89 protein-coding genes and 1 riboswitch (1 of these 90 cut by a window edge) are annotated in these 115,343 nt (G+C 48.5%); of the genes, 76 read left to right on the top strand and 13 right to left on the bottom strand.

Annotated elements, in window-relative coordinates; all coding sequences use genetic code 11:
• From ACFVU8_RS15675 to ACFVU8_RS15655, 5 genes are all read left to right on the top strand, one after another.
• Positions 1 to 502, top strand: partial view of an S-layer homology domain-containing protein gene (locus ACFVU8_RS15675; RefSeq protein ID WP_387428324.1) — the final stretch only. 5,567 nt of this gene lie to the left of the window's left edge; the window shows 502 of its 6,069 coding nt (coding positions 5,568-6,069); its start codon lies beyond the left edge, outside the window; it ends in the stop codon at positions 500 to 502.
• Between the two features lie 199 nt (positions 503 to 701).
• Positions 702 to 1,403: an RNA polymerase sporulation sigma factor SigK gene (gene sigK, locus ACFVU8_RS15670; RefSeq protein ID WP_066373374.1), complete on the top strand. Its 702-nt coding sequence runs from the start codon at positions 702 to 704 to the stop codon at positions 1,401 to 1,403.
• A 649-nt stretch (positions 1,404 to 2,052) separates the two neighbouring features.
• Positions 2,053 to 2,793, top strand: a complete 741-nt coding sequence (locus ACFVU8_RS15665; protein ID WP_387428322.1) for a class I SAM-dependent methyltransferase — start codon at positions 2,053 to 2,055, stop codon at positions 2,791 to 2,793.
• Positions 2,794 to 2,816: 23 nt separating this feature from the next.
• On the top strand, positions 2,817 to 3,338 hold the full coding sequence (locus tag ACFVU8_RS15660; RefSeq protein WP_387428320.1) for a GNAT family N-acetyltransferase: 522 nt from the start codon (positions 2,817 to 2,819) through the stop codon (positions 3,336 to 3,338).
• 570 nt (positions 3,339 to 3,908) lie between these two features.
• Complete coding sequence (locus ACFVU8_RS15655; RefSeq protein WP_387428318.1) at positions 3,909 to 7,976, top strand: S-layer homology domain-containing protein; 4,068 nt, start codon at positions 3,909 to 3,911, stop codon at positions 7,974 to 7,976.
• A 284-nt stretch (positions 7,977 to 8,260) separates the two neighbouring features.
• Here the strand turns inward: ACFVU8_RS15655 and ACFVU8_RS15650 are convergent, their stop codons facing one another.
• Together ACFVU8_RS15650 and ACFVU8_RS15645 are read right to left on the bottom strand one after the other, a co-directional pair.
• Positions 8,261 to 8,587: a hypothetical protein gene (locus ACFVU8_RS15650; protein WP_387428316.1), complete on the bottom strand. Its 327-nt coding sequence runs from the start codon at positions 8,585 to 8,587 to the stop codon at positions 8,261 to 8,263.
• A 152-nt stretch (positions 8,588 to 8,739) separates the two neighbouring features.
• Positions 8,740 to 10,614: an ATP-dependent DNA helicase gene (locus tag ACFVU8_RS15645; protein ID WP_387428315.1), complete on the bottom strand. Its 1,875-nt coding sequence runs from the start codon at positions 10,612 to 10,614 to the stop codon at positions 8,740 to 8,742.
• Between the two features lie 438 nt (positions 10,615 to 11,052).
• Between ACFVU8_RS15645 and ACFVU8_RS15640 the strand changes: the two genes are divergently transcribed.
• From ACFVU8_RS15640 to ACFVU8_RS15625, 4 genes are all read left to right on the top strand, one after another.
• The gene (locus ACFVU8_RS15640) at positions 11,053 to 11,553 is read left to right on the top strand and encodes a hypothetical protein (RefSeq protein WP_387428313.1); all 501 of its coding nucleotides are present in this window, start codon (positions 11,053 to 11,055) and stop codon (positions 11,551 to 11,553) included.
• Positions 11,554 to 11,634: 81 nt separating this feature from the next.
• Positions 11,635 to 12,210: a TetR/AcrR family transcriptional regulator gene (locus ACFVU8_RS15635; protein ID WP_175371146.1), complete on the top strand. Its 576-nt coding sequence runs from the start codon at positions 11,635 to 11,637 to the stop codon at positions 12,208 to 12,210.
• Positions 12,211 to 12,421: 211 nt separating this feature from the next.
• The gene (locus ACFVU8_RS15630; RefSeq protein ID WP_387428311.1) at positions 12,422 to 13,462 is read left to right on the top strand and encodes an NADH:flavin oxidoreductase; all 1,041 of its coding nucleotides are present in this window, start codon (positions 12,422 to 12,424) and stop codon (positions 13,460 to 13,462) included.
• 189 nt (positions 13,463 to 13,651) lie between these two features.
• On the top strand, positions 13,652 to 14,998 hold the full coding sequence (locus ACFVU8_RS15625; RefSeq protein WP_387428773.1) for an O-acetylhomoserine aminocarboxypropyltransferase/cysteine synthase family protein: 1,347 nt from the start codon (positions 13,652 to 13,654) through the stop codon (positions 14,996 to 14,998).
• Between the two features lie 257 nt (positions 14,999 to 15,255).
• Here the strand turns inward: ACFVU8_RS15625 and ACFVU8_RS15620 are convergent, their stop codons facing one another.
• A complete protein-coding gene (locus tag ACFVU8_RS15620) occupies positions 15,256 to 16,602 on the bottom strand; it encodes an LLM class flavin-dependent oxidoreductase (RefSeq protein WP_387428309.1) in 1,347 nt (448 codons plus the stop codon).
• A gap of 315 nt (positions 16,603 to 16,917) precedes the next feature.
• Here ACFVU8_RS15620 and ACFVU8_RS15615 point away from each other — a divergent pair, with 315 nt between their 5' ends.
• From ACFVU8_RS15615 to ACFVU8_RS15555, 13 genes are all read left to right on the top strand, one after another.
• Complete coding sequence (locus ACFVU8_RS15615; RefSeq protein ID WP_387428307.1) at positions 16,918 to 18,894, top strand: CocE/NonD family hydrolase; 1,977 nt, start codon at positions 16,918 to 16,920, stop codon at positions 18,892 to 18,894.
• A 21-nt stretch (positions 18,895 to 18,915) separates the two neighbouring features.
• On the top strand, positions 18,916 to 19,614 hold the full coding sequence (locus ACFVU8_RS15610; protein WP_387428306.1) for an HAD family hydrolase: 699 nt from the start codon (positions 18,916 to 18,918) through the stop codon (positions 19,612 to 19,614).
• Between the two features lie 83 nt (positions 19,615 to 19,697).
• Complete coding sequence (locus tag ACFVU8_RS15605) at positions 19,698 to 21,326, top strand: ABC transporter substrate-binding protein (RefSeq protein WP_387428304.1); 1,629 nt, start codon at positions 19,698 to 19,700, stop codon at positions 21,324 to 21,326.
• Positions 21,327 to 21,346: 20 nt separating this feature from the next.
• Positions 21,347 to 22,288: an ABC transporter permease gene (locus ACFVU8_RS15600; protein ID WP_387428303.1), complete on the top strand. Its 942-nt coding sequence runs from the start codon at positions 21,347 to 21,349 to the stop codon at positions 22,286 to 22,288.
• 13 nt (positions 22,289 to 22,301) lie between these two features.
• Positions 22,302 to 23,120: an ABC transporter permease gene (locus tag ACFVU8_RS15595; protein ID WP_387428301.1), complete on the top strand. Its 819-nt coding sequence runs from the start codon at positions 22,302 to 22,304 to the stop codon at positions 23,118 to 23,120.
• 4 nt (positions 23,121 to 23,124) lie between these two features.
• Positions 23,125 to 24,237, top strand: coding sequence for an ABC transporter ATP-binding protein (locus ACFVU8_RS15590; protein WP_387428299.1), 1,113 nt, complete (start codon positions 23,125 to 23,127; stop codon positions 24,235 to 24,237).
• Positions 24,140 to 25,159 carry an ABC transporter ATP-binding protein gene (locus ACFVU8_RS15585; RefSeq protein WP_387428298.1) on the top strand — a complete coding sequence of 340 codons (1,020 nt, stop codon included), beginning with the start codon at positions 24,140 to 24,142 and terminating at the stop codon, positions 25,157 to 25,159. The genes ACFVU8_RS15590 and ACFVU8_RS15585 overlap by 98 nt, the downstream gene beginning before the upstream one ends.
• Before the next feature lie 248 nt (positions 25,160 to 25,407).
• The gene (locus ACFVU8_RS15580; protein WP_387428297.1) at positions 25,408 to 25,866 is read left to right on the top strand and encodes a hypothetical protein; all 459 of its coding nucleotides are present in this window, start codon (positions 25,408 to 25,410) and stop codon (positions 25,864 to 25,866) included.
• On the top strand, positions 25,856 to 27,625 hold the full coding sequence (locus ACFVU8_RS15575; protein ID WP_387428295.1) for an ABC transporter ATP-binding protein: 1,770 nt from the start codon (positions 25,856 to 25,858) through the stop codon (positions 27,623 to 27,625). Before ACFVU8_RS15580 ends, ACFVU8_RS15575 begins: the two co-directional genes overlap by 11 nt.
• Complete coding sequence (locus tag ACFVU8_RS15570) at positions 27,622 to 29,394, top strand: ABC transporter ATP-binding protein (protein ID WP_387428293.1); 1,773 nt, start codon at positions 27,622 to 27,624, stop codon at positions 29,392 to 29,394. Before ACFVU8_RS15575 ends, ACFVU8_RS15570 begins: the two co-directional genes overlap by 4 nt.
• Positions 29,395 to 29,523: 129 nt before the next feature.
• Complete coding sequence (locus ACFVU8_RS15565; protein WP_387428291.1) at positions 29,524 to 30,144, top strand: GNAT family N-acetyltransferase; 621 nt, start codon at positions 29,524 to 29,526, stop codon at positions 30,142 to 30,144.
• A 15-nt stretch (positions 30,145 to 30,159) separates the two neighbouring features.
• Positions 30,160 to 30,693: a GNAT family N-acetyltransferase gene (locus ACFVU8_RS15560; protein WP_379465234.1), complete on the top strand. Its 534-nt coding sequence runs from the start codon at positions 30,160 to 30,162 to the stop codon at positions 30,691 to 30,693.
• Positions 30,694 to 30,825: 132 nt separating this feature from the next.
• Entirely contained in the window at positions 30,826 to 31,176 is a 351-nt protein-coding gene (locus tag ACFVU8_RS15555) for a hypothetical protein (protein ID WP_379465232.1), read from the top strand.
• Positions 31,177 to 31,513: 337 nt separating this feature from the next.
• Here ACFVU8_RS15555 and ACFVU8_RS15550 read toward each other — a convergent pair whose 3' ends face one another.
• On the bottom strand, positions 31,514 to 31,837 hold the full coding sequence (locus tag ACFVU8_RS15550; RefSeq protein ID WP_379465231.1) for a hypothetical protein: 324 nt from the start codon (positions 31,835 to 31,837) through the stop codon (positions 31,514 to 31,516).
• 196 nt (positions 31,838 to 32,033) lie between these two features.
• A riboswitch (guanidine-I (ykkC/yxkD leader) is annotated at positions 32,034 to 32,141 on the top strand.
• Positions 32,142 to 32,225: 84 nt separating this feature from the next.
• On the opposite strand from ACFVU8_RS15550, the gene ACFVU8_RS15545 reads away from it, so the two are divergent.
• The 7 genes from ACFVU8_RS15545 to ACFVU8_RS15515 all read left to right on the top strand — a co-directional run bounded on the left by ACFVU8_RS15545 (position 32,226) and on the right by ACFVU8_RS15515 (position 39,588).
• A complete protein-coding gene (locus tag ACFVU8_RS15545; RefSeq protein ID WP_387428289.1) occupies positions 32,226 to 32,570 on the top strand; it encodes a DMT family transporter in 345 nt (114 codons plus the stop codon).
• Positions 32,571 to 32,885, top strand: a complete 315-nt coding sequence (locus tag ACFVU8_RS15540; protein WP_175371129.1) for a DMT family transporter — start codon at positions 32,571 to 32,573, stop codon at positions 32,883 to 32,885.
• A 108-nt stretch (positions 32,886 to 32,993) separates the two neighbouring features.
• Positions 32,994 to 33,896, top strand: a complete 903-nt coding sequence (locus ACFVU8_RS15535; protein WP_387428287.1) for an aldo/keto reductase — start codon at positions 32,994 to 32,996, stop codon at positions 33,894 to 33,896.
• Positions 33,897 to 34,335: 439 nt separating this feature from the next.
• A complete protein-coding gene (locus tag ACFVU8_RS15530) occupies positions 34,336 to 35,811 on the top strand; it encodes a PTS mannitol transporter subunit IIBC (protein ID WP_387428285.1) in 1,476 nt (491 codons plus the stop codon).
• Between the two features lie 108 nt (positions 35,812 to 35,919).
• Positions 35,920 to 37,986, top strand: a complete 2,067-nt coding sequence (locus tag ACFVU8_RS15525; protein WP_387428283.1) for a BglG family transcription antiterminator — start codon at positions 35,920 to 35,922, stop codon at positions 37,984 to 37,986.
• Between the two features lie 16 nt (positions 37,987 to 38,002).
• A complete protein-coding gene (locus ACFVU8_RS15520) occupies positions 38,003 to 38,437 on the top strand; it encodes a PTS mannitol transporter subunit IIA (protein ID WP_066373444.1) in 435 nt (144 codons plus the stop codon).
• Positions 38,437 to 39,588 carry a mannitol-1-phosphate 5-dehydrogenase gene (locus ACFVU8_RS15515; RefSeq protein ID WP_387428282.1) on the top strand — a complete coding sequence of 384 codons (1,152 nt, stop codon included), beginning with the start codon at positions 38,437 to 38,439 and terminating at the stop codon, positions 39,586 to 39,588. Before ACFVU8_RS15520 ends, ACFVU8_RS15515 begins: the two co-directional genes overlap by 1 nt.
• 102 nt (positions 39,589 to 39,690) lie before the next feature.
• On the opposite strand, the gene ACFVU8_RS15510 is transcribed toward ACFVU8_RS15515, so the two are convergent.
• The gene (locus ACFVU8_RS15510; protein ID WP_066373448.1) at positions 39,691 to 40,764 is read right to left on the bottom strand and encodes a M42 family metallopeptidase; all 1,074 of its coding nucleotides are present in this window, start codon (positions 40,762 to 40,764) and stop codon (positions 39,691 to 39,693) included.
• Between the two features lie 154 nt (positions 40,765 to 40,918).
• On the opposite strand from ACFVU8_RS15510, the gene ACFVU8_RS15505 reads away from it, so the two are divergent.
• From ACFVU8_RS15505 to ACFVU8_RS15430, 16 genes are all read left to right on the top strand, one after another.
• Positions 40,919 to 41,083, top strand: coding sequence for a hypothetical protein (locus ACFVU8_RS15505; RefSeq protein ID WP_175371124.1), 165 nt, complete (start codon positions 40,919 to 40,921; stop codon positions 41,081 to 41,083).
• Positions 41,084 to 41,220: 137 nt separating this feature from the next.
• A complete protein-coding gene (gene spoVAC, locus ACFVU8_RS15500; RefSeq protein WP_175371123.1) occupies positions 41,221 to 41,718 on the top strand; it encodes a stage V sporulation protein AC in 498 nt (165 codons plus the stop codon).
• 2 nt (positions 41,719 to 41,720) lie between these two features.
• Positions 41,721 to 42,755 carry a stage V sporulation protein AD gene (gene spoVAD, locus ACFVU8_RS15495; RefSeq protein ID WP_175371122.1) on the top strand — a complete coding sequence of 345 codons (1,035 nt, stop codon included), beginning with the start codon at positions 41,721 to 41,723 and terminating at the stop codon, positions 42,753 to 42,755.
• Complete coding sequence (gene spoVAE, locus ACFVU8_RS15490; protein WP_066373454.1) at positions 42,752 to 43,102, top strand: stage V sporulation protein AE; 351 nt, start codon at positions 42,752 to 42,754, stop codon at positions 43,100 to 43,102. The genes spoVAD and spoVAE overlap by 4 nt, the downstream gene beginning before the upstream one ends.
• Before the next feature lie 204 nt (positions 43,103 to 43,306).
• Positions 43,307 to 44,263: an AAA family ATPase gene (locus ACFVU8_RS15485; RefSeq protein ID WP_387428280.1), complete on the top strand. Its 957-nt coding sequence runs from the start codon at positions 43,307 to 43,309 to the stop codon at positions 44,261 to 44,263.
• Between the two features lies 1 nt (position 44,264).
• Entirely contained in the window at positions 44,265 to 45,509 is a 1,245-nt protein-coding gene (locus tag ACFVU8_RS15480) for a DUF58 domain-containing protein (protein WP_387428279.1), read from the top strand.
• 1 nt (position 45,510) lies between these two features.
• Positions 45,511 to 47,745 carry a DUF4129 domain-containing transglutaminase family protein gene (locus tag ACFVU8_RS15475; protein WP_387428277.1) on the top strand — a complete coding sequence of 745 codons (2,235 nt, stop codon included), beginning with the start codon at positions 45,511 to 45,513 and terminating at the stop codon, positions 47,743 to 47,745.
• 91 nt (positions 47,746 to 47,836) lie between these two features.
• A complete protein-coding gene (locus ACFVU8_RS15470; protein ID WP_066374320.1) occupies positions 47,837 to 48,364 on the top strand; it encodes a YqeG family HAD IIIA-type phosphatase in 528 nt (175 codons plus the stop codon).
• On the top strand, positions 48,361 to 49,488 hold the full coding sequence (yqeH, locus tag ACFVU8_RS15465) for a ribosome biogenesis GTPase YqeH (RefSeq protein ID WP_379465215.1): 1,128 nt from the start codon (positions 48,361 to 48,363) through the stop codon (positions 49,486 to 49,488). Before ACFVU8_RS15470 ends, yqeH begins: the two co-directional genes overlap by 4 nt.
• Before the next feature lie 19 nt (positions 49,489 to 49,507).
• Positions 49,508 to 50,377 carry a shikimate dehydrogenase gene (gene aroE / locus ACFVU8_RS15460; RefSeq protein ID WP_387428275.1) on the top strand — a complete coding sequence of 290 codons (870 nt, stop codon included), beginning with the start codon at positions 49,508 to 49,510 and terminating at the stop codon, positions 50,375 to 50,377.
• A 57-nt stretch (positions 50,378 to 50,434) separates the two neighbouring features.
• Positions 50,435 to 50,728: a ribosome assembly RNA-binding protein YhbY gene (gene yhbY, locus ACFVU8_RS15455; RefSeq protein WP_066373463.1), complete on the top strand. Its 294-nt coding sequence runs from the start codon at positions 50,435 to 50,437 to the stop codon at positions 50,726 to 50,728.
• A 50-nt stretch (positions 50,729 to 50,778) separates the two neighbouring features.
• Positions 50,779 to 51,369: a nicotinate-nucleotide adenylyltransferase gene (locus tag ACFVU8_RS15450; RefSeq protein ID WP_387428273.1), complete on the top strand. Its 591-nt coding sequence runs from the start codon at positions 50,779 to 50,781 to the stop codon at positions 51,367 to 51,369.
• Positions 51,353 to 51,931 (top strand): bis(5'-nucleosyl)-tetraphosphatase (symmetrical) YqeK, encoded by a 579-nt coding sequence (gene yqeK, locus ACFVU8_RS15445; RefSeq protein WP_175371115.1) that lies wholly within the window; start codon positions 51,353 to 51,355, stop codon positions 51,929 to 51,931. The genes ACFVU8_RS15450 and yqeK overlap by 17 nt, the downstream gene beginning before the upstream one ends.
• On the top strand, positions 51,928 to 52,275 hold the full coding sequence (gene rsfS, locus ACFVU8_RS15440; protein ID WP_175371114.1) for a ribosome silencing factor: 348 nt from the start codon (positions 51,928 to 51,930) through the stop codon (positions 52,273 to 52,275). Before yqeK ends, rsfS begins: the two co-directional genes overlap by 4 nt.
• Positions 52,272 to 53,219 carry a CvfB family protein gene (locus ACFVU8_RS15435; RefSeq protein WP_379465207.1) on the top strand — a complete coding sequence of 316 codons (948 nt, stop codon included), beginning with the start codon at positions 52,272 to 52,274 and terminating at the stop codon, positions 53,217 to 53,219. Before rsfS ends, ACFVU8_RS15435 begins: the two co-directional genes overlap by 4 nt.
• 29 nt (positions 53,220 to 53,248) lie before the next feature.
• A complete protein-coding gene (locus tag ACFVU8_RS15430) occupies positions 53,249 to 54,019 on the top strand; it encodes a class I SAM-dependent DNA methyltransferase (protein ID WP_387428271.1) in 771 nt (256 codons plus the stop codon).
• 880 nt (positions 54,020 to 54,899) lie between these two features.
• Here ACFVU8_RS15430 and ACFVU8_RS15425 read toward each other — a convergent pair.
• Both ACFVU8_RS15425 and ACFVU8_RS15420 read right to left on the bottom strand, forming a co-directional pair.
• Complete coding sequence (locus ACFVU8_RS15425) at positions 54,900 to 55,058, bottom strand: asparagine synthase (RefSeq protein ID WP_066373475.1); 159 nt, start codon at positions 55,056 to 55,058, stop codon at positions 54,900 to 54,902.
• 228 nt (positions 55,059 to 55,286) lie between these two features.
• A complete protein-coding gene (locus ACFVU8_RS15420; RefSeq protein WP_175370126.1) occupies positions 55,287 to 55,817 on the bottom strand; it encodes a hypothetical protein in 531 nt (176 codons plus the stop codon).
• Positions 55,818 to 56,038: 221 nt separating this feature from the next.
• Between ACFVU8_RS15420 and ACFVU8_RS15415 the strand changes: the two genes are divergently transcribed.
• Both ACFVU8_RS15415 and ACFVU8_RS15410 read left to right on the top strand, forming a co-directional pair.
• A complete protein-coding gene (locus ACFVU8_RS15415) occupies positions 56,039 to 58,714 on the top strand; it encodes a YhgE/Pip domain-containing protein (protein WP_387428269.1) in 2,676 nt (891 codons plus the stop codon).
• 148 nt (positions 58,715 to 58,862) lie between these two features.
• The gene (locus tag ACFVU8_RS15410; RefSeq protein ID WP_387428268.1) at positions 58,863 to 60,260 is read left to right on the top strand and encodes a helix-turn-helix domain-containing protein; all 1,398 of its coding nucleotides are present in this window, start codon (positions 58,863 to 58,865) and stop codon (positions 60,258 to 60,260) included.
• A 199-nt stretch (positions 60,261 to 60,459) separates the two neighbouring features.
• Here the strand turns inward: ACFVU8_RS15410 and ACFVU8_RS15405 are convergent, their stop codons facing one another.
• Positions 60,460 to 61,242 carry a DeoR/GlpR family DNA-binding transcription regulator gene (locus ACFVU8_RS15405; protein WP_312876288.1) on the bottom strand — a complete coding sequence of 261 codons (783 nt, stop codon included), beginning with the start codon at positions 61,240 to 61,242 and terminating at the stop codon, positions 60,460 to 60,462.
• Between the two features lie 255 nt (positions 61,243 to 61,497).
• Between ACFVU8_RS15405 and ACFVU8_RS15400 the strand changes: the two genes are divergently transcribed.
• The 4 genes from ACFVU8_RS15400 (at position 61,498) to fucU (ending at position 65,925) form a co-directional block, all read left to right on the top strand.
• A complete protein-coding gene (locus tag ACFVU8_RS15400; RefSeq protein ID WP_387428266.1) occupies positions 61,498 to 63,264 on the top strand; it encodes an L-fucose isomerase in 1,767 nt (588 codons plus the stop codon).
• 27 nt (positions 63,265 to 63,291) lie between these two features.
• A complete protein-coding gene (locus ACFVU8_RS15395) occupies positions 63,292 to 64,734 on the top strand; it encodes a rhamnulokinase (RefSeq protein ID WP_387428264.1) in 1,443 nt (480 codons plus the stop codon).
• 92 nt (positions 64,735 to 64,826) lie between these two features.
• Positions 64,827 to 65,477, top strand: a complete 651-nt coding sequence (locus ACFVU8_RS15390) for a class II aldolase/adducin family protein (protein WP_387428263.1) — start codon at positions 64,827 to 64,829, stop codon at positions 65,475 to 65,477.
• Positions 65,478 to 65,496: 19 nt separating this feature from the next.
• On the top strand, positions 65,497 to 65,925 hold the full coding sequence (gene fucU / locus ACFVU8_RS15385; protein ID WP_387428261.1) for an L-fucose mutarotase: 429 nt from the start codon (positions 65,497 to 65,499) through the stop codon (positions 65,923 to 65,925).
• A 148-nt stretch (positions 65,926 to 66,073) separates the two neighbouring features.
• On the opposite strand, the gene ACFVU8_RS15380 is transcribed toward fucU, so the two are convergent.
• Together ACFVU8_RS15380 and ACFVU8_RS15375 are read right to left on the bottom strand one after the other, a co-directional pair.
• Entirely contained in the window at positions 66,074 to 67,093 is a 1,020-nt protein-coding gene (locus tag ACFVU8_RS15380) for an HAAS signaling domain-containing protein (RefSeq protein ID WP_387428260.1), read from the bottom strand.
• Entirely contained in the window at positions 67,080 to 67,433 is a 354-nt protein-coding gene (locus ACFVU8_RS15375) for a PadR family transcriptional regulator (RefSeq protein ID WP_387428258.1), read from the bottom strand. Before ACFVU8_RS15375 ends, ACFVU8_RS15380 begins: the two co-directional genes overlap by 14 nt.
• Before the next feature lie 210 nt (positions 67,434 to 67,643).
• On the opposite strand from ACFVU8_RS15375, the gene ACFVU8_RS15370 reads away from it, so the two are divergent.
• From ACFVU8_RS15370 to ACFVU8_RS15355, 4 genes are all read left to right on the top strand, one after another.
• Entirely contained in the window at positions 67,644 to 68,585 is a 942-nt protein-coding gene (locus tag ACFVU8_RS15370; RefSeq protein ID WP_387428256.1) for an alpha/beta fold hydrolase, read from the top strand.
• Between the two features lie 22 nt (positions 68,586 to 68,607).
• Positions 68,608 to 69,570: a phosphotransferase gene (locus ACFVU8_RS15365; RefSeq protein ID WP_387428255.1), complete on the top strand. Its 963-nt coding sequence runs from the start codon at positions 68,608 to 68,610 to the stop codon at positions 69,568 to 69,570.
• Between the two features lie 101 nt (positions 69,571 to 69,671).
• Positions 69,672 to 70,277, top strand: a complete 606-nt coding sequence (locus ACFVU8_RS15360; protein ID WP_387428253.1) for a histidine phosphatase family protein — start codon at positions 69,672 to 69,674, stop codon at positions 70,275 to 70,277.
• A gap of 16 nt (positions 70,278 to 70,293) precedes the next feature.
• Positions 70,294 to 70,653 (top strand): nuclear transport factor 2 family protein, encoded by a 360-nt coding sequence (locus ACFVU8_RS15355; protein ID WP_387428251.1) that lies wholly within the window; start codon positions 70,294 to 70,296, stop codon positions 70,651 to 70,653.
• A 151-nt stretch (positions 70,654 to 70,804) separates the two neighbouring features.
• Here ACFVU8_RS15355 and ACFVU8_RS15350 read toward each other — a convergent pair whose 3' ends face one another.
• The gene (locus ACFVU8_RS15350; RefSeq protein ID WP_387428249.1) at positions 70,805 to 71,617 is read right to left on the bottom strand and encodes an ABC transporter permease subunit; all 813 of its coding nucleotides are present in this window, start codon (positions 71,615 to 71,617) and stop codon (positions 70,805 to 70,807) included.
• Complete coding sequence (locus ACFVU8_RS15345) at positions 71,614 to 72,501, bottom strand: ABC transporter ATP-binding protein (protein ID WP_387428247.1); 888 nt, start codon at positions 72,499 to 72,501, stop codon at positions 71,614 to 71,616. Before ACFVU8_RS15345 ends, ACFVU8_RS15350 begins: the two co-directional genes overlap by 4 nt.
• A gap of 74 nt (positions 72,502 to 72,575) precedes the next feature.
• On the opposite strand from ACFVU8_RS15345, the gene ACFVU8_RS15340 reads away from it, so the two are divergent.
• The 17 genes from ACFVU8_RS15340 to ACFVU8_RS15260 all read left to right on the top strand — a co-directional run bounded on the left by ACFVU8_RS15340 (position 72,576) and on the right by ACFVU8_RS15260 (position 101,752).
• A complete protein-coding gene (locus ACFVU8_RS15340) occupies positions 72,576 to 73,187 on the top strand; it encodes a TetR/AcrR family transcriptional regulator (RefSeq protein WP_387428245.1) in 612 nt (203 codons plus the stop codon).
• Between the two features lie 263 nt (positions 73,188 to 73,450).
• Positions 73,451 to 74,395: an ABC transporter permease gene (locus tag ACFVU8_RS15335; RefSeq protein ID WP_379465534.1), complete on the top strand. Its 945-nt coding sequence runs from the start codon at positions 73,451 to 73,453 to the stop codon at positions 74,393 to 74,395.
• Positions 74,396 to 74,422: 27 nt separating this feature from the next.
• Positions 74,423 to 75,310 carry a carbohydrate ABC transporter permease gene (locus ACFVU8_RS15330; RefSeq protein ID WP_387428243.1) on the top strand — a complete coding sequence of 296 codons (888 nt, stop codon included), beginning with the start codon at positions 74,423 to 74,425 and terminating at the stop codon, positions 75,308 to 75,310.
• A gap of 130 nt (positions 75,311 to 75,440) precedes the next feature.
• Positions 75,441 to 77,069 (top strand): type 2 periplasmic-binding domain-containing protein, encoded by a 1,629-nt coding sequence (locus tag ACFVU8_RS15325; protein ID WP_387428242.1) that lies wholly within the window; start codon positions 75,441 to 75,443, stop codon positions 77,067 to 77,069.
• Between the two features lie 100 nt (positions 77,070 to 77,169).
• Positions 77,170 to 79,056 carry a sensor histidine kinase gene (locus ACFVU8_RS15320; protein ID WP_387428241.1) on the top strand — a complete coding sequence of 629 codons (1,887 nt, stop codon included), beginning with the start codon at positions 77,170 to 77,172 and terminating at the stop codon, positions 79,054 to 79,056.
• Complete coding sequence (locus ACFVU8_RS15315) at positions 79,049 to 80,584, top strand: response regulator (RefSeq protein WP_387428771.1); 1,536 nt, start codon at positions 79,049 to 79,051, stop codon at positions 80,582 to 80,584. The genes ACFVU8_RS15320 and ACFVU8_RS15315 overlap by 8 nt, the downstream gene beginning before the upstream one ends.
• A 57-nt stretch (positions 80,585 to 80,641) precedes the next feature.
• Positions 80,642 to 82,270, top strand: coding sequence for a glycoside hydrolase family 5 protein (locus tag ACFVU8_RS15310; protein WP_387428239.1), 1,629 nt, complete (start codon positions 80,642 to 80,644; stop codon positions 82,268 to 82,270).
• Between the two features lie 436 nt (positions 82,271 to 82,706).
• Complete coding sequence (locus ACFVU8_RS15305; protein ID WP_387428238.1) at positions 82,707 to 86,678, top strand: X2-like carbohydrate binding domain-containing protein; 3,972 nt, start codon at positions 82,707 to 82,709, stop codon at positions 86,676 to 86,678.
• A gap of 82 nt (positions 86,679 to 86,760) precedes the next feature.
• Entirely contained in the window at positions 86,761 to 87,615 is an 855-nt protein-coding gene (locus ACFVU8_RS15300) for an NAD-dependent epimerase/dehydratase family protein (RefSeq protein ID WP_387428236.1), read from the top strand.
• 192 nt (positions 87,616 to 87,807) lie between these two features.
• Positions 87,808 to 90,099, top strand: a complete 2,292-nt coding sequence (locus ACFVU8_RS15295; RefSeq protein ID WP_379465173.1) for a helix-turn-helix domain-containing protein — start codon at positions 87,808 to 87,810, stop codon at positions 90,097 to 90,099.
• Positions 90,100 to 90,423: 324 nt separating this feature from the next.
• Positions 90,424 to 91,308 carry an ABC transporter permease gene (locus ACFVU8_RS15290; protein WP_379465532.1) on the top strand — a complete coding sequence of 295 codons (885 nt, stop codon included), beginning with the start codon at positions 90,424 to 90,426 and terminating at the stop codon, positions 91,306 to 91,308.
• Positions 91,309 to 91,323: 15 nt separating this feature from the next.
• A complete protein-coding gene (locus tag ACFVU8_RS15285) occupies positions 91,324 to 92,226 on the top strand; it encodes a carbohydrate ABC transporter permease (RefSeq protein ID WP_175370107.1) in 903 nt (300 codons plus the stop codon).
• A gap of 137 nt (positions 92,227 to 92,363) precedes the next feature.
• Positions 92,364 to 93,977, top strand: a complete 1,614-nt coding sequence (locus tag ACFVU8_RS15280; protein WP_379465531.1) for an extracellular solute-binding protein — start codon at positions 92,364 to 92,366, stop codon at positions 93,975 to 93,977.
• Between the two features lie 97 nt (positions 93,978 to 94,074).
• Positions 94,075 to 95,208: an SGNH/GDSL hydrolase family protein gene (locus ACFVU8_RS15275; protein WP_387428234.1), complete on the top strand. Its 1,134-nt coding sequence runs from the start codon at positions 94,075 to 94,077 to the stop codon at positions 95,206 to 95,208.
• Between the two features lie 90 nt (positions 95,209 to 95,298).
• On the top strand, positions 95,299 to 96,984 hold the full coding sequence (locus ACFVU8_RS15270) for a right-handed parallel beta-helix repeat-containing protein (protein ID WP_387428233.1): 1,686 nt from the start codon (positions 95,299 to 95,301) through the stop codon (positions 96,982 to 96,984).
• Positions 96,985 to 97,033: 49 nt separating this feature from the next.
• The gene (locus ACFVU8_RS15265) at positions 97,034 to 99,418 is read left to right on the top strand and encodes a glycoside hydrolase family 95 protein (protein ID WP_387428231.1); all 2,385 of its coding nucleotides are present in this window, start codon (positions 97,034 to 97,036) and stop codon (positions 99,416 to 99,418) included.
• Between the two features lie 276 nt (positions 99,419 to 99,694).
• The gene (locus ACFVU8_RS15260; RefSeq protein ID WP_387428229.1) at positions 99,695 to 101,752 is read left to right on the top strand and encodes an alpha-galactosidase; all 2,058 of its coding nucleotides are present in this window, start codon (positions 99,695 to 99,697) and stop codon (positions 101,750 to 101,752) included.
• Between the two features lie 164 nt (positions 101,753 to 101,916).
• On the opposite strand, the gene ACFVU8_RS15255 is transcribed toward ACFVU8_RS15260, so the two are convergent.
• Entirely contained in the window at positions 101,917 to 102,786 is an 870-nt protein-coding gene (locus ACFVU8_RS15255) for a helix-turn-helix domain-containing protein (RefSeq protein ID WP_379465164.1), read from the bottom strand.
• A gap of 329 nt (positions 102,787 to 103,115) precedes the next feature.
• Between ACFVU8_RS15255 and ACFVU8_RS15250 the strand changes: the two genes are divergently transcribed.
• The 4 genes from ACFVU8_RS15250 (at position 103,116) to ACFVU8_RS15235 (ending at position 114,917) form a co-directional block, all read left to right on the top strand.
• Positions 103,116 to 105,323, top strand: coding sequence for a beta-galactosidase trimerization domain-containing protein (locus ACFVU8_RS15250; protein ID WP_387428227.1), 2,208 nt, complete (start codon positions 103,116 to 103,118; stop codon positions 105,321 to 105,323).
• A 15-nt stretch (positions 105,324 to 105,338) separates the two neighbouring features.
• Positions 105,339 to 107,663 (top strand): glycoside hydrolase family 95 protein, encoded by a 2,325-nt coding sequence (locus ACFVU8_RS15245; protein ID WP_387428225.1) that lies wholly within the window; start codon positions 105,339 to 105,341, stop codon positions 107,661 to 107,663.
• Positions 107,664 to 107,939: 276 nt separating this feature from the next.
• Positions 107,940 to 109,478 (top strand): response regulator, encoded by a 1,539-nt coding sequence (locus ACFVU8_RS15240; protein WP_387428223.1) that lies wholly within the window; start codon positions 107,940 to 107,942, stop codon positions 109,476 to 109,478.
• A 537-nt stretch (positions 109,479 to 110,015) separates the two neighbouring features.
• On the top strand, positions 110,016 to 114,917 hold the full coding sequence (locus ACFVU8_RS15235; protein WP_387428221.1) for an S-layer homology domain-containing protein: 4,902 nt from the start codon (positions 110,016 to 110,018) through the stop codon (positions 114,915 to 114,917).
• Positions 114,918 to 115,343: the final 426 nt, after the last annotated feature.

Genomic DNA, 115,343 nt, shown 5'->3' with positions numbered 1-115,343 from the left:
AGCTTATGCACTGGGCCTTGTAAACGGCAGATCAGTAGATATCTTTGATCCGAACAGCAACACCAAAAGAAGGGAAGCCATTACAATATTAGCTAGAGCCAAGAAGCTAACCTTAGGCCTTCCAGCAGATCTCAATAAAGCTGCATTGCATTTTGAAGACTGGGACAGTGTGCCGGAATGGAGCAAGCCTAGTATCGCGGCAGCATATGTAAATGGGCTAATAAGCGGCTCAAAAGTTAATGGGAAGTTTTATGTGAACTCAAATTCCAATATAACAAGAGCAGAGCTTGCAGTGCTTATACAAAACGCGTTTAAGCTAAAAGCTGACATGAATAATGTCAAATCATTCTCTGACGATATCCCGTCATGGGCCGCTGAAAGTATAGCCGCATTATCATCAAACAAGGCCATTAGTGGTTATCCGGATGGAACCTTTAAACCGAGTGCCAATGCAACAAGGGCAGAAATGGTTGTTATGTTGATCAACGTTATTAAACCGTAATAGCACAATAAAAAATCACATTCTGTAGCAGGTTATGCTCAGAATGTGATTTTTTAGGTTCTGGTGCCAGAATAACTTGTACCTATTTCCCCCGTACATGCACTTCTAGGCCCCTGCCCACATAGAATAAAAGGACCATGAACCCGTAGTTCTCATTGCTGATCGGTTTCATTGTACACGTGCGGGAGGTGTCGCCAAATTGCCCGGAATCATAAGTACAATTGCCCTGTTGATCAAAGAATTGACGCTGTTGGTGTCGTATGTAAGGAACAACGCATTTCCACAGCCCCTGACCGAAGAAGAGGAAAGCCGGTACCTGGGGCGGATGGCGGAGGGGGATGCCAAGGCCCGTAACTTGTTGATTGAACATAACTTGAGACTGGTTGCCCATATTGTGAAAAAATTCGATAATACCGGCGAAGACATGGAGGATCTCATCTCCATCGGAACCATCGGCCTGATTAAGGCGATCGAGAGTTATCGTCCGAATAAAGGCACCAAGCTGGCTACCTTTGCAGCCCGTTGTATCGAGAATGAAATTCTCATGCACCTGAGATCGTTAAAAAAGACCCGCAAAGACGTCTCCCTGCATGATCCCATCGGAACTGACAAGGAAGGAAATGAAATCACTCTTATAGATATCCTCGGCTCGGAGGCCGATGATGTAATCAAGGAAGTCGATCTGAAGATTGAGAAGAGCAAAATCTACCGCAACCTCGACATCCTGGATGACCGGGAAAAAGAGGTCGTTGTCGGCCGTTTTGGCCTGGACACGGGTGGGGAAGAACGGACGCAGCGGGAGATCGCCAAGGAGCTTGGCATCTCGCGGAGTTATGTGTCGCGGATAGAGAAGCGGGCGCTGATGAAGCTGTATCATGAGTTTTATAAGGCGAAGCGTTGAGAGTATCGAGTCTGTCTATAGACAGACTCTTTTTTGTTATCAGAATCTAAATGTATAGTGAAAAATATAATTATGCAAAAGAAGGTTTTTTGTGTAAAAATATTGAAAATGTATATCGTAATTTTATGAGCAAAGTTTTGTCTTACAGATACTGGGTGATTGCCGCCGTTTAAGGCAGTATCATCAGGTCTTGATAAGAACTTTGACTTTTCAGAAAATGGTGTGCTTGGCAAGTTTGATGCCTTTGTTTCAAAGATTAAAACAAGCCCACAAGATAGTTCATTATCTGCTAAAGTCTTACAAACTTAACAAAGTCATCGTTGGCATGGAACCTGCCGGTCATTACTGGCTCAGCTTGTTTAGTGACTTGATATATTCCTTGTGTTAAAGTATGCTGTATGCATCTAATCTAAAAGGTGGTGTCTGTTTGTTAATTGCTCTGTAAAAAGCATTTTTATTTTTGTAGGTGACATTTTGGCAATTACTTATTGCTATTTTTGTCGTCCATAAAATGCTTTACAGAGTATGCCAAACAGATGCCTTATCGTGCATAAAAGTGGGTATAGTCTATTGACTGTACTCACTTTTTCTTTGTAAAGCATTTTTAAAACGTTTATTGATTTGCTTTACAAAGGGGATTGATGAAAACGTGGAGGTCTTTTTTGAAGCTTTTGATAGGATGGAGAGATTAGGTCCTGGTAGTGATGAATCTACCACAAGGGCTATGGCGCTCTACCCCAATAGAGATGCAGATCTCAGAATATTGGATATAGGTTGTGGCCGTGGAGCACACACCTTATTATTGGCGGAGTACTTTCCTAACGCCATCATTACAGCCATAGACAACCATGAGCCTTATATTGAGCATTTGAACGAAACAGCAAAGCTCAAGTCCGTTTCAAACCGAGTAACCGCAACATGTATGTCGATGTTTGAAATCATTTTTCCTGATGAATGCTTTGATTTGATTTGGGTTGAGGGTGCGATTTATATTATAGGATTCGAGAAAGGTATCAATAATTGGAAAAGGTTGCTTAAGCCTAACGGATATTTCATTTGCAGTGAGATAAGCTGGTTGACTGATACTCCGTCAGTCGAAAGTCACCAATTTTGGTACAACAATTATCCAGACATGGATACCGTTTCGAACAACCTAATCAAGATAGAGCAAGCAGGGTATACCATAAAAGAGAATTTTGTTTTACCAAGTACCGATTGGACTACTCACTATTATGATCTAATACAGAACAATCTCAAACGCATGAGAGAATATTACGCAGATAATGTTGCGGCAATGCAGGTTGTCGAAATGTTGCAAACAGAGATTGATGTGTACCATAGAAACAAACAAGATTATAGCTATGTTTTTTACGCTATGGAGCGGGCATAATCCACTATCAGGAGGTTAAACCAATGAATATTATAATTAGACAAGAAAAAATTGAAGACGTTAATGAAGTCTACCATGTAGTACAAAAAGCTTTTGAAGATGCTGACTATTCAGACCATGATGAGCATAATTTGGTAAACAGGCTTAGGAATTCTACGAAGTATATTCCGGAGTTATCTCTTGTTGCTGAATATGGGGACAAAATCGTGGGTCATGTTCTTTTTACAGAAATAAAAGTGGGTGATCAAACTTTGATTGCCCTTGCACCTGTTGCTGTATTACCAGATATACAAAACAAGGGCATAGGGAAGCTGTTGATCATGGAAGGCCACAAAATCGCCAAGCAGCTTGGATATAAGGGTTCCGTCGTTTTGGGTCATGATAAGTATTATCCGAAGTTTGGTTATAAAAAAGCCAGTCAATATGGTATAGAAGCACCATTCGAAGTTTCTGACGATATTTTTATGGCAGTTGAGCTTATTGATGGTGGTCTTTCAGATGTCCATGGTGTTGTAGAATATGCTAAAGAATTTTTTGAAAAGTAGATTATAAGCTTGAAAGAATCACAAGGCCAACTCTCTCTCGATCGCTTCCGTTTGGGTGATACAGGTGGAGAAGAGAGGGCGCTGATGAAGCTCTATCATGAGTTTTATAAGGCGAAGTGGTAAAGTCTATATGAGAAGAATAAAAGTGAATGAAAAGCGACTCTTCTACAGGAGAGTTGCTTTTTGCTTTTTAAAATAACAGTGTTTACCTCATATCTCGCATACGGGATTTAATATTGTTACTATATATATGGAACTATTGTGAATCTAAGGATGTTATTTTGCCTAATCCTAATACAAAGGAAGGCGTAGAAAGTTGATCTATCCAAAATCCAAGAGCTTGCCACCTGTATGAAACGTATAGCCTCCAACTTAGAGGATTAAATCAAAGGAGACCGCATTTTTTCTCCTCTTTTTCAGCTGTGCTTATTCTTTACTGATCATTACAATATGTATCATTTGGTATGGAATTATTGTATAGACTTGGATATTTGTTTGTTATATGATTCTATTTGGATCGATAGACCTAATTTAAGACTAGCTAGTCTGTCGTAATCACAGGGGGGAATTATGAGGAAAAGAATTTTGAGCATTGTATTAGGTATGATCGTGCTAGTGAATTTAATTTTTGGAGGTCAAGGCATTACCCTTGCAGCTTCAGCACAGCCAACTGGCAACATGACTGACATTCATAGCAGCTGGGCAAGCAGCCAAATTTCTAAATGGTTAGATAAGGGTTTGATTTCGGGCTATGCAGATCATACTTTTAAACCGAATGCGAACATTTCACGGGCTGAGTTTGCTTCGATTGTTAACAAAGTTTTTGGTTTTAAGGAACAGTCCCAGAATGATTTTACAGATGTGAGTTCAGATAAATGGTATTATTCCGAGATTGGAAAAGCGAAGTCAGCCGGATATATTTCCGGATCTGGGGATAATACGTTCCGGCCTGAGGCAGCAATAAGCAGGCAGGAAGTCGCGAAAATTTTGTACATGCTGTTGCAACTGAATGGTTCTAATGATGATTCAGCAATAAAGGCGTTTAAGGATTACAGCGGAGTGCCGGCTTGGAGCAAAACCTACTTAAATGAAATTGTAAGTAAAGGGTACATAAATGGTTATCCCGATCGTACGTTAAGACCTCTCCAGACGATTACGAGAGCAGAAGCTGTTGTTATACTGGATAAAGCAATGGGTATGCTTGTTATGGACAAGGGAACCGTTGGCGGAACGGAATTAACAACGATATCGGGAAATGTAACAATTAACACGCCAGGGGTTACGCTGAAGAATACTATAATTGAAGGGGATTTGCTGTTAACTGCGGGTATTGGTGCAGGTGAAGTACACCTCGATCAGGTGACTGTGTCGGAAAGAACGATTGTCGCAGGCGGCGGGGAGAATAGTATTCATCTGTTGGACTCCCAATTGAATAAAATGCTTGTAAATAAGCAGCCGGGGAGAGTCCGCATAGTAGCTCAAGGCAGTACCCGGATTAAGGAAACAACTGTAAAAACAGGAGTAAAACTAGAGGGAATTAATAAAGAATCGGGCTTTGACTCTATTGAACTTGATCTTTCGAAGGCCGATGAATCTGTTGATTTAAATGGTTTCTTCAAAACTATAACAATAAAGAATAAAACGATAGTTAATGTTCTTGAAAAGTCTGAGATTGGCGCGCTTGAGGTAGGCAAAGAGGCAACGGCTAGCATAGTGAATTTAGCTGATAACAGCGTACTTAGACAATTAACTTTGAATTCGGCTGCCATAGTCAAGGGAAAAGGCACGATTACAAAGACATTCATTAATGCCAGTGGCTCTACATTTGAACAGGAAATTAAAGATTATACGTTGACCAAAGGCATGACAGTTGTTATTAACGGCAAAGAAATTGGTGCGGAGCCGAATCCGGCACAGCAGTTAGCCCCAGGTGTACAGTTGCCAGCCGCTCCAGCTGCAGGCGGCGGAGGTGGCGGAGGCGGTGGCGGCGGATCCAACCCGGGACCTTCTCCTCAGCCGGAGCCACAACCTGAACAGGGTGAACTTCCGGAAGTTCTAGGAGTGTTTATGGTTGAGGATCAACTGTACGCCTGGTTCGAAGAACCTGGGAATTATAGTAAAATACAGTGGGAACTTTATAATGAAAGCAATAAAACAAGTTACGAGACAGCGTATAAGAATACAGCGGGACAGGTTGGGATTTATACGGTAAAAGAAGGTGCTCTTCCTCCGGACGAATATATTGCTGCCATTTCCAATGAAAAGTATTATGATCTTTTGCCAAGTCTCTTGCTCAGTAAAGCGGTTATCAATGGATCCTATTATCCTGCTGTTTATTACACAGGTATGCTCGACATCCATTTCCAAGTCAATCAGAACGGTATTATCCTGCATTCCGATCAGACTTCAGCTGCTGATACCGCCCCTTTAGTGGATGGTGATCTGATTTCTGTATTCTACGGGGATTATCTGGTTTTGAAAGCGAAGTGGGATGCTGCGGGCAAGAAGTGGGTATATCAGGGCCTTGTGAACATTGTACCGGCTCCGGTTCATGTTTCGGCAACCCCTTCCTCCAGAACGGATATTAACATTAAGTGGGAAGCGATTCCTAAAGCAGAGTACTATCATATTCTTAAAAGCAGCTCACCGGAAGGACCTTATACTCCTGTTAAAGATAGTTCGGGAGCACCTTTGAAAGTAAAAGAAAACGTTTATACGGATAGCGGGCATGCGCCGCATACAACGGTCTACTATAAAGTGATTGCAGTGGTTAACGGCACCGGGTCGGCATTAAGCAATTATGCTTCAGCCACTACGTTTATTAATGAGCGAATGCTATTAGATTTCAATGTTACTGACAGCGTTCAAGATCCAAGCAAGCCCATTATTTATGCAACAGACAAGCAAAAAAAGAAACTCGTTGCGGTTAACTATGAGACCCGGCAGACTACTGAAGTTTCGTTTGAACTACCTCCGGAAAGCTTAGCTTACGCGGATGGGAAATTGTATGTTGCTCTCCTGAAAGCGGAGCATTCGCCTTATATTTTTGATGATCAGCAAAAAGGTGCTGTAGCTGTTGTGGATGCTGCAACTCTTACCATCAGTCATATTTATGATATTAATCTCGATCCTTATAGCATTTCAGTAGACCGCGAAGGCTATGTGTATATTTCATCCGGTTCAGGCCAATGGACGAAAATCCGGTCTTATTCTGGTGATTCCTTTACACCCATCGGATCTTATACAATCAGTCACGCAACGCATACTCTTATGCATCCGACTATGAATAAGATATATACCGTTAACACGAATTCGATTCCAAGAGATATTGGAACATTTGTTATTAAGAATGGCGAATTCCTAAGCAGTTACGATTCTCCTTATCACGGAGATTACCCAATGACGACAAAGATTAATTTATCTCCGGACGGAAAATATCTTTTCAATGGTGCAGGAACAGTATTTTCAACTAAGTATGACAGAATTGGTGATATGAGTTTTGTATATAAGATGGAAAGAGCTTACGATGATATGGCGTTTGATTTGAAGCATGGAAGGTTCTATACCATTAAAGATCGTCTGATCAACTCTTACGACTACAGTAATTTCAGCAAAGTTGATACTATTACCTTAGATGGAGCCGGCCAACGAGTTTTTGATGGAACTAATCAATTACTTGCATTTACCAGCTTAGAAGGGAAGACGATTCTTGAGTTTGTTGATAAACCTTTTGCGGAGGAAGTACCGCCGGTAGATGTCCCGGGGATTTATTTGGGTGGAACGGTTGTAGGCGCTGTATATGACTCTGCTGACAATAAGGTTTATGCTATTGATCAAGCGTTCAAAAATCTAATCGTAGTTGATACCGCAAGCAAGTCTGTTATTAAAAAAGTACCTCTGCCTTATAAACCGTCAGCACTGACTTTATCAGAAGATAGAACAAAATTGTATATTGTGAATAAGGACGCGTACAATTTGGTGACTGAGGTAAGTTTAAGTGATTATTCTGTTACCCGGAGTTTGACGTATTCGAATCCGGAGGATTCCGGGGACTTTTCCCATCGCCATATTTACAACAAGTCAGGCCGTTTGTACGTCGTTTTAGGTGACTGGTCTCCAACGCTGTTGATTTTTAATGAAGTGACTTTCCAGCTAAGCCAGCCCAACACAATAATTGATGATGGTATTGGGGATATGGTATTCTCCAGTGATAACAGCAAGTTCTATTACTGGAGCCAATTTGGATGGGATGCCGGCTCAGCTAAATCTACGGTCTACACTTATTCTATTCATGAAGATGGCAGCATCAACAAGGTTGACGAGTCCGTTCTGGAATATCCGGGCCTAACCAGAGAACCGATGGATGCGCCGGCTTTATTAGTAGAAAGTCTGGGAATGGTCATTGTAAAGAACAAAGCCTTTAATAAGGACAACCTGCAAGAAGTTAAAGGGTCATTCCCGGAATCGATCTATGCTGTGGATGTAGTGAATAATACGGCATTGGGGAAACAAGGGATTTATGATCTTACAACCTTCCAGAAGGTCCAATCTATTGATTTAGCTGGTGCGACCAGCATATTCTATGATGATAAGGGAAATCTTTATTATATGATTGATAACTCTTTGTTTATCAATTAAACACAAGCCTGATGCGAAACCGCATCAGGCTTGTTCTATAACAAAACGTAAAGGCAGGATATTATGATATGCTTAACTGAAAATCCCGTCGATGGTAGCTAAATCATCAACTGACAGCGTGATCTCGCTTGCTTTTATATTTTCGACCACTTGTGCGGGAGCTTTTCCGCCCGGAATCACGGTGTCGATTCCTTTCTGAGCTAATCGTTCTGAAATCCACATTGTATTTATGATCATATCACGGCAGATGCTTCGAACGTAGCGGAGGATTTTTCTCGCTTACGCTAAAATACCAATCCCCCGACCAACAATGCAGTAATAAAGAGTATACTCCCCGCAACCACCACTAATCTTCTTTTTTGGGGGTCATTTGCTGTATTCTTATAGGCACTGACACATATTAGCGGCAATCCTAAGAAACCAAGCATAGCCCAATTTCCAATTGTTTCTCTTTGCTGACTAAATAGAGAATAACTTTCAAAAAACTTAACCAGACCAAGTATAATAGACATGCAAGCAAGTAGAATCATACCCAGAGACAGAAACAGATCATATTTATGCCGATTCTTTACGACATGAAAAATCAAAGGGATAGCTAATCCGATAGACACCAATAAATACACCGGCAACGGGAGACTCTGGTAAAAGCTTATTATAGTGAACACTCCTAATTCCTTAATGTTTTCTCAAAATGCAAGGTTTGTTTAAAAGCGGCTTATCTGCAGGATAAGTCGCTTTTAAACATAATGGGCTTGATTCACTTTTAAATCGTACGTTGTATCCCCTTCTCCTCCACAAACCTCTCCAGAACCCTAAAATCCTCAGTAACCCTTTTAAATGGTAAAGCTCCCAGTACCTTATCCCGGTAATCCTTCCTGGCTCCATTGGACAGACGGGAATCCAGTATGCTAAGTACACCAAGGTCAGTTTCGCTGCGGATCAGACGCCCGGTTCCTTGCCGTAAGCGGAGCAGCATGTCCGGTACAAAAACATCCTTCAAAGGATTGTCTGCCATAGACGCTTTATATTCATAGACAGGATCGGAAGGGACAGGGAAGGGCAGACGGAAAATAATTAACTGCGACAAATCGGAACCTTCGATATTCACGCCTTCCCAGAATACACCGGTACTAAGCAGGACGCCTTTGCTGCTCCGGAAATCAGCGATGACCCCGTCCTGAGACGAGCCTTCTCTTTGCACATGCACCGCCCATGCCAGCTTCTCAGAGTTTAACTTCTTATGGATGTACTTCATATCCTCTTTAGCTGAAAAAAGAACTAATGTCCGCCCATCCGTTAAGTTGCAGAGCCTCATCATTTCCTTGTATGCCGCTTCAAGATAAGCTTCCCGGTTCTGATGGTTATAGTAGGGGATGTCCTTGGCAATATACATCATGGAGTGGTTGTCATAATCAAATGGTGAGGCCTGGCGCTCCATATAATCTCCCCTGTATCCAAGGGATTGCGTGAGATATGCGTATTGTTCCTCCAGCGTCTCCCCGTTTTGGCACATGGTAGCTGATGTTAAAACAACGGAGATCTTCCCGTTAAATAACGTATATTTTAAAAATTGGCTTATGCCTTTAGGACAGATGCTGATGGTGCTCTCCCGCTGGGTGTTGCTTGCCCATATCAGATAATTATCCTTCACTCTGGCGAGTACATCAAAGAGTTCAATAAGTCCGTTGATATCCTCAAAAAGATTATCGATCTCCCGCTCATGCTTGGAAGTTAAGACGGAAAGGCTGAGACTACACGCTTTTAAAATCTGTGACCCCCGTTTTAAGGGAACTCCTGTGATCTCCGATACTTTTATACGGTCATTGTCCTGCTTGGCTGTTTGGAGCAAATCCGTCTCGACTTGTTTGAAAATATGGCTAACGCATCTTTTTAAAAATTTGAATTGCGCCATAAGCTCCCTATCTGCGGATTGCTTGAAGAGAATCTGTAGAGCGTCATCCAGAATACGGCCGGTTCTGCGGAATGTAAACTCGATCGTCCCAGCATCTCTAACCTTTGACTCCAAATTATGAGCTTCATCTATTACGATCAGAGCGGGCCGTTCAGTGATTAGTCCCTTCGTTCCTTCTTTTTTCTTGATCAAATCACGGATGAGCAGGTCCTGGTTGACGATGATAAAATCCATATCGCTGGCGTTTGCATTAATTTTAGCCCTCATCTCGTAAAAAGAACATGTACTTTTATATTGGCAACGTTCAAATTTGCAATCATTGACACACACGTTGGACCATACAGCATCACTAATACCGCCCTTAATATCTGCTCTCTCATCAATTTCATAATTCACAATCTGCCGGGCAAGTGTGGATAGCGGGGAACTTGAATCATCCGTCTGTAACAGGTCTGCTGCTCTGTAACGGCAAGCGTACTGTCCCATCCCTTTTCCGACTACAGAGCGAACCCTTGTAAATCCGAGCCGGCTTCCGATGAACCTCAGATCCTTATGTATCTGTTCTGAAAGCTGTATGGAGGATGTGGCAATAATGACCGGTTGCTGTGAGATATGGTTAATGAGCAGGCTGGGAATGAGGTATGCAAAGGACTTACCGATGCCAACTCCGGCTTCAATCATTGCATTGCGTCCATTAATATAAGCATCCGCGATATCCAGAGACATATCTTGCTGCCCGAGCCGCTCTTTAAGTCCAATCCGGGGAAATCTATCATACATCCGGAAGATGGCATTGACTAAAGAGGGTTCGATGTCCTTTTTTAGCTCCCGCTTCTGTAATTTATTGAGATCACTTAACCAGCTAATAACGACCGCCCCTTTTCATAATCAATGTTCTTCCTGCTATAGTTTTTTGGTGAGGTTGTAATTATCTTCTAAACTACTCTTCCAGTCAAGTGTGAGAACATAAAGCGGAGAGGGAGTACATAGTGGGCAATTATCAAGGCGCTTGGCATCAGCCGGAAGGATGAGTGGATAGCGAAGCGGACGTTGATGGAATTTTTGTTGTAGATCATGATATTTTTAGCATTAATTCCAATTCGATTGTAGTAAAATACTTCTTGTAAATGAAGGATATAAACTCTATTTAAAGGAGACAATCTTTTGAATAAACTGTTAAAATCATTTTCCATTATATTGCTTATTTTTATTGTCGGGGGATGCGGGATCGGATCAAATACTCAAGAAACAATCTTCAATGATAACCAGCGTTTAATGGATTCAGGGGATAGTTACACATTTGGGAGTAAGACAGGCAAGATTACAGAGGACCATGCAGAGATCAAATTCTCGGGCTTTTCAGGGGTCTATACTGTATGGAGCATAATGTCAGATGCGGACGTGACTACAAAGATTAACATTAGTGGAAATGCTAAAAACGATAAATTTAAAATTATCCAGGTTAATGAAAATAAAGAACTGATAACTCTTTGGAAAGGGGAAGGAGCAACTGAGCTTACAGTATCTATACCTAAAGGGGGCAGTTCAATTAAATGGGCTGGCAAACACGCCTCGGGCAAGGTGGTGATGCAACTAGAAACAAACTCAGAGATGAGAGTAGCCTCTCAAAAGGATCTGTTTGAGGGAGATGAATTTTTCAAGTAACATCTTCACCATCTTAGTATGGGGAATGTCCTTAATGATAAATTGTTGACTCTGTAGTCAAGAAGTGATAAAGTAACTCCCATGAGCAGACCAAGAGAGTTTGATGTCGATCGTGTGTTGCACCAGTCTATGGAAGTATTCTGGAATAAAGGATTCAAGGCAACCTCCTATGAGGATTTAACCCGTACGACGGGGGTTAAGAAGCAAAGTTTTTATTGCGTCTTTAACGATAAACGGACGTTATTCTTGAAGGCGTTGGTACGCTATCGTGAACACAGCATAGCAATACTCGAAAAGTTAGAAGCGCAGAAGATGTCTCCACTGGACAAGTTGGAGTCTTTACGCGAATCTCTTCTTGACGAGGAAGTCTCGTGTCGCGGATGCCTGATGGTAAATTCCGCAATGGAGTTCGGAACAGAAGACGATCAGGTCACCGGTGAAATAGAGTTGATGTTCGCTGAAGCTGAACATGTACTAGAGAAGATCATCATCAGTGGCCAGGAGCAGCAGTTGATTACGACCCGTTATTCCAGCAAAGAGTTGGCATCTTATCTGCACAACGCTATTATCGGCGCGAGAATAATGGAGAAATCGGGTGCATCCCGGGAACAGATCGAGGCCGTTTTGCGAGTGTCTTTTTCATTAATTTCGCCTTGATCTTTTTTTTGCCAAGTTGTTGACTCTGTAGTCAAGTAAAAGTCGTTGCTATTGAGTAGAACACTATTATTCCATTAAAGGAGGTGATGCGTTTCGGTATGTGCCTTTAGGCTAAATTTGAATCGAAGTAAAGTTGATCTTAAGCGCAGGCGATGGGTCTGTGATAATACTTAAATTTTTCGAAAAATATATATTAAATTTGGAGGCTATTATGAACAATACTCAATCCGTAGAATCCCTGTTTACATCTATTGAATTAGGCAACTTGAAATTATCCAATCGCATCGTAATGGCACCGATGACCCGTCAATTTTCTCCGGACGGCGTGCCTGGAGCTAATGTAGCTGCCTACTATCGCCGCAGAGCTGAGAATGGTGTGGGACTTATTGTCACCGAAGGAACAGTAATCAATCATCCAGATGCGTCCAATCAAGCTAACGTTCCGTTCTTTTATAGTGAAGCTGCACTAAACGGCTGGGCTAATGTGGTGGCTGAGGTGCATGCAGCAGGCGGCAAGATCATCCCACAGATCTGGCATATGGGAGCAAAAGGCCAAGTGAATGATTATTCGGAAGCGGAAATTGCTGATATCGTTCAAGCTTTCGCACAGGCAGCAGCCGAAGCTAAGCGGCTTGGATTTGATGGGATTGAGCTGCATGGTGCGCATGGATATTTGATCGATCAATTCTTCTGGGTAAAAACCAATCAGCGTACTGACCGTTATGGTGGTAGCATGCTTGCACGCACTCGCTTTGCTGTGGAGGTTATCGAGGCCTGCCGTCAGGCCGTAGGACCAGAGTTCCCGATCGTCTTGCGTTTGTCGCAATGGAAATCTACTGAATACACAGCTAAATTGGCTGAAACACCGGAACTGCTGGAACAGTTCCTGGCGCAACTGGTTGATGCTGGTGTGGATATTTTCCACTGTTCCACTCGCCGTTTCTGGGAGCCTGAGTTCGAGGGTTCTGAGCTGAACTTTGCCGGCTGGACCAAGAAGCTGACAGGCAAACCGACCATTACGGTTGGATCCGTTGGTCTTGATGGTGATTTCACGAGTCTTTTCACTGAAGGAAAAGGGGCAAATCAAGTTGGGGTTGATGAGCTAATCCAAAAAATCGAACGTGAAGAGTTTGACTTGGTGGCCATAGGCCGTGCCCTGCTAGCTGATCCTGAGTGGGCAGCCAAAATCCGTGATGGCCGTACGGATGAGCTGGTTCCTTTTACAGCAGAAGCATTAAAAACACTTCATTAATACCTCTCTCAATTGACAGAACACACTATTATATGTAAAATTTAAATCATACTTATCTCATCGACATAATAATATATTGGTGTGGTTGACCAGTTCGACTGGAGACTGAAGCGGAGTTCACGACATGTGACCCGCCCAGTCTCTTATTTGCGTTTATCGCCAAAGGAGAGAGAGCGGATGAGCGAAAGGCTGAACGGAAGCAAGAAGTGGAGATTCGATACGTTGCAGGTGCATGCTGGGCAAGAACCGGATCAGACTACTGGGGCACGGGCGGTGCCAATTTATCAGAGCAGCTCATTTGTGTTCAAAAGTACGGATCATGCCAGCGCAGTGATTAATTTTGAAGAAGAGGGCAACATCTACACACGGATCAGCAACCCGACGAATGCTGTGCTGGAGCAGCGGATCGCCGCACTGGAAGGTGGTGTGGGGGCGCTGGCTGTAGCTTCGGGCTCGACAGCGGTAACGTATGCGATTTTCAATCTGGCCGGAGCCGGAGATGAGATTGTTGCGGCCAACACCTTGTACGGCGGTACGTTCAATCTGCTGGAGGTCAGTCTGCCAAAGCTCGGCATCAACACCGTATTTGTCTCACCGGATGATCCGGACAATTTTCGTCGTGCTATCACGGATCGTACTAAAGCGCTGTTCATTGAATCCATTGGCAATCCAGGTTTGAATGTCGCGGATATTCAAGCTATAGCGGATATTGCTCATGAGCATCACATTCCATTAATCGTAGATAATACGTTCGGCAGTCCTTACCTTGTGCGTCCGTTTGAGCACGGTGCGGATATTGTAGTGCATTCGGCGACGAAATATATTGGCGGACATGGCACCTCCATCGGCGGCCTGATTGTGGATGGGGGCACATTTGATTGGACTAGCGGCAGATTTCCGGGTTTTACGGAGCCAGACCGCAGCTACAATAATCTCCGTTATGTCGAGAAGTTCGGGGAACTCGCGTATATCACTAAAGTCAGGGTGCAGATACTGCGAGATATGGGGGCGGCGATCAGCCCGTTTAATTCTTTTTTACTGCTGCAAGGCTTGGAGACCTTATCTTTGAGACTGGAAAAGCATCTTGCAAACACGCGGGTTATTGTTGAGTATTTGGAGAACCACCCGGATGTAGCATGGGTCAATTATCCGGGCTTGCCCAGCAGCCCCTATTATTCGTTGGCTGAGCGCTATTTTCCGAAGGGACCGGGGTCGATCTTTACGTTTGGTTTAAAAGGAGGCTATGAGGCTGCGAATGACTTTATCAATAGCTTGGAGCTATTTTCGCACCTGGCCAATGTAGCGGACGCCAAGTCGCTGGTGATCCATCCGGCCAGTACGACACATGCCCAGCTCTCACCGGAGCAGCAGCTCGCCGGAGGCATTACTCCCGACCTGATTCGACTGTCGATCGGCATTGAAGATCCCGAGGATCTGAAGGAGGATCTGGAACAGGCGATTCAGAAGGCACAGCTGGCTGTTACGGATGCAACTGAGGGAAGAGAAACCCCGGAGACGGAGCAAGTAACTGGTTAGCAACGTTTAGCCAGGATAGAATAATGCACAAAACGGACTTGTTTCGCATTTACTTGCGATAAGGCCGTTTTATTTTATGAACATAAAAGCCAATTGAGTACATGGCTACTACCGATTGCGATTTATTTAAAAAGTGATAGCGGCCTCATAACGCTTTAAATATTCAAGCATACAAAAAGCAGCCTTTCTCCAGTATTTTAGAGAGTCGCTGCTTTAGTTTTTTCCGGCTGCCGGTTATTTAGTTGCTATGTTCCCCACTACAACGAAGCGGGCTCCTTAGCAGCATAACGATTCGACGGGACTTCCAGCCCCAGATGTTCCCTCAAAGTGCTGCCTTCATATTCCTTCCGAAACAACCCGCGCTGCTGCAGAATCGGCACGACCTGATCCACGAATTCCTCAAGTCCGTCTGGCAGTGAGGGGGCCATTAGCATAAAACCGTCGGCTGCGCCTTCCAGGAACCATTTTTCCAGAGTATCCGCAATCTTCTCCGGTGTGCCTACCAGATGGTCCTGGCTGAAGGAGCCGATAATGAGGGAATAGACTTCCCTGAGCGTAGGATTCTCCCGGGCAATGACAGGCTGGTGCTTGACATAGTCAGGATTCCGGGCCTCCAAGTGGATCAGTCCTGCCTGCGCGGCGGTGGTCTGTGTCGTAAATCCGCTGAAATCAATCTCCTTAAAATAATCGGCCAGGAAGCCAAGAATATCGCTATCCGGTAGCAAATCTTCCAAGCGTTTCAGCTTGGCATAAGCTTCTTCTTCCGTGGCAGCTATGACTGGAGAGATTCCTTGCAGAATAAAGACGTCGTCCGGATTCCGGCCATAAGAGGCTACCTCTTGCTTAAACTCCTGATAATACGCTTTGGCATCCTCAAAATTATATTTAATGGCGAAAACAACTTCTCCGACTCGTGCTGAGAACTTCCGCCCAGCCTCCGAATTACCTGCTTGAACCAGTACGGGATGACCTTGTGGTGAACGCGCAATATTTAGTGGTCCTTCCACGGCAAAAAACTCCTCTTTATGATGGAGCCGGTGCAGCTTATCTTGATCGAAGAACTGTCCAGACTTTTTATCATACAGAAAAGCATCGTCCTCCCAAGAATCCCACAGGCCGCGCACGACATCTACGAACTCTTCGGCTCTTTTGTAGCGATGGTTGATCTCGAAGTGAGACTCTGCTCCGAAGTTCCGGGCTGTATTCCCGGACAAGTCCCGGGTGGTGACGATATTCCAGCCTGCTCTCCCTTTACTGATCTGATCCACGGACAGGAATAAACGAGCCAAATTGAAGGGTTCAATGTAAGAGGTGGAAGCGGTGGCTACCAAACCAATCTTTGAAGAAGAGCCTGCCAGCGCGGCAATTAGCGTAATAGGCTCGAAGCGGTTGAGGATATTGGGGTGGGATTGTTCATTAATCGCCAGACTGTCTGCGAGAAAAGCCACATCGAACTTCCCGCGTTCAGCGGTTCGTACAAGCTCACGGTAATAATCAATATCTATGCTGGCACCGGGATGTGCAGACTCCAGTCTCCACGATGAAGCGTGCATACCTGTTCCGACGAGATAGGCGGATAATTTAATTTCTCTTTTGCGTGTCATTTGGGGCATTCCTCCTAAATGAGGGTCTCCAGTTGACTGGTCGAAACTCATGTAATGAATAAGTATGTAGGTTTGATTAATAGGTATTATGCAGAAGATTTTAAATAGATGAACTAGGTTTGTCAACCATTAAATTTTCAAATTATTAGCAAAAAAATAGGTTGTTGACGATCGTTAAAATTTGCGATACTATGACCTCAATATAACCGATTGAATTACTCGGAAATAAATAAATGCGCGACCAGTCAACTGGAGATGCCGCTTCTAAATCAACCATTTAGAGCTGCATCTTTTTTTATGAGATGAGGTGAGGAAGTGGCAAGGATAGGCGCGGCAGTCGTAGAACGAAATGTGCCAGTACCGATGAGGGATGGAACCCTCTTGTATGCGGATGTGTACCGCCCGGAATCCGATGGCCTTTATCCGGTGCTGTTACTCAGAACGGCATATAACAAGGAAGATGCTCAGACGATGAATTATGCCCATCCGTCCTGGTATGCACGGCAGGGATATATTGTTGTGGTGCAGGATGTCAGAGGGAGGTGGGCTTCGGAAGGTGAGTTTCATCCTAATAGCCATGAAGAGGAGGATGGATACGACACGGTTCAATGGGCATCCGCGCTTCCTGGCGCTCTGCCCAAAGTTGGCATGTACGGGTTCTCCTACTGCGGGGCTGTGCAATGGCAAGCCGCATTGGCCCGGCCACCTGCATTGACATGTATTGCTCCGGGAATGATCGGCTCGGATGCCTATCAAGGGAAGACGTATCGCAATGGCGCTTTTGCACTGGCGAGCCTGCTGTCTTGGGTGCTGTTCGTGGCCCAGGATACAGCGCTGCACCGGGGGCGGAGTGATTGGGCGGCGGATATCCCCGGACTGTATGCGGGAATCCATTCGTTATATAGTAAGCTTCCGCTGAAGAACCTGCCGGGGCCGCTGGAGGAACTGGTTCCCTTTTATAAAGAATGGCTGGAGCATCCAGAAAGAGAGGAATACTGGCTTCCCTCGTCACTAAAGGAGCAGTATCAGAAGATTGCGGTGCCTGCTCTGCAGATCGGCGGCTGGTACGACCTGTTCATCGACGGAACGATTGAGAACTATAATGGTGTCCGTCAGCATGGAGCCACTCAGGTGGCCAGAGAGAACCAGCAGTTATACATTGAGCCGTGGTTTCATATGCCATGGTCCAGATATGTAGGTGATTTGGACTTTGGCCCGGAAGCGGCTAACCGGGTTGATGCGTTGCAACTACAGTGGTTCGACAGATGGCTGAAGGGGAAGGTGCCGCAGGAGCGTGAAACAGCCGAAGTACTCGCGGCATCTGAAGCATACGCGGTGCATGGGAGATCTAAAGCGATTAAGTTGCATGTAACAACCAACGCGCATGAATCTTTTGAAGAGCATAAGTCACCCGTAGCACTCGAGGCACATGAGTCACACGAAGCACCTAGGTCGAATGTAACATCCAACGCGCATGAAGCATCCAAAGCGATTAAGTCGCACGTAGCAACCGCGCATGGATCATCCGAAGCACCTAACTCACCTGTAGCCTCCAAAGCCCCCATCCAGTTCTTCCTAATGGGAAGCAACAGCTGGCGGCAGGCGGAAGAGTGGCCGTTGCCTGAGACGCGGATTACGGATTACTACTTACATAACACGCACAAAGCTAACTCCATCAATGGAGATGGGCGACTGGATACTATACATCCAACGGATGAATACCCGGATGTGTATGTCTACCATCCTTCCATTCCAGTGCCTGCGCTTGGCGGGAGGTCAGGTGCCGTACCGGACCTTACGCCGATGGGGCCGAAGAATCAAATCCCTGTGGAATTGAGGAACGATGTGCTTGTTTATACCTCAGAGCCGCTGACCCGGGAATTGACCGTCATCGGAGAAATTGTCGCCGTACTTTTTGTTTCCTCCAGTGCTGAGGATACTGATATTGTCGCCAAGCTAGTTGATGTTCACCCGGATGGCCGTGCATTCAACGTTGCAGAAGGGATTCTGCGGGTTAGCTACCGGAACGGGCTGGAACGGCGCGATCCGATTGTGCCGGGTGAGGTGATGGAGCTTCATCTCTCGCTTGGGCCAACGGCGATCGTATTTTTGCCGGGTCATGCGATCAGGCTGGACGTGACCAGTTCGCTGTTCCCTACCTTTGACCGGAATCCGAACCGGTTGCTGAATCCCGGAGAGGTGACAGAAGGGGACTTCGTTACAGCGACACAGACACTTTTTCACGATAACAATTATCCATCAAGGCTCAAGTTGCCTATCATCGGAGAATGAAGAACAAAAGAGGTGCAGGGGATGACAGTAGCTTATATCTGGTTCGATCTTGGATACACTCTGGTTTATTTGGAAAGGGAGGCAGCTTACCGTGAATTTTTGCTCGAACAAGGCATAGAGAGGTCACTTGCCGACATTGAGGAAGCCTATCACCATACCGACAAACTGTTCATGCGCCAGTATCCGGGAGCGCTCGGCAGAGGCACGGAAACCTTCTATCCGTGGTACATCGGTGTCTTGAATTACGCGCTGAACGTACATTTCGATCTGGTTCACCAATGCCGGAGGCTACGGGAAATTGAGGCCAGACAACAGAGCGGGTGGCGCGCTTTTCCTGAAACGCTGGAGGTGCTGGGGCTGCTGAAGGAGCACTCCTACGGCATCGGCTTAATTAGCAATTGGGACTTTACAGCTCGAACGGTATTGGAGGAGAACGGGCTGTTGCACTTCTTTGATCAGATTGTCATTTCCTCGGAGGTGGGCGTGGTAAAGCCGGATGAAGCGATTTTTAAGAAGGCCTTGAAGTTGGCAGGAGTGAGCGCCGGGCAAAGCCTGTATGTGGGCGACAATTATTATGACGATGTCATTGGCAGCCAGCGCGTGGGGATGGAGAGCTGTCTCATCAACCGGTTTGGCAGACTTGGGATTGAGGAGATTGGACCAGTGCCGACTCTTTCATCCATTAAGGAGCTTCCGCAGCTACTTGGCGCATCGTCGTAAGAAACCTCACAGGGGCTAACGATTTGCGCATGATCTCAAGGGATTAACGATTGCACATTACTAAGATAAAGGTGGGGAAGAAGATGACGAACACGAAGATAACGAACCCAAAGAAGTCCTTATATGTCCTGTCTCTGATTACGGCTGTACTCATGGTGCTGGTGTTATCTGCATGCGGCAAAGATACAGCGAATACGAATACCTCACAGTCAAAGTCTCAGCCCACCAACAGTGCCGAAGCAACGAAGGCCCCTGAGAGTACAGAAGCACCTAGTGCTGAACCTAAAAACGGTGGCAAAGTCGTCGTGATTATCCCACAGGATCTGGATTATCTGGACCCCCATCTGGCGGTAGCGGCTGGAACGGCCGAGGTGTTGTTCAACGTGTTCGAAGGTCTGCTGAAACCGAATGACAAAGGCGAGCTGTATCCGGCTGTGGCTGAATCCTATGAGGTATCCCCGGACGGCTTGACCTACACCTTCAAAATCCGCAGTGGTGTAAAGTTCCATAACGGTCAACCAGTTACCTCGGCGGATGTGAAGTATTCCTATGACCGCCTGGCGGGCACTGCCACAGGTAAGCCGCTGTCCACAGCGTATGAGAGTGTAGCCTCCATCGAGGCGCCAGATGCTTCAACAGTTGTTTTCAAGCTGAAGGAGAATAATTCTTCGTTCCTGACCTCCTTGACGGCGGCGAGCGGAGCGATCATTCCGGACGGTTATGAGGACAGCAATAAAACGCCGATCGGCACAGGCCCTTTCAAGTTCAAGGAGTATCTGCCCGGACAGCGTCTTGTCGTTGAAAAGAATTCCGATTATTACGTAAAGGATATCCCTTCGTTAGATCAGGTGGAATTCCGGATTATTACGGACAGCGAAGCTGCGCTGCTGGCTCTGAAGTCAGGAGAGGCGGATATTTATCCACGGATCGGGACAGAACGGCTTGAAGAGGTAGCCGATAAGTTCAATGCGGTCAGCGCTCCGCAAAATCTGGTGCAGCTTGTGACCTTCAACATTGCCAAGAAACCGTTTGGTGATATCAAGGTGCGTCAGGCGATCAATTATGCCGTTAACAAAGACGAGATTATTGCTGGGGTTGCACTGGGCAAGGGAACCAAGCTGGGTTCCAATATAAGCCCTGTACTCGCCAAATATTATCAGGAAGGTCTGGAGGATAAGTACGCCACGGATATTGAAAAGGCTAAGAGTCTGCTTGCCGAGGCTGGTTATCCGAATGGGTTTGAAACTACATTGTCGGTGCCGTCCAACTATCAATTCCATGTTGACACTGCACAGGTCTTTGCCCAGCAGCTGGCGCAGATTGGTGTTAAGGTCAAGATCGAGCCTGTGGAATGGGCGGTCTGGCTGGAACGGATTTATAAAGGGCGCGATTACGATCTGACGATTATCGGACTGGATGGCAAGCTGGACCCTTACTCCATTCTGAACAAGTATCTGTCGGATTCGCCGAACAACTTCTTCAACTATAAAAATCCGGAGTACGATGAGACGCTGAAAGCTGCCGTCAAGGAAGTGGACGATGCTAAGCGGGTAGAGTTGTATAAAAAAGCCCAGACCATTCTGGCTGACGATGCCGCAGCTGTGTATATTATGGACCCTAACCTGAACGTCGCTATCAGCAAAAAGCTCACCGGATACAAGCAGTATCCGATCTATGTACAGGATCTGTCGACCGTGCACTTTACGGAGTAACCTGCGGGAGGATTCCAGGCATGAACTATTACGCACGCCGGTTAGTCACACTCTTCTTGACGGTATTGTTCGTCGTAGTGTTGACGTTCACCGCCTTTCGCATCATCCCTGGGAATCCGGCGTTGGCCATTCTGGGTACGGAGGCGTCGAATGAGCAGATTGCCCTGCTTGAAGCGAAGCTCGGCACCGACCGTCCCCTTCTGGTCCAATTCGGTCATTGGCTTGGCAACGCGGCTCTGCTGGATTTTGGCGAATCACTGCGATTCTCGGAGCCGGTGCTGAAGCTGATCGTCAGCCGTGTTCCTGTCACGTTGTCACTGGCGCTGCTTGCGCTAGTGATTTCCGTGTGTACGGCAGTGCCGCTTGGTATTCTGGCCGCCAAATCGCACGGTAAGAAATGGGATGCCTTCATCTCAATCGGCACACAGTTCGGATTAGCCATTCCTTCCTTCTGGATGGGAATCATCCTGATCCTTGTGTTCGGACTAACGCTAAGGTGGTTCTCGGTCAGTAGCTATGTACCGTGGTCAGAGAGTCCAATCCTGGCGCTAAAGTCGATCGTGCTGCCCGCTGTTGCGCTGGCGATTCCGCAGATTGCAGTGATTGTCCGGTATTTGCGTACCACGATGCTGGAGCAGTTGAATCTGGACTATGTGCGCACTGCCAGAAGCAAGGGGTTGTCTGAACGATCGATCCAATATATTCATGTGCTTAAAAATGCGCTGCTGCCGGTCATCACCATAGTTGGAATTAATTTTGGCGAGCTGCTGGCCGGCAGTCTAGTCATTGAACAGGTCTTCACACTGCCGGGCTTCGGCAGTCTGTTGATTACCGCTATCGGCAATCGTGATTATCCACTGGTGCAGGGTCTGGTGCTGCTAATCGCTGTTACGGTTATTATCATTAATTTTATTGTCGATCTGTCCTACCGCTGGTTGGACCCGAAAATTCGCTTAAAGTAGAGGGCTCTTAAGGATGAGGATAAATAAAAGCTTCAGTCTGGTGCTCGGCAGTCTGTTCGTAGGGCTGTTGCTTGTCATTATGATAATCAACCTCTTCTATACCCCTTATGGGGAGAATGTCATGAGTATAACGGAACGCTTGCAGGCACCGGGCTCAGCGCATTGGCTGGGAACGGATAATTTCGGGCGGGATGTGCTTAGCCGCATTATGGTCGGAGCACAGACAGCTTTTCTGGTCGGTTCTATATCCGTAGCGATTGGCCTTACATGTGGCTTCATTGTTGGCACCTTGGCCGGGTATGTGGGAGGCTGGGTCGATGAGCTGTTGATGCGGGCTACGGATGCACTGCTGGCTTTTCCCGGCATTCTGCTTGCTCTGTTATTGGTGTCTATCTTCAAGCCAAATATGTTCCAAACGATTATCGCTATAGGTGTGTTATCCGTCCCAGCCTTTGCCCGGGTAATCCGCAGCGGTGTATTGCAGCACCGGGAAGCGGACTATGTACGGGCGGCGAGAGGAATTGGCGCAGGGCATTTCAACGTCATTTTTATTCAGATCTTACCCAATATTATTTCTTCTATTATAACAACGGCGGCACTCAGCTTCTCGACGGCGATTCTGGTAGAAGCCGCGCTTAGCTATCTGGGACTTGGCGTCCAGCCACCCGATCCGAGCTGGGGCAGAATGTTGAACGAAGCACAAGGGTATTTGAACAAAGCGCCTTGGTATGCGCTGGCACCGGGACTGCTGATCACCTTGTCGGTGCTTGGTTTCAACCTGCTCGGCGATGGCATCCGCGATTTGCGCGACAACGTGAACAGAGGGGGATGACCAAATGGCTGGGAATCAAGTAGAACGCCAGAAGATACTGGATATCCGTAATCTGCGGATAGAACTGAAGGGGCGGCGGGAACGGCTGGCTGTAGTGGACGGAATCTCACTGTCGGTTTCTCAAGGAGAGACGCTCGGCATTGTCGGCGAATCGGGCTGTGGCAAAAGTGTGCTGTCTCTCTCTATGCTCGGACTGCTGCCAAAGGCGATGGAAATCAGCGGTGGAGAGATCTGGTACGGAGAGCGGGAAGATGAGGCTCAGCCTTTACATCTTTTGAAACCAAAGGAACTGCGGAAAATCCGCGGCCGTGAAGTAGCTATGGTATTCCAGGACCCGATGAGCTCACTGAATAACAGCTTAACTATAGGCTATCAGGTGACGGAAGGACTGCGTCTCCACCTAGGCTATTCCCGCCAAGAGGCTGCCGCACAAGCTATTGAGCTATTCCGTAAGGTTGGTCTGGCACGTCCGGAAAAGCTGCTGAAGGAATATCCGCATCAGCTCTCCGGCGGCATGCGGCAACGGGTGATGATTGCCATTGCTATCGCTTGCAATCCCGGGCTGTTGATCGCAGATGAACCGACCACGGCGCTGGATGTGACCATCCAGGCCCAAATTCTGGAGGTTATGCGGCAGATTCGCGATCAGGACGGGACATCGATTGTGCTGATCTCACATGATCTGGGTCTCATTGCCGAGATGTGCGACCGGATTGCCGTAATGTACGCGGGACGAATCGTAGAGGAAGGATCGGTGGCGGATATATTTGACCGGCCGCGCCATCCGTATACGATTGGGCTGCTGAATTCCATTCCGTCACCGTCTCATAAAGGCCACAGGCTGCACTCTATCCCGGGTGCAGTTCCGGCGCTTCACGAGCGGTTGGTCGGATGTAATTTCGCCCCCCGCTGCCAATATGCCATGGAATGCTGCCGCATAGAGCAGCCTAAGCTGTCGCCGGTTGGATTCGGACATACAACCAGCTGCTTTCTGGTAGCGGAAGAGGGGGTGAGGAAGGGTGACAACCGAAATACCGCTGATCGAGCTGAGGGAACTGGAGAAGTATTATACGAAACGAGTGTGGCCGCAGAAGGGACAGGTGCTGCGAGCCGTTGACGGCGTCTCTGTTTCGATACGGAAGGGAGAGACGCTGGGGCTAGTCGGCGAGAGTGGTTGCGGCAAGTCGACATTAGGCCAGATAACGGCCCGGCTACTCGAGCCCACAGGCGGTGGTCTTTTCTACAAAGGGGAGGACATCGCCGGTTCGGGAAGCCGGAATCAGCAGGATCTGCGGCGCCGGATTCAGTATGTGTTCCAGGACCCGTTCACCTCCCTGAATCCACGCTTCAAGATTGGACGGCTACTGGAGGAGCCGCTGAAGTTGAACCGCCTGGGCAAGGCTGCGGAGCGGTGGAGCAAGGTCAGTGACATGCTGGAAAGCATCGGTCTGGACGAGTCGTACCGGAACCGGTATGCCCATGAATTAAGTGGCGGGCAGCGCCAGCGGATCGGGATTGCGCGAGCGCTCATGTTGAACCCGGAGTTTCTGGTGCTTGACGAACCGGTGTCCGCGCTGGATGTCTCTGTTCAAGCCCAAGTGCTCAACCTGTTAAAAGACCTCCAGCAGGAGTTGTCGCTAACCTATCTGTTCATCTCGCATGATCTGAATGTTGTCCATTATATGAGCGACAGAGTGGCTGTCATGTACCTGGGCAAAATTGTGGAGATTGGCGAGATGGAGGAGGTGTACGCCCATCCCCTGCACCCTTATACGCAGGCATTGGTGTCCTCCATTCCGGCAGAGCGTGCGGCACAGAAGCGGGAACGGATCGTACTTCAGGGAGATCTGCCAGACCCCTCTGCGATTCCATCAGGCTGTGCGTTCCGCACGCGCTGCATGCACGCCCACGACAGATGCTTCTCGGAAGTCCCCACGCTTGCGGATGTGAGGGAAGGTCATGCGGTCAGTTGTCATTTGTGGTCAGCGGAGAATTATAATGTGAACGAGATTAAAGAAGTCAGAACCGCCTCCCTATAAAATCGTAAAGAACAAAGCTATATTCATCAGAGTGATCTATATATCTTTAGACAAGCCTAAAACGACGCGACGACTGTCTGGCACATGTAACTCTATTGTGCCTATCAGTCGTTTTTTTATTGTAATGAAGAGAGAGGGGTACCCGAATCAGAGTAGAGAGGCGGCAAAGCACCTCTCATCTATTGTCATAACCTAGAAAATACTGCTATATTTATTGGGATATTACATAGAGTGGCGGGGTGCATCCTATGGGGGATCGGCTTTGGAAATGGTATCGCTTCACATTTATACAGACGCCAATAGCAGCGCTGGTGATTATTGCCTTGCTGGTGGCAGGAATGTATGCGCTGATGACGGGGATTGAGGTTCGTCAGTACAGCTCAGCGCTGGGGACGATTGATGCGGGCAGTAACTCGGAGGGTATCCATTTGAATGTCTTGGTAGAAACCGGAACCCCTGAACTGCATACGAATGATGAAGTCGTGTGGTACACCGAAGAAAGCGGGAATCGTTACCCGGCCAAGGTGAATAGTATCCATGAGGAGGAGCGGGGGACGATTGTGCGTATTCAGGTTGAACCTGCAGCGTGGGATCGGGCCAATGAGGAAGGATCAGGGGAGCAGAAACCGTATGTCGTGGAGATTCCAGTCGGCAAACAGACGGTTATACAGCGGCTTTTCCGGAGAGGGGAGAGTCATGGGGAATAATTCACAGCAATCGGTGTGGTCACAGCTACATATGTTATGGCCCATTATCCGCAGGTATCGACTGCCGTTAATCAATCTGTTTCTATGTGTGCTCGTCACATCCGTCGTTGGCATGGTTTATCCTTACATATTTGGTCTGTTGGTTGATGAGGTTTTCTATCATCGGAACATGTCCTTCTTCTTATTTATTGTAGCAGGCTATGGTTTGATCTATGTCTGTGAGCAAGGGCTTCACCTGGTACTTAACAGTGTGTGGACCTATCTGGTCACACGCTTCACATTTGATATCCGCAAAAAGCTGTATGACAAGCTGATTACACTCAAGTCCACCTTTTTTCATAATAGTCGAACAGGGGACCTGATGACGATCCTCAACCGGGATGCGGAAGAGGTCATGGAGCTTATTCATTGGAATATTTTTTATTTAACAGCAAATGCGCTTAGGTTGTTGACGGCCATAGCCTTTGTCTTATACGCGAACGTATATCTGGGGCTGCTCATGATCATTGTCATCCCTGCTGTTGTGTTTACTACGCTGGCGTTTAACCGGGCTACCAAGTCCCGGATGGAGCGGCAGCGCAAACAATATGGGAAGCTGATGAGCTGGTGTGTAGAGATGCTTGGCGGACTGCGTGATATTCGCTTGATGGGGGCTGACCGTTACACGACCCGCCAATTTGTCCATCAACTTGCGGATTATATGCGGCTTAAGAATCAAACCAGCAGTATCGGTTTTTTCTCCGAGCGGGCGGTCAGTCTTGTTGCACTGGTGTCTGATCTGATTCTATACATAACTGCAAGTATCCTTATTGTAAAAGGCCAGCTGACGGTAGGCGGGTTCGTGGCGATGATTGAATATTTTGCCAGAGCGAGCGGTTTACTCAAGAATATGTCAGGGGCTGGCGCGAGACTGCAGCAAAATAAAGTAGCACTTGAACGCGTAGTGGGACTTCTGGCCAATCAAGAAGAGGATCGCTCGGTGAATTCCCCCAACCTGTTGATCACGAAAGGCAGTATAGAATTCTCGAAGGTCTCGTTCGGTTACCGGAAAGAAACGCCAGTCCTTCGCGATTTAAATCTGAGTATTCAAGGCGGGCAGGCGGTAGCGATTGTAGGGAAAAGCGGGAGTGGAAAAAGCACGCTGATCTCGCTGCTTCTTCGTCTATATGATCCGGAGGAAGGAGAAATTGTGATTGACGGAATGCCGATTCAGCATTGCCGGTTAGCTTCTATCCGCTCTTCAATCGTGGTTGCGCTTCAAGAGCCCTATTTGTTCGAAGGCACGATTCGTGACAACTTGCTCTGGGGCAATGCGAAGCAGAGTGATCAGATGTTATGGCATGCCTGTGAGCAAGCGGCGATCCATGACTACATTCTCGAACTGCCGGATGGACTGGATACCAAGATAGGAGGAAGACTGGGCATATCCATGTCGGGAGGGCAAAAACAACGGATAGCACTTGCTAGAACGTTTATGAAGAAGCCGAGAATGGTTATCTTTGACGAAGCTACGTCTGCACTGGATGGGGAAACGGAGCAGGTGGTCAGAGATAGCTGGCGCAAGCTGGGCCCTCAGACGACGATCCTTATCATCGCCCACCGTCTATCGACGATTAGGGAAGCTGATCAGGTGGCTGTGCTGGATGAGGGACGAATCGTTGCTTATGGGCATCATGAGGAGCTGCTTCAGAGAAGCAGTACCTACCGTAAGCTTTTTGCAGAACAGTACACAGAATACGGGGAGGTCATAAACGGATGAAGCGGTCGCTGACGATGCGTTTGCAATGGTTCCGATCATTCAAACCGGAGTGGAGACAGCACCGGTTATTGTTACTCGGATTGATAGGTGCGAGTGCAATGCTGCTTCTGCTGGGGTTAGCCTCTCCGCTGCTTTTCAAACTTTTAGTGGATCGGGTGATGATTGGTCATGAGCTTAGGCTGCTTTTGTACATTTGTATAGGCTATATACTCCTGTATGTCGTAGAAAGCGCAGTGACAGGCGGACAATTGATTGCTCAGAATAAACTGTCAAATCGATTGACCTTTGCTGTCCGCAGGAAAGTGTGGGCCAGATTTGTACAAATGCCGTTCGAGAACTACGAGCAACAGAATTCAGGCGACTTGAAGAACCGGATCGACCAAGATGTTGAAGCTGTAGACCGCCTGTTTAAGTCCCATCTACTTGAGTATGGTTACAGTATTGCCTTCCTGATATCGAGTGCAGCGCTTATGGCTTGGTTCAGCTGGAAGCTGACATTGTTTGGCCTGCTGATGGTGCCTTTATCCTTCTGGATGACCAAGTGGCTGGGAAAAGGAGCGAAGGAAGCGGCGGAGAATTACCGGGAGACGTTTGGACGATACGAGGGATGGCTGCAGCATTCGATTCGCGCCTGGAAGGAAGTCAAGACGAATGGGATGGAGAAAAGAAGCTCGCTAGTCTTCACCGAGTATTGGCATGAGCTCAGTAGGTTATTTTTCAAGCGCCATATGTATTGGTACGGTAATCGGTCATTTCAAGCCATTAAGGATTTCTTTATTACACGCATGAACCTGTACTTTTTGGGCGGTCTGCTTATCATTCATGGGGATATGACGATAGGCAGTCTCTTGGTGTTCATGAAGTATTACGAACAGTGCTTCACACAGCTTGCTAAAATTATGGATCTGGATATGCAGTTCATGGATGATCTTCCTTCTCTTGAAAAGGTAAAGAATACGCTGGAGGAAACAAAGGAAGATACGAGGAGTTCGGAACTGAGCATGAAGCCATTTTTTCTGCCGGGAGCGGGAACGATATCCTTCGAAGATGTGAGCTTTCGTTATGGGAATGCCACAAAATCGGTGCTGCAAGGGATCACTTTCCGTATTGAAGCAGGGACGAAGGTAGCTATCGTTGGGCGAAGCGGCTCAGGTAAAAGCACGCTGATGAAGCTGCTGTTGGGGATGTATCAGCCGGATTCAGGGCGCATCGATCTGGATGAACGTGATATTTCAACCATTCGGCACCTTGATCTGCACCGGGAGATCGGCGTTGTTATGCAGGATTCCAATGTTTTCAACATGTCTGTGCTGGAAAATGTACGCCTGGCCAGACCTGCAGCTACCGACCTTGAGGTAACCGAAGCATGTGCGGCAGCGCAGATGGATGAATTTATCCTTAAGCTGCCTCAGCAGTATGAGACGATGATCGGTGAGCGTGGAGTTCAGCTCTCAGGAGGACAGAAACAGCGGCTAGCTTTGGCCCGGATGATGTTATCGCAAGCCCGGATTGTAGTCCTGGATGAAGCCACTTCACAGCTGGATCAGGAATCGGAAAATGGGATTAACCGTACCCTGGATCAATTGGCGGGCGAACGGACCGTTGTTATTGTGGCTCACCGTTTCTCATCGGTCAAGCAAGCGGATCGGATCGTGTTACTCGACGATGGGCTGATGCTGGACGAGGGCAGTCATGAAGAACTGTGGGCACGAAGTGAGACGTATCGAAGCTTGTTTACGTATAACCGATGGGAGAATGAAGCAGGGTAAGCTCAATCTTCTATTTTCACTTACGGCTTTGTTGATTGAAATTGTGATGATCGGAAATTATAGTATACAGATGTTTATTAGTTGATAGGTGTTCATAAATATGCGGCTGTACGAAATGGGGGCATTACGATGGTTCGTTATAGATTAGCAGAAGAGCATGAATTAACACAAATAGCGGTACTATTTGATGAAGCCTTTAAAGGATATCCACTCTTCAGCGTAATGGGAAGCAACAACAAGAGTGATGAGGATTTCTTTTATCAGCTGCATCTTGTAAATACAAAAGCATATTATCGTCAGCATTGCTGTCTGGTAGCGGTTGATGGAGAGCAAATCGTAGCTGCGGCTTTATTGAAGCATCGTGATAAGCCTGATATTGGACTATGGAACTTTGTGCTTGCCGGGGGCCTCAAATTATTGTGGAGTGCGGGGATCTCGCGGATTCGGAATCTCTTGGAAGTAATGGATGAGGCCAAGCATGCATTTGCCGATTTAAACACGCCCTATTGGTACTTGGAGTCCTTTGCGGTAGCGCCACAGTATCAAAGCCAGCATTTGGGCAGCAAAATGATAGAGGACTATATCCTCCCTTACATCGCGAAAAACGGAGGGGGCGACTTAACCTTGATTACCAATACGGATAGCAATCGGATATTTTATACAAAACGCGGGTTCTCGGAATTTGGTGAATCTGTTATTAGCAGATATGGTCTGGAAGTAGGCAACTGGAGCTTTATCATAAAAGTCTAACCTCGGAGGGATACCATGCTTTTTCAAAGTGGTAGCTTGGCGGTACGTGAACTAGAGCAAAACGATAATGTTTTGTTATCGAAATGGCTTTCGGACCCTGCGGTTCTGGAATTTTATGCAGGAAGGGACGACCCTCATGACCTGGACAAGGTGAATGCAGTATTTTACGCCCAGGAAGACGATGAGGTTAGGTGTATTATCGAATATGATGCTAAAGCGATAGGATACATCCAATTCTATCCGCTAGATGACGAATCAAAGAGGGAATATGGCTACACGGATGAGAATGAGAACATCTATGGTATGGATCAATTCATAGGAGAAGCCGATTATTGGAATAAAGGCATCGGAACGCTGCTTGTTACATCTATGGTTAATTACTTAACAGGTGATAAACAAGCAGATGTGGTGGTTATGGACCCACAGACAAGAAACGCCAGGGCTATCCGGTGTTATGAAAAATGCGGGTTTAGAAAAGTGAAGCTCTTGCCGCAAAGTGAACTGCACGAGGGGAAATATCAGGATTGTTGGTTGATTGAGTACCGATGAACCTTGCGCTGTAATACAAAAAAGGTCGAAGCATCCAAACCATACATCCGAATCTTGCATACACTATATCAAAATTCTTCCTAATATTGATAGGGAGAACTTTTGAGGTGTAGGAGAGGAGGAGCAGACGAGATGGCAATTTTAACTACTGGCCCGATTGTGAATACTCCCGTCAACGGAGTAAGACCAACGCAAACGATAACAATCAAGATCGTGAACAACGATCCGGTGAACACTTCTACAGTGAAGTTTGAAGGGTATTATTTGAATGGAACAAGAACTTTATATGTACTTGAGGCTTTTCCAGTAGGCCCCAATGAGGTCATCACCCACAATAATTATGCTAATTTAGATGGGTATGAATTTCTGTTCACCATCGGCGATGATACTGCCGGGCAGACTGAAATCTCGGTATGGGGTAAGAACGCGGATGGAGAATTGGTTGATGCGCATCGACTCGTATCTTCTGAGGTGAAGTACTAAGCTATGTGCGTTGCCAGTCTGATAGTCACAGAGAAACAGCCCTGCGTTATCTGATTCCGGTCAGAACCCCGCAGGGGCTGTTTTTCCTAAAATGCTTGAACCAATAGGGGGAAGGTTCAATGAGCGAGAAGGTTATGTTCTAACGTGTGAACTAACTCTTCCCTCTCAGTTAATAGTATAACGCAAATTAGAATATTTGATATAAATAATAGGATATATTAATATAATATTCACTTTTATCAAAAATTTGTATGTTTAATAGTTTACAAAAAAACGCCCGGCACAATTTGTGTCGGACGTATGCAATAATCCCTGTGGCTGCAGGGTTTCTCTAACATCAATCAGCACCGCCACCTGAATCGCTTCCGCCGCAGTCACTCACCGAGTTACTAGCTCCGCTGGAATCGACGCTGCTATGGTTGTACCCGGCATTCGACTCATGACCGCCCGGATAGGATGAGTCATCATGAACAGGACGATCCTCCTCATGTGGTCTTGTATAGTCCTGAAATAAATTTGGCTCGGAAGCCGCTATGAAGCCTGCAGAATCATTATTGCTGTATTTTGTTGATTTTCTGCCGGTTTTCTTGCTGTTATCACGTAAAATGGTTTGCATAATGATAAACACCAGCACACCAATTGCTAAAATCCCAACGCCCATTCGATCGCTCCTTTTAAAAAGGACTCCAAGGTCTTCTTCAGAATTGTACCACATTCCCTGAAGCGTGGGAGCCGAAATGTGTAGAAAGGGCCATGCAGTACTATATTTATCTGTACTCGGAAGTGCTGTGCAAGATGATTGGTAAGGGCTTGCGTTCTAGCTCCCAATTTGCTAACATGTAATGTAACTTAATCATTGTTTGGTTTTCTAGGGTTCCGCAGCTTATTCAAGCTGGTCAGGTCCGAGGGAAAACGCACGAATCAAGAGATTCGTGTTCACACGGAGGGATAAAAGCCCGGGAGGAATCGTCTGTTATCGACGAATACCTCCCGGGCTTATTTTATTGTGACCAATGAGAAGGTTAAGAGCTAATAAGGGGGAAAAACAGGTGAAGAAGAATCTGGATTGGACCAAGGTTGTGGTCGCTGCCTGCTTTGAGGTGATCTGGGTTATCGGCCTGAAGCATGCCTCCGCTCCATGGGAGTGGCTGGTCACGATCATTGCGATCGTTGTCAGCTTCTATGGGATGATCTCAGCCAGTCAAAAGCTGCCTGTAGGTACGGTTTATTCTGTATTCGTCGGACTGGGCACAGCGGGTACGATTATGGCGGAGATGATCTGGTTCGGAGAACCGTTCAAACTGCTGAAACTGGTGCTCGTGCTGATTTTGCTGGCGGGTGTGGTGGGGCTGAAGCTCGTTACCAAGGAAGAACCCAGTAAGGAGGTGGCTTAAATGGCGTGGTTATTTCTCGTAGTAGCCGGTATATTGGAAATGTTCGGTGTAACGATGATTAACAAATTGAACAAGGACCGCAACTGGCAGGCCTTCTGTCTACTGCTGCTTGGTTTTGGCGGGAGTTTTATCTTTCTGGCGCTGGCGATGGAGAGCCTCCCGATGGGTACGGCCTATGCAGTTTGGACGGGAATCGGCGCTTCAGGCGGGGCCATTCTGGGCATGCTGTTGTACGGTGAGCCGAGAAACTGGAAGCGGATTGTTTTTATCGTGATGATTCTCGGTGCGGCGGTAGGGCTTAAGGCGATAGCGTAGTCTCGTTCTTTTTATTATTATAAATTTAGACACGTTCCCCAGGTTTCGATCGTTCCTAGGGGGTAAGTATAATAAATATACAACTCACTTATTAAGGGGACTTCAAACATGAACTGGCAGGTCAGTGAAGAAGAATTAGAAGCTATCGGGCAGGCCAACCGTAAGAACCGTATCCAGCTTCCGGATGGCGCATCGGTGCCCAGAATTGGTCAGGGAACCTGGAATATGGGTGACATATCTTCCGCAAGGGAAGAAGAAATTTCCACACTGAGGCTTGGCGTGGAGCTGGGTCTGGATCTCATCGACACGGCCGAGATGTATGGCGATGGCAGATCAGAGGAAATGATCGGTGAGGCGATTAAAGGAATACGCGATAAAGTCTTTCTTGTCTCGAAGGTATATCCGCATAATGCCGGTAAGGAACGACTTGCCCGGAGCTGTGAAGAAAGTCTGAAACGGCTGAACACGGATCACCTTGACCTTTACTTACTTCATTGGCGTGGAGAAATTCCGCTGGAGGAGACGGTGGAGGGCATGGAAGCATTGGTGACTGCCGGAAAGATTGCCAGATGGGGTGTATCCAACCTGGATATTGAGGAGATGCAGGAGCTCCAGCGCGTTGCGAAGGGAAGCCGCTGTATGGTGAACCAGGTGCTGTATCATCTCGGTTCAAGGGGCATCGAGAATGATCTGCTGCCTTGGATGAGCGGACATAAAATTCCGCTTATGGCCTACTCGCCGCTGGCGCAGGCGGGGGCTCTCCGCAAGGGGCTGGTAGAGAACGAGGTTGTCCGTGAGATTGCAGATGACCATCAGGCAACACCTCTTCAAGTGCTGCTGGCTTGGTCGATCCGTGAGGCTCTGGTCATGGCCATTCCTAAGGCGTCTTCGCGGAAGCATGTGATCGAGAATGCAGCAGCTGTAAGGATTAAGCTCAATAATGATGAATTGTTGAAGCTGGATTATGCGTTCCCGCAGCCTTCCTGGAAAGTGCCATTGGATATGGTCTGATTATCAACAAATACGACTGGATTGGAGTTCCGACCGGCTTGCATTTGCCGCCCATACAGGGTAGCAAATTTGCAGGCCGGTTTTTGTTTGTGTAAGTCTTGCTTCAGGTTGGCATTCTGTTGTCAGAGTGTATGAATTCCCCAGTGCTTGGAGAAATTAACGACAATCTTGTGCTGTCAATAGCCGAAAGATCAAGTGGAAAACCGTGAATATCTGGAAGGTTGCGAAGGCATTTTTCGCGTAGTGCTGCGGCTTTTCGGACCTTTGATGCCAAATGGCAGGAACTCTTAAATGTTGTCAACAATGTTCATGCCGAAACCGTGTTTTCAATTTGGTGACAAAGAAAGCGCTTTGATTTACCATGTGGTCATAGGGGATTTCCTTTACACCGAAGACGTGAAGGTATCCTGCTTGAATAACTTTAAGGGGGCTTATTACAATGGCCACGGAAACAAAACAATCTTCATCCGGTGGTGCACGGGTGAAAGTCCAACAATTTGGCCGTACTCTTAGCGGTATGGTTATGCCGAATATCGGAGCATTCATTGCATGGGGCTTGATTACGGCTTTATTCATTCCAACCGGCTGGTGGCCGAATGAGAAGCTGGCAACCCTGGTTGGCCCGATGATTACTTATCTGCTGCCGCTGTTAATTGGTTACACTGGCGGAACGATGGTTCACGGCAAGCGCGGTGGCGTAATTGGTGCAATTGTCACTATGGGTGTCATCGTAGGGGCAACAATTCCGATGTTCCTTGGAGCAATGGTTGTGGGACCTTTGTCAGCCTGGGTACTGAAGCAGTTCGACAAGGCTGTGGAAGGTAAGATCAGAGCAGGCTTTGAGATGCTGGTCAACAACTTCTCGATTGGTATTATTGGTGGTATTCTGGCTATCGTGTCCTTCAAAGGAATCGGGCCGCTCATTCAAGCCTTGACGAACGCATTATCCTCAGGTGTAGAATTTTTGGTGAATCATCACCTGCTGCCACTCGTTAACATTATTATCGAGCCAGCCAAAATCTTGTTCCTGAACAACGCTATCAACCATGGTATTCTTACACCGATTGCTGCAGAAGAATCCCTGAGACTTGGAAAATCCATTCTGTATATGCTGGAATCCAACCCAGGTCCGGGCCTCGGTGTTCTGCTTGCCTACTGGCTGGTTGGACGCGGTTCCGCTAAGGCTTCCGCACCAGGCGCAGTTATCATTCATTTCCTGGGTGGTATTCATGAGATCTACTTCCCGTACATTCTGATGAATCCTCGTCTGATCCTGGCGGTTATCGGTGGTGGTGTGACGGGTACGTTCACATTCCAGTTGCTCGGCGCTGGTCTGACTGGTGCAACTTCTCCAGGTAGTATCATTTCTTATATCGCCATGACTCCTAAAGGCGGTTACCTGCCAATGTTTGCCGGGGTCATTGTAGCAACTGTTGTATCCTTCCTTATCGCTTCTGTTCTTCTTAAGACAAGTAAGAAGAACAACGAAGACACTGATATTGAAGAAGCAGCAGCCAAAATGAGAGACATGAAAGCTGCCGGAAACACTACGGCTCCAATTGCAGCTCCAACTGCAGCAGCTCCAGTAACAGCATCTGCAAACGAAAATGCCGCTAATGCAGGAAACGTTCGCCGCAAAGAAGATGTGAATAAGATCGTCTTCGCTTGTGATGCAGGTATGGGTTCCAGTGCGATGGGTGCCTCCGTGCTAAGAAAGAAATTGCAGGCAGCAGGGGTTAACATTACAGTTGTGAACTCCGCAGTCAGTGAAATTCCGGCGGATGCTGATATTGTTGTCACTCAGAAAACGCTGACCGAACGTGCGATTGCCAGCAATCCGAAGGCAGAGCACATCTCTATCGACAACTTCCTGAAGAGTCCGAAGTACGATGAGCTTGTCGAGCGTTTGAAGTAAGTGATAAATGTGTAAGATAATCATTCAAGAGTAGTTTAGGATTAAATAAGGGAGACGCTGGCGGCATTTATGCCAGCGTTTGTCTCCATGTAGGCGAGGGTTCCGGGAATGAGGAAAATGACCGCCAGACAGCGACAAATGATAGGACTTCTCCTTGGGGTGAGCGAAGAGATCACCGCTGCCGAGATCGCTGCGGACACTGGTGTCAGTGTCCGCACCGTTCACCGGGAGATGGAGGATATTGAGGGCATCCTGAAGGATTTCGGCCTCGATTTGAGCCGGAAATCCGGTAAAGGGATCCAGCTCAGCGGGCCGGAAGGTGGCCTTGAGGCGCTGCGGGTATACTTGCGGGAAGAGAAGCCGGCGGAATATTCCGGGGAGGATCGCAAGATCTATGAACTGTGCTCCCTGCTGGAAGCTGAAGAGCCAGTGAAGCTCTTTGCGCTGGCCCATTCGCTGAAAGTCACCGTAGCAACCATTAGCTATGATCTGGATGAACTCGAGCCATGGGTCCGCAAATTTGGCCTGAAGCTCGTTCGAAGGCGCGGGTATGGCGTAGAAATTACCGGCACCGAAGTGGATAAACGCCGGGCCATCGGCCGGCTGGCTGCTGAGCATCTGGACCAGTCAGATCTGGTCGGCCATGTGCTGCCTGCACAAGGTAACCCGGTATTTAATATGCTGCTGTCCAGCGTGGGCAAGAACAAACTGATGGATGTAGAGAATACGCTCTGGGACATGGAATGGAAATGGACTGCGGAGCTGCCCGAAATCGTCTATATGGAGCTGCTGCTGGGGTTGTCTGTCACTGTACGACGGATCTGTATCGGCAGGGAAATTGATCTCACGGAAGATGTGGGGTACCCGCGAATGTCCGACCACCGGAATATTGCTGCTTCGGAGCAATTCGTCCTGCAACTGGGCCATATCCTGGGTATGACATTTCCGAGAACAGAAATTCTCTATATAGCAGGACTGTTCGACCGGGTGCAGGAGTCATTCTCTTCGACTGGTTTTGCGTACGGGGACATCGAACTGGTGGAGATTGTCTACAGACTGACGGATAGTGTCGCAAAGCGTACCGGGGTTCCATTCCTGCGCGACCGTTCCCTTCGGGAAGGAGTGATAGAGCATATCAATCCTGCTTTGAAGCGGATTCGTGAAGGAACCCGCATCCGTAATCCGCTACTGGGTCCGATTCGTAAGGATTACGAGTATTTGTTTCAGACTGTCCGGGATTCTGTAGAAGATCTGAACCTGGATCTTGTCATTCCCGACGAGGAGATTGGCTTTCTGGTGATGCACTTCGGCGCCTCCATGGAAAGACTGAATCAGCTCAGACGCAGTGTTCGGGCCATTCTGGTCTGTGCCAGCGGACTGAGCTCTTCACGGCTGCTGGCTACCAGGCTGAATAAGGAGTTGCCGCAGATTGAGGTCATGGGCAATGTCTCTTGGTATGAGGCAGCCCGTCTGCCGGAAGAAGATTATGACCTTATTATCTCCACTATCGATTTACCCCTGCCGGGTGATCGATATATCAAGATCAGCCCCCTGCTAACAGGGGAAGAAATAGAGAAGCTGCTGAGCTATATACAAAATACTGTGCCGAAAGAACGTGAAGAGCCTCCTGCAGGTGAATCAGGGACTGTTGTTCGGGAAGAAGCTGCTTTCGACCGAATGAAGAGTTATAGCGTCATTTTGGAAGAGATGCTCAGTCTGATTGAACGCTTCCGCCTCTATTCGCTCGATAATAGCGGAATGAACCTGCCGGCCACTTTGGCCGTCATGCTCGACATGATTGCAGATTTCGGTGTGATCGGTGACACCGGGCTGGTACTGGACCGGCTTCTGGAGCGGGAACGGATGGCCAGCCAGGTGATTCCGGATACCCGGCTGGCGCTGTTCCATACACGGAGCAGCCATATTCATAAGTCTTCCCTGACGCTGTACCGGCTGGAACAGCCTGTACAGCTTGATGGCGAGACGGAAGTCAGGGTTATCCTGCTCATGCTTGCCCCGCGCAAGCTGTCCAAGGAAAGCCTGGAGGTCCTGAGCGAGATCAGCGCTATGCTGCTCAATACAGAGCTGGTAAAGCTGCTGGAGGAGCGGGCGGAGCCGGAAATCCGGCGGTATCTGTCGTCCGAACTTTTACGTTTTTTCGAAAATAAACTTTGAAAGTGAGAGAAACCATATGAGTATACTGTCTGAAAATAAAGTAATGATGAACGCCACTGCCAAGGATAAATATGAAGCCATTCGAATGGCCGGGCAGCTATTAGTAGACGCAGGTCATGTAACCGAAGAATATATTCCGAAGATGCTGGACCGCGAAGAGGTAGTCTCCACTTATATGGGTGAAGGCTTGGCTATTCCTCACGGCACCAAAGAAGGCAGACCATTCATCAAGTCCACTGGACTGTCGATTCTGCGCTTCCCGGATGGGGTGGATTTTGGCGGCGATGAGCCAGCATTTGTTGTCATTGGTATTGCCGCAGCTGGTGACGGACATATGGAGATCCTGACTAATGTAGCGATGATCTTCAGCGAAGATGATGCCATCGAGCGTGTTATGAGTGCAGCGACACCGGCTGACGTTCTTGCCATCTTCGAAGGAGGCCTCGAGTAATGAAGGCTGTACACTTTGGCGCAGGCAATATCGGCAGAGGGTTTATCGGCCTTCTGTTGTCCCAAGCAGGGTATGAGGTTACTTTCGTCGATGTGAATGAGGCGTTCGTCTCGCAGCTTAAGCAGCGTGGTGAATATCCTGTTACCTTGGCCAGCGAAGGTCAAGAGACAGTGATTGTTCGCAACGTCACAGCACTCAGCAGTGTCACACACGGTGATGAGGTAGCGGCAGCTATTGCTGATGCTGATCTAGTGACTACCGCTGTAGGTGTATCTATTCTGAAACATATCGCGGGTGCTGTTGCCGAAGGGATTACCCGGCGGCTGGCGGGTTCCTCGTCGCCACTGCACGTCATCGCCTGCGAGAATGCTATCGGCGGCAGTGCACAGCTCAAGGAGCTGGTGTATGCCAAGCTGGATGAAGAGACTAGACGTAAAGCAGATGCTTCGGTTGCATTTCCGAATGCCGCTGTGGACCGGATTGTCCCACTGCAGCAGCATGAAGATATCCTGAAGGTGGTTGTCGAGCCGTTCTATGAATGGGTTGTGGATGCTTCGCAAATGATTCCGGGCTACAAGCCTGTAAACGGGGTTCATTATGTAGATAACCTGGAGCCGTACATCGAACGTAAACTGTTCACGGTGAATACGGGTCACTGTTCTGCGGCGTATCTAGGCTACTTGAAGGGCTACGAAACCATTCAGCAAGCAATGGCCGACGATGCATTGACTGCACGTGTGCGCGAAGTGCTTGAGGAGACTGGGGCTGTCCTGGTGAACAAGCATGGTTTTGATAAAGCCGAGCATGGCAAGTATATTGATAAAATTCTGGAGCGCTTCCGTAATCCGGCGCTGACGGATGAAGTCTCTCGTGTCGGACGTTCTCCGATCCGCAAGCTGTCTCCGAACGATCGTCTCGTTTCTCCGGCAGTTCAGGCGTATGAAGCAGGACTTGCTTTCACAGCTCTGACACGTTCGATGGCAGCTGCGCTGTTGTTTGATGTTAAGGATGATCCAGAAGCAGTCGAGCTTCAGGCTTCCCTTGCAGATATCGGACTATCGGCAACAGTGGCTAAATATACCGGTCTTGCTGCCGATCACAAGGTGCATCAGTCGGTCTTGGCGGAATATGACAAGTTAAAGGCAAACTAGAATTAGCCCTGTCGGTGGCAGGGATAAATAAAGGCAATTAAACAAAGACGGCCGGGATATTCTCCCGGCCGTCTTTGTTTCGTTCATATGTGTTTGTCCTGATTAGCTGTTCTCCAGGATTGTCTGCAAGGTGGTACGGTCAAGTCCTTCTACTAGCTTGATCAACAACTCCTTGGCAGCCGCGTAATCATCGCTATGGATGACTGAGGAAGCCGTGTGGATATAACGGGAGCAGATTCCGATCACTGCAGAGGGGATTCCGATGCCGCTGACATGTACTTGTCCTGCATCAGTTCCGCCTTGGGAGACAAAATACTGATATTTGATACGGTGAGTGTCGGCGGTATCCTGTACATACTCGATCAGGCCGCGGTGGGTGATCATTGTTGGGTCGTAGATGCGCAGAAGCGCTCCTTGTCCAAGCTGGCCGAAGGCCTGACGATCACCGGTCATGTCGGCAGCTGCACTGGCGTCCAGGCCGAAGAAAATATCCGGATTGAGCAGGTTGGCAGCTGTACGAGCGCCCCGCAGGCCTACTTCTTCCTGTACGGTGGCACCAGCGTACACGGTGTTAGGAAGCTTTTTGCCGGATAACTCTTTGACAAGCTCCAGGGCCAGACCTACACCGTAGCGATTATCCCAGGCTTTAGCCAGGATCTTCTTGGGATTGGCTAGTGGAGTGAACGGGCAGATTGGCACGATCTGCTGACCTAGAGATACGCCGAAGCTTTGAGCTTCCTCACGGCTATCTGCACCGATGTCGATGTACATTTTGCCGATCTCACTTGTCTTGGTGCGCTCTTCATTGCTCAGCAGGTGGATAGGGGTGCTTCCTACAACACCTGTCAGCGGACCCTTCGGTGTAATGATGTGCAGCCGCTGTGAAGACACCGCTGAGGAGAGCCATCCGCCTAGTGGCTGAAACTTGATCATTCCATTGTCAGTGATGCCGGTAACCATAAAGCCGACTTCGTCGAAATGTCCCGCCACCATGATCTTAGGACCGTTCTCTTCGCCGCGCAGCACGCCGAACAGGCTGCCGAGGCGGTCCTGGACGAATTCGTCGGTATAAGGGGACATAGCCTCTTTGACATAGGCGCGCAGCTCACGCTCGAAGCCCGGGGCTGAAGGGAATTCGGTAAGTGTTTTGAACAAATCGAGTGTTTCTTGATTCATATGCAATCGCTCCTTTACTAACGTCTAGTATGAACATTTTGGAACCACTTGTCCACGTCTCGCGGATAAAACGACACCGGGCGTCGTCTCCACGAATACTATGCAGTAGTAGCCCTGATCGCAGGGGCTGAAAGAAAGGAAGCGATTGATAACGATGAGGGTTATGAGAAGCAGGCCTCAAGGAAGGGTGCAGACCCGGGCTGTCTATGGATATGGTGTCCGGCGCAGATACAGCACGCGGTATGGTCCGCCGAATGAAGCGGTGTTCATCTTAATACTGTTTTTGCTGCTTATTGTAATCCTGCTGTATTTTACCTGAGCACAGGAGGACATAAGGAGGGACCAGATAGCGAACAATAAGGAAAAACTTCTAAGCGAAGACAGTTCTGGAGCCTGTAGAAGCGGGAACCTGACTGCTACAGGCTCCTCTTCGCTAAACCATAGGAGGTGTGCTCATTGCCGGTTAAAACAAAGCGTTCAGGGGTTAAGCTGAAGCTCGATTCCTTGACCCCGGAGTCCTATGAGAAATTGTCCAAGCCTTATGTTCCTGCCCGTCCTGTCGGAAAAAACTGTATCCGTGCCTTTCTGGCTGGCGGTCTGATCTGTCTCATCGGACAAGGTATCCAGGAAGCATATATGGCGATCTTCGGAATGAGCTCTAGGGTAGCGGCCAGTCCAACCGTAGCTACACTGATTCTCATTTCCGTTATCCTGACCTGTTTCGGCGTCTACGACAAGATGGCGCAATGGGCTGGTGCTGGTACGGCGGTGCCGGTTACGGGCTTTGCTAACAGCATGTGCTCCGCTGCGCTGGAGCATCGGGCCGAAGGGCTTGTGCTCGGTGTAGGTGGCAATATGTTTAAGCTGGCAGGTTCAGTTATCGTTTTTGGAACCGTTGCAGCATTCATCATTGGTGTAATTTATGCCTTGATGGGCTTTGGAGGTGGACATTAAATATGAAGCAGCTTGGCAGCCAAACCTGGGAATTCACTTCACGACCTGTCATTTTGGGGTCTTCCTCCGTTGTCGGTCCTGAGGAAGGAGAGGGGCCGCTGGCCTCGGATTTTGACTTTATTTATGACTCGCTGAAGATGGGCGAGAAGACTTGGGAAAAGGCAGAACGGGTGCTGTTCGAGAAAGCCTCACAACTGGCTCTTATAAATGCCGGCGTGAAGCAGGAGGATCTGGATTTCTTTGTTGGGGGCGACCTGATGAATCAGATTATCAGCAGCTCTTTTGCAGCCCGTAAGCTTGGGGTTCCTTATCTTGGTGTATTCGGTGCCTGTTCTACGTCTATGGAGAGTTTGGCCCTTGCGTCAATGATTGTGGATACAGGCGGTGCCAAGCTTGCGCTGGCCGGAACTGCCAGTCACAACTGTACGGTGGAGAAACAGTTCCGTTTTCCAACAGAGTACGGATCGCAGAAGCCGCCTACCGCGCAATATACCGTCACAGGCTCGGGCTGTGCGATTGTCGGCCGTAATGATGGTTCTGTCAAAGGGCCGGTAGTGACGCATGCCACAATTGGACGAGTAATGGATTTGGGAGTTACTGACCCCTTTAATATGGGGAATGCCATGGCCCCGGCTGCAGCAGATACCATTACGGCTCATTTTCGCGACACGACCCTCTCCCCTGGACATTATGATCTTATTGTAACCGGAGATTTGGCCTCCGTAGGCCTGCCGATCGCCAAGACACTGTTGGCTAAGGAAGGGATACCAATGGAACAGACCCGGTTCGATGATTGCGGTCTGCTCATTTATGATCTGGAGAAGCAGAAGTACGTCATTGCAGGAGGAAGCGGCTGCGGCTGTTCCGCAGTGGTAACTTATGGACATATCTTGAAGCGCCTGAGAAAAGGTGAGCTCAAAAGAGTATTAGTAGTCGCTACAGGTGCATTACTATCCCCGATATCCTATCAGCAGGGTGAGAGCATTCCTTGTGTTGCACATGCAGTGTCCCTGGAGAGTGGAGGTGAAGAAGCATGATTTATTTGTGGGCCTTTCTGGTTGGCGGAGCGATCTGTGTTATTGGACAGCTAATGTTCGACGTGCTGAAGCTGACACCTGCGCATACCATGAGTACACTCGTCGTAGCGGGCGCAATTGCCGATGCCTTCGGTCTGTATGATCCGTTAGTCAAATTCGCTGGTGCGGGCGCTTCTGTACCTATAACGAGCTTTGGTAATTCCCTGGTGCACGGGGCGCTGACGGAACTGGAGCGGGATGGATGGATCGGCGTAGTGACCGGGATTTTCGACATCACAAGCGCCGGGATTTCATCAGCTATTGTGTTCTCGTTTCTGGCTGCACTTCTGGTCAGACCGAAGGGATAAGGGATACTTACAAGCAGGCTGGGATGACATTCCTGGCTTGCTTTTTCTATGCGCTGAAGTATTGGGATTGGCTAGTGATTTTTTTTACATACATAGAAATAGCATTATCTATAATTCAGTTGCTTCCATAATGTACTTTGGGTCCCCTAATCATGTAAAATAAAATTAATACTGCTTCATTCTGACATAGGAGGTTTACCATTCATGCCCGTACGTCAAGAATCTATGCATATCATGAACACTGTACGCCACAACCTTGAATCCTGCATCCTTGGAAAATCATTCGAAATACAGCTCCTGCTGACAGCAATGCTCGCCGGAGGTCACGTCCTCATCGAGGATGTGCCGGGTACGGGTAAAACCCAACTGATTCGTGCACTGTCCAGATCCATGTCCGGCGATTACCGCCGTATCCAGTGCAATCCTGACATTCTGCCGAGTGATATAACCGGTGTATCCGTCTATCACCCTAGGGACGAAATGTTCCATTTCCGCCCGGGACCGGTCATGACGAATATTCTACTCGCAGATGAAATTAACCGCGCCACAACCAAGACGCAATCAGCGCTTCTTGAAGTGATGGAGGAACGTAATGTCACCGTAGACGGCGAGACGTATACGCTTCCACATCCGTTTATGCTCTGCGCGACCCAGAACCCGATTGATTTTGAGGGGACGTATACATTGCCGGAAGCCCAGCTCGACCGGTTCATGCTGCGCATCAGTCTGGGTTATCCTGATGCGGAGACAGAGAAGACGCTGCTGCTTACGCATCAAGACGGCCAGCCGGTAGACAAGCTTACCCCGGTCACCAGCATGGAGCAGATTGCTATGATCCAGGAAGAGATCCGTGAGGTCTACATCAGCGAACCTGTGCTGAACTATCTGCTGGATGTGGTGCGGATGACCCGTGAGCATCCACTGGTGCTGCTCGGTGCAAGCCCGCGTGCCTCTCTGTCCTTCATGATGGCCTGCAAAGCCTTTGCCTTCTTGCAGGGGCGTGATTATGTACTGCCTGATGATGTCAAGATTCTTACCCCTTATGCATTGTCACACCGGATTCTGCTGCGTCCAGAATCGCGCCTGGATAATATTAGTGTTGATTCCCTGCTGCAGAAGCTCCTGCAAAATATCCATGTGCCTGTCACAATGAGGCAATAACATGAAACGTTATCTGTCTGCGGCGGCCGCTGTCATTCAGCCGGCGAAGTTCGCCGGCATCCTCGCAATTTGGGGTATTACATTGCTGTATGTACTGTTTCAAGGTGGAAAAACATCGATTATGCTGTTTATTATGGTTTCTGTTCTCATCCTTTATCTAATTATCGGAGGGCTCGGCGGTGTTCGCCGGGCTACCGGTTCCCGCAGCTTCCATTCTGAGCAGGAGAAGCCTGATCTGCTGTCCGCAGGCGGACACCTGCGAGTGCGGCTTAACGTAACGATCCCCGGCTTTCTTCCGCTGCCCTATGTTGTTGTGCGCGAAGTAATGAAACGACATAACGGTGAGAGCTGGGTATTCGAAGATAGCCTGATTACGAATCTCAAGGGTCAGGGGGAACTACGTTTTCAGACACCGCCAATGGAACGCGGCAGCTATACTTTCGGGGAGACGGATATTCTCAGCGAGGACATTTTCGGACTCGTGGAGCACAAAGGTTCATTTGCGGCCGGAGGCCAGTTCCGGGTCCTTCCCCGGGCGATATTCGTTCCACGCTGGCAGCTGTATGAGCGCAAATCAAGGCTGGCCGGTCCGCAGGTCTCCCTGGCTCAGTCCAGACGCGAGACCACACAGATCAATGGTGTTCGTGATTATGCATACGGTGACCGTCTGACTCGCATTCACTGGAATGCCACTGCCAAGACTGGAGCCTGGAAGTCTAAGGAATTCGAACACGAATCCATTCCCAAGACGATGATAGTCCTGGACGGCGGCTCGGGAGCATATGATACGGCTGCACAATTGGAACTGGCAATCTCGATAACGGCTTCACTGCTTGGTTTTGGTATCCGTGAACGGATTGGCATAGGCCTGTGCTGTCTGGATAAGACTACCAAGGTCTTCTCTCCGGCTGAGAGCGGGGCGGAGCGGCAGAAGATGCTGCATTACCTGATAGATATCAATGCCGAGGGTCGGGGCTCGATTGTGGCCCGGCTGGAGAAGGCGCACCGAATGTTCCCTAAGGGGGCTTATTTCGTGCTGGTCAGCCCGTTGAGTGGGCAGCCTGTGCTGGAGACCTTGCGCTGGGCGGAAAGCCGTGGCATGACGCCTTCTCATCTGCATGTACAGAACCCGGCAGGGGTGAATCGCAGCGGGAGCTGGCTGGAAATTTTGAAGGCCCGCGGGGTTACAGGTTATAGCATCGATTCGCTTCAAGAACTTCCTGCTGTATTGGGAGGGGAATCCTGAGATGAAAAGCTGGCTTAATCTGCTGAAATCAAACTGGCATTATGCGTTTAGCCTGTTATGGGCGACCATCATAGCCTTGCAATGGCTTTCTTATACTGATCCGGTCTGGCTGCGAGAGACGACGGCCTCCGTAATGATTGTTCTTGTTGCTGTAGCAATTATAGAAATACTATTGCCCATTCAGCGGGTATATCGCCTGCTAATCGAAGCCTGTGCAGTGCTGTATCTCCTGTACCGGACGCTTCTGCATTTTGGAATTTATGATACAGATATGATTTATGAGACCAAAGGAGAATGGCTAACGGATATCGCAGCCCAATCTACACCGTATCTGGCTTTTGTCCTTGGGGCGTGGGCGCTGTTGCTGTTAACCTCCTGGTGGGTCAATACAAAGGCGCGCATTCTGATGTTTATCGGAATGAACATTGCTGCCTTCGGGGCACTGGATTCCTTCACTTCATCGGTGTTGTGGCAGGAGGTTGCGTGGACAGTGTTCGCAGGGATGGGCTGGCTGGTCAGTCAGCATCTGCGGAGTTTCCAGGTTCGTTATCCGCACGGCTGGTCCTATTTGCTGGATTATCCCTTAAAAGCTGTTGTGAATATCGCCATTATATTTTCATTGGTCATTCTTACAGGAATCAACATGCCGGAGGTTCGGCCTACATTGACTGACCCTTATACGGCTTGGAAAGAATGGAGTGGCGATGGTCCTGGTGCTGGTGGCGGGTTATCAAGCTCAACAGACACGAGCGGCGGGAAGAGTTCAGCCAACAAGACCTCCTCCGGGTACAGCCTGGATGACAAAAAGCTGGGCGGCGGGTTTAATTTTGATTATGCGCCCGTAATGAGCGTCATATCCGATCTGCGCACATATATGCGTGGAGAGACCCGAAACGTATATTCGGGGAAAGGCTGGAGTGATGATGATCGGCTGACAAGAGGTCCGCTTCGGCCTGCAGAGGTCGGTACAACCCTGGACGCTATCCCTTCAAAGATACAAACTCGTGAGTTAAAGCAAACGGTAAGGATGCTAAACAGCTATGAGTACCCCGTAATCTTCGGGGGCTACTCCATTACAACCGTAAATTCTGTTAACGAAGAAGCTCAGAGCGATGGCCTGTTCTGGCGGAACCGGGACAGTGAGCTTTTGTGGGATGCAGACGGGAAGAAACTCCCTTACCCCCAGACTTATGAAGTGACTTCGGCAGTTCCGGTCATTCCTGTTCAAGAGCTAAGCAAGAAAAGCTTTGATCAATTGTACGGCGGTAAAGAAATTGATCCGGCGCTATTGAAACTGCCGGGGGATTTCCCGGAACGGGTAAAGGAGTTGGCTAAGGAGATTACGGCCGATGCCAGCACTCCGTATGAAAAAACAGCGCTATTGCAACAATATTTACAGCTGAACTTTCCATACACCAATCAGCCAGATCTCTCGCGTGCCAAGAGTTCTGATTTTGTGGATAGCTTCTTGTTTGAAATTAAGGAAGGTTACTGCGATTATTACTCTACCGCACTTGTCACAATGGCCCGTTCCCTGAATATTCCTGCCCGCTGGGTGAAGGGCTATGCGCCGGGAGAGCAGCCCGAGATGCCGGATAATCTGGGAATGCGGCCGGGTGGAGCAGCCAATAACAATTATACGATTACAGATGCGGACGCCCATTCCTGGGCCGAGGTGTATTTTGGGGAATATGGCTGGGTTCCTGTAGAGGCGACGCCAGGCTTCAACGTTCCGTTGTTAGTACAGAATGAGACCCCGGACCGTGATACTCAAACAGATCAGCAGAACGAGGAGGACCAAGAAGAAGCAGCCAAAGCTGCAGCGGCAAGCCAAAAGGGATTCCGCATGGGAACTTGGGCAGTGGTATTAGCTGCGGCGGTATTGTTGCTGTGGGGTGGGTTCCAGCTTTGGAACCACCGTCTCAAGCTGCGTTTTCTGCTGCAGCGCCTGAAAGGCGGCGGTCCTTTGACCCCCGATCAGAAAGTGCTGATTGAGACCGGTCGTTGGGTCAAATATATGCGGCGCAGAGGCATGAGGAAGGAAAGCCATGAAACGCTGCGTGAATCGGTGGCTCGTTGGAGCAAGGAACGGCCCGCGGCAGCTGAAAATTTGAAGGTTCTGCTAGGCATGTTCGAACAGGCGAAATACAGTCCGGATGTTATAGAAGACAAAGACTGGCGCACAGTGTATACTGAAGCTTTGCGGCTGCGGAAAAGCATGAAAGCCGGCAGATGAAGCCCCGGGGCAGATGGAATTCTGCCTTGGCTTTGTTTGCGAAGACCATAGAGTATGATATAGTTTTTTGTATGAAATCGAGGTGAACGTATTGTTTGAAAAGTTGGTCCCGAAGCTCCGGGTGAATACGGTGTTCGATATCGCTCTGGAAGAGCTGTATCAGCAAGGCTACCGGGGCATCATTACGGATCTGGATAATACGCTGGTTGGCGCGAAGGCGCCGTTAGCGACTCCTGAACTGCTGGTATGGTTCCAGAAGGTGAAGGAACTGGGTTTCAAGCTGATTATTGTATCCAATAATAATATGGACCGGGTCTCGCGTTTTGCCACACCGCTCAATATTGAATTTGTACATCAGGCCCGAAAGCCAATCAATGCTCCCTTTCATAAGGCCATGAAGATGATGGATCTGTCACCTAACCAAACGATTGTGGTGGGAGATCAGATGCTGACCGATGTGTATGGAGGCAACCGGCTTGGTTTGTACACGGTGCTTGTGTTACCCATTTCCATCAAGGATGAGGGGATCGGCACAAGGTTCAACCGTCGGGTAGAGCGGATTGCCCAAAGCAGGCTCCGCAAAAAAGGATTGTGGCACGAGGAGGAAAAACCCCAATGAATCAACACAGTGAAACACAGCGCCCTGTTAAATGCAGCGGCTGCGGCATTAAGCTTCAGACTGAGGACAGAGAGCTTCCAGGTTTCATCCCTGAGTCGGCTTTTAATCGGGAGCCTGTGATCTGTCAGCGCTGTTTCCGTATCAAGAACTATAATGAAGCTTCTTCCGTATCGGTGGATCAGGATGAGTTTCTGCGTCTGCTGAGCGGAGTAGGCGAGAAGAATGCCCTTGTCATTCATATTGTCGATTTGTTCGACTTTGAAGGCAGTTTAATTTCGGGTCTGCAGCGCTTTGTTGGCAATAACCCTGTTATTCTCGCAGTGAACAAAAGCGATTTACTGCCGAAGGTTACGAACTGGAACAAAGTCCGCAACTGGGTGCAACAACGCTGCAAAGAGCATGGATTGCGTACAGCCGAGATTGTACTCTGCAGCGCGAAGCGCAATCAAGGCTTTGACCGGCTATTGGAAGCAGTCTCTGAACTGCGTGGTCAACGCGATGTCTACGTCGTAGGGGCGACCAATGTGGGTAAATCCACGCTGATTAACCGTCTGATCTCAGACTATAGCGATCTGGATCAGGAATTGACGACTTCACGCTATCCGGGTACAACCTTGGATACAGTGAAGATTCCGCTGGACGACGGTCATTACATTATTGATACTCCAGGGATTGTCTATCCTTGGCGCTACAGTGAATTAGTGCACCGTCGTGATCTGGATGCGGTTATGCCTGTAAATCCGTTGAAACCGGCCGTGTATCAGCTGAATGCAGGGCAGTCGCTTTTCTTTGGCGGACTGGGACGCTTTGATTTTGTGCAGGGAGAACGCCAGTCGTTTACCTGTTTCATTAGTGGAACGCTGAAAATTCACCGCACGAAGCTTGAACGGGCAGACGAGCTATACGCGAATCATCGCGGCGTCATGCTGTCACCTCCGGCAGCGGATATTATGGATGAGCTGCCGCAGTGGCAGCGTCACGAGTTCCGTATTGGCCGGAACAGCCTCAGCGATCTATATATTTCGGGTCTGGGCTGGATTAAAATCAATGGAACGGAAGGTGCGGTTGTGGCCGTTCACGTTCCGCGCGGCGTGAAGGTGCTTACCCGCCCTTCGCTGATTTAGAGAGAGGGGGACGGCCGGTATGGAATCTACTGCCGTGAAGTACAAGAACGGTGATATCCTGCTGGGTGTAATGGGAGACCCTATCGGACATTCCAAGTCCCCGCTGATGCACGGTGCCGCTTTGAAAGCTATGGGCATTCCTGGGGCTTACGTGCCCCTGCATGTGAAGCCTGAGGATCTCGGCGAGGCCGTGCACGCGATTCGGACGCTGGGCTTTCGCGGGGTCAATGTCACGATTCCACACAAGGTAGCAGTGATGGAATATCTGGATCGGCTGGATGAGAGTGCACTTGCTATCGGTGCTGTGAATACCATTGTCAATGATGATGGTGTGCTCACAGGCTACAACACAGATGGCATCGGGTATGTACGTTCTTTGAAGGCAGAAGCGATCTCTGATTTGTCCGGTGCCCGGATCATGGTGATTGGGGCAGGTGGAGCAGCCAGAGGAATTGTGGCTGCCCTGCTTCAGGAAGCGCCTGCTTCCATCGTCATTGCCAACCGCACTGCGGACAAGGCTCAGGATCTGGCGGCAGAATGGAGCGGATCGGGCAGCTTGACCGGAATCTCCCTGGATGACATGGGGAAGCATTTGAAGGATATCGATGTGCTGATTAACACCACTTCTGTCGGGATGTATCCCCATATCGACGGACTGCCGGTAAATCCGGCACTGCTGCATCCCGGGATGGTGGTCAGCGACTTAATCTATAACCCGCTGCACACGCGGCTGCTTACGGAGAGCCTGGAAAGAGGCTGTATCATTCACGGAGGCCTGGGGATGTTCGTCTATCAAGGTGCGTATGCTCTTGAATACTGGACAAGACAGACTGCTCCTGTGGATATTATGCGCCAAACCATTGAGGAAAGCCTCGGCGGCGGAGCATAAGCTATGAAGTTTTTGGTTTAGGGTAATAATATGTTAATTAAGGAGTTTTGTTCATTTATGTTAACTGGAAAACAAAAACGCTACCTGCGCTCATTGGCACATCATCTTGATTCTGTATTTCAGGTCGGCAAAGGCGGCGTGAACGATCATCTGGTTCGTCATATCGAGGAAGCCATCGAGAAACGGGAACTGATGAAGATTAGTGTGCTGAATAACAATATTGAAGATCCGAAGGAAATCGGTGCTGCACTGGCCGAACAATCGGGTTCGGAGCTAGTACAGGTTATTGGGAAGACCATCGTTCTGTACAAAGAATCCCGTGACAACAAGACGATTGAACTGCCGCGTTAACATAGCAGGAATCTAACGGGAATTGAAAAGAAAACGGGGAGGCGATCCTCTTGAAGATTGGAATCATGGGAGGGACCTTCGATCCTCCCCATATCGGTCATATGTTGGCGGCGGAATCGGCAAGAGATACCTACGGTCTCGATGAAGTCTGGTTCATGCCTTCACATATTCCCCCGCATAAGCACGAAGCAGGGGTATCGGGTGAAGACAGACTGGCCATGGTGCAGGAGGCGGTGAAGCAACACCCCTCTTTCCGTACACTGGACCTTGAGGTCCTGCGAGGCGGGGTCTCCTACACCATTGATACGATCAGAGAACTGCAAACCGAGCATCCGCATTCGGAGTTTTATTTCATCATTGGAGCCGACATGGTGGAGTATCTGCCGAAGTGGCAGTCAATCGATGAGCTGGTGCAGCGCCTGACCTTTATTGGTGTGGGCAGACCTGGGACGCCGCTGGATCTGGGGTCTCTGCCTGATCATATTGCCGGCCGGGTTACACTTGCGGATATGCCGCAGGTGGATATATCATCGACGATGCTGCGGCAGCGGGCGGCTGAAGGCAGGTCGATCCGGTATATGGTACCGGATGGTGTTTATGAATATGTGCAAAGGGGTGGACTATATGGCATACAGTCGTGAGGCGCTGATTGAGGCAGTCTCTGCGCAGATGCCCGACAAGCGATGGAAGCATACGCTGGGCGTCATGGAGTCCTCCGTCAAGCTGGCGGAAACGTACGGAGCTGACCCTGTTCGCGCTGAAACTGCAGCCATTCTGCATGATGTAGCAAAATATTGGCCAGTGGAGCGCATGCGGGACATTATTGAGCAGAATGGTTTGTCCAAAGAACTGCTGTCCCATGACAAGCAGCTTTGGCATGCAGAGGTGGGAGCTTTTGTCGCAGAACATGACTATGGCATTACCGATTCCGAGGTGCTGGATGCCATAAGGTATCATACCTCAGGCCGTGAAGGCATGGGAATCTTGGAGAAGGTCGTTTGCCTCGCCGATTACATTGAGCCGGGACGTGACTTTCCGGGTGTTAATCACATCCGCAAGCAGGCGAAAGTCAGTCTTGAGGACGGACTGGTGGCCGGTTTCGATTCTACCATCAGCCTGCTGCTCGAGAAACGCCGGATTGTGTTTCCGCTGACCGTATTGGCCCGAAATGATTTAGTCAGAATATTGGAGGAAAAAGAATGAGTCTACCATCAAGCAAGCTATTGCAGTTGGCGCTTAAAGCTGCTGAAGATAAAAAAGCAATGAATGTTGTAGCGCTGGATCTGCGCAATATTTCACCGATCAGCGATTACTTTGTCATCTGTCACGGTAATTCCGATATCCAGGTGCAAGCCATTGCTACCGAGGTTCGTAAAGTCGTGCATGAAGCAGGCGGTGTCATCCGCGGTATTGAAGGGATGGATTCTGCACGCTGGGTGCTGATGGACCTGGGAGATGTGGTTGTCCATGTCTTCCACCGCGATGAGCGCGAATATTACAATATTGAGCGTCTGTGGTCCGATGCCAAGGTTGTGGAGACGGTATGAACCTGATTGCTGGAACTACAGTTACCTTAACGGTAGCACGTGAAGTATCTCCTTACGGTTATTTTTTGACCAACGGTGACGAAGAGGTCATGCTTCACTATACGGAGCTGGCTAACAAAAGCAAACCTAAAGCGGGCGACAAGCTGGAAGTGTTCATCTTCTTTGACACGGAAGACCGCCTTGCTGCTACTTTGAATAAGCCATACCTGCAGCTTGGTGAATTGGCGCTGCTGGAAGTAGCGGACATCCATCCCCGGTTGGGCTGCTTTCTGGAAATGGGACTTGGCCGTCAACTGCTGCTTCCCATCCGTGAGTTGCCTGATCTGAACGAGCTTAAGCCTCAGATTGGTGATAAAGTGTTTGTTCTTATGGAACACGACAAGCAAGGCCGTCTGCGTGCGAAGCTGGCCGGTGAGCAGGAGCTAGCTCCACTCGCGGTAGCAGCGCCTGAGTCCTGGAAGGGCCAGACCGTCTCCGCCAGAGTGTACAAGCCGCTGCAAATGGGGACATTCGTCCTTGTGGACGCTGGTGTACTGGGCTTTGGCATCATCGGCATGGTCCATTCCTCTGAACGCAGTCGACTGCTTCGCCTGGGCGAACAGATTGGAGCGCGGATATCGCATGTTCGCGAGGATGGCCGGGTGAATCTTTCGATGAGCCAGCGTAAGGAAATCGGCCGTGATGTGGATTCCACGACACTGTTGGAATTCCTGAAATCCCGTCCTGGCGGCTCGATGCCTTATTCGGATGCGACGCCTCCGGATATTATCAAGCAGCGCTTTGGCATCAGCAAATCAGCCTTCAAACGGGCGCTTGGCAAACTCATGAAGGAAGGCCTGGTTACCCAGAAGGAAAACTGGACCTACCTGGCGAGTTCGCAGGAGGATGCTTCCGCTGAAGGAAACGGTACTCCTGAGGGCGAATCCAGCCAAGACGGACAATAAGCCTGATTATAGAAAGTGCGGTGAACGCAGTGCCTTCCTACGGGAAATTTGCTTATGTATACGATGAGCTGATGGCGGACATGCCCTACCCAGACTGGATTACATTTGCCGAGACGGCCTGGAGCAAATACGGGAAGCCGCTGACGGTGGCGGAGCTAGGCTGCGGAACAGGGACGATCACAATTCCGCTGGCAGGAGCCGGCTACCGGATGACGGGCATTGACCTCTCGGAGGACATGCTAGCGGTTGCTCAGCGCAAGATGGAGGATCATCCGCACGGACGGCGTTTTCTTAGAGAGGGAAGCGTTCGTTGGGTCAATCAGAATATGAAAGCCTGGGAACTTCCCGAGCCTGTGGATTCTGTAATTTCATTCTGCGATTGCTTGAACTATGTCGTGGAAGAGGAAGATATCCGCGCAGTCTTCGCCCGTACCTATGCTGGATTGAAGCCGGGAGGAACATTCCTGTTTGACGTCCATCATCCGAATACGCTGATCCGCTATGAGGAAGAACAGCCTTTTATTCTGGATGAGGAATCCGTATCCTATATCTGGACTTGTGAGCTGGACGTGCCACGACGCGAGATTGAGCATCATCTGTCCATATTTGCCCGTGAAGAAAAAGGCAACGGTCTGTACCGTCGTTTCGAGGAGACGCACATCCAGCGCGCTTACGAACCGGAATGGTTAAAGGCGGAGCTGCTTAAGGCGGGTTTCTCCAGCGTGGAGACGTTCGCTGATTTCGAATGGGTTGAGGCGGATGATGATGCCCAGCGGTTGTTTTATATTTGTGTAAAATGATGGTTTGGGTGGCTCACTGATTTAGACTAGGGGCGGGGGGGGCGCTGAACTGGAGCCGCTACGGGCCGGAGGGTTCTTCCGATCGCTGTTAAAGTCCGATTTCTGATTGTAATAAGAGATTATAGGGTGAAATCGGACTTTAAAGGCGAACACTATCGTTTCTCCAGAATTCCTCCGGCCCTTCGCTCTTGTTCGAGCGGAAAGCACCGCCCCTAATCTCAAGCCTGAGCTTAGGGTGGCAGCAGCCTATGCGATTTTCGCAGGCGGCTGCCTTTTTGACTGAATCCGTTTGTGGCCCCTTCCATGGCGCCTCCTAGGAGTGGCATGGAAGGGGTTCTCTGTTTAACCGCGTTGCTCCTATATTGCTCTCCGCGTCGCTCCCCCGTCTTACTTTTCGCCTGCCTCGCTAATGCTGAAATAAGTGCATTTTTGTACCTTAATTTGGCCAGAAAGAAGGCGGGAAGAAGATTAAGGGCATTTTTGTATGTTAATTCTTTCGATGGAACGTATTTTAAGGAGAAAGTGGGGAAATAAGGTGCAAAAATTCTCTTAATTTCCTTTTTTTCTCTAAAATGATGGATATAAGGTACAAAAATGTCGTTATTTTAAGTATTGGCCAGAGGTTATCCTTCCAGTTCAATCTGTTTCTAGAAGTTACTCCCCTGGTTCGTCTGGTTATCAGTGTAAATTACCATAAAATACATAATACTCCACAACCCAAAGAACCAAAGATAACGGAGATATCAGAGAGACCAGAGTTACTGTAAAAACCACAAGCCCCACAAGCCCCACAAGCCCCACAAGCCCCACAAGCCCCTCGGCGCACAAAAAACCGGACAACCGTGCCTGTGGCACGAGTTGTCCGGTATCCTTCAACCAATTACCGATGCTCAAACAGATCGATGGCGCCGAGCACGATATGCGCCAGACCAAATCCAAGTACGCCGGTTGCAGCCATCTTATACCTGCTGCCAAGAAAAGCGGCGCTAGAAGCAGTAACTACGGTTCCAAGAACGGTTGGTATCAGACCTTCACGCATATGAAACACTCCTTCTCGGTGGTTTGAAAGACATGATTAGTGTGGGTAGAGGGAGTGACAATTATACAGCATCTCGGCTGGGGATGAATGGAGCGAGAAAGATAAGAAAGATAAGAAAGATAAGAAGGATAAGAAGGATGAGAAAGAAGGATCTAAAAAGGCTGTGCCTGCTTGAAGGGGATCAAACCAACCTTTCAAGCAAGCACAGCCTATTTGAATTTTTTAGAGTTAAGGGATATATTGCTGAACGATCGATGTGATTACGCCGTCTTTGATCGTCAGATGGTAAGGGAACTGGCTCAGATCCAGATTGTTATTCTTGGCAAACTGATGTGTGAATTCCTCCAGGCTTATCTTCTCGTTCCAGTGAATGTCAATATCCTCCAGCTTGCCGGTACGATCATAAATTTGCATAATCACGGTTGCATCAGGAGCTACCCGGTAGGTAGTAAGTGTCTGACTGTCGTTCACGATATAATATCCATCAGGCGTTCCGCCCAGCTCTGCTGCGGCTTCCGGCTCTCTTTGGGCAAAAATTTTGTCTGCTTCGGCACCTTGATACCATTCGATCTCATCAGTGCTTGCCGATAAGACACCTTGATTTGAATGAAGAGAATGAATATAAACGGTTGCATGCTGAACGGTGTCACCGCGGCCTTCCGCGCGGGCCAGGGTTCCTACTGTGCTTGCCGATGTAATGAGGGACAGGAATAACAGGACGACAACGGGCAGGACATAAGCTGACTTTTTCTTAAACAATGAAATCTCCCCCTTGGCATTGTGATACACAGTATAAGATTAATTACCCCTTGGGTTGTTAATCAAACGAGTATTGTACTACTAATAACGATGAAATGGTGGAAAGGTTGCAGATATTTTTGGACTACTGCAAAAAAACTGAATAGTCGCCATTCATAGTAAACGAAGGCTGCTCCGGGCATATTAGAATATCCAAACTTGAGGCTGGGAGTGACCGGAAAATGGCTGGAATTATCCGTATCTACCGAAACGATTGGCGCAATGTATTCAAGGTCCCGACCGCAGTTCTGCTGATAGCTGCGCTGGTTGTGCTGCCTTCCATCTATGATTGGGTGAATGTGGCGGCTGTGTGGGACCCTTACAGCAACACCTCAGGGATCAAGATTGCGGTAGCCAGTCTGGATGAGGGGGCTTCCGTAGATAACAAGAGCTTCAACATCGGCGAGGAGGTACTGGAAAGCCTGCATCATAATAAAAGTCTGGGCTGGACCTTTGTGGATGCAGAGCAGGCCAGGTATGGAGTACAACGCGGGGATTATTATGCCAGTGTTGTCATCTCTAAGGATTTTTCCAGCAAAATGGCCGGTATTCTGGAAGGTCGGCTGAATAAGCCGGAAGTTGAATACACCGTGAATGAGAAGATTAATGCGATTGCACCTAAAATTACGGCCAAGGGTGCGTCATCCATCACGGCCCAGATTAGCGAGCATTTTACCGCTACCCTCAGTGAGACGGTGCTGACCGCTCTCGGCAGGATCGACCGACAGTTTCAGTCTGAGCTGCCCGTGATCCGCAGAGTGGAGAAGGGATTGTTCCTATTGGAGGATAACCTGCCAGAGATTGAAGCTGCCGGGAAAACAGTGCTGAAAATTCATCAGGATTGGCCGCAAATTCACCAGTCGGCAGAGCGGCTGGCGACGCTGGAGCAGAAGCTGCCAGAGGTCGAAAAGGCAGGGACAGCGATCGAAACGGTGGATGACCATTGGCCGCAGATCAATGAAGCGGCAGGGCATTTGACGGAGCTAGAGTCCAAGCTGCCGGAGCTGGAACGGGCAGCGAAACTTGTGAGCGGGCTCGATGAGCATTTTGATGACGTGGCCGGGGTCTTAGACAAGGCAAGTGTGGATATGGAAAATGGGCGGAAGATCGTGGATGCAGCGATTAAGGCCCTGCCACAGGCCGACAAGATTGCGGCAGCCGGAAGTGCCTTTGGTCAGCAACTGCAGCAATTTATCGAGAAGAACAACGCGGCCCTCGCTGCGATTCCCCCTGTAATCAAGCAGAATCTGTACTTGCTGGAGCAGACGGAGAATGCTGTCTCTCAGCTCGCAGAGGGATTGAAGGCTGGTACGATAGAGACAGCGGCCGCACTGAGCGCGCTTAATGCGAATTTGACCCGGCTTGCTGCCGGGAAAAATGTACTGGACCGCACGATCTCGCTCTTGAATTCACTGGATAAGTTGTCGTCCGGAAACGTACTTGCGGCCGAAATACAGGCTCTGGATGGGATCCGGGACCAATTCGCCGATCAATCCGCGCTAGCCGGAAGTCTTGCCTCAGCTTTGGAAGCCGGCGGGGAACCAGATGCCGGCAAGATGCAGCAGCTTAGCACTGGAGCGGGACAGGGATCAACGGCGCTTGGCCGGCTGATCTCCCGCTTCGAGTCGCACACACTGCCAGGCATTCAAAACGCACTGCAGCCGCTGACTGCGGCTGCACAGGACGCTGCGGCCCGGCTCCAGCAGGTGCCGGAGCAGCTGCCCGCGCTGGCCGCCATCCTGCAGGATGCAGCGGCGGCCATACAGTACGGGCAGGAGGGCTTGGCGGCGCTGCAGAAGGATCTGCCCGCCATCCGGGCGGCCGTCCATACCTCGGCCGCCGGGATTGCGGACAAGATGCAGCGCTTCAGCACTTTTGTCCGCGATGTGCTGCCGCGGATTCAGCAGGGGCTTCCCGCCGCCGGGCAGCGAATCCACGAAGCGGCGGAATTTGCCCGCCACGATCTGCCGGCGGTAGAGCAGAAGGTCCGCAAGGCAGCGGACCTGATCCGTACCGGGCTGCCGAAGGCGGACAAGGGGGTAGAGCGTGCCGCAGAGCTGGTGCGGGATGACCTGCCGCTACTGGAGGCCGCCATTCGCAAAGCGGCGGCGACGATCCGCCAGATCAAACAAGAGGTGAATCTGGAGCAGATCGCAGATCTGCTTGGGGGCGACATCAAGTCCAAAAGTGATTTTTTGGCTAATCCCGTAATCCTCAAGGAGAATAAGCTGTACCCAATCCCGAACTACGGGTCGGCCATGACACCTTTTTACGTGGTACTGTCAATATGGGTGGGTGGAACGCTACTGATTTCGCTGCTGCGAACCTCTGTGGAGACAGGGGGCATAATTTATAAGTCGTATCAGCTCTACTTCGGACGACTGCTTACTTTTCTCACGGTAGGTATTTTACAGGCGCTGGTGGCCGCACTGGGTAATATTTTTATCTTGAACTGTTACGTGGCCGACAAGTGGTGGTTCATCCTGTTTGCAATGCTGATCAGTATCGTATTCGTGACGATCGTCTTCACCTTTGTCTCTGTGTTCGGCAACATCGGCAAAGGGATTGCTATTGTGTTCATGGTGCTGCAGTTTTCCAGCTCCGGGGGGACGTTTCCTATCAGCACTACCGGTCCTTTTTTCCAGGCACTGAATCCGTTTATGCCCTTCACTTATGCGATTAGTCTGCTGCGGGAAGCGGTTGGTGGCATCCTGCCAGAGGTGGCCATTCGTGATGCCTTGTACCTGGTTGGCTTCGGTCTGATCGCTCTGGTGCTGGCCTTGACACTTAAAAAGCCGTTGGAGCAGTTCATTCACAAGGCCGCAGAACAGGCAGAGAAATCAAAGCTGATTTCCTGAAAATATAGAGAAAAAGAAAAAAATTCTCAATTTCTTAAAGATATCTTTGAAAACTCAACCATTTTATTGACCTGTGTATTATTTACATCTAATATATAGGTATAAATGATCTTTAATTCTAAAATATGGGTTTGGAGGTGGTGTTTGTTTGAATCCAGAGACCACAATCCGGGCGGAATTGGACAAGTATCTGAGAGATAATGACCTGACGGTGAGCCAATTCTCCAAAATTTCCGGGATTCATTCCGGCACGCTCAGCAGACTTGTCAGCGGTAACCGTCCGATTGCCATGCAGCAGCTTGAGCGCATCACCTCGGGAATGGGACTTGGCGAAGGCGCTTTGTATGATTTGTATGTTGATGAATGCTTCGTGCATTCTGCCCCCAACTGGCGGCGATTGGGTCCCTTCCTTCATCGTTGTGCCGAATTGAACAAGCTGGAGTGTATCCGAAGGATAGCCGCTAATTTGATGGATAATCTGATGTATGCACAAGTACTATTTGAGACAGCTGAAGATTTTTTTAACAATGACAGGTATGAAGCTGCCGCAATTCTGTACGAGAGCGTCGCCGAAAGTGAGAAATATCAGCATTCCGAGCGGCTGGCTCTTTGTCAGTACCGGCTGTTCAAGATCACGCTAGGGTATGATCAGGATGCCAATCTGCGGGCTGCGGTGTATTTTGAGTATTTTGTCGAGCGGTTGGATGAAAGCGATCAACTGGATGCGCTGCGGGATTTGGCGAATATTTACACTTCGCTTCATCGCTGGAGCAATGTTGATTCCCTGGCTAAGCGAATGGGAGAGAAGGCATTCATTCAATATGAGAACAAATATAAGAAGTATATCAGCCGCGCTGAGCAAAAGGAGCCCGAAAAACCGCTGTGTTTTTATATCTTATACTCCTATTTATTAAGAGCAGCGGTCAGTCATGAGAATGGTGATTATGAGCAGGCCATGCAGTATGCGGCACTGTATTCCGACTCTAGCTGGATACGTGAAGACAGCGAAGAAGCCAAGTGGATCATGGAACAGTTCAAAGAATGGGCTGTAGCCAATACATACCTGCACCGTCTGATGAACGGGGAAGTTGAGGTCCTTTCAGAATACGTAGCGTATATTAAAACTAGAGAGAATGAAGTTCTACCAGCTTTTATCAAAATCATGCAAGCAGCGAACCGTATCGGGTTCAATGCAGATGAGGTTATCACACAGTTTCAATCTCATTTAATGTATAAGGAACACCGGAGTAAATTGGGGAAACTTAGTATGCAAGTCATGTCAGATAAATATACTAATCTTTTGTGTGAACTGGCTACTTACTATATGAGAACCAATAAATATAAAAAAAGTGTCTATTATATATTAAAAAGTTTGGAACTTTCTGTTAAAATAAATAATGACAGCTGTGTGATTCAATGTGTCGGGTTATTTGAAGAAATCCGACATCTAACAACTAGAGAAAACCAAGAGAAGTACAAAAAACTAATTAGTGAGGTGCAAAGACTAAATGAAAAGAAAAATGAGTACGTTGCTGGTTGTTTTTAGTGTGGCACTGGCCATCGCGGTTCCTGCCTATGCTGCAGATGCTAATACTAGCCAACCATCTTTCAAAATTCTGATTCATGGAACTGGTAGCTAAGAAACTATACTTAGGCATTGAAGATAATTGGTATACTTCTAAAATGAAGAAAGAATCTCTATTTCACGTAGAGATTCTTTTTTTGTTCGTTTTTCTATGATAAGGCTATTCTTCATTGGAATAGATCAGCGACACTTGATGCTTCTTCAAGAACTCAACCCATTCTTCGGATGGCTTCTGGTCGGTAACAATATAATCGATTTTATCAAAGCTCAGCAGCTTGATGAACGCAATCCGGTCAAATTTGGCATGGTCCACGAGAAGGACCACTTTATTGGCTTGCTGCTGCATGAGCACCTTCAGTTCGCTTTCCGCTTCGTTGGAATCGCTAACTCCGCCCGTCATAGACAACGCCTTGCAGCTAAAAATGGCCACATCCACATTGTATTTCTGAATGGTATGCGAAGCATTCGGACCGACGAAGGAACTGGTCTCGGGGCCCAGTGTACCGCCTGTAGAGATCAGCTTCTGCCCGGAATGCTGAAATTCTGACAGCACCACCAGCGAGTTGGTGATGATCGTCAGATTGCTCTTCACCTCGATGATCCGGCGTAACGCCTCAAAGGCCGTCGAGCTGGTATCCGTCATCAGGCTGTCGCCATCGTTGATGAGATCCAGCACGTTGTCTGCGATCAGCCGCTTAGCTTCAATGTTGACCTGATGCCGGCTGGCATAGGAGGGGTCTTCATTGGTATGGGCGTTCAGGATGGCGCCACCGTAGTTTTTCTTGGCCAGACCGTCCCGGTCCAGCTTGTCCAGATCGCGGCGAATCGTTTCCTCGGACACCTGAAACTTCTGTGCCAGATCCGCAACATGAACTTTTCTGTTCCGGTACAACTCGGTAATGATCAGGTCTCTCCGTTCAAATGCCTTCATCCGTCCACTCACCTTTTTCAATATCTCTATCTCCTAGTTTACTACAAGGATTATAAATACAAAAGAATTCTAAATAAATGAAAAACCACAATTCACTAATATAATATCACATAATACCACATTATTATTCAATTAACTGTGGTTTTTATGTTGACTTAAGCGTTTACACCTTTTATGATGAAGGAGAAATGTTTGTTGGCTGAAGTTGCAATGATATAGATTGCCTTATTTAAACCAAACTTAATGTGATGCTGAGGAGGAAGTACAGTGGCAGCTAAATATCCGAAGATTGGAATTCGTCCGACCATTGATGGCAGAAGACGCGGGGTACGTGAATCGCTGGAAGTACAGACCATGGGAATGGCGGAGCGGGTGGCTCAATTTTTACAACAGAACTTGAAATATCCCGACGGCTCGCCTGTGGAGTGCGTTATTGCTGATTCAACAATCGGTGGGGTGAAGGAAGCAGCGAATGCCCGCGATAAATTTGCCGGAGCCAATGTAGGTGTGTCGATTACTGTGACGCCTTGCTGGTGTTATGGCTCGGAAACAATGGATATGGATGCCACCATCCCGCATGCGGTGTGGGGCTTTAATGGTACGGAACGTCCCGGAGCGGTGTATTTGGCAGCTGTACTATCTGCCTACGCACAGAAAGGAATTCCGGCCTTCGGTATCTACGGCGAAGATGTGCAGGAATCTGACAGTGAACTCATCCCGGATGATGTGCAGAGCAAGTTGTTGCAGTTTGCGAGATCAGCGCTGGCTGTTGCTATTATGAAGGGCCAATCTTACCTTTCCCTGGGTTCGGTATCCATGGGGATTGCCGGTTCAATCGTGAATGAGCAGTTCTTCCAGGATTACCTTGGCATGCGTAATGAATATGTGGATATGTCCGAATTTGTGCGCCGCATGGAAGAGGGCATTTATGATAAGCAGGAATTCGAGCGTGCACTGGCTTGGGTGAAGGAAAATTGCGCTGAGGGTGCAGACAACAACCCGGCACATCTGCAGATCAGCCGTGAGCAGAAGGATAGCCAGTGGGAAACCGTCGTGAAAATGACGCTGATTGCCCGTGATCTTATGGTCGGAAATCCGGAGCTTGATAAACTTGGCTTCGCGGAAGAAGCCAATGGACACAACGCGATTGCGGCTGGATTCCAGGGACAACGGCACTGGACGGATCACTTCCCGAATGGTGACTTTATGGAGACGATTCTGAACTCGTCCTTTGACTGGAACGGCAGACGGGCGCCTTATCTTCTCGCAACAGAGAATGACAGCTTGAATGGCGTAACCATGCTGTTCAACTACTTGCTAACGAATACGGCGCAAATCTTTGCCGATGTCCGTACGTACTGGAGCCCATCAGCGGTGGAACGCGTGACGGGTCACAAGCTGGAAGGCGAAGCGGCAGGCGGCATCCTACATCTGATCAATTCTGGTTCGGCCGCACTGGACGGAACCGGAGAACAGACTATTGACGGTCAGCCGGCAATCAAGCCGTTCTGGGAGATCACAGATGAGGAAGCAAAGAGCTGTCTGGAGAAGACGGAATTCCGTCCAGCGTCGCAGGAGTATTTCCGCGGGGGCGGTTTCTCGACCGATTATTTGACCAAAGGCGGCATGCCAGTAACGATGGCGCGTCTGAATCTGGTGAAGGGGCTTGGTCCGGTTCTCCAGCTTGTTGAGGGCTACACGGTAGATCTGCCGGAGGATGTGCATCATGCGCTGGATCAGCGGACTGACCCAACTTGGCCGACTACCTGGTTCGCACCGAAACTGACGGACAAGGGTTCGTTCAAATCGGTATACGATGTGATGAATAACTGGGGAGCCAATCATGGTGCTATCAGCTATGGCCATATCGGTGCAGACCTGCTCACGCTGGCTTCCATTCTCCGTATTCCGGTTAGCATGCACAACGTAGAGGAAGAACGGATCTTCAGACCACGCGTCTGGTCGCTGTTCGGCACAGAGGATCTGGAGAGTGCAGATTACAGAGCCTGCCAGAACTTTGGACCACTCTATTAAACTTTGGAGTAGGCAGGGGGAAGGAAGATGAGCGAGACCCAAAAACTGCTTGCCATAGACCTTGGCGCCAGCTCAGGCCGGGTCATGTTAGGAAGTTATGACGGTTCCACGATTCAGATCGAGGAGATTCACCGCTTTGACAATATACCAGTACAGGTTCAAGGGCATTTGCACTGGGATGTGCTGAGACTCTTTCAAGAGATCAAGCAAGGCGTACGCGAGGCCGCACGGGTGCATGGCAAGTTGCTGTCGCTGAGTGTGGATACGTGGGGCGTGGATTACGGGTTCATTGATCACAGGGGGCAGCTGCTCTATGCGCCGCACCATTACCGAGATCAGCGGACAGAGCCTCACCGCTCTGGGTTGGAAGAACGGATTCCACCCCGTGAACAGTTCACGTTGACCGGCAATCAGCCGGCGCTGATTAACACTGTCTATCAGCTTTACGCTGATTTGCAGGACCATCCATCCCTTGCGGAATCGGTCAAAACAATGCTGCTGACGCCCGACTTGTTTCACTATCTATTCTCCGGTGTAGCGGCTGCGGAAAAGTCGATCTGGAGTACTAGCGGGTTAGCTGACGCGGTAACCGGTGAACCTTCGCATGAAGTCTTTAAGCGTCTGGGCCTGCCCATCTCGCTGATTCCTGGACTTGTCGCCGCCTCTGGAACGGTGCTGGGTGAGGTGACACCTGCTATTCAGGAAGAGCTGGGACTGGGCGCGATGAAGGTGATCGCTGGCGCTTCCCATGATACAGCTTCGGCTGTAGCTTCTATTCCTTATGTCGATAAGGAAGGTGCTGCGTTCATCAGCTGTGGCACTTGGTCCTTAGTGGGTAGAGAGAGTGAAGGGCCTGTGATCACAGACCAGAGCTATGATTACGGCTTCACTAATGAGGGCTGTTATGGCGGTACGAACCGGGTGTTGAAAAATATCACCGGATTGTGGATTCTGCAGGAATCTCAGCGTCACTGGGCCGCGTCGGGTCAGCGTATCGGTCATGCTGAGCTGGCTGAGCTGGCTGTAGCCGCTGGTCCGGCCGTCGCGATCATCGATCCCGACGATCCGTTGTTCGCGACCCCTGGCGATATGCCGCAGCGGATCGCTGAATACTGCCGGAGAACAGGGCAGCCGGAGCCGCGTACCCCTGGGGAGACGGCCCGCGTTATTGTGGAGAGTCTCGCCCATGCTTACAGCGTCGCAATAGATGAGCTGGAGGAAATCACTGGTGAACCGGTACGTGTCATTCATATGGTCGGCGGGGGAATTCAGAACCGGCTTCTCTGTCAGCTCACGGCTGACGTGACCGGACGGGAAGTTGTGGCCGGGCCCGTAGAGGCCAGTGCGATCGGAAATATAGTGACCCAGCTGCTAGCATTAGGCTTGGTAGAACGGGCTGCGGTGAGCGAACTCATTGCCCATTCCAGTTCGTTAATCACCTACCAGCCGAGTCATCGTAAGAATCCTTAACTCTCGTAGCATCATCTACGGATCCGTAGAGATCAAGCAACGGCTTTGGTATTGAATAGATATATCACATGGATAAGAGGAGAGATTATCGTATGGAGAATCATGAACAGAAGTTGCGTCGCCTGATTTGTGAGATTGGGAAGAACCTGTTTAACAAGGATTTTGTAGCGGCTAATGACGGCAATATCTCGGCCCGCCTGTCGGCCACCGAAGTACTGGCATCTCCAACCGGTGTCAGCAAAGGCTATCTGGAGCCTCACATGCTGGTCAAAGTGAATCTGCAAGGGGATATTCTGGAGGCAGCCGAAGGCTACCGTCCTTCTACGGAAGTAAAGATGCACCTGAAGATTTACAATGAGCTACCGGAGATGAACGGAGTTGTGCATGCTCACCCGCCATATTCCACTGCTTTTGCCATCAAGGGGGAAGCGCTGGATAAGATGCTAATGCCGGAGTCCGTCATTGCGATGGGGGACATTCCTATTGCTAAGTACGGTACGCCTTCCACCAATGAAATTCCAGACTCGCTGGAGCCTTTCCTGGGCAAGAAAACAGCTGTGCTGCTGGAGAGCCATGGTGCGCTGACTTGGGGCAAGGATGTCATGAGCGCGTACATGAACATGGAGCGGTTGGAGTTCACTGCGAAGCTAACCTATCTGGCCCGTATGCTTGACGGAGAGCGGGAATTGCCACAGCATCGTATTGAAGAATTGGTCGCATTGCGGTCGTTCTACGGCATGTAGTCTCGGAGGAGGAATTCTGATGTTAAAAAAGATTCCCAAGCTGCTGTCTCCTGAGCTGGTTGCTGTGCTAATGGAAATGGGCCATGGCGATGAAATCGTGCTGGCGGATGCCAACTTTCCAGGTCATTCCCATCATTCTAGAGTCATCCGGTATGATGGGATTGGTATTCCGGAACTGCTGAATGCGATTTTGGAGCTGTTCCCACTGGACCATTATGCCGAGCATCAGGCAGCGTTTATGTCTGTGGTACCGGGCGATCCCACCGTTCCTGTAATCTGGGAGACGTATAAGGAGATTCTGGCAAAGCATGATGCTGAAGCAGTGATCGGGTACGAGGAGCGTTTTGATTTTTATACCCGCTCGAAGCAGAGCTACGCCGTTGTAGTCACTGGGGAAGAAGCGCTGTATGGCAATGTGATTTTGAAAAAAGGGGTTATCCGCTCCTAAGCTAAGGACTACAGGATAACGTATAGAAGAAACCGTTCCTTGCAGAGAGGCTTGCGCACAATGCTGCAGCTTGCCTACCGATAGGTACGGTTTCTTTTTTATGGACAGAGTGGGCTTGCCGCCTATATTAATCGTGTTTAAGGCTATTTTATATAACCGTTCTTCTGGCTTTTTTGAATTTGATTGCCATCGTAATGAGCTGAATCACAAAGATAAGTCCAAAGATATAGACCAGATTCTGTGTACCTTGTTCCCAGATGGTGGTGACGAGCTGAAGAACATTGCTACCCTCTGGAATAAAGCCCGATTGGTTGATTTGCGTCAAGAAATGCGGGTTCCAGATGTTATGGCTGGAGAGGATGAACAGAGCCAAAATAAACTCGAATGCACTGACTAGCACGCTGAGGATGATAAGAGAAGGAGTCCAGCGTCCGGTAATTATTTTCAAAGTTTCTTTCAGAACACTTGCGGCAAATGCAATCCAGATCCAAGGCAGGAAGCTGCGAAACACCTCGTCATTAAACAAGGGGATGACGAGACGCGATCCGTCATTCTGAAGGATCAGCCCGAATAGATGGAGATTGAAGAGGAACAGAAAAGTAAAGATTGCAGTGAAAATAATACTGAAGATCGGGTCAGATCGTTTGATCGTCAGCTCCCGGGAAGGAAGCTGCGGTAGCTGCGAGATAGTCCAGGAATGGCCAGAACGATGCTTGAGCTGATCTTTGTGAATACCTTTATACTCGACTAAGGCAAAGATGACAGTAACCCAGGCAAAGGCCTGAAAGAAGGCCAGTAGAATATCGTTAAAATAGCCTCTAAATTGCTGCGACATATGGGATGCATCGGACAGGCTATCCACGGCAAAGCCGACGGTCATGGCAATGGCTACTGCAGCGAACACGACCCGAAGCACGGTCAGATAGGTGGAAAAAAGCTCTGGACCGATCAAATACCGACCGGCCCCCCGGTATTTATCTGCTAATGCCTCGGGATCTCCAAGCTCAAGCAGCACGGCTTCAACTTCTTCCTTAGTATGACTGCCGGGAGGAGAGTGTTCCTCCAGCATATCCTCTATCAAGCCTTCAAGCTCTTTCTCGATGTCAGCCCGCTGCGACTCAGGCAGCCTTCGTACTACCGCATGAATATAGCGCTTAATCAGTTCCACGGTTGTTTCCTCCATCAATCAAAGTGTCCATACTGTCTCGCATGCTTTTCCATTCCTCGCATAGCTTGATGTAGACTTCTTGGCCGGCAGGACTCAGGGAATAGTACTTGCGTGGGCGGCTCTCGTTGGTATCCCAAGCGCTGTCCAGCAGTCCTTGCTTCTCCAGCCTGCGCAACAGCGGATAAAGGGTGTTTGGGTCGACAGCCACGCCCTTTTCCTTCAATACAGTAACTAGGGAATAGCCATACTGCGGCTGAGTCAACTGGCTGAGCACACCGATAATAATCGTTCCGCGCCGTAATTCTTGTACCAGTCCGCTCACTGTTTCTTGGATGTCCATGATGTGCATCAACTCCTGATTGCATTATACTGTGTGACACACACTAATGAAATATTAACAATATAATGATTTCACAAGGATAAAAATTTTAGATAAAATCTATTATTCCATTTATGGTAAAATTAAAAATAAGCAATCCTTGACGAAAAGTTTCTCTTTTTCTCCACAGCCGATTCTTTATACTGACCGTATACCAAGAACTCGGAAGAGGTGAGAGGATTGTCAACGATCCCCAAGCTGGACAACTATCTTCGTTACACGATTGCCGCTGCTTTTTTTCCGTTAACATGTACGCAGGCATTGTGGACGCAATATGATAGATTTCGATATAAGCCTGCAGGAGAGCGCATCAGCATCGGCTCCCGCGAGCTTCATGCGCATGTTACCGGAAGCGGTAGAACGACGATCGTCTTGGAAGCCGGGATGGGCGGAAATCTGCTGGATTGGTCATTGGTGCAGCCGGAGCTGTCTCGTGATGCTACGGTTGTAGCCTATGATCGCGCCGGACTAGGCTGGAGCAAGAGCTCGGGCAAGCCTGCCACCTGCAAGCAGTATGTTGAAGATTTACGTAGCCTGCTGTCTGCCTTGGAACTGCAACCCCCGTACGTGCTGGTAGGACATTCCTTTGGCGGAATGGTGATGAGGCTGTTTGCAGCAGAGTACCCGGATGAAGTGAAGGGCTTGATTCTGGTGGATGCCGTCCATGAGGGCCGTTATCTTGCGGCGGAGATGTCGGAGCAGGGAAGACGCCACAAGGATAGTCTGAATCAATTGAGGCTAGGCTATCTGCTGTCTCCAGCTGCGATCCCCAGGCTGACGGGCCGTCATATCGGTTCACGGCGTCTACCATCTCCTATGCTAGAGCAGGTTAAGGCCGCCGGGTATAGAAGCAGTGCATACAAGACGCTTTATGCTGAACTGCTGGATGCGCACGAAAGTGCCTTGCAGTTGGCTACAGCCGAGCGTCTGCGTGAAGATTTGCCGGTAGTTGTGTTAAGTGCAGGCCAGCAGGATAAAGAGTGGCACAGGGGGCAGCTTCAACTGGCAGAGCTTACATCCTGCACTCAACATATTGTAGTAAGGGATAGCTGGCATTCTATTCAGATTTACCGGCCGGATGTCGTTATTGACGCCATACGGAGCCTATTATAGTAAGGTAGAGGAGGGGAAGGAAGTGTCAGAAGCAGGGCACGAGATACAACGTCTGCTGGAGACGACTGTGAGGCGATATGTTGATTCAGGCGCGGCAATTATTAAGGTCGACAGTACAAGGCTAGGACTTGGGTTTCAGGCTGTTGACTTGACTCGGCATCATCTATTAATAGAGACTGCTAAGGGAACAGAAGAGTTGTCCTTGATTACTAAGGTAGCCACAGCTTTGGAGCAACGGGTAACCGCACATCTATACGAGCAGGGGGCAAAAGTTCCTTTTATCTGGCCGGATACTGGAGCTCCTATTTCTGAAGAACGTTCTCTGGTGTGTTTTCAGGATGTGGATTATCGCACGGATTACGGGAAGCTTGATCTAGAGCGGTTACAGCAGTGCGAGATTTCGGCATTGGCTGATATTCACGGGAAGAACCGGGGGCTGCGGCATGAATTGTCCTGGCTTCTATTCGCTGATCTTTCTCATATTACAGACATGCTCCATACGCGCTTTCAGCCGCAGTGGGAGGCCTCGAAGCAGAATGAAGCATTTAATGAAGAGTTTGGCCCGTACATACCGATTGTTGAAGCGGCAGCAAGAACGATAACCGACGATATGGTAACCGTTATTAAGGATGAAACTACCCATACGCTGATCCATAACGATTTGAATCCTGGGAATGTGCTGGTGCATGACAATCAAGAGGTGTTCTTTATCGATTGGGAGGAAGCAAGGTATGGCTCGTTGTTTCTGGATCTTCCACTGCGCTGCCGCACTATGCAGCAGGTTCTTCAATACAGAGAAGCGCTCGGCGTGCAGGGGGTTGAACTGGCGGATGCCCAGTTTACTACTCTATTCTCGATTGCATCGAGATATCTTGGGTTACGTTTTATGAGCTGGAATCTAGGGGCTTGGATGGATAATGCTCCGGCAAAAGCGGATTTGATCCGTTACTTGCACATGGTGGCGAATGAGTCTCTACACACTTAAAGGAGTGAAGGTGCCGAATCCGGAGCCTTTCATCTATAAGTGGAAAGCGTTTTCTTTTAAAAGGTAAGTTAAATCTTGAAAGTTAATGGGGAGGTGCGGTTATGGGGGTGTACTTTCTCCGCCATGGAGCGGATGAAGAAGGATACCGCGGGGGATGGAGCATGCGGGGACTTACAGATCTAGGGCTGGAACAGTCTGAACAGTTAGGGAATTTCCTTTTAACCAATACAACATCCTTCAACATCCGGCATATCATCAGCAGTGACTTGACCAGAGCTTTAGAAACTGCGGAGCGGATTGCGGATAAGCTGGCGCTGGATATCGAAGAGAGTACTGTCTGGAGAGAAACCAATAATGGTGTGCTGGCAGGGATGCCCAATGAAGCCGCTGAAAAATTATACCCTGGGCTATATTTCTCAAGTTTGCAATGGGATCAAAGGTATCCCGGTGGTGAGAGCCCTAAGGAGAACTTCGCTCGCATCGAGGAGGCTTTTCAGCAGTTATGTGCGACATCTATCGCCCAAAGCAGCACTGAAAATGTTTTAGTTGTAACGCACGGTGGCGTGATTAATATCATCTATCATATTTTAAAGGGTCTAAAATGGAGTAATACAAACAAGTTTTTCCCGGCAGATAATGCTAGCCTTCACAAAATAGAGCTCCACGGGGACAGATGGGAATTAACTCAGGAGAACATAGTATCTTGAAAATAGGTGATGAACATTGGATACGAATGCTACGTTAAAAGCGCATCTACTTGAACTGGAAGAAAGACTGTTACAACCGGCGGTTCGTACATCGGTAGAAGAACTCTCAGCATTGCTGGATGATGGTTTTTTCGAGTTTGGCAGCTCAGGAGCCGTATGGTACAGGCAAGAAGGTCTCCACGCGGAGGGGATTGGTATAGTAAATATGACATTGAGCGATTTTGAAATTCATCCATTGTCCCCGGATACGACGTTAACAACGTACAGGATATTTAATGAGAACAAGCAGCAGTATTCCTTACGTAGTTCCATCTGGAGATACAGAGAGGGCAGATGGCAGATGTTCTTTCATCAAGGGACCCCTGTTCCTGAATAAACTGCTTACCACGATTTGAAGAAATCAGGATGCTTCATATATAAAAAGCCTCAGAGGTCGCAGTGACCCCTGGGGCTTGTATATGTCTACGGACCACTTCGTGAGGCTCGCAGTGAGTGCGTTAGATTGCCCATCGGGCGCATTAACTGCCCTAGAGGGGCAGGTCACGCCGCTTAAACAACGTTATGCCGAGGCCGAAGGCGGCCAGGCCCACTAACAGCAGGATGACCAAGACCAGGCCATCCTGCGCACCGACCTTCACAATTTCTCCAGGGCGGTAGAGTGTGAACAGAGTCAAATACTTCACCCAGCTTAGCTGGTCACTAATTTTTCCTAGTAGATCAAGGGTGAAGAAGCCGAAGGTGATTGCGCCTGAAATGCCGAGCGCTTTCTTCTCGTCATTGGCCAGACAGGAAACAAGGAACGAAATGCCGCCGATGGCGAAGAAGAGCAAGAACGCCACGAAGTTAAGCATAAGGAAGCGTTCGCCATTGAAATCGTAGCCGTTCCCAAGGAACCAGAAGACGCCCAGGAATCCGGCACCAGTCGTTGCGGCCACGATAACCAGCAGGGCCGTAATCAGGACAAGGGCCTGTGTTTGCGCCACCTTGCTTCGGGTCGTCGGTGTGGATAGCAGGTAGGCCATGGAACCGCGGTCCACGAGTCTAGCCATGAGTCCAGTGGACATCTGCACACAGAGGATGGACAGCAACAGGACAAGAATAAGACCGTAGTACTCGCCGGAGATAAAAGCTTCGGCGCTGGAAAAGCCGCTGTTTAGCCCGAAGGCGTTGCGTACGCTCTCAGGCATGGCATTCACCAGATCATTTATAGCCTTCATATTGTTCGCCAAAGCCGGATAGAGCCAGATAATCAGCAGAATGTAGAAGGCGGAACCGAAGGCGTAATTCAAGATTCCTTTCAGGTTAACTTTTAACATTTCTTTATATAAGGGAAGGTTCATCGCGCTTGCCCCTCCCGTTCATAATAATTCATAAAGATATCCTCTAGATTCTGGGTGAATACATCCAAGCTGCGGATATTGTACTTCGCCGTTTCCCGGATGAACTGATCATAATTCCCCTGTACCGCCACTCTTACCCGGTTTCCGTCACGGGACTCCACGTACAGACTTCCAGTACTAAACCTATCCGCATCCTCTCTGTGTTCAAACACTACATCAAACAGCTTCCGCTGCATGGATTGCAGTTCATGAACATCCTTGACGGTGATTAGACGTCCGTCCTTGATGATGGCGGCACGATCGCAGGTGCGTTCAATCTCCTGAAAGCTGTGCGAAGACATCAGGAAGGTGGTTCCAGCGGATTTTTCTTCCAATACGAGTTCTATAAATACCTTCTGCATCAGCGGGTCGAGGCCAGAGGTTGGCTCATCCAGAATCAAGACTTCCGGACTGTGCATGAACGCAGCCACGATACCGACCTTCTGTTTCATTCCCTTGGACATTTTGCGGATAGGTGTCCCTGCATCGAATTGCAGACGTTCGATCAGGGTGGAGCGCTTCGTGGTGTCCTTCAAGCCCTGCATTTTCGCCATAAAATCAAGAAAGCCCTTGCCAGTCATCCCGTCAATAAAAGCAATCTCTCCCGGCAAATAACCGATATGCCTCTGAACAGTTCCTTGTGCTTTCCAGACATCCAGGCCGGCTACGGTTACAGTCCCCCGGTCAGGCTTCATAAAGCCCATAATATGCCGGATGGTTGTAGATTTGCCTGCGCCATTCGGCCCTAGAAAACCGAAGACTTCTCCTTTCCTGACGGAGAACGATACATCTGTAATCCCCTTGCCATTGGCAAACTGCTTGGTCAAGCCTTGTACAGTCAGCATGGTGACACCTCCACTGTCCTGTAGAATGAAATAATGAACTATTATTGGGAATATATTTCATATATTATATACGTATGAACGGTTTTGAGAAGAGATCCGCGCTGATCAAGGAGAAAATTACGAGCGCAACGCTTGAGATGTTAAAGACCTGGGAGCCGAAGCGGATGCGGATCGCTGATATAGCCAAGGCTGCGAACGTCTCACAGGTGACAATATATAAGCATTTTGGCAGCAAAGAAGAGCTGCTGAGGGAGACACTTAAACACCTAGTGGAGCAATCCACGAGTGAATTCGAAGCTTTTATTCATCAAGAGCCTTCCATGAAGGAGATCGTTCAGTATATCCTCGGGATGAAGAAAGGAACTTATACCTTGCTGCGGCCAAGCTTGGTGCAGACACTGATGATAGACGACCCGGAGATGTTCCAGTACTTGCAGATGCAATATGCAGAACGGACACTGCCGCTTATGGTAAGGATGGTAGAAGAGGGTCAGGCACGCGGAGAAATTTCCTCCAAGGTGTCGGCCAACGCTGTGCTAATGTATATGCAGATGTACATGAAAAGTATGGGGGAAATGCTGGAGCAAGCCAAGGCGGAGGAGAGTCTGGATACCTTTATGGAAGAGACGCTTCATTTGTTTTTCTATGGGATTTTTGGAAGAGAAGCTGGAGAGCAGGAGCATTGACTTCAGCACGATGACTCTGGGAATAACCGTTGACCTTGAGCTCCCTGTAGCTAAGTGAGTCGCGTGAACCTTCTTTCTGAAGGTTTGGGCGGCTTTTTGGTATGTCCATTACTTCCACGCGAAATGACCTTCACCTGAAAATTAGTAACTCTACCTTGAATGAGGTGCCTAGTTTCAAAAAAATGAACCGTTTACAATTAATAACGTAAAGAGGTTTTTTTTGGAGGTGCATAAGTGATATGAAAGCCAGCTCACAAATTACTATGGAATCAAACTCGCCTAATGCGAGAAGGGAAGGATGGAAGCCGATATTCAGAAAAATTTATAGGCAGCGCTACCTTCAGGTTATGGCTTTGCTTGGTATAGCGTGGATGATCGTATTCAATTATATCCCTATGTATGGAATTATCATCGCGTTTAAGGAATATGACATCATTTCCACAATTTCAGAGGCTCCATGGGTTGGTTTGGATCATTTCAAAGAATTTTTGCAGGACGATGCACTAATCGAGGTCATTCGCAACACGCTCGGGATCAGTTTAATCAAACTGATTGTTGGTTTTCCTTTACCTATTGTATTTGCTTTATTACTAAATGAAGTCCGGTCTGTTTTCTTTAAAAAATCAGTTCAGACCATTACCTATCTTCCTCACTTTCTGAGTTGGGTTGTTCTAGGAGGAATCTTGGCCACTTGGCTGTCTGATGTAGGTGTGATTAATAAAATATTGTTGGCGATGAATGTTATTGATGCCCCCATAAGTTATCTGGCGGAAGCTAAATACTTTTGGACAATAATCATTGCATCTGACATTTGGAAAGAACTCGGATGGTCGGCCATTATATATCTTGCAGCTATTAGTGGTGTTTCCCCTGAACTGTATGAAGCGGCAACTATAGATGGTGCTGGGAGATTTCAAAAAATCCTTAATATTACGCTACCGTCCATTATGGGTACCATTTCCATCTTATTTATTTTAGCTGTTGGTGGTGTATTGAACTCAAATTTCGATCAAATTCTGGTGCTCCGCAATCAGCTTAATGCAAGCGCAAGTAATGTTATCGATATCTATGTTTATCAAACGGGGTTGAATGAAGGACGTTACTCGTATTCGACAGCCGTTGGTCTACTGAAAAACGTTATTGCTCTTACTCTTTTAATCGGAGCTAACTCTGTAACCAAAAAACTTAATAATACATCACTATTCTAGTATTTTGACATGAAAAGAGGAATGCACATGATTTCAATGAAGAGGCAGACGAAAGGCGAATTCGCTTTCGAGATTATAAATGGCATTTTGATGCTTGCCATCTGCTTCATCACCCTTTACCCCATTTGGTATGTTGTCGTCAATGCCTTCAATGATGCTAACGATGCAATGCGGGGCGGGATCTATTGGTGGCCTCGGGAATTTAGCTTAGACAGTTTCAAGGCTGTATTTAATAGTAAGGGGATCATGACGGCTATGGGCGTTACTGTTGCAAAAACGGTCCTAGGTGTTCTGGTTCACGTCCTGTTTACTTCTATGGTAGCGTATGCGTTTAGTCGCGAAGAATTATATGGGCGTAAATTATATATGATTATCGGGACCATTACGATGTTTTTTGGCGGAGGATTAATTCCAACCTATCTTTTAATCCGGAATCTTCATCTACTTGATAATTTCATGGTTTATATCATTCCGGCAGCGTTTAGCTTTTTCGATCTGATCATCTTTATGAGCTTCTTTCGTGAGATCCCGGCAGGTTTGGAAGAGGCGGCTAAAATTGATGGTGCCAATGACTTTAAAATATTCCTGAGGGTGATTATACCTGTATCTATGCCAGTAGTAGCAACCATAGCTCTCTTTCATGGTGTCTATCAATGGAATGATTACTTTACAGGCATGATCTATATCAATAATCCAAATCTGCAGCCTATTCAAACCTTCTTGTACCGGGTGGTTGCCCAGTCCAGCTCCAATCAGATGATCTCGGCAATGCCTACCGGAGTATCCAAGAATATAACTTCGCAGTCACTGAAGCTTGCCACCATGATTGTGACGACTGCACCTATTGTAGTAGTATATCCTTTCCTGCAAAAATATTTTGTTAAAGGATTTATGATCGGTTCCATTAAAGGATGAAATAGCACTCTGATCACAATTGTCCGTCCACTCTTAAGAGCTGGATTGATGATAAATTAAGAATTAGAAAAGGGGAAGAGCAATGGGGAATTCTTTACGAAAGACTACTTCAGGACTACTAGCACTGATTATGGCTTTTTCGGTTACTGCATGTTCTGGCGGGAATAACAATGCCAATGGTTCTGCAGAGAAGACAAACAACACACCGTCAACAGATACAACCGCAGAGGCAACCGCAGCTCCTTCAACGGATGAACCAACCTGGAAGCAGGATACTTCACCGATTACGTTCGACTGGTATCTCAATTTCAGTTGGGCAGATGTCAAGTGGGGAGACAACGTGGTTACAGATTATATCACTAAAAAAACCGGTGTTGATGTGAATTTTATTATTCCTGCCGGGAATGAGAATGAAAAGCTTAATACGATGATGGCTTCCGGCTCCATGCCTGATTTCATTACTCTGGGCTGGTATGAAGAAGCCATTAAAAAGATGATTAAAGGGGATCTGGTACTTCCGCTCAACGAATTGGCAGAGCAATACGATCCGTACTTCTTAAAGGTGGCTGACCCGGCTAAACTTGGCTGGTACACACAACCTAATGGAAATGTGTATGGATATCCCAATGCGTCCTCCTCTCCTGCGGATTATAAAAAATATGGAGAGCAGTTTACTTCCAATCAAACATTCGTAGTGCGTAAAGATATGTATGAAGCGCTGGGTAAACCAGATATGAGAACTCCAGAGGGTTTCTTGAATGCGCTTAAGTTAGCCAAAGAAAAATATCCGGAAGTGAACGGCCAGCCGCTGATTCCGCTCGGACTGCATGAGTTTACAGAAACAGGGAACTACTCACTTGAAGGCTATCTACAGAATTTCCTGGCGATTCCTCAAGAGAAAGACGGCAAATTATACGATAGACGCCAAGATGCCGAATATCTGAATTGGTTGAAAGTTTTCCGCCAAGCTAATCAAGACGGACTGCTAGCCAAGGATGTCTTCATTGACAAACGGGCTCAAATGGAAGAAAAAATTGCTCAAGGACGTTACTTTGCAATGCTGTATCAACGCACGGACTTTGAACCGGTTAATACAACTTTGTACCAAAAAGACCCTAACTCCGTTTATATTGCTGTAGATGGACCAGCCAACAGTGCTAAAGATGCTCCTACACTTTCTGGTCCGGGAATTTCTGGCTGGACAGTGACCTTGATTTCCAAGAACGTCAAAGATAAAAAACGGGCGATTGCCTTTATGAGTTATCTGCTCAGTGAAGAAGGAAATAAAGACTTGTTCCTAGGTGAAAAAGGCGTTACTTACGATACGATTGACGGTAAAGATCAATTCCTGCCGGATGTGCTAAAAATGTTGAATACCGATCGTACGACATTTGATCAAAAGTACGGTGCTTCCTTCAGATACTGGATGCTTATGGATACCAATATGAACTTGGCATGGAACCCGCCGGGAGCAGAACCTAACAGTCAAATGGCAGACTGGACCAAGGGTAAGGCTATCAGCATGGCCCAATTTGATAATCTTGATCCGGATGCGACCAGCAAGGAAGGTATTGCTAATAGCAAAAACGCTCGTTTGTGGGGTAAGGCGCTTCCTAAAATGTTAATGTCGAACTCAGATGCAGACTTCGATAAAGTTTTCAATGACTACTTGAAAAACCGTGGCGAGCAAGATGCTATTGATGCATACCGTCAAAATGCGTATGAGTCTAATATTAAAAAGTTAAGTTCCTTTGAATAAATTATTTATTCATTAATAAGCAAGCCCGGATATTCGCTCTGTAATTTCGAATGAATATAACCGGGCTTGCTTCTATCATTATGCAGGACGTGAGAATTATTTGAAGATTAAGAATATCAAAATGCTAGTGTATATCCAAAAATTTATTCGCAGCCTTTCGCTTCAAGCTAAGTTGATCCTCTCGTTTATGATTTTGATTTTTATTCCAGTGCTGATTTTCTCGTCTTATAGCTTTTCTCATGAAAGTTCTAAATCTATGGACGAATTGATCAGAAATAATGAAACGATCCTGGATATTGAGAAAACAAATATAGAAAACAATATTGAACTTATGGAGTGGACAGCTCAGCTTGCACTTTCTAACCGGGAGATGAACGATTTTCTGCAATCCCAGAAAGATTTTAACACTGAAGAATTGCTCGAAATCAAAACAAAATTAATAAGTGATTTTCAATATTTTCTTTTTAACAATCCTAGAGTATCCAAAGTCAGATTATTTACAAGCAACCCTAATGTGCAAGAGTTTTGGCCTGTACTTCTTCAGGAGTCCCGCATTCAAAATAAATACTGGTATAGGGACGTACTGGGGCAAGAAGGCAGTAGTTATTGGGCAATGGGAGAGCAGGAAGGGGTATTGGTTGGTGCACCTTCAGAACCCGTGAGGTTTGAAGCATCGTTACTCAAGGAGTTTAAATTTCTTGATGATACTACGCATAACGGCATATTAGAGATAAGTATGAGCATGCAGAATTTTTTTCTGAAAACCTTCAGTAAAGTTCAAGATCCCGGTTCTCAATTGGTTATTGTCACTCGGGATCATAAAGTATTTAGTTTGGATTCTTCGCGTATGTTCGATAATGTCTCCGCCGAGCAATTCATTGAAAGCGTTGTACTGAACAATAAGCCAAGCAACGAAGTAGTTGAATTTTATACAGCTGGACAACCTTATTTGGCCATTCAGAGCTATATACCATCTATTGATGTCCATCTTATAAATATTGTGAGTTTGGCAGATACCATGGCTGATATCAAAGAAAGGCGAAGCAGATTAATCTTAATTATTATCTTTTTGATGGCATTCTTAAGTTTATTATCTTATTTCATGCAGTCCATGATTCTTAAACGTCTTAGAGTCTTGAAAGATTCAATGAAAAAAGTGAGAGGCGGCAACTTTAACGTGGATCTTCCGATAACCGGAACGGATGAGATTGGGGAGCTCGGACATCATTATCGGAAATTGCTTAGTAAAATTAATGAACTCATAGAGGAGCAGGCAAATAGGCAGGCGGCGGGTAAAGAAGCTGAGCTGAAAGCGCTGAAGAACCAAATTGATTCGCATTTTTTGTATAACACATTGGAAAATCTGAAGATGCTAGCGGAGATGGAAGGGCAATATGTGATTTCAGACACACTCACCTCGCTTGGAGGGATGATGCGTTATACACTGCAGTGGACACGAGAACATGTAAAGCTAGCAGAAGAGCTGAATCATGTTCATCATTATATTGACATTATGAATATCCGTTACAAGGGTAAAATTGAACTCAACGTAGCCATTGATCCTGCATTATTAAATCAGGAATCACTAAAGATGTCTTTGCAGCCAATTGTAGAAAATGCAGTTAAACATGGGATGAAGCAAATGAACTCAAAATCTGGGAGCTTCATCATTTCTATTACCGCTATGGTCGAGAAGGATACTTGTTTCATTGAGATAATGGATAATGGTTGCGGCATTTCCGAGGAGAAAATCCGGATGCTATCCAACTTACTGCACATGGAGGAAAGAGATTATCAGGAATTAAGGGGAAAGGTTCAAAACGAAGGGAGCAGCGGCATCGGTCTGCGAAATGTGGATCAACGCCTGATTATGAGCTATGGACTTAACTATGGTATACGCATAGAGAGTATGGCAGGTAGTTATACTCGTGTTGTAATGAGCATGCCCCTTCTTAATTTTGAAGGGAGGAAGGACATTGATGATTAAATTAATGATTGTTGATGATGAGTATAATATTCGAATGGGACTACAGTCCATGATCGAAAGGAAGTTCCCTGAAGTCTACTCTTTTCGATTCGCAGAGGACGGAAGAGATGCCTTGGAGCAGCTAGAAGAGGATCCAGCAGACATCATCATAACGGATATCCGAATGCCTATAATGGATGGAATCACATTATTATCCCATATTCAGCAGTTCCCGTATAAGCCGGAGGTTTTATTGCTTAGCGGGTACGATGATTTTCAATATGCACAAAAAGCGATACGATATCAGGTTAGGGACTATTTGCTCAAGCCCGTCGTACGCGAAGAATTATATTCATTTTTGGAGAAAATGAAAATTGAGATACTGGATCGAAAGTTGCAGAATGAATTGTTAACCGTGTCTTCTCCTTCAGACTGGATCGCCAATGTTCTTAATTCCAATAGCAACGATTCTAGTGAGACATACACCAATTTGCTAAATGCAGGATACGGTTGGATGGAGGGCCAATATATATTAGGAATTATATGTATAAGGCAGAATGATCTCATATCTATGCTGCTGTCTGAAGCGGAGAATATTATTATTAGCAAAGACAAAGAAGGAAATATAATAATTGTAGCTCAAAATAAGAATGAACTTCTTCAACTAGCAGAAGAGCTGAAGAAATTAGGTGAGCGGGAATACCGGATAGCTCTCAGTTCTAGTACGGAGGGTATTCAGCAATTGCGCAAAGCGTATAGCGAAGCCAAACAGACGATGAAATATTTCCTGGTTATCAATAACAGTGAAGTTCTGTTCTATGACCATATTATAAAGCGGAGTTCAAATTGCGAACTACCTCTAGAGACGATCCGCCGATTATCCAATCTGCTTGGTACCGATCGTCTGCCAGAGGTTAAGCAGCTCCTTCAACAAATATTGAATATCCAGGTGATTAGCCACTGTGAGATTGGATATTTGGAGCGTATCAGTGTCATTATGAATGAAGATATTTTTGATAAGGTTTACCGGTGCTACGGTCAAGAATCCATTCATATTCTGAGGCTCTATAGTCAGGTGGGTCACATTGGGAATTTTCAGCGCTTTGAAGATTATTATAAAAAGGTTGAAGAACTGTTAGTGCGTTTAGATGCCTTTGTGAAAGTGGCCAGAGAGCAAAGCAGTCAGGAGAACAAGAGTATGCAGAAAGCCATTAATTACGTCCATAAGCATTTTGCCGAAGACTTGAACATGGCTGTGGTCTCGAATCAATTGTCACTTAACTATACTTACTTCAGTCACGCATTTAAAGAATATACAGGAACAAGTTTTTCTTCATATCTAAGAAATTTTAGACTGGAGAAGGCCAAGGAGCTCCTTGCGGGTTCTGATCTAAAAGTATACGAAATAAGTCAACAGGTGGGCTTCGATAATGTGAAACATTTCATCCGGATTTTTAAAGAATCAGAGGGGATAACGGCTCTGGAGTATCGGAATCAGAACCAGCAACCACCCAAAAAAACAATACCCTACCCGAAATTCAAAGGATAGGTTATTAAAATGGATTCTCTTATAATAAAAGTAAGGCGTTGAAAGGGGACATGGCATATGTTTGAACATACAGATCGAAGTTTGGTCAAAGGGTTCCTGCGAGCGCAGGGGACAGATGTTGTTAACGGAGACGGAGACAAAATTATACTAACCGGCTGGGGTCTGGGGAACTGGTTACTGCCTGAAGGGTATATGTGGTTATCTCGCTCGGAAAGATTCGACCGTCCGCGAAGGATGGAACAGGTTATCCGCGAACTGACCGGTAGCCAGTATTCTGAAAGCTTCTGGACCCGTTTTCGTGAAAACTATGTTACCCGCGAGGATATTCGCATGATGGCTGAATTGGGCTATAACTCCGTGAGGATTCCGATTGGCTGGCGGGTGCTTATGAAGGATGAGCCGGGAACGCTCTGGGACGAAGAGGTCTTCGCTTTGCTTGATCGATGTCTGGATTGGTGCGAAGAATTTAAGTTGTATGCCTTTTTAGATCTACATGGTGCTCCTGGTGGACAGACAGGTGCGAATATCGACGATTCGGTGGATGATTCACCGCGGCTGTTCACCGATTCTGAAAGCTGGAGTAAGGGCATCGAACTGTGGAAGGAATTGGCGCGCCGTTATAAGGACCGCTGGATTGTAGGTGGTTATGACCTGCTGAATGAGCCTCTGCGTCCAGGATTGAATGAAGGTTACCACCAGTATTATCTTCTGCAAAAGCTGGCAGATTTCTATGATGAGGCTATCCGCGAGATCCGTGCTATTGATCCAGTGCATATGTTATCTATAGAGGGTCATCATTGGTCTACAGATGTTTCCGTGTTCTACAAACGTTACGATGACAACATGGTTATTCATTTCCATCGGTACGCCTGTATGCCAGGAATCGAAGCTTTGCAGGAGTTTCTGGATACCTCTGAGCGTCTGAATCAGCCTTTGTGGCTCGGTGAGACGGGAGAGAATTATCCGGAATGGTTCGCTGCTATGTATCCTTTAGCGGTTTCTATGGGAATCGGTTACAATTTGTGGCCGTGGAAAAAAATGGAGTGTGCCAATTCTCCGTTCTCTATCGCTCAACCTGAGGGATGGAAAGAATTTCTCGCGTACTCCGAAAGTGGCCCTCGACCGGAGGAAAAGGATGTGCAAAGGACGCTGGATGCTTTCCTTGAGAATATGAAGCTGGAGAATTGCCGTGCAAATCCGTTGGTAACGGATTCGGCATTCCGGCGTCCGGGCTGCCGCGTCCGTGCAACAGATTTCGATGAGCTGCCTGGTAAAGGTCAAAGCTTTAGTGGTCTGCGGGAAGAAGGCAATATTTATCGCTACCGGTCCACAACAGGGATGAAGCTGATCTCGTTATCCGATAAGCTGGAGAAGAAGCGTTTTGGTTTTGACAGTGGCTGGGACCTATTAGGACTTGAACTCAGAGAGCAGGAGTTTGCTTGCTACACTTTCAGCGCAATTAATGACGAAGGTTATGCGCAGCTGGAGTTGAAGTGTACAGAAGATGCTCAATTAACAATAGAGCAAGATAATAAGGAAATTCAGGTAGTCCATTTGCAGAGTGACGATGAGAAAACTCATGTCCGTGTAGGTCCGTTTAAGGGATCACAGGAATCGGTAATAAAAGTAGCTCTTCAGCAAGGTACTATAGAACTGCTGTCCATAGAACTCGAACGTTTAGTGTGACGATAAGACTTCTTTTCAGTGCTTACGGGAGTGTTTCTCGTTTGTGAGGCAGAGATCCCAAAAGGTTGAAAGTTTAAATAGCCAGTCTCCCGAGATCTACCGGGGACTGGTTATTTAGGTTCGCCCAGTATTGGCGTCATCTCTAATAATGTACCCGATTGAAATGGGATTGAGGGAACAAACGAACCAACAGTATTTGGTGAGAGGACTAAAATGAGCGTCGTTCTATTGAGGGCGGCGTTTTGTTGTTTTTATTGCTTTTCTTCATTATAAATGGAAAACTGTTCGTTCTATGCTGTTTTGCCCCCTGTTTAAGGGTTAATTGTACGCAAAATACCGAAATGTACCTATCTTGGAAATTCATCTTCTACTATGATCTTCTCGTAAGAAAGCGCTATCAAAATGATTTACACCAACATTCTATGAGGGGGTAGGGATGATTTTGAAAGTAATCGGGAAAAGGTTAAGAATGAGTCTGCTGGTATTCATTATTGCAGTAGCGCAGTTGGGCTTTGCAGGAACGAAAAGCAATGTGGCGCATGCGGCTGATGCCAGTATGGCTCAAAAGCCGTATATGGGCTGGAGCAGTTACAGCATGCAGGTGTATGATGGGGCAGGCAACTGGACATCGGCAGAAGGCGTCAAGAAGCAATCGGATGCTATGCGTGAGAAGCTGCAGGCCCATGGTTATGAATATATTAATATTGATGCGGGATGGAACGGCGGCGAGGATCAATACGGCCGGCCTATTCCGAGTGAGACCCTGTATCCGAACGGATTTCAGGAGGTTATCGACTATGTTCATAACAATGGACAGAAGATCGGTATTTATCTGATTCCGGGAATGTCGATAACGGGCTATAACGCGAACTATGAAATTTATGGAACTAACGGACAATGTCGTATGCAGGACATAGCGGCACAACCGCTGACCGTTATGGACTATTGGGATTCCTATACGTATAAAATTGATTTCAGTAACCCATGCGCCCAAAAGTATATTGATTCCATCGCGGATCTTCTTGGCGAATGGGGCATTAACTTTGTCAAATTTGACAGTGTGACTCCTGGTTCGGGCATCAACAACCTGAGCCGTGATGCTCGCGGCGATGTAGAAGCTTGGTCTAAGGCACTCGCAAGAAACAACATCTGGTTCGAGCTTTCATGGGCGCTGGACCATAACTATGTGGATTTCTGGAAAAAGTATGCTAACGGCTGGCGGATTGACTGGGATATTGAAGCCTACGACAGCAGTAAGGGCTTAACGGAATGGCCGAGTATTTCCCGTTTGTTCCCGCTTGCGGCCATCTGGTGGCGGGATGCAGGACCGGGAGGCTGGAATGATTTTGATTCCCTGAATATCGGAAATGGATCCATGGATGGTCTGACCAGAGATGAGCGGAAGTCTGCAATGACCTTCTGGTCGATCTCTTCTGCCCAGCTCTATACAGGCAATGACTTGACAAGGCTTGACGACTATGGATTGGAACTGCTTACCAATGATGAAGTAATTGCAGTCAATCAGGCTGGTCGTCCGGGTCATCCGGTATCTATGGATACGCAGCAGCAAGTGTGGTATGCCAATAACGGAGACGGCACTTACAGTGTAGCCCTGTTCAATCTGGGCAATCGGAGTGCGGAGGTTAAAGTGAAATGGAGTGATCTCGGACTTGAGGGCCCAGCTTCGGTACGTGACCTGTGGAGCCATTCCGAGCTAGGTAATTTTGAAAAAGAATTCAGCGGCGGTGTGCTCGAACCCCATGCTTCACGGATGCTTAAAGTGACTGCGCTGAACGGCACATCTGCCGTCAATGACGATGATACAGGCATGCGCTACAGCGGAGAATGGAAACGCAATGGTGGCAAGGAGCAGTTGAACGGGGCACAGGATATCAGCATAGCAATCAAAGATACCACAAGTGCTAATCCAGCGCTTGCTACACAAGCTGATGACCTGAACGCTGCGGCTGACAATGCTGCAAATTCAGCACTGGCTAACAATGCAACCGTTACGAATGTAGTCTATATTAATGATGATGACAGCAATATTAAATACACCGGATCGTGGAATGCGAACACCGGTAGAAGCTTTGGTGATTACAATGGAGATGTGCATTACACTGAGACGGACGGCGATTATTTTGAGTACACCTTTACGGGTACAGGCATTGACGTGCTGACAGAGAAGGATAGCAATCTGGGGGACATGATTGTTACCCTCGATAATGGCACACCGCAAACTGTAAGCGCTAATAACAATGGACCGAGAGAAGTACAGCAGGCTGTATACAGTGTGTCGGGTCTAGACAACGGTCCACATACGCTCAAGGTAGTTAAGGGTTCGGGCCAGTATATGCTGCTCGACGCGCTTAGAGTGACAACAGAAACACCGGCAGGAGGACAGAACAGCACGATTAATCCTGCATCGGCTAGCTTTGACAAGGCTGTAGAACAACAGAAGGATGTCACTGTTTCATTGTCCCTGAACGGCAATACGCTGACCGGCATTGAAAATGACGACGTGGCCCTCAGTACAGACGATTATACGGTAGTTAATGATAAGCTTACTATTAAAAAGGAGTACCTCGCATTGCAGCCTGCTGGCACAACGAGTCTGAACGTAATCTTTAGTTCGGGTGATCCGCAGCCGCTGACCATTCGAATCAGCGATTCTACAGGCATACGTTATGCGCTTATCAATAACGACGATCCTGGCATTAAGTACAACGGCTCCTGGTCGCGCAGCACTGGAAGAGGGATGGGCGACTACAAGGATGATGTGCATTACGCTGAGGTGAACGGCGATTCTTTTGAATATACCTTCAGAGGAACGGGAATTCAGCTGATCACAGAAGTAGACCAGTCACAGGGAGATATGGATATCTATATTGACGGTCAATTTAAGGAAACTGTTAGTGCTTACCGTAATGGACGTTTGGCTCAGCAGGTTCTGTACAGTATCTCTGATCTATCGGATGGAATGCACACACTAAAGGCCGTGAAGAAATCAGGCCGGTTCATGCTGCTAGACATGCTGAAAGTCGAAATTCCGAATTTGATTAATCCGGTACACGCTAGCTTCGATAAGTCAGCTTCTGCCCAGGCGGATATTGATGTGACGTTGCTGCAACAAGCGGAAAGCTTCACGGGAATTACCAATGGATCATATAATCTAATTCCAGGGACAGATTATACGCTTACCGGGAACCATGTTACACTGAACAAATCTTATCTGGCTACGCAACCGGTGGGTACGCTGAACCTCAGCTTTACCTTCGGGGGCGATTATCACAATGATGTGCATTATACAGCGGTGGATGGTGATTCCTTTGAATATACATTCAAGGGTACTGGAATCAGCCTGATCACACCTACTGGACCAGAGCAAGGTGAAGTAGATATTTATGTAGACGGACAGCTGGTGCAGACCGTAAATGCTTACAGCCCAAGCCGTAAAAATCAACAGGAGATCTACAGTGTCTCGGGATTGGAGAGCGGTGTACACACGCTCAAAGCTGTCAAAAAATCCGGTGATTTCATGTTGACAGACCAGTTGAAGTTCACAGTTGTTGCTGCAGATAACGGCGGTCCTGTGGGTCCGACTGAAACACCAGCACCAACAGAAACACCAGCACCAACAGAAACACCAGTGCCAACGGATCCTGCTGGACCAACTGATCCAACTGGACCATCGAATCCAAGTGGTCCGTCTAGCTCAGTAGTTCAGCCTACTGCTACTCCAGTTCCAACAGTAACCCCTGCTCCTACTGCCACTCCGGCACCGGGCGCAGGGGATGATACTCAAACCATTCAACACACGGCGTATATCAAAGGTTATCCTGGCGGCTTGTTCAAACCGGATAACAAGATCACCCGTGCTGAAATGGCAACTATTCTTGCAGGTGTCGCTCAGACAGAGGCCACTGAACCAAATGTCGTATTCAGTGATATTAAGTCTGATTACTGGGCTGCAGAAGCTATTGCCAAGGTTGCCAAGATGGGTCTGATGAAAGGTTACCAGGATGGTACGTTTAAGCCGAACCAATCGTTGACCCGGGCAGAGCTGGCAGTTCTAGTAGCTGCTCTCGACGAGACAGATGCACCTGTGGGGCGTGGGTTCTCTGACATTACAGACCACTGGGCACAAGCAGCCATTTTGAAAGCTCAAGGTGCAGGCATCTTGAATGGTTATGCCGACGGTACTTTCCGTCCTGGTGTAATTCTGACACGTGCGGAAGCGGTTGTTGCCATCAACAGAGTGCTGGGCAGAGGCCCGCTTACGGGCGTTTTACAACCACAGTGGAGTGATGTTCCAGCGTCCCACTGGGCGTTTGGCGACATTGAAGAAGCTTCGAGAGATCATGTCTCCAAGCCCGGCACAATAGGCGGAGAACAACTGGTAAAATAATTACAAGAAGGACTGGAGAAAAGGGGCCCCTTTGGCCCCTTTTTTCTGAATGAATAGAGTCGATAGCGAAAGGGGAAGCCATATGAATATTTTGATTACCGGTGCCAGTGGATTTATTGGTAGAGCTTTGGTCAAGCACCTGGCGGACAAGCATTATGTTATTTGTCTGTCACGGAAAGCTCCAGAGGGAGCGGCGGCTTATGTACAGGGATCTTTTGATGTTATAGAGGACTTGAAAGGGCTTGATGCTTACGACATTGAAGCCGTTATTCATCTTGCTGCGGTGACGGGAGGCTGTAGTGAAGAGGAAGGACTCGCGGTTAATGTATTAGGCACAAGGAGGCTCTTCCGATATCTGCTGGATCGTGGTTGCCGGAAGTTTATTACTGCGAGCTCTATTGCCGTGGCAGGTGGGCTGGATGAAGATTTTGTCCCGCTGGAGTTGCCTATTCCTGATGAGCACCCGTGTCTGGCCACGGATGCATACGGACTCAGCAAGGCTATGGTAGAGGAACTGACCCGCTATTTTCACCGTATTCACACCGATGCTGACTTTATTAATTTGCGTCTTGGTGCCGTAGCTGCAGAGGACTGGATTCCGCCTATTCTGGAAACGGGTTCCCGGCCTCCGCTCCCGTTTATCACAATGGCCCACGTTTATGCTGATGATGTAGTCCGGGGAATCGCTGCAGCACTGCATGCTCCACCTAGGCCGGGAGTGCGAACTTTGAACCTGGTGGGGCCGGATGTAACCAGCAATTTGCCTGTGACGAAGATTATGAGTAATATTTTAGGAGATTTCTATAATCTGGATTATTATCATTTCCCGGGTCATAATTATAGGCCATTATATACTATGGATCGGTTCAAAGAAGAATTTGGTTTTGTGCCAGTAAGGTCAACTCGAGGCAAGAAAGACGGTAATCAGGGGAATTGAAGCGCGGAAAAAAGCAGAACTCGGGATTGCTTATAAAAAGCAGTGATAGCAGCGGGATATCGCTGCTTTTTATGCATTTCCGAATGTACATAGCGTGACGGAATGAGGTTGAACACTTGACTATACTGAAAAATGTTTTAATCTATAATCATGACAGCGCTACCAATGCCACATCCAGGAGAGGGGTCCAACATGCTTAAATATTCCAGTGTATTCCGCAAATTTCTAATCTCCTATGTGGTTATTTTGATTATACCCAGCATTGGCGGCTACATGTCTTATCTAACTTCGATTTCGGTGACACGGTCCATCTCGATTGAGAACAGTGTGACCCAGCTTCAGAAGAGTCAGGATATTTTGGAGCGCCGTATGGCGGAGGTAGAGGGCTTTACTAGACAACTTGCGATAAACCAGGAATTGAACGTTCTGATGAACGAGCGGGATAATGAGAGGAATGTCTACGGCATATGGAAAGCGATGCGGAATGTCCTGACTTTCGGACAGACCAATGATTTTCTACAAGATTATTATATCTACCTAGCCAACTACAAGCTGATTCTAACTCCGGGTTCTTCTTACAGACCTGACCATTATTACGATAATTTCCATTACAACGACTTGTCGCTCGAAGAATGGAGTAAGGAAGTACTGGAGAAATCTCATCGAAGCGAAATCAAGCCGCTCAGTTCTTTTGTCAGTAGAGGGACACAAACTTCAGTGATTACGTACATGCAGTCACTACCTCTGGACAGTTTCAATGATACTTCACCAGCTGTTGCGGTTGTAATCATAGACGAGAAAATCATTGCCAGTCTGCTCTCCGGTCTGACGGAGCGGTATGGCGGCTGGGTTCATATCAGCGATGCTGAAGGGCAGACCATTGTCCTGCAAGGGAGCAGTGAGCCGGAAATGGTCAAGATGGTGTCTGATCCGTCGTTTGACAAAAATGAAGTCAGCCAGTTCTATGGTGATGATTTGGTGATCACTACCACTTCCAATAAGAATGGATGGGTATACAGGGCAGGCATCCCCCGGCAGGTTCTGATGGAGAATGCCAACACAATTAAGGAAATGACTTGGCTGATTACGGGAGGCACGCTACTGATTGGCCTGATTGTCGGTCTGGTGCTGGCTTATCGTACAAGCGCGCCGATTAACCGTCTGCTCAATGTTATGAAGGAGCAGTTTGGGAAGGACGAAGCAGGTCCGAGGAATGAATTTGACTTTTTGAGCGGGAATATCGCCGATATGATTACCCAGAACAAGTTCCTGGAGTCAGAGCTGAACCGTCAGCTTCCGCTAGTCAGGGATGCGTTCCTGAAGCGGTTGATTGCCGGTGAGTTCAAATCACGGGATGAGATTCTTTCTGCTGCCGAGCAGGCGGATATCGACCTGCTACAAGGCAAGGGGTATGCCGGAATCATCCAGATTAACGGATATGCGGGTATGGATAGCGTGGAGATTCTGAATGAGCTGAGTGCTTCCCGCCTGCTCGTGAAGCAGGGCTTGTCTGAGCTTGGCGTGGACGTTCTGATGACCGATATAGGCTCCGATAAAGTGGTCACTCTGTTCTTTTCAATGAATGAAGAATTGGGTAAAGAGAATGAGATTGCGGATATCAACCATACCATGGAGAATCTGGCGCAGTATGTATTTAATGAGTATCGCATTACGATTCAGGCGGGCTTTGGCGAACTGTTCGCCTCGGTAACTGAGGTCAGCCTATCCTTTGATCAGGCCAACCAGGCCCTGGAATACGCCGTCTACATGAATAAAAAAGGAATTATGTGGTACAATGAGGCCCAGACTGAGAACACGACCTATTACTATCCTTTGGATTCAGAGCAGCGGCTGATTAGTACGATCCGGGCCGGAGAACTTGAGGAAGCCAAGCGGATTGTCCATGCTATTATCGTGCAGAATATGGAGCAGCGGGAGCTGTCTATCGAAATGAAACATCAGCTTGTGGGGGAAATGAAGGGTACCTTCCTTAAGCTGCTGGATCAAAAAGCGTTTACGGAATATGCTTCCATCGAGAGCGTCAAACGGCGGGTCATTGACATCGGGTCCTCAGAGACGCTCGAGACCATCCAGTCTGAATTCAATGAAATTATGGAAGAACTCTGCGGGCTTATTGCCAATAAGAAGAAGGACGCTCATATTCAGATCATTAAACAGATCAAGGAGTATACGGCAGAGATGTACTCTGATTCGGAACTGACCTTGTACCGGGTTGCTGAGCAAGTGGAAAGACCCGAAAAATATATCTCCCAATTGTTCAAGGAGGTCACAGGTGTTAATTTCTCCGACCATCTTGTCAAAGTCAGAATGGATCAGGCTGTAGTGTTGCTAAAAGAGAGCGGATATACCGTTGACGAGATCGCCACACGGGTTGGATACAATAGTTCGCACTCGTTCAGAAGGGCTTTTAAGCGGTTGATGGGCATATCACCAAGCGCATACAGACAATGTGCTGATGAATAAATATCTTCAAGACCTAAGGCTGCGTTGTCCGGTTCCGGACAGCGTAGCCTTTTTCTCCCTTCCAGGCAGGGTACCGGAAAAATGGCCGTTCTTATGCTGTTTTGTGCCCCCAAAAACGGGTTATCTGTACGCTGAAACGCGCAATTGTACCTATTCAGGGGACATGAAGATCTACTATGATCAAGTCGTAGAAAGCGCTATCACAAAATACAAAACAGAGGCTGTTGGATAGGGGGAATTGTTCTGGAGAAACAAATCGCTTTAAACCGTAAGTCGTTGCCGCAGAGCAAGGGACCGGGCTTTTGGTACAATGCCCGCAAAAGTATGCTGAAGCACTGGCAGTTGCATCTGCTGGTCATTCCGCCCTTGCTGTTTTTCCTCATCTTCAAGTATTACCCGATGATAAACGCAGTTCTTGCTTTTAAGGACTACAACGTTATCAAGGGAATATGGGGAAGTCCTTGGGTTGGTTTTAAAAATTTCCAACTATTCTTTGAGAATCCACAGTTTTGGATCCTGGTTAAGAACACCATTATGCTTAGTGGTTATCAGTTACTGGCGGGATTCCCGATCCCGATTATTCTGGCTCTCATGATTAATGAGGTGCGCGGAGGAAGGTTCAAAAAATTCGTACAGCTTGTATCGTTTGCACCTTATTTCATCTCAACAGTTGTTATGGTGTCGATCGTTATGCTATTCCTGGCACCGCGGCTCGGCTTTGTCAACATCGCCCTTAACTTCTTCGGACTTGATTCTGTTAACTTCTTGGGTGAACCCGGGATGTTCCGTTCGATTTATGTCTGGTCTGATATTTGGCAGACGGCGGGCTACAGCGCAGTCGTATATTTGGCAGCGCTTGCGGGAATAGACCCGACCCTTTATGAAGCGGCGAAAGTGGACGGTGCTTCACGTTTTCAAAAAATCCGTCACGTCGATTTGCCTGGGATTGTACCCACCATCGTCATCATCCTGATCCTGAATGTAGGGAATGTAATGGCGATCGGTTTCGAAAAGGTCTACCTGCTGCAGAATCCGCTAAACTTGGCCAATTCTGAGATCATTGCGACCTATGTCTATCGGGTTGGTTTGCTAAATGCCAACTACAGTTTTGCAACTGCCGTTGGACTATTTAACTCGATCATCAACCTGATCCTCTTGTTTACAGTGAACGGTTTGGCGAAAAGAATTACTAAGAACAGCATCTGGTAGGAAAGGAGCACACTTATGGCAGCAACAGTTCAAAAAAAGATTAAAGAATCCGCCGGAGACAAAGCGTTTCTATTCACGATCTATCTTGTGCTCGGCCTCGTGGTTATCGCTGTGCTTTACCCGTTGATCTTTATCATCAGCAGTTCGATCAGCAGCCCGGCAGCGGTTACTTCCGGCCGTGTCTGGCTCTGGCCTGTAGATATATCCTTCAAAGGTTTCGAAGTTTTATTCAAAACACCTGAAATTATTACCGGTTATGCTAACTCGATTTTTTACACCGCGGCGGGAACGCTGATTAGTGTAACTTTGACGGTTATGATTGCTTACCCACTGTCCCGCAAAGGTTTTTTCGGGCGGAACACCCTGATGATGATCATCACCTTCACCATGATCTTCAACGGGGGTCTGATACCCACCTATTTGGTGGTAAGAGAAATGAATTTAATTGATACCCGTTGGGCATTGCTGATTCCGAATGCCATTTGGGTATGGCAGGTCATTATTGCCCGCTCATTCTTTCAATCCTCAATTCCTGATGAGCTTATGGAAGCCAGTGAGATCGACGGTTGCAGTGATATGCGATTCATCTGGAGCGTTGTACTTCCATTGTCGAAGCCGATTCTCGCCGTGCTGGTTCTTATGTACGCAGTAGGCCAGTGGAATGCGTATTTCGATGCATTGATCTATCTGAAATCAGCAGATCTGTTCCCGCTGCAGCTAGTCTTGCGAAGCATCATTATTCAGAATAACAGCGCCGGCGGTGCTATGGACGTCGGGAAAATGGTGGAGAAACAGCAGCTTTCCGAGCTATTGAAATATTCTTTGATTGTGGTCGCCACCTTGCCAGTACTGGTTATCTATCCGTTTGTACAGCGTTATTTTGTACAGGGAATGCTGGTCGGTTCTGTGAAGGGCTGATCTTTGGAATGAACTACATGGAGAGGAGGGATGCCCGCAGTTTTACATTCAAGGTATCTTCGTATCAACTGCTAAACTACAAAAGGGAGTGATGGGATTTGAAGAAGAAAAGCTTGATAACTTTACTAACTCTAGTGATGGCGTTTACGGTTGTAATTAGTGGATGTGCTAGTAAAAATACAGATAACACATCCAACTCACAGTCCGGCAACTCGTCTGACAAACCGGTTGAGATCAGTGTGTTCTCTGTTCAGGAATCCGGAATCGACCTTCCGACCAATAAATTCACAAAATTTGTGGAAGACAAGTTCAACTTCAAATTCAAATGGCAGATTAACCCTTCGGACGGTGCCCAGGAAAAACGCCAGATCTCGCTGGCAAGTGGTGACTATCCTGATGCTTACCTGCTTACCCACTATATTGATCAGTTCTCGCAAGCTGACCTGCTGAAATATGGTAAGCAAGGCGTACTCATTCCGTTAAACGATCTAATTAATGAATATGCTCCTAACATTAAAGCAGCCATGGAACAGAACCCTGCGTTGAAGACGTTTAATACAGCGCCTGACGGCAATATCTACGGACTTGTGGCCTACACAGAATGTTTCCACTGTTCCTACCCTAACAAAATGTGGTTGAATACCGAGTGGTTGAAAAAGCTTAACTTGGAAATGCCAAAAACTACAGAAGAGTTCAAGAACGTTCTGAAAGCCTTTAAAACACAAGATCCAAATGGCAATGGCAAAGCGGATGAAGTACCACTGAGTGGTTCCATCGAGGAGTTCGGTGTACGGATTGTTCCTTACTTGATGAATGCCTTTGTCTATGATGACGATCGAAACTACCTGCAAATGGCAGATGGAAAAGTTCAATCCTCTGCAATTACACCAGAGTGGAAAGAAGGATTGACTTACATCAAATCCCTGTTTGACGAAGGCCTGATTGATCCGGGCGCATTTACACAAAATGCCGAAGCGTTCAAGAAAATCGGTGAAAACGCCGATGCAGAAATTTTGGGAGCAGGTGCGGGTATGCACCCAGCGATCTTCGTGAACATCGATCCGGGTAATACTCGTTCGGCACATTATAACCCACTGCCTCCGATTTCCGGACCTCAAGGGGTTTCCTATGCCACTCATGACGGGGGCGGTGTAGCTCCAGGTGCGAAATTCGTGATCACTAACAAAGCAAGTAAAGAAGCACAAATTGCTCTGATCAAAATGGTGGATTACATGTTTACACCTGAAGGTCAAACCAACGCTGCAGCAGGTATGAAGGGAACTGGCTGGACAGATCCGGAAGAAGGCGATGTAGCGCTGGGTAAAGATGTTAAACCAATGGTCAAAACCATTCCACCGGTTGAAGGTGCTGCACCTTCCAATGCGGGCTGGAGCGGCATGGGTCACTTCTATGAGCCAAAAGAATACCGTGATACCTACGTTCAAGGTACTGATATCTACGATTCCAGCAGTTATGAACGCAGACTGTATGATGCGACTCTGCTATACCAAGGTCATGAACCTAAAGAGTTGTTCCCAATCTGGTCCATCTGGATTGATCCAAACGAGATTGATGAAGCCAGTATGCTGCAAACCAACTTGAAGAACTACATCGAGCAAAATCAATTGCAATTCATCACTGGCAACAAGGATCTGAACAAGGACTGGGACGCTTATGTGAAAGGCCTTCAGAACTTGAAGCTTGACCGTTATCTCGAAATTTTACAAAAGGCTTATGATAGTTCTAAATAATAACTATTAAAATCAGAATCAGGTGCTGTACGATAGACCCAGCACCTGGTTTCTTTATATTCAGAGCAGATATACGCATTATTTCTGGAGGATAGCCATGACGAACGAGAAACATTGTAATCATTCATTTGTGATTTCACGCAGAGGACTGCCGGGTATCCGTGCAAGACTTGCGGAAAAAGCGCCAGTGACCGTTGCCTTTCTGGGCGGTTCCATTACAGAGGGAGCAGGGGCTTCGGATGCCGATACATCTAGCTGGAGAGCATTAACCGGAAGGTATCTGCAGGAACGGTTCGCAGATCAGGAGTTCCACTTCATCAATGCCGGAGTGGGCGGTACTACTTCCACACTGGGGGCTCATCGGCTCCAGGAGCATGTGCTGCGGCACGGAAGAATCGATCTGTTGTTTGTTGAATTTAGCGTCAATGACGGCAGTGACTGGGAAGAATCTATCAGGGGCATGGAAGGGATTGTCCGCCAGTGCCGTAGAGTGTCGCCGGATACCGATATCTGCTTCCTGTATACGGCAGCGGAGAAGAATCTGTCGGGGAGTCATCCGTTTAACATTGCCGTCCATGAAGAGGTGGCAGCACATTATCATCTTCCGTCAGTCAACTTTGCCGCCAGAGTCTATGAACAGACGCGTGCAGGTCGTATGGAATGGACAGACTTGGCTCCGGACGGATATCATCCCAATGACGATGGTCATGCCCTCTATGCGGGCTTTTTGCGTGAATATTTAGACATGGCACTTGTCGCAGAGGGTACCGTATTGAACGCTGAGGAGGAAAGAACTATATCTCCTCTGGAAGTAAAGAATTACGAATACGGCAGTCTGCTTGATTTTCGTGCGGGTATTCACACAGAAGGGTTCGAACTCCGTGAGTTGTCACCTGAAGATCCGCTGATGAATTGGCGTTTCGGAACGGAGCATTTATATACGGACAGTCTGGAAGCGGTGTACACATTTACCGTTACTGGTCAAAGCGCAGGTCTGTTGCTGCTTTACGGACCGGATAGCGGGATTTTTGAGTATTCGGTAAACGGCAGCTCGTTTACAGCTGTAAATCTGTTCGACGAGTGGTGTCCGATGGCGCACAGACCTATTCTGACGATGTTTCCACTACAGGAGCAGCGAGGGGAACTACAGGTCACGGTTCGGATCACCGGAACGAAGGATGAAGCCAGTAAGGGCACTAGTTTGCGCATTATGAAGATATTAAGTAATTGATTATCTGGTGAAGAGGTATTATACTGCCTCTTATTAAGCGGTTACAAGAATAGAGAGGCGGGGAGACCCATTCATTCTGCAGAACAAGACTTGATTGCAACGCCGACAATCATTACTTTGACGGATTACGGAGCACAGCCGGATACTGAGCTGGACAACCAAGCGGCCATGACCGCTGCGCTTCAGGCGGCAGCCGGGATTTGCGGGCCTGTTGTGCTGGACTGTCCCAAAGGACGCTATCATTTTTACGTAGATGAGGCTACTAGAGCGCCCTATTATATCTCCAATACGACTAGTGAGACTGAAAATCCAGATGTGACCAAGACCATTGGTATTCTACTGAAAGGTCTGCACAACTTTACACTAGAGGGCAATGGCTCCCTGTTTATTTTCCATGGCAAGCAGACCATGATTCTGCTGGACGGCTGCTCCAATGTGGAGCTCCGCAACCTGCATACCGATTATTACCGGCCTACCGTAACCGAGATGACCATTACTAGCGGCGGCACGCATTCTTTCGATACGGAGGTTCATCCTGATTCCCGCTATGAGATCAGGGACGGCCGGCTGGTCTGGATCGGTGAGGGCTGGAGCTTCACGGAAGGCCCAATGCAGACCTATGATCCGGTGCGCAATGCGACCTGGCGGATGGATAACTGGCTGGAACAGGCAACATCTGTCGAAGAGCTGGAACCGATGAAGCTGCGTCTGCACTTTGATTTTCATCCAGAGGTAGTTCCAGGGCATGTCCTGCAGAACCGTGACGGGATTCGCGATCAGGTCGGGGTCTTCATTACGGGGAGCTCCAATGTTACCTTCACGGATGTTGGGCTGCATTTTCTGCATGGACTTGGAGTTGTAGGCCAGTTCAGCGAAAATCTTACTTTCCGCCGGATGGACTTGTCACCACGACCAGAAACGGGGCGGACTGTCGCTGGTTTCGCAGATTTCATCCATATGTCCAGCTGTCGGGGAAAAGTTACCGTGGCGGACGGTTATTTTGCCGGTTCCCATGATGATCCCGTTAATGTTCACGGAACCTATCTGCGAATTGTAGAGCAGCCTGCGCCGAATGAAGTTAAGGTCCGGTTCATGCATCACCAGACCTACGGATTCCTGGCTTTTCACCCGGGCGATGAGATTGAATTTGTCCGTTCCGGCTCGTTGATCAGCTACGCGAAGGGGAAAGTGGTTGCTGTGGATTTTTTAAATCCGCGTGAGCTTCTATTAACTCTGGCTGACCCGGCTCCCGAAGGTATTGGCAGCCACGATGTTATCGAGAACGTAACCTGGACCGCAGAGGTTGAGGTAGTCAATAATCACTTTGCCCGTGTTCCGACCCGTGGCGTACTCGTGACGAGCCGCCGTAAAGCGGTGATCGCGAATAATACGTTTGAGCGCATGCATATGAACGCGGTTCTGATTGCGGCGGATGCCGAGTCCTGGTATGAGTCTGGAAAGGTGGAGGATGTGACCATCACCGGCAATCGTTTTGTGGAGTGCGGCAGCGGCGAGCATCCAGTGATCTTCATTGCGCCGGAGAACGTGGACATTGATGAGAACGCTCCCGTTCACCAGGGGATTATCATAACGGGGAACCGATTCGAGTTGAAGGATACGCTGGCCTTGAGTGCGAAGAGCACATCCGGCCTGGTTTTCCAATCCAATGAAATCGTGAGCGATGGCGGGGGCGTTCTGTCCAGCCTTGATAAGGCGATTGTCCTAACTGCCTGCTGCGGAGTGGATATTGCGGATAATACGCTCACAGCTGAATAAGATCTGATCGAACATACTGTTAAATGATTGATAGTGGGGGAGAGAGCATATGAAACTTCAATATGACAAGCCAGCAAATGTGTGGACTGAAGGGCTGCCGATTGGTAACGGCCGTCTGGGTGGTATGATTTTCGGTGGTGTAGAGCAGGAGAAAATCAGTCTGAACGAGGATACGTTATGGTCAGGATACCCGAAGGATGGGAACAATCCTGGCGCCAAGGAAGCTTTGCCTAAGGTCCGGAAGCTGATTGAAGAAGGCCGCTATGAAGAGGCTGACACGGAGACCCGGAATATGCTGGGGCCGTATACGCAATCTTATCTGCCTTTTGGCGATCTGCTGCTCCGGTTTGATCACGGCTCTATTTACCGTTCCTATAAGCGGACGCTGGATGTGGAGAATGCGATTCATCGTGTGGAATACCAGATCGGCAATGTCACCTATACCCGTGAAATGTTCGCGTCGCACCCGGACCAGGTACTTGTACTGCGACTGACTGCCAGCGCACCCGGTGCGTTGAATGTACACGCGACCCTGGACAGCCCGCTGCGGCATAGCCTTCATGCACAGGGTGACAGTCTTGTACTATCAGGAACAGCACCAGAGCATGTTGATCCTAGTTATTTTGCAAGTGACAATCCTATACGATACGGCGAACCCGGCGATAGCAAGGGGATGGCCTTTGAGGGCCAGCTTACTGTGAAAGCTGAAGATGGCAAGGTAACCGTTGATGGCAGCGGCGTTCATGTGCTGGATGCGACAGCGGCTACGTTTTATTTCAGCGCGGCTACAGGCTTTAATGGCTATGACAAAATTCCGGGTAAAGAAGGGAAGGATGCCTCTGCGATTGCTGCGTCCCATCTTGCGGGTGCGGTAGACAAGTCTTACCCGGTCCTGCGAGAAGCACATGTCGCGGATTATCGCTCCTTGTTCGATCGGGTGAAGCTGTCACTTGGCAAGTCGCTTGCAGCGGAGGATATGTCCACTGAACAGCGGATTACAACCTATGCTGCCAAAGATCCGGGGCTTGTGGAATTGCTCTTTCACTATGGACGTTACTTGTTGATTGCCAGCTCTCGTCCTGGTACGCAAGCTGCGAATCTCCAAGGCATCTGGAATGCATTTACCCGTCCGCCATGGAGCAGTAACTATACACTGAACATCAATACGGAAATGAACTACTGGCCGGCTGAAATCTGCAATCTGGCAGAATGTCATGAGCCATTGCTGGAGATGATCGGGAATTTGGCGAAGAATGGCGCCGAGACAGCCCGGGTCAACTACGGAACACGGGGCTGGACCGCGCATCACAACGCCGATTTGTGGGCACAGACCGCTCCGGTAGGCGACTTCGGCGACGGTGATCCGAGCTGGGCTTACTGGCCGATGGGCGGCATCTGGCTGACACAGCATTTGTGGGAGCATTATGCTTTTGGCGGAGATGAAGAGTACCTGCGCAGTACCGCTTATCCTGTACTGAAGGAAGCAGCCCTGTTCGCACTGGACTGGCTCATTGACGATGGCAGCGGTCATCTGGTGACCTCGCCGTCGACTTCCCCGGAACACAAATTCCGGACAGCAGAAGGCGTAGCTGCAGTCAGCCCTGGTTCCACGATGGACATCTCGCTGATCTGGGAGCTGTTCACCAACTGTATCGAAGCTTCAACGCAGCTAGGCACGGATCAAGACTTCAGAGAAGAACTGGAGAGCGCCCGTGAGCGTCTGCTGCCACTCCAGGTTGGCAAGTACGGCCAGTTGCAGGAATGGTCGAAGGACTTCGAGGATGAGGACACGTACCACCGGCATACTTCGCATCTGGTCGGGGTGTATCCGGGACGTCAGCTGTCAGAAGAGGAGACACCGGAGCTATTCACTGCCGCGAAGACCTCGCTGGAGCGGCGCGGCGATGAGAGCACAGGCTGGAGCCTGGGCTGGAGAGTAGCCCTGTGGGGCCGCTTCGGAGACGGTAACCGTTCCTTACGCCTGCTCTCAAACATGCTGCGACTGGTGAAGGACGGAGAATCGGAGCAGTACAATCACGGTGGTGTATACGCCAACCTGCTTGGCGCACATCCGCCGTTCCAGATTGACGGCAATTTTGCGGCATCCGCAGGAATTGCAGAGATGCTGCTGCAATCGCATCGTCCATATCTGGAGCTGCTTCCAGCGTTGCCGGATGAATGGCAGGAGGGAAGCGTGGAAGGCCTGCGCGCACGCGGCGGCTTTGAAGTGGATATCCAATGGGAGAACGGACAGTTAGCGGAAGCTACGATCGTCTCCCTACTGGGCACGGATTGTGTGATTCGCAGCGCGGCTTCGCTGGTAGTCACCGAAGCTGGCCATACGGTTAAAGTTGAACATTCCGCTGCGGGAACCTTAAGCTTTGCCACGGAAGCAGGAAAGACCTACAAACTGACCCTTCGCGGACAGCACTAGACTTATCAGCAAGGTTACGAGGGCAGCGGTGGGAACCCGAAAGACGGATTCCCGCCGCTGTTTTTTTGTACACTCGCTAAGCGTTGATTTATGGCAGGAATTCAGCACCACAGAAGATGTACAGAACAGCGGATCAAGATGTGTTAAATCGCGATATGGATCGGAAGATCGGTGTATGGTAAACGCTTTATTCTGTCTTTATAATGAGGGCAGACTTGGGTAAGAACAGTGCTTGTTCTACTCAAGGAACAGTATGCAACATTAAGGAGGCATTTTATGCTAACTAGCGATACATCTGTACAAGTGCAAGTAGAACAACAGAATGAAACTCTGATTCGGGTGACGAACGGTCATGTAAGCCTGGAGATCGATCTCGAAAAAGGTGAAGCTAGCCTCGAGAGTAACACCTCTCATGTGAAGGGAATCCGCAGCGCATTCCGCTGGCAGGGCCGGGAATATAACACAGAACACTACCAGAGCCACCAATTGAAGTCACAGGAAGAGGTTGTTCGTGAAGGCTTCGGAAAAGGCATCCATCTGGTAATCCTGCACGAAACATCCTTGCTGCCGCAGCTGGAGCAGCATTTCTATATTTATGAATCTTCACCTTATGTCCTTGTACAAAGTGCAATTGTAAGTGATGAAGAACTGAAGAGCAACCGTCTAGCTGTTGTGCAGACCAAAGAGGTAACTGTAGGCGGAGCAGGACAGCCAGAGGAATTGAGCATCCTGCGTGTGCCGTTCGACAATGACAAATGGGTTCGCTATACAGTTGTAAAGCCGCCGCTGGATATCGAGAGCTATGAGGCAACGGCCTTATTTGCGGCAGACAGCCGCCGTGGAATTATTATGGGTTCCATCAGCCACAAGGTGTGGAAGACGGGTATTCGTATTAAAAGTGAAAAGATCGGCGGGATCGAAGAACTTGATCTTTACGGCGGTGCTGTCAGTGAGCTGACCCGCGATAGTCAAGCGCACGGTTATGTGAAGGGAAAGAGAGTGGAATCCCCGCTCGTATTTATCGGCTTCTATGACGACTACCGGACAGGTCTCGAAGCCTATGGCCTGGCCAACACCTGGATCGAAGCCCAACTCCCATGGGAGGGTGGCGTTCCTGTAGGCTGGAACAGCTGGTCGGCGGCAATGGCCGAGTTGGATTATGATTTGTACACATCGACCAGTGATTTTTTGAAAAATGAAGTACAGCCGCTCGGCTTCCAAAGCGAGGACACCGTGTATATCAACTTCGATGCTTTCTGGGACAACTTTACCCCGGAAGAAATGAAGGATGCACTGGAGCGTGTACGTCAGAACGGCCACAGACCGGGAACGTACTGGACGCCATTTGCCTTCTGGGGAAGTCCGGCACAATTTGGGCAGCTTGTGGAAGGGACAGACGGTAAATACACTTACGGAGATATTCTGCTGCGCGACAGTGAGGGCGAGATTTTGCCGGATGTTGATGGCGGTCTGGCTATTGACCCTACACATCCAGGGAACCTGCAAAGAATCGACTGGTTCACGAACAAATTCATCTCGGAAGGGTTCGAGTACATCAAGCTGGATTTCCTGGCACATGGTGCGCTGGAAGGACAGCATCACAATCCGGAGATCACAACCGGAATCGCGGCTTACCATTACGGCATGACTTATTTGCAGAACAAGCTCTCCCCGGAAGTCATCGGCCGGCCGTTCTTCATTAATTTGTCCATTGCTCCGCTGTTCCCTTATGCTTTTGCACACAGCCGCCGCGTATCCTGCGACGTCTTCGGTACGCTGCAGGACACCGAGTATTTGCTGAACTCGCTGACACACGGCTGGTGGATGAGTAACACTTTGTACCGTTACAATGATCCCGATCATTCTGTGCTGTACAAGAGTTTTAACCAGGAGGCTACCGGATGGCATGAAGGCCGAAGCCGCCTGACCGCATCGGTCATCGCCGGTACAGTACTGCTGATGGGGGATGACTTCCGCAAGGAAGAGGCCGCTGCACGGGCAAGAGAATGGCTGGGCAACAAGGAGATCATGCACGTAGCTCGCTTGGGCCAGACCTTCCGTCCTGTGGAAGGCGACCTTGGCAAGCAGGCTTCTGACGCGTTTGTGCTAGAAGCTACAGAAGAGAATGCCTTCTATCTGGCGGTCTTCAACTTCGATGCTGCACAAGCTGCGCATAAATCCATCTCCCTGGAACGTGCCGGATTGGATGGCACGGCGCGTTATAGCCTTCAAGATCTGTGGGAGGGTTCACAAGGAGAAGCGACAGGTACTTTGACGCTGAATCTGGAGCCAGCTGAATCCAAAATCTTTAAATTGACGGTAAAGGCAGACTGAAAATGATCACATGCTGGTGGCCAAGACAACATGAGAGCCAAGGTAGCATGGTGATGATGCCTCACCAAGACAAGTAGAACCGCTAAACGGTTATATAAAAAACAGACAAAACGCGCTTCCGCTTCTTGCGGACAGCGCGTTTTGTCTGTTGACTGGCCTGTGGCCTACATTCGAATCCGGCTTCGCGGATTCAGGCGATACTGAGTCGGGTTCACTCCGTAACTAGCGCTGAAGTGTCTGGAGAAGGGATGAATTGAAGGATAGCCCAGCTTCTCGGCGATTGCGGTCACGCTTAGTTCACTTTCCAGTAGAAGACCCGCTGCCCGCCGCATAACCAGATTGTGATGATAGGTGCGTGGGGTTACCCCGGTCTCGCGCTGAAATAATTCATGGAAATAGGTTCGTTTCAATCCACACATCCTGGCCCAGTCCTCAATGGACTCACCGCGCTCGGGATGGGCGTTCAGGTATTCCAGCAACCGGACAATACGGTAATCGCTTGGCTGATGCAAGTGCAGCGCATTGTACCAGCTCAATATCCAGGCGTACATATAGCTGTTCACAGCCTCGCTCCGGTAAAACTGCGCATCGTTGAACGTCTTCGCAATCATCACCAGACTGTCATTAAGCATGGGATGAGTCGCCAGTTGGAATACGCTGGGGAGCTGGTCCAGTTCAGGACAGGCCGCTTGTAGCGCTTTTTTTTCAAAGCTTAAGGGTTCAGGGGCATAGATAAACGAATGGTTATCAGACATCGGAGACTGGTTGTCCCATAAATCGAAATAGAAATTGTAGGAGGAGAGCGGGTTGGAGGGGGAAATATGAAAGGCATGGGGTTGGCCCGGACGCAGAAAAATCAGTGTTCCCCGTTCGATCGGATAACGTCTTCCGTCAATCTCCATCTCGCCAGGGCCACCCATAAATAAATGGAATGCATATACATTGCAGACCCGCAGATTTTCATTACTGCTGCCATCATACTGATAAGTCATGGTTTCGCCAACATAAGGCGTGATTGCGGATAGTTTGTTCATGCTGTGCCTTCACTTTCCGGTCTCATCGACCTGGTCTCTATTGCAGCATATAAGTAACCGTACAAATCGTCAAATGAATGAACCAGCGGGCAAAGACAGCTAATCGTCTCGATGATACTATAAATGCAATGAATCCGTAAGGTTCTAATGATACAAATTGAACTGGAAAATAACATGTATGTAAGTTAATAAAGGAAACTTAATAGAGAAAAGAGTTCTGAATTTAGAGGCGTGATTTCGACGTCTATCCCCCTTATTCTATTGACGGATAGCGGAGTAATTAACAACATAAGACGAAAGGCACAATCTTGTGTACAGAGGTGAAAACAATGAATAATTGGATAAATAGTACCTTCCGCAAACTGCATCTGGACTATCATCAGCCGGAATGGATGAAAGCTGTGGCTGGCGGATTTTCAGAGGAAGAGGCACGGCGGCAGGTGGCAATGTTCAAGGAAGCTGGCATTGAGGCGGTTGAATTTTTCGCTTATGACCACTATGGACATACCTTTTACCCTTCGGATATCGCCCCGGCGCATCCTGGACTGCAGAATGATTATACGGGCCTGATGTCACGTGCGCTTAAAGAGGCTGGCCTCCGCACAATCTTATACTTGAATGCGTTCACAAGCGTGCATCTGCAAAAGGATCATCCGGAATGGCTGCGCGTTCTTGAGGATGGCACTCTGGCGAGAGGGGCCTGGCTTCAGCATGAAGCTTCGCAGGCTTGTATCTCTTCCGGTTTCCTGGATGAGTATTATCTTCCGCTCCTGAAGGAAGCCGTAACACGTCACGAGCCGGATGCAGTCTGGATCGATGGCGGCAGCTGGACCGTGGAATACCCTTGCTACTGTGAGAACTGCCGCAAGCAGTTCCTTGAAGATACGGGCAGAGAGCTGCCACTGGGACCAATGCCTGAACCTGGCGAAGAGTTGAATAGCCCGGACTGGCTGCAATGGCGCCTGTGGCGGCGGGGACAGATCTTTCATTATGTGCGCAAGCTGGTCGCCGCTGTGAAGGAAGTTTCACCGGAGACATTGGTGGCTGAGAATAACCTCGGCAAATATTTCTATGGCCTCCCGCTGATGGAGGGCGGCAAGTTTGTGCGTTGGCTGACACCAAAGGAACTGGGGCTGGACTGGCTGTCTTGTGATCCGGTCCATTTCGGGGCCAATCATGAGATGATTTTCAGTAAGGAAGGACGTTATCAGGCAACCACGGGGCTGACTTATGACTATATGAACGAGCGGTTTCACGGTTGGGGCGAGTGGCAAATACGTCCAACCACCGACTGGAAGCTGGAGATGGCTACAATCCTGGCCGTGGGAGCGAGAGGCTTCTTCGCGGATCAGCCTTATCCGGACGGGCGGCTGGAGCCTGCGGTATACCGGGAGCTGGGGGCCGTTCATGAATTTATGAAGGAACGGGAGCCTTATGCGAGAGGCACACATATCGTGCCGGAAGTGGCAGTGCTGGCTAGCCTGCCCTCCCAGCTGCTGGGACCGGTGGCCGGAGCGGAATGGGGACGCGATAAGCACTGGGGTGCGCTGCCCAAATCACGAATGGACCGCGTGGACGGCGCATCGCAGTTTCTGGTTGAGATGGGCATTCAGCATCTTATCTATGATGAAGCGACATTAAGGGAGCAGTTGGACCGTCAGGCACTGGTTATCGTGCCGGATCAATGTCTCATGGAGGCTGCTACGATTACTGCTCTGGAGACCTATGTCGAGAACGGCGGCAGACTGATCGTTACAGGCAGATCGGGTCTGTGGGATGAGCAGGGACACAGGCGCGAGGGCGATCTTTTCGCTGGACTGCTGGGTCTGACACGTGGTGCAGAGCTTCCCGCCCCGCTGCATTATTGGCAGGCCGGGGATGAGCTTGCCGGTAAGCTGGCGTTTGGGCAGATCCGGCTGCAAGCCTGGGGCGCGGCGCTCCACGCTGCGCTGGAGGGAGCAGAACCGTTAGCCCAGCTGCTGGAGCCGGTGGAAGAGGTTTGGGCAGATAGCCGGAAACGGCGTTCAGACTGGCGGCATTATACCACAGTAGGCGCTGCCCCCGCGGGGAATCATGTGGCAGCTCCAGCGGTGACGCTACATAACTACGGGCAAGGCAGGGTTATGTACTTGAACGGTGATCTGTTTGCGCTGTATTACCTTGAAGGACATCGTCTGATCAGAGAGTGGCTGGACGTTTGCATAAATGATATTTACCCTCGGGACACTCGAATCATCGAAGTGCAAAAGCCGCTTCATGTTGAGATGGTCTTGAATGCTCGCAGTACGGATTCCGGCGAGGAGCTTCTGGTGCATTTCCTGAATTATTTCGCGCAGAAGCGCCCAGGATATGTGATTCATAATGAAGAGATTATGCCGGTCCAGGGCATTTCCTTCCACGTAGCGGCTCCTACGAAGCCAAGCAGGGTACTGCTGCAGCCGGAGAACATAGAGCTGGCATGGAAATGGGATGGAACCCGGGCGATCATAGAGCTACCGGTGCTGGAGCTACACGCGATTGTACAGATTATATTATAGACAGGAGATTAGTATATGAGCGATTTTAAACTATGGTATCTGGCCCCTGCAGCGGGCTGGTCTCAAGGCCTGCCGCTTGGGAACGGAAGAATAGGAGCCGTTGTTATGGCCGCCCCGCACCGCGAGGTATGGAGTATGAGCGAGGTCACCTATTGGTCTGGTCAGGCCGATCCAGAACTTCTTCCTGGAAGCGGGAAAGCTGCACTGGAAGAGATGCGGCAGCATTTCTTCGCCGGCGATTATGAAGCTGGCGATTCTCTGGCCAAGCAGCATTTGCAGCCGAAGAAGCGGAATTTCGGTACAAACCTCGGTTTATGCGAGGTTGTAATTGAATTTGCAGACCAGGCCTCGCAATCTGGTGAAGCCGGAGTCTTCCAGCGCGAGCTGGATTTGAGTTGCGCGGTGGCCGGAGCGGTGGCTAAAGGCAATGGAACCACGCTGTACCGTGAGGTCTTCGCTACCCATGCCGATGATCTCGTGGCTTCACGAATTTGGAGTGAGGCCCCAGGTGAGGTGTCCTTCACTCTCCGTTTGGAGGGAGGGTCAGAGTCGTTCAAGGCCGTAGCTTCGGCCGACAACACGCTGGAATTCAAAGGACAGGCCACGGAAAAAGTGCACAGTAATGGTGCATGCGGGGTCTGGGCTCAGGGCTCTGTCAAGGTAGTCATCACTGGCGGTACGATTCAGAGCGGGGACGGCCGATTGACAGTGGCTGGGGCGGATGAGGCCTTAATCTACTTTGCTGTTAGCACCGATTATCGCCGGACCGGCGAGGACTGGAAAACAGAAAGCACTGCTATCATAAAGCAGGCTTTGGACAAAGGTTATGCCCGGCTGAAAGAGGATCATATCGCCGATTACAGCCAGCAGTATGGCAAGGTGAATATCCGACTGGGGGCCTCTGACAAGGCGAGTCTCCCTACCGATCAGCGTATTCAATTGCTGGCCCAGGGCGGGACAGAAGATCCGCAATTATTTGCCTTGTTCCTGCAGTATGGACGTTACCTGACAATCGCCGGTTCACGGGGAGATTCACCGCTGCCGCTGCATCTTCAGGGCATCTGGAACGATGGCGAAGCCTGCCGAATGGGCTGGAGCTGTGATTATCACCTGGACGTCAACACCCAGATGAATTACTACCCGACAGAGGTTACGAATCTGGGGGACAGCCATCTTCCATTGATGCGCTATGTTGAAGATCTGGCTCAGGCGGGAAGATCTACGGCTCGTAATTTATACGGTAGTGAAGGCTGGGTTGCACACGTATTCTCTAATGTCTGGGGCTTTACGCTTCCAGGCTGGGAGACCTCATGGGGACTTAACGTCACTGGCGGACTTTGGATCGCAACACATCTCATCGAACATTATGAATACAGCCAGGATCGGGTCTTCCTCGAAACCCAAGCTTATCCGGTACTCAAAGAGGCTGCTGCTTTCTACTTGGACTACATGACTGTGCATCCGAAGTATGGCTGGCTGGTGACTGGTCCCTCCAATTCGCCGGAGAATTCTTTCTATCCTGGCGATTCTCGTGAGGGTGGACAGCAGTTATCCATGGGGTCAACCATGGATCAGATTCTGGTACGCGAGCTTTTCGAATTCTGCCTGAAATCGGCGACTCTTCTGGATCGGGACGTAGAACTGCAGCGGAAGCTGGAGGAGGCTATCGCTATCTTACCGCCGCTGCAGATTGGCAAGAAAGGTCAACTGCAGGAGTGGCTGGAGGATTATGAGGAGGCACAGCCGGAACACCGGCACCTGTCCCACCTATTCGCACTGTATCCGGCAAGTCAAATCACACCGGACCGGACACCGGAACTCAGTGCGGCAGTAAGAGTGACGCTGGAGAACCGGATGGTTCAAGATGAGCTGGAGGATGTGGAATTCACCGCGGCCTTGTTCGGCCTGGGCTTTGCCAGATTGCATGACGGGGAGAAAGCCTACAAGCATATCTCCCACTTGATCGGCGGTTTATGCTTCGATAACCTGTTCACTTACTCTAAATCCGGCATTGCCGGAGCGGAGAGTAACATCTTCGTGATCGACGGGAATTTCGGCGGTACAGCGGTCATTGCGGAAATGCTGCTGCAAAGCCATGCGGATGAAATTCATCTGCTGCCGGCGCTGCCAGAAGCATGGAGTACAGGGGAAGTAAGCGGGCTGCGGGCCAAAGGTAATGCCGAGGTCGACATTGTCTGGGAGAGCGGCCAACTGACTGAAGCCGTGGTTCGCACGTTTACGCCAGGAACGGTAACGGTGCGCTGGGGTGATCAAAGAACTACTTTCCAGGCTGAAAGAGGCGGAAGATACAGACTTAATACCCGGTTGGAAGGGCTATAGAGTGTTGTATCCGGATTTGAGGGTTTGAGGACAGTGCTTGATGACGATAATCTGGTGTTTTCACAAAATAATCCGGATGGCAGTAGACAAAATTTAAATGGTGGCGTAGGATTTAACTTCCTGCACCACTATTTTTTTATGTGTGAAGTGCATGCTGAAACACTCCAATTTAACAATTTATGCTTGAAAATGACTTTCATTTATATGTACCATGGTTGGTGTGGGGGAAAAGAATATAATAGAGACAGAGCAGACAACAAAGAGGAGGGGACTTCGATGTACAGTATTTTTCTTGTAGATGATGAAGAACTGGGACTCGAGATGATGAGAGATTATATTCGCTGGGAAGAGATGGGTATCTATGTCGTTGGAACAGCAGGCAATGGCAGGGAGGCTTTGGAGAAGATCGAGGCCACGCAGCCGGATATTGTCCTTACGGATGTTCAAATGCCAATTATGAACGGAATTGAACTGGCTAAAAATATACACGAGTGCTACGAAGGGATGCAAGTGATGTTCCTGACCGGGCATGATGAATTTCATTATGTAAAATCGGCCCTCAATGTAGGTGCTGTTGGTTATTTGTTGAAACCGCTTGATTTAAACGAGATTGTAAGCGTTATCGAAAAAGTGAAACAGCGCTGTGAGGAAGTACGGATGAAGAAACGCTCGATGGAGGCAGCCAAAGCTAATATCCTGAAGGAGCTTTCCTATGAGAAAAATGTAGAACGCGCTGCCGATTTGGCTTCCAGCTTTAGCAGACTAACCCGCCTGCCGGAGAGTAACCGCTATGCGTTGGCATTGTTCAGCATCGACCCCAAGGAGGCCGAAGGGGGACGGAGTCTGGAGGACTGTATAGGCCGTCTGGTCTCTTTTCTGGACCAATTTTTCAAGGCGAAGAACCTGGAGGTTGTCTTTGTTCCCTATAAAGAAGGGGAGATAGGCGTGTTTATGGAAGCGTCGGAGCAACTGGGGCATTATGCATGGGAGGACTTGGCCGAAGCAATTCGAGGTACGCTGGATTTCACGGTGACTGCTGCCGTCGGCGGTCAGGATGCTGAATTAATTCATGTGCATCAACTCTATGAGGGGATGCGTGTGATTTTGAATGAGCGATTCTATGAAGGTACAGGTACGATTATTCATGCCAATGCCGTTTGTAACCAGTTCTACAGCGAACATATACCGCCTTTTGCCAGAAAAGAGTGGTTTGAAGCCATTAATCGGCTAGATTTCGAGCAGGCTGCACAGGATTTGCACCGGCATATTGAAGGACTGGCAACGCTGAGAATCAAGAAAAAAATCATCTGCGACTGGTCTATTGATCTTGTGGATGAGCTTCTGGAGCAGCTTCACGAGGCTGTTCCTGAGGGCTTCAAGCGGGCGGAACTATACCATTCCATCTATAATGCGCTGACCCTGAATGAGATTGAGGATCTGATTTTAGGGACTGCCGAGAATGCTGTGAGCTTGCTGGGCGAGCGTTTTATGGACAAAAATGCAAAGCTGATCCACAAGGTGCGGACGATGATTGATCAGAATTATGATCAGCCAATTACGATCAATAGCCTGTCTGATCAGGTCTATTTGTCGCCGAATTATTTACGCTCTATTTTTAAAGATAAGACCGGTATGACGATCCACGATTATTTGACTCGCATTCGGCTCGATAAGGCTAAAGAATTGCTGTCGGACGGTTCACTCAAGATTCAGGATATCGCCCAGAGAGTAGGCTATGAAAGTACGTCCTATTTTATTTCGCTATTTTTGAAGAACCAGGGGGTTACACCGAACGAATACAGGAAAAATATTTGACCGTGTCAATACGGAAGACGCTATCCTCCAGAGAATGGTGAATGAAAGACGCTTTCCTCTATGAATAGTAAGATTACGGTATAGATAATTCTCCGCCCGCTTTTTACAATTAGGCATGTATTCAAAACATAGTGCAAGAGACGGGCTGAAATCATCAGTGCCAATCAAAGGGAATCTTTCAGTTATTATAATTCGGCAGCGCTTTCAGGATTGACAGACAAACACAGAAAGGAGAAGAGAGCATTGGATAGCTCTTTTACGAAAGCGATTACAGAAATACGTGTAGCTGCACATTGGTACAGCAGACGCTATTTCCCTGCGGCCAGTTGGACAGATGTTCGTTGTCTATCGATCTGCTAAGGGGCTGTAACGCTTTGTTGTGGAAGCGATATCATTAATGACTAGATAGTATTTTCCGGCGCGTGGATTCCTTTGTATCACTTGATTTGAGCAACATGGCCCGAGTATTACAGTGAAACAACAGAAGAATTGGCAGCAAGAAAGCACTAACTATACAACACCAAACGGAGGGATGTTATGCTTGGACAGGTAATGAAAAAAGGATTTCTGCTCTTTATCATGATCTGCCTGGTGGCTACCGGTAGCGGACAGTTCGCCAGGACGGTATATGCCGATGATACGAACACCTATGAGGCTGAGGCAGAAGGGAATACGCTGACTGGCAACGCTTCTATATCGGATCTCACTACAGCTTCCGGCGGCAAGAAGGTCGGGGGTATCTATCAAGGCAGTTCCTTGCAGTTCAATAATGTAACGGTGAGCGAGACCGGAAATTATAAAATTACAGTGTACTATATTTCTGGCGATCCGCGCCCATTCTATATCAGTGCCAACGGTGGCAACAAGCAGTTCGAAGAACCACCTAAGACGGCGAACTGGGAGACCGTGGGTACCTACGATGTGACGCTTCCCTTGAACGCGGGAGTCAATACCATCCTGATCGATGATAACGACTGGTATTCTCCAGACATCGACAAGATCGTGATCCGCGGGCTTGACAATAGCAATCCGGGAGAAGGTCATGAAGGCGACTGGAAGAAGAATCTACGTGGTGTAGTCATTGAGGCTGAAGCGCCTGAGAATATTATTACAGGCAATGCTAAAGTGGAAGACAGCAGTGTCAGCTCTAATGGTAAGAAAGTAACGGGTCTGTACAAGGATAGCTCCTTGACATTCACTAATGTTAATGCACCGGCTGACGGAACGTATTTGATCCGCATTTCATATATTTCGGGCGATCAACGGCCTGTGTATATGCAGGTGAATAGTGGACCCGATGAGCTGATTGATCTGCCGAAGACGGCAAGTTGGAACACGATAGGCACTTATGATGTGGAAGTGATTCTACAAACGGGTACGAATACGATCACTTTCTCAGACCATGACTGGTATTCCCCGGATATGGATAAGATCGAAGTGATTCCTTATACGATCAGCTATGAAGCGGAATCTCCGGTCAATGAATTGACTGGCGAAGCCCGTGTTTCTGACAGCCCCAATGCTTCCGGCGGCAAAAAGGTAGGCTACCTGAATGGAGGCAGCTCTCTGATCTTCAAAAAGATTATTGCCCCTATGACCGGTGATTATAAAATCACTGTAGCCTACATTTCTGGTGACCCGCGCAGCTTCTATGTCAGCGCCAATGGGGGCACGGAGCAATACTACGAGCTGCCGAAGACGGCAGACTGGGATACGGTTGGCAACTATGACATAACACTACCGCTAACTGAGGGTGAGAATACGATCACATTCTCGGACGGTAACTGGTATGCACCGGATCTGGACCGGATTATCGTAGAGCCTGCGATGGGTTCTGAGCCAGGGAATCCGGGCGAAGAAGAGGATGACCTGGGAACACCGGGCGATACGCACAGCTACGGGGCGATCACGGTTACCGATTATACTTACGGCCTGCTGGTATCCAATGGACAATATCAAGTGTCCTATAATACCAAGAATGGATATGCTGGTTACAGCTGGGCTGATGGACAGAAGCTAAAAGGAATCTACGGCAGCATTAAGCTCGGTGATGAGCTTGTGGAAACCAAAAGCTATGAGAATCATGCAAGCGCTGGAGCGCCAGTTGAGATTCAGGATGGATTCGGCAAAGGGGTAGAGCTTTCATTTGTTCATACCTCAGCAGGTAAGCCAACACTGAAGCAAGTCTACAAATTCTATGAGGACAGAACATACTTCTTGACCCGTCTGGATGCAGCCAGTGATACGGCAATCAAGAGCAATTATATGTCACCGGTTACGTTGAAACGTACAGGTGGTGTAGATATTGGCGCCAGCGCGGATAATCGTGTGCTGACCGTGCCTTTTGACAACGATGCTTGGATTCGTTACAAATCTCAAACGATGAACCGGGCAGATACCAGCTATGAGATGACGGCTATTTTTAACAATACGACCCGTAACGGGCTGATCATCGGTTCCGTGACGCACGACACCTGGAAGACAGGCATTGACTGGAAAGGCTCTTCCAACCGGCTCAACGAGCTGGCGGTGTATGGCGGTGCAGCAAGTGATGTTACCCGTGACACCCAGCCACACGGTAGCCTGACAGGCACCGAGCTATCCTCGCCATTGGTGATGGTGGGTGGATTCAGCGATTACCGTACCGGGCTTGAAGAATACGGCAAAGCTAATGCGATCATCACGCCTCCGCTGGAGCTGAACCCGGAATTGCCGCAAGGTGTACCGGTCGGCTGGAACAGCTGGGGAGCTTACGAAAGCTCACTGTCTTATCAAGACGTAGTGGATGTCTCTAATTATTTTAAAGAGAACTTGAAGGACTTCAACAATAACGGCAATGTATTCATCAATATGGATTCCTACTGGGATAATCTGAGCGATCAGCAGCTTGAAAGCGTTGTCTCTCACATTAAAGGCAATGGGCAACATGCAGGTATTTATTGGGGGCCGTTTGTATACTGGGGCGACAATATGAGTCAGACGGTAGATGGCACTAACGGCCAGTATACGTACGGCGACATCGTCCTCAGGGATGCTGAGGGTAACCCGCTGCCGACTCTGGACGGGGCTTATGCCCTCGATGTGACACATCCGGGTACGAAACTGCGTATGAATTATTTCCTGGATAAGTTCAAGGATCTTGGGTTTACTTTTATCAAATTGGATTTCCTGACTCATGGTGCACTGGAAGGTCAACACTATGATCCGAATGTGACAACAGGGATTCAGGCTTATAATGAAGGAATGCGTTATGTCAAAGACCGTCTGGATGGAAAAATGTTCATCAGCGAATCCATCGCGCCGATTTTCCCAAGCCAATATGCGCACAGCAGACGGATTTCCTGTGACACTTTCGGCAGGATCAATGAGACAGAATACATGCTGAATTCATTAACCTATGGCTTCTGGCAAAATGGAACAATCTATCCGTACACAGACCCGGATCATTTGGCATTAAGCCGTGCTACCAGCTTGACTGAAGCTCGCAGCCGTGTGAACTCCGGTGTCATCGCCGGAACGGTGATGCTGGATAGTGATGATGTGAACGATGCTACAGCACAGGAATACATGACAGCTTTGTACAACAACAAGGATGTTCTTGAAGTAGCTTTGAAAGGAAAAGCGTTCAAACCGCTGGAAGGCAACACGAATGCCAATGCTGCAGATACTTTTGTACTGAAGGATGGCAACGATTATTACCTGGCTGTATTCAACTATAGTGCTAATGCTTCGGCCAACAAAACCGTTGATTTTGCCCGTGCTGGACTGGATGCTTCTGAATCCTACACGATGCAAGACCTGTGGACGGGGGAAACTTCCTCGGTAACTGGTTCCTGGGCATTAACTTTGCAAAAGACAGAATCGAAGCTGGTCAAATTGACAGCAAGTCCAAAGCCGGTAACAGGCGTAGCTCTGGATAAGAGCGAGCTTACACTGACCGTTGGCGAAACCGGCAAGCTGGTTGCAACGGTGAACCCGGAAGTGGCAACGAACAAATCTGTAACTTGGACTTCAAGTGATGCAGAAGTAGCTACTGTAGAAAATGGCACGGTAACTGCTGTTGCAGATGGTAAAGCAACGATTACTGTAGAGACGGTTGACGGTGGCTTTAAGGCTACGGCTGAGATTACAGTCAAAGCTGCCACCACGGAAAATCCGGGCAATCCAGGGAATCCCGAGAATCCGGGTACCCCGGGTAATCCAGATGTGCCTGCCAATCCCGGGGATAACAGCAATAGTGGAAATAACAGTAACAACGGAAACAACAGCAATAGCGGAAATAACGGCAATACCGGCAGCAGTGTTCCGGGTAGTATTGTAGATTCATCCAATGCCGCTAAACCGCTGAGCATCACACCAGATTTGCTGAAAGTGGACAGTGCAGGTAATAAAGCAGTTGTGGACATTAAGGAAGATACACAGGAAATACAACTGTCCCCTGCGGCGATTCTTCAACTCGGAAATCACACACTGGAAGTGAAATCCGGCAAGCTCTCGCTCCAAGTGCCTGCGGATCTGATCCGCGCACTGCAGAACAAACTGTCTGCTGATCAACGGGCAGACAGCACAATCTCCCTGAAGATGGTGCCTCTTGGCAGCACAGCTAATGAAACGATCTCCGCTGCTGCGGAAGCTACCCATGCGGATGTAGCGCTCAAGGGTGATATTTATGAATTCAGCCTGACGATCACTTCAAAAGCAGGTGCAACACAAACACTCTCCACGTTTGATCAACCAATTACCCTGAGCCTGACTGCAGCGGAAGGGTTCAATGCTTCGCGTGGAGGCATCTACTATATTGCCGATAACGGCAAGCTTGAATATATTCAAGCTGATTATGCTGGTGGAGTGTTGACGGCCAAGATCAGCCACTTCAGCAAATATGCGGTTCTGGAACTGAACCGGACGTTCACCGATGTTCCGGCCAGTCATTGGGCCAGCTCTGTTATCAAGGAGCTAGCGGCGAAGCTGCTTGTTCAAGGCACCAGCGGTGACAAGTTTGAACCGGGACGCGCAGTTACGCGTGCTGAGTTCACATCCATGCTCGTGCATTCTCTTGGACTGAACGAAGCGGGCGAAGCAAGCTTTGCTGACGTTGCAGCGACTGCTTGGTATGCGGAGCCAATCTCCATTGCTTACACGGCTGGTATCGTAAGTGGCAGAGGTGCAGATAAGTTTGAGCCGGGCGCAGAGATCACCCGTGAAGAAATCACGGTGATGACGATGAAGGCTTATGAACTGAAGCATGGCAAAGCGCCTGCTGCTTCTGATCCAGCGTTCACGGATTTGGACCTGGTTTCCTCCTGGGCAACCGCTTCTGTGAATGAAGCCGCCAGCCTTGGGCTGATTAAAGGCCAGAACCAAGGACAATTCGTGCCTAAAGGTATCGCATCCCGGGCCGAAGCGGCTCAGGTTATCTACAATTTGCTTGTGAAGTAAGGATTGAAAAGGGCTGAGGGGTGAAGGACTGGAAGGATGAAGGGTTGGAGGACTGAAGGGTGAAGCCCTGAAGACCTGAAGACTTTCAGGCCACCCCAAAGTGGGATATTCTACAGTGCAGATTGTTAATTCGATACCAAGATGTGAAAAAGCAGCAAGTCTCCAAAACAGAGACTTGCTGCTTTTTGTTTCTGGTCAATTGCTCATCATATCCGATACTTGCTAAACTAACCTCACCAGAGAGACTTTAACTAACGCAAAGAGTGTAACGGACTCTACAGCCGCTATTTGCGATTACAACTGGGTTTTAGACATGTAACGGACTCCAGCGCCGCTATTTACTCCAAAACCCCGCATTTTGATCAGACGGCCAGCCCATAGAGTCACCTGAGTCCGTTAGCTTCCCTAGCGGTCGAATATATAGAC

Source organism: Paenibacillus sp. NPDC058177, from assembly GCF_042883835.1.
Taxonomy (GTDB): domain Bacteria; phylum Bacillota; class Bacilli; order Paenibacillales; family Paenibacillaceae; genus Paenibacillus_AQ; species Paenibacillus_AQ agri.
Note: the sequence above shows the minus strand (reverse complement) of the source record. Positions and strands in the feature narration are given on the sequence as shown.

Excerpts from the sequence above, each read along its gene's own strand:
- ACFVU8_RS15505 (WP_175371124.1), top strand. The coding sequence starts at position 40,919 with ATGAGGGTTATGAGAAGCAGGCCTCAAGGAAGGGTGCAGACCCGGGCT.
- yqeH (WP_379465215.1), top strand. The coding sequence starts at position 48,361 with ATGAATCAACACAGTGAAACACAGCGCCCTGTTAAATGCAGCGGCTGC.
- rsfS (WP_175371114.1), top strand. The coding sequence starts at position 51,928 with ATGAGTCTACCATCAAGCAAGCTATTGCAGTTGGCGCTTAAAGCTGCT.
- ACFVU8_RS15475 (WP_387428277.1), top strand. The coding sequence starts at position 45,511 with ATGAAAAGCTGGCTTAATCTGCTGAAATCAAACTGGCATTATGCGTTT.
- yqeK (WP_175371115.1), top strand. The coding sequence starts at position 51,353 with ATGGCATACAGTCGTGAGGCGCTGATTGAGGCAGTCTCTGCGCAGATG.
- ACFVU8_RS15300 (WP_387428236.1), top strand. The coding sequence starts at position 86,761 with ATGAATATTTTGATTACCGGTGCCAGTGGATTTATTGGTAGAGCTTTG.
- ACFVU8_RS15325 (WP_387428242.1), top strand. The coding sequence starts at position 75,441 with ATGGCTTTTTCGGTTACTGCATGTTCTGGCGGGAATAACAATGCCAAT.
- ACFVU8_RS15435 (WP_379465207.1), top strand. The coding sequence starts at position 52,272 with ATGAACCTGATTGCTGGAACTACAGTTACCTTAACGGTAGCACGTGAA.
- ACFVU8_RS15340 (WP_387428245.1), top strand. The coding sequence starts at position 72,576 with ATGAACGGTTTTGAGAAGAGATCCGCGCTGATCAAGGAGAAAATTACG.
- ACFVU8_RS15595 (WP_387428301.1), top strand. The coding sequence starts at position 22,302 with ATGAGGATAAATAAAAGCTTCAGTCTGGTGCTCGGCAGTCTGTTCGTA.
- ACFVU8_RS15305 (WP_387428238.1), top strand. The coding sequence starts at position 82,707 with ATGATTTTGAAAGTAATCGGGAAAAGGTTAAGAATGAGTCTGCTGGTA.
- ACFVU8_RS15260 (WP_387428229.1), top strand. The coding sequence starts at position 99,695 with ATGCTAACTAGCGATACATCTGTACAAGTGCAAGTAGAACAACAGAAT.
- ACFVU8_RS15330 (WP_387428243.1), top strand. The coding sequence starts at position 74,423 with ATGATTTCAATGAAGAGGCAGACGAAAGGCGAATTCGCTTTCGAGATT.
- ACFVU8_RS15610 (WP_387428306.1), top strand. The coding sequence starts at position 18,916 with ATGACAGTAGCTTATATCTGGTTCGATCTTGGATACACTCTGGTTTAT.
- ACFVU8_RS15630 (WP_387428311.1), top strand. The coding sequence starts at position 12,422 with ATGAACAATACTCAATCCGTAGAATCCCTGTTTACATCTATTGAATTA.
- ACFVU8_RS15250 (WP_387428227.1), top strand. The coding sequence starts at position 103,116 with ATGAATAATTGGATAAATAGTACCTTCCGCAAACTGCATCTGGACTAT.
- ACFVU8_RS15295 (WP_379465173.1), top strand. The coding sequence starts at position 87,808 with ATGCTTAAATATTCCAGTGTATTCCGCAAATTTCTAATCTCCTATGTG.
- ACFVU8_RS15315 (WP_387428771.1), top strand. The coding sequence starts at position 79,049 with ATGATTAAATTAATGATTGTTGATGATGAGTATAATATTCGAATGGGA.
- ACFVU8_RS15310 (WP_387428239.1), top strand. The coding sequence starts at position 80,642 with ATGTTTGAACATACAGATCGAAGTTTGGTCAAAGGGTTCCTGCGAGCG.
- ACFVU8_RS15660 (WP_387428320.1), top strand. The coding sequence starts at position 2,817 with ATGAATATTATAATTAGACAAGAAAAAATTGAAGACGTTAATGAAGTC.
- ACFVU8_RS15575 (WP_387428295.1), top strand. The coding sequence starts at position 25,856 with ATGGGGAATAATTCACAGCAATCGGTGTGGTCACAGCTACATATGTTA.
- ACFVU8_RS15515 (WP_387428282.1), top strand. The coding sequence starts at position 38,437 with ATGAAGGCTGTACACTTTGGCGCAGGCAATATCGGCAGAGGGTTTATC.
- ACFVU8_RS15280 (WP_379465531.1), top strand. The coding sequence starts at position 92,364 with ATGGCGTTTACGGTTGTAATTAGTGGATGTGCTAGTAAAAATACAGAT.
- ACFVU8_RS15375 (WP_387428258.1), bottom strand. The coding sequence starts at position 67,433 with ATGGACATCCAAGAAACAGTGAGCGGACTGGTACAAGAATTACGGCGC.
- ACFVU8_RS15265 (WP_387428231.1), top strand. The coding sequence starts at position 97,034 with ATGAAACTTCAATATGACAAGCCAGCAAATGTGTGGACTGAAGGGCTG.
- ACFVU8_RS15510 (WP_066373448.1), bottom strand. The coding sequence starts at position 40,764 with ATGAATCAAGAAACACTCGATTTGTTCAAAACACTTACCGAATTCCCT.
- ACFVU8_RS15290 (WP_379465532.1), top strand. The coding sequence starts at position 90,424 with ATGCTGAAGCACTGGCAGTTGCATCTGCTGGTCATTCCGCCCTTGCTG.
- ACFVU8_RS15565 (WP_387428291.1), top strand. The coding sequence starts at position 29,524 with ATGGTTCGTTATAGATTAGCAGAAGAGCATGAATTAACACAAATAGCG.
- ACFVU8_RS15285 (WP_175370107.1), top strand. The coding sequence starts at position 91,324 with ATGGCAGCAACAGTTCAAAAAAAGATTAAAGAATCCGCCGGAGACAAA.
- ACFVU8_RS15620 (WP_387428309.1), bottom strand. The coding sequence starts at position 16,602 with ATGACACGCAAAAGAGAAATTAAATTATCCGCCTATCTCGTCGGAACA.
- yhbY (WP_066373463.1), top strand. The coding sequence starts at position 50,435 with ATGTTAACTGGAAAACAAAAACGCTACCTGCGCTCATTGGCACATCAT.
- ACFVU8_RS15425 (WP_066373475.1), bottom strand. The coding sequence starts at position 55,058 with ATGCGTGAAGGTCTGATACCAACCGTTCTTGGAACCGTAGTTACTGCT.
- ACFVU8_RS15240 (WP_387428223.1), top strand. The coding sequence starts at position 107,940 with ATGTACAGTATTTTTCTTGTAGATGATGAAGAACTGGGACTCGAGATG.
- ACFVU8_RS15590 (WP_387428299.1), top strand. The coding sequence starts at position 23,125 with ATGGCTGGGAATCAAGTAGAACGCCAGAAGATACTGGATATCCGTAAT.
- ACFVU8_RS15645 (WP_387428315.1), bottom strand. The coding sequence starts at position 10,614 with ATGTCTCTGGATATCGCGGATGCTTATATTAATGGACGCAATGCAATG.
- ACFVU8_RS15600 (WP_387428303.1), top strand. The coding sequence starts at position 21,347 with ATGAACTATTACGCACGCCGGTTAGTCACACTCTTCTTGACGGTATTG.
- ACFVU8_RS15535 (WP_387428287.1), top strand. The coding sequence starts at position 32,994 with ATGAACTGGCAGGTCAGTGAAGAAGAATTAGAAGCTATCGGGCAGGCC.
- ACFVU8_RS15350 (WP_387428249.1), bottom strand. The coding sequence starts at position 71,617 with ATGAACCTTCCCTTATATAAAGAAATGTTAAAAGTTAACCTGAAAGGA.
- ACFVU8_RS15360 (WP_387428253.1), top strand. The coding sequence starts at position 69,672 with ATGGGGGTGTACTTTCTCCGCCATGGAGCGGATGAAGAAGGATACCGC.
- ACFVU8_RS15550 (WP_379465231.1), bottom strand. The coding sequence starts at position 31,837 with ATGGGCGTTGGGATTTTAGCAATTGGTGTGCTGGTGTTTATCATTATG.
- ACFVU8_RS15245 (WP_387428225.1), top strand. The coding sequence starts at position 105,339 with ATGAGCGATTTTAAACTATGGTATCTGGCCCCTGCAGCGGGCTGGTCT.
- ACFVU8_RS15580 (WP_387428297.1), top strand. The coding sequence starts at position 25,408 with ATGGGGGATCGGCTTTGGAAATGGTATCGCTTCACATTTATACAGACG.
- ACFVU8_RS15275 (WP_387428234.1), top strand. The coding sequence starts at position 94,075 with ATGACGAACGAGAAACATTGTAATCATTCATTTGTGATTTCACGCAGA.
- ACFVU8_RS15525 (WP_387428283.1), top strand. The coding sequence starts at position 35,920 with ATGAGGAAAATGACCGCCAGACAGCGACAAATGATAGGACTTCTCCTT.
- ACFVU8_RS15345 (WP_387428247.1), bottom strand. The coding sequence starts at position 72,501 with ATGCTGACTGTACAAGGCTTGACCAAGCAGTTTGCCAATGGCAAGGGG.
- aroE (WP_387428275.1), top strand. The coding sequence starts at position 49,508 with ATGGAATCTACTGCCGTGAAGTACAAGAACGGTGATATCCTGCTGGGT.
- ACFVU8_RS15415 (WP_387428269.1), top strand. The coding sequence starts at position 56,039 with ATGGCTGGAATTATCCGTATCTACCGAAACGATTGGCGCAATGTATTC.
- ACFVU8_RS15395 (WP_387428264.1), top strand. The coding sequence starts at position 63,292 with ATGAGCGAGACCCAAAAACTGCTTGCCATAGACCTTGGCGCCAGCTCA.
- ACFVU8_RS15570 (WP_387428293.1), top strand. The coding sequence starts at position 27,622 with ATGAAGCGGTCGCTGACGATGCGTTTGCAATGGTTCCGATCATTCAAA.
- ACFVU8_RS15655 (WP_387428318.1), top strand. The coding sequence starts at position 3,909 with ATGAGGAAAAGAATTTTGAGCATTGTATTAGGTATGATCGTGCTAGTG.
- spoVAE (WP_066373454.1), top strand. The coding sequence starts at position 42,752 with ATGATTTATTTGTGGGCCTTTCTGGTTGGCGGAGCGATCTGTGTTATT.
- ACFVU8_RS15390 (WP_387428263.1), top strand. The coding sequence starts at position 64,827 with ATGGAGAATCATGAACAGAAGTTGCGTCGCCTGATTTGTGAGATTGGG.
- ACFVU8_RS15255 (WP_379465164.1), bottom strand. The coding sequence starts at position 102,786 with ATGAACAAACTATCCGCAATCACGCCTTATGTTGGCGAAACCATGACT.
- fucU (WP_387428261.1), top strand. The coding sequence starts at position 65,497 with ATGTTAAAAAAGATTCCCAAGCTGCTGTCTCCTGAGCTGGTTGCTGTG.
- ACFVU8_RS15605 (WP_387428304.1), top strand. The coding sequence starts at position 19,698 with ATGACGAACACGAAGATAACGAACCCAAAGAAGTCCTTATATGTCCTG.
- ACFVU8_RS15520 (WP_066373444.1), top strand. The coding sequence starts at position 38,003 with ATGAGTATACTGTCTGAAAATAAAGTAATGATGAACGCCACTGCCAAG.
- spoVAD (WP_175371122.1), top strand. The coding sequence starts at position 41,721 with ATGAAGCAGCTTGGCAGCCAAACCTGGGAATTCACTTCACGACCTGTC.
- ACFVU8_RS15485 (WP_387428280.1), top strand. The coding sequence starts at position 43,307 with ATGCCCGTACGTCAAGAATCTATGCATATCATGAACACTGTACGCCAC.
- ACFVU8_RS15540 (WP_175371129.1), top strand. The coding sequence starts at position 32,571 with ATGGCGTGGTTATTTCTCGTAGTAGCCGGTATATTGGAAATGTTCGGT.
- ACFVU8_RS15560 (WP_379465234.1), top strand. The coding sequence starts at position 30,160 with ATGCTTTTTCAAAGTGGTAGCTTGGCGGTACGTGAACTAGAGCAAAAC.
- ACFVU8_RS15235 (WP_387428221.1), top strand. The coding sequence starts at position 110,016 with ATGCTTGGACAGGTAATGAAAAAAGGATTTCTGCTCTTTATCATGATC.
- ACFVU8_RS15530 (WP_387428285.1), top strand. The coding sequence starts at position 34,336 with ATGGCCACGGAAACAAAACAATCTTCATCCGGTGGTGCACGGGTGAAA.
- ACFVU8_RS15335 (WP_379465534.1), top strand. The coding sequence starts at position 73,451 with ATGGAATCAAACTCGCCTAATGCGAGAAGGGAAGGATGGAAGCCGATA.
- ACFVU8_RS15555 (WP_379465232.1), top strand. The coding sequence starts at position 30,826 with ATGGCAATTTTAACTACTGGCCCGATTGTGAATACTCCCGTCAACGGA.
- ACFVU8_RS15635 (WP_175371146.1), top strand. The coding sequence starts at position 11,635 with ATGAGCAGACCAAGAGAGTTTGATGTCGATCGTGTGTTGCACCAGTCT.
- ACFVU8_RS15480 (WP_387428279.1), top strand. The coding sequence starts at position 44,265 with ATGAAACGTTATCTGTCTGCGGCGGCCGCTGTCATTCAGCCGGCGAAG.